Below are 114633 nucleotides of genomic sequence, written 5' to 3'. Positions count from 1 at the left end.
GCGCTTCGGCCTGCTGCGCCCGCTTTGAAATCGGCGTCGGCTGCTTCGAAGCAAATCAGGCGATGGAACGCAAGACTCCGCCATCGACTCGCAAGGCAGCTCCAGTGGTGGCACTGGCCTGCAGGGAGGCCAGATACACCACCATGTTCGCCACTTCCTCCACTGTCGCCAGCCGCTTGAGCAATGAAGTCGGCCGGTGCTCGGCCAGAAAACTGGCTTCCAACTCATCGGTGGACACACCCTGCTCTTGCGCAAGCTTGGCAAAGAAATCGCCCACACCCTCCGAGCGGGACGGCCCCGGCAGCACCGAATTCACCGTGACGCCCGTGCCGGCCAAGGTTTCGGCCAGCCCGCGGGACACCGCCAGCAGCGCGGTCTTGGTCATGCCGTAGTGAACCATTTCAGTGGGGATCTGCAGTGCCGACTCGCTGGACAGGAAAATCACTCGCCCCCACTTGCGCTCGGCCATACCTTGCGCGTAATGGCGCGACAAGCGTACTGCGCTGAGCACATTGACGTCGAAGAAGCGCTGCCAATCGGCATCATCGATCTCGAAGAATGGCTTGGGCTCGAAGATGCCAAGGTTGTTGACCAGAATATCGGTGTGCGGCACCTGGCCGAACAGCTGCTGTGCACCCTGCGCAGTGCCAAGGTCAGCGGCGATGCCGATGATGCGCGCGTGTGGCACCCGTTCGCGAACCGCCTTGAGGGCTGCGTCGACACGAACTTGAGTGCGTCCGTTGAGCACCACCTCTGCGCCTGCTTCGGCCAGCCCCATGGCGATGGCCAGGCCGATGCCTGCTGTGGAACCACTGACGATGGCCCGCTTACCGTTCAAGGAAATATGCATGTGTGCTGCTCCTCAACCATGAGAATGCTGGGGTTGTTCATCGAACGCCTGCCAGCCGCCGCCCAGGGCTTTGTACAAGCCGACCAGCGCCTGGGACACCGCGGCCGAACTGTCGATCCATTGCTCTTCGCTAGCCAGCAGGGCCCCCTGCACGCTCAGCACATTGAGAAAATCCACCGCCCCTTCGACGTACTGACGCTGGGCGGTTTCCAGGGCGATGCGGTTCTGTCGTACCGCCTCTGCCAAGTGATCGCGGCGTAATTGACTGGCGTTGTAAAGGCGTAGCACATCGTCGATTTCGTGCCAGGCATTGAGCACCACCTTGCGATAGTTCAACGCCGCCTCCTGCTGCTGCGCCTCGCGCAGCTCCAAGGTGCCCTTGAGCCGGCCACCCTCGAAGATTGGCAGCGACAACTGGGGGCCGAAGGCGAAGCGACGCGAATCCCAGGCACCGAAATCCGCAAGTTGCATGGCCTGGAAACCGACATTGCCTGACAGCCGAATGCTCGGGTAGAAATCAGCCTTGGCCACTCCAATACTGGCGGTGGCTGCATGAAGGCGCGCCTGAGCCTTGCGGATGTCTGGGCGCCGCTCGGCCAGCTCGGACGGCAGACCAATGGCGAAGCTCTGCTGCGGTGCAGGCAACTGGGCAGCCGGCAGCAACTCGGCCTGCAAGCTGCGCGGCGGCTGGGCGGCAAGCAGGCTCAGGGCATTGATCAGGTCGTCACGCCTGGCCTCAAGGCTTGGCAGGCGTGCCTGGATGGACGCGACCTGAGCGCTGGCCTGGGCCACGTCCAAGCGCGTGGCGACGCCTTCGGCCTGGCGGTCCTGGGAGAGCTTGAGGCTATGTTCAGCAACCTTGAGGTTGTCGCGGGTGACTTCCAGGGTGTGTTGGACGGCGCGCAGCTGAATGTAGTTGCCGGCAGTTTCGGCCAGCAGCGCCAGCAGCACACTGCGCCGATCGTTCTCGGCTACCTGCACGGTAGCATCGGCCGCCTCCACCTGGCGCCGCACCCGGCCCCACAGGTCCAGCTCCCAGCCAGCGACCAGGTCGCCCTGCCAAAGGTTGAAAGCTGAGTGACCGGCATTCCCGGAGGGATCGCTGAGGCCTTCGGCACTGTTGCGGGCGCGGCTGTAACTGGCGTTGGCAGCGACCGATGGCGTCTGATCCGCTGCCACGGTGTTACGCAGAGCGCGGCTTTGCAGCAAGCGCGCACTGGCCATCTGCAAGTCCAGGTTGTTATCGGCAACACGCTGGATCAGCGCGCTCAGGCGTGGGTCGTTAAAGGTCTCCCACCAGCGCAGTTGCAGCGGTTCGGCTTGCGGCTGGCTCGCAGCGGCTTCACCTTGCAACGCTGCCCAGTGCTGCGGCGCAGGGGTGTCGGGGCGCTGGAAGTCCGGGCCGAGGGTACAGCCGGCCATCACCGCAGCCAGAAACAACGGGCTCAAGCGTAAGGCAGGCTTCATCGCGCGGTGACCTCTTGGCTCGCCAGGCTATCGCCTTCGGTATCGATGGTGGCCTCCACCGACATGCCCACCCGCAGGCGTTCAAGCAGTGGCTGGCCATCATCGAAGACGATCTTCACCGGTATGCGTTGCACTACCTTGGTGAAGTTGCCGGTTGCGTTATCGGGTTTGACCGCAGCGAAGGTCACGCCGGTGGCCGGGGCGATACTCTGCACGCGACCCTTGAGGGTGGCACCGGAGAACGTATCCACACTGATGGTCACCGGTTGGCCGGGCTGGACGTGGGTCAACTGGGTTTCCTGGAAGTTGCCTACCACATAGGCTTGCTGCAGCGGCACCACCGACAGCAGGCGTGCGCCCGGGTTGACGAACGCCCCCACGCGCAGTGCGCGCTCCCCGACCATGCCATCGACCGGTGCAGTGATGCGGGTGTAAGACAGATCCAGCTGGGCTTTCTCCAACCCGGCCTCGGCGCGCTTGAGCTGGCCATCGGCGCTGGCCACCTGGGCCGTGAGGATGTCCACCTGCTTACGGGTGGCCAGCAGCGCCGCCTGGGTGTTGGCCAGCCGGGCACGGGCCTGGTCGACCCTGCTGCGCGCCTGCTGAGCATTCTGCACGGTACCCGCGCCCTGTTCAGCCAAGCGGCTGTAGCGGTGCACCTCGTGGTCAGCGAACGAGGCTTCGGCCTGGGCCGCCGTCACCGCCGCCTGCGCCTGGGCAATCAATGCGCCCTGGCGTTCGAGGGTGGCGCGGGCATCGGCGCTCTGCGCCTTGGCTACCAACAACTGAGCCTGAGCGGCATCCAGCGCAGCTTCATAGTCACGGGCATCGATGGTCGCCAGCAACTGACCGGCCTTGACCTGCTGGTTGTCCTCCACCAGCACCTGCTTGATAAAGCCCGACACCTTGGGCGCAACCACGGTGTAGTCGGCGATCACGTAGGCATCGTTGGTCCGCTGGCGGTGATCGCTGCCCAACAGCCACGGGCCGACCAGCGCGGCGAGTACGGCCACAGCGAGCACCGAGCCGATAACGAGAGTTTTGCGGTGATTGGTCATGTTCAGTGTCTCGAATTCATCCAGGGTTCAAGCCACCGCGCGCGGCGGATAGACCCGAGTAGGCACGAAAGGAATCAGGCAGATCAGCGCCACGGCCACGCCGGCCATGACCAGGTAAAGGTCGGCCGATGTGAGCACCAGGGCCTGCTCGTGCACGCGCTTGGCAAGGCCGGCTGCGTTGTCGTCGAGCAGCGGGGCATTACCCAGGCTGTCCACCAGGTGGTTGGAATGAAAGTGCCGACGCAGGGTGCCCAAGGCATCCAGCAAGCCCCCGGCAATTACGGCGGCCAAGCCTTTGACCGTGTTGAACCAACTGGAGGCGAACGGGCCCTCCTGTGGGCTCATGCCGTTGGTGGACAGCATCAGCAAGGGCAGCACGGCCATCGGTTGGCCGAAGACCTGCAGCAGGTAGAACGGGTAGAAGTCGCCCCGTACCCATTGGCTGGTCAACAGGCTGCTGCCCATACAGGACGCCGCCAGCATGGCCAGGCCCACGGCCAGTACCCAGCGGCAGTCCACTGCGCGGATGTTGCACAGCGCTGCGGTCAACGGCAGCGCCAGCAACTGCGGCATGGCCACCAGCAGCATCAGCGGGCTGGTCTGTGCCGGCCGGTACCCTTGGATCTGCGCCAGGTACGCCGACGGGATGCTGCCTACACCGGACAATACGATCAACACCCCGGCCAGGGTCACCAGGGCAAAACTGAGGTTGCGTCGCTGCAGCATGCGCAGTTGGAAGAATGGCAGCGGCTGCGACCATTCATTGAACAGAAACAGCGCCAGCAACAGCACGCCACCGCCCAGCAACCAGCAGATCAGAGTGGAATCGAACCAGCCCCAGCGGTCACCCAACGACAGGCCGAGTACGGTGCAACTGATCGCCGGCAAGCCCAGCAGCACCCCACGCCAGTCGAACTGCCTGAAGCGCTCCAGGCGCAGAGGGTCCTGCGGTAAGCCCCAGCCGACGCAGAACATGGCCAAGGCCGAGGGTAGAATGATCTGCCAGAACGCCCACTGCCAACCGACGTACTCGGTCCACAGGCCCGCCAGCGGTGTGCCCAGGTTAGGCCCGAAGGTCGCGGTCAAGGCATAACACGCCAGGCCATAGACCTTGATGCCTGGCGGCAGAAAGCGCAGGGCCACACTCATCAGCATCGGCGGCAACGCGCCAGAAGCCAACCCCTGCAGCACGCGCAACAGCATCAGGCTGTGCAGGTTGGGCGCGAACGGCTGCAGCAAGCCCAGCACGGCGAACAGCCCAATGGCGCTCAGGGTAAAGCGGCGCAGGGAGAAGGTGGTGGCCAGCCACGGTGCGAAGGCCATGGCGCTAACCGATGCAGCGCTGTACACCGCCAGCAGCCACGCACCTTCGTCTGCACCGATACCCATGCCCCCCCGGATATCGGCAAGCGAAATCTTGGTCACCGACTCGTTGAGCCCAGCACACAAAACAGCGAGCAATACACCGAACAACCCAACCACTACCCGCAGGCCAAAAACTGCTGGCGCGGGGCCGGCAGTGGTTTGGGCAACTGGGGCGGACAAGGCATTCACGGTAGAAATCTCCAGCAACATAATTGCGACTGGAGTAAGTCTAAAAAGCTCGAATGCTGACGAAAACTGACTTCTCGGAAGTTTTAAATTGCGCCAGACGCAATCGGGCTCAAGGGTCGACGCTGCAGCAGGCTTTCAATGTTTGCCGTAACCAGCGATGGGCGGGGTCATTGTGCATGCGCGGATGCCAGGCTTGCAGCACGGTGACCCGCTCCAACGGCACCGGGATCTCGAACGAGCGTAACGGCAGCCCAAGCTTGTGAACGCTGTTAAGGATGTTTGCCGGCATCGGCAGAATCAGGTCGGAATCTGGCAGCGAGAACAACGCTGAGTGGAAGCTTGGGGTAATCAGCGCAACCCGTCGGCGCACTTTGAAATTGGCGAGCTCCACGTCGATCGGGCCGTTGGCCCGGCCACGGCGGGAGACGCTGATCTGTGGGTAACTGGCGAAGCTTTGCGCAGTGATGGGTTGGTCGAAAATTGGGTGATCGCGCCGAGCCAGGCCAACGTAATAAGTCTGGAACAGGCTCTGCACCTTGATCTCGGGGCCAAGGTCGACGGTCGAGCTGATGATCAGGTCGGTGTGCCCAACCCGCAGCACGCTGTCGTCATCGCCACCTGGGCTTTCCGGGACGAAGCGCAGTACCGTGCGCGGCGCCTGCTCATGCATGCGCCGTAGCAGTTGGGCGCCATACAAGGCGATGAACAGGTCATTGGTGCGAATGTTGAAAGCCCGGTCCAGGCGACGCAGGTCGACTTCATCGGCGCTGCGGAACACTTCCCCGGCCTGCTCCACCAATGCCGCCACCTGTTCGCGCAGGGCCAACGCCCGTGGCGTTGGCACCAGGCCACGGCCGGCCCGGACCAGAATCGGATCGCCCAAAGCATCGCGAATACGCCCCAAGGTACGGCTCATCGCCGCCGGGCTGAGATTCATGCGCTGTGCGGCGCCCACCACGCTGCCTTCATCGAGCAGTGCATCGAGGGCCACGAGCAGGTTCATGTCCGGGAGTTGCATGGCCGTTTTTTCCGTTAGCACTGTGTGAAAAGCGATGGTAGCAGGTTGGTGGATTGCACCAGATGCAATGCGCTAATGCGTAAAAGAGTGTTTATTCAGTAGGTGAAATGAGCGAAGAATCGGGTATGGCCTTTTCGCGGGTAGACCGGCGAGAGGGCAGTCGTTGCCTAAAACCTGTTTCCAAGAGGAGCCCGTATGCCCAGCCCCGTTCTGATCGCCATCGACGCCTCCCCTGCCTGCGCGGCCCTGCTCACCCTCGCCAGCCGCTACTGCCGCCCCGGTGACCATGAGTTGCACGTACTGCTGGCCATCGACACGACCTTCGCTGTGCACGACAAACCCGCCCCCTACACAGCCCAGGAGCTTGAAGAATACCCCGCTGCGTGCGAGGAACAGCGCCATGGCGAACGCGCTGTGGCCGAAGCCGTTCAGCACCTGCAGCAGGCCGGTTTCAGCAGTCAGGGCTACCTGGTTGCAAGGCAGCCGGTGGAGGCAATCGTCGCCAAGGCACAAGCGCTGAACTGCGAACTGATCATCATGGGCCATCGCCACCTTTCCAGGCTGGGCCGGCTACTGGATCCGTCGATCAGTGCGAAGGTCATTGACCGAGTCGAGGTGCCGGTGTTGGTGGGGGCGGCGCAGGGTTGACTTAAGAGGTTCATGGCCTTTGAGATCGAGCGCCGCCCGCGCGGCGCATCGCGAGCTGCGCTCGCTCCTACGTTTGTTTCGGGCCAATTGATCCTGCGGGATTTGCGCGCGGACGCCTTGGTACACGACGCGGTATCGCGTCGTATGAACCAGGCGGTCGCGCGCGCCCGTCACAAGCGTTACTGGCCCGAAACAAGCGTAGGAGCGAGCGCAGCTCGCGATGCGCCGCGCGGGCGGCGCTCGATCTCATTGACAACACATTGCTCAAGGCGAACTTGGCGTCACCACCACCGTACAGGTCGTCCCCGCCGCCAACAAAAACCCATCCGGCACTTCATCGATGCGAATGCGAACCGGCACCCGCTGCGCCAGGCGCACCCAGTTGAAGGTCGGGTTCACATCGGCGATCAGGTCACGGCTCTGTGGGTTGTCGCGGTCGTAAATGCCGCGGGCGATGCTCTGCACGTGCCCCTTGAGGCGCTCGCCGCTCATCATTTGCAACTCGGCCTGATCGCCGACTTTCACATGGGGCAGCTTGGTCTCCTCGAAAAAGCCATACACCCAGAACGAATGCTCATCGACCACCGCCATCACCGCTTCACCGGTGCGGGCATAGTCCCCGTTGTGGATGTTCAGGTTGGTCACGTAACCGTCCACCGTGGCGACGATATGGGTGCGTTTGAGGTTCAATTCGGCTGCCGCCAGTTCGGCCAGGGCCTGCTGGTAATCGGCTTGAGCCGCATTGGCGATGTTGCTGGCGTCATCGCGGTTTTCCTTGGAGATCACCAGGTTGTCCAGGTCGGCGCGGCGTTTGGCGTTGACCTTGCGCATTTCCCAGGTGGCCTTGCGCGAAGCGACCAGCGCCTTGGCTTGGTCGACCGCCAACTGGTAGTGCTCCGGGTCGATCTGGATCAACAGGTCGCCCTTCTTCACCCGCTGGTTGTCCTTGACTGGCACGTCTACTACATAACCAGGCACATCGGCGGCGACGTTGATGATATCGGCCCGGACACGGCCGTCACGGGTCCATGGCGTGGTCATGTAATGCAGCCACAACTGGCGACCGATCACCACGGCAGCGGTCAGTACCAGCAAGGTGGCGATCAGGCTGAAGAACTTTTTCATCGAAGGTTTCTCACCAGTAGAGCGACAGCGCCAAGGCGCCGAACAGGCAGACGAACAGGCTCAGGCGCAACAGCGCCGGGTGCCAGAAAAAGCGATAACCATCATGGCTGGCGATGAACCGGTCCAGGCCCCAGGCCAGGCCCAGGGCGAACAGGAATATCAGGGTCATGGTGGGCATATAAACGCCATGGAAGGCGATTTCACGGGGCATGAGGTGTTCCTTTGGCAGGTGCCAATGGCGACTGTGGGTCCAACAAAGAGGACCGGATGAAGTGCAGGTAGCTTTGCGCGCGGCGCAGCACCGAGGTGTCGAAATGCCGGGCGAACGGCTCGTCGGTGGCCTGCACGCGCGCAATGGCGTGGTCTACCGCGACCAATGCCCGCTCGTGGTTGCTGGCGTTGGGCTGCAAGAACAAGCGCGCCAAGGCACGGCCCATGACACGGATCGCCTGGCGCCAAGGCTGCGACTCGGCGTAGGCCGGGTGGATCGGCGCGAGGGCCTGCTCCTTGCGCAGTTCGATGATGGCATGGCCGATCTCGAGCACCGTGAACATCCAGCCCATCAATTGGCTCTGCACCTGCGGCTTGCCGGCCGCCAGGCCATACGCCTGGTGCAACAGGTCGCGGGTGCGGCTCTCGAAGGCCGAGCCTATGCCGCGCAGGCGCCCGCTGATGGCGAACAGCACCTGCTCGCGCAACGCCTGCTCCAGGCGACTCCACAACCAGCGGCTGTTGGGCGGCAGAATGATCGCACCCGCCGCGGCGCAAACGAACATGCCGATGACCATGCCTATGTAGTCATTGATGAAGCCATAGGGGTCAAAAGCGGTCAGGTTGTTCGGCACAGAGCCTATGGAGAAGAACACCAGCAGGCCGATGCCGTAACCTGCATACGCCGGCCGCGATGAGAGAAACGCACCCAATACGAAAACCGGCGCCAGCACCATGCATAGCAGGGGGAAGCCGTCGATCCAGGGGAACACGAAAAACGTTTCGAAAAAGCCGACGAAGGCACCGACCGCCGTACCACAGGCCATCTGGAACGACATGCGCTTGGGGTTCGGCGAAGCCGCCGACAGGCACACGGTCACTGTGGCCACCAGGGACATCATGGCGCCGCTGGGCCAGTCGCTCAGCAGCCAGTAGCTGCCCAGCAGCAACAATACCGCCGAGGCCCGCACACCGGCAGCCAGCGATACCAGCCAACTGGTCTGCGCCACATAGGGCTCGTCCCACTGCTCGCGCTCGTGCCTGTGCGCGGCCAGCGAGGCATGGGTTTGGGCGTAGCTATACATCTCGTCGACAAAGCGATAAAGCAGCTCGAATGCCGTGTGGAAATCGAGCAGGTCGGCTTCGCTGGGGCCGGTTGCCAGGTAATCGGCGCGTAGGCTACGTACCTGTGCCTGCAGGCCTTCCTTGTAGGCTGCCAGCTCCAGCGTCAGGCGTAGCGCATCGGCATCGGTCAGGGCTCGGCCCACATACGGCTGTAGCAACTGCCCCAAGGTTTCCAGGCCCGGTTCGATGGCGCCGACGATCTGCAGCGGCCCACGGGCGCGCAAGCGTTCCAACAGGCGATGTAAAGCGTTGAAGCGCGTGGTGATGGCCATGAACTCGCTGTTCATACGCACCAATCGGCCCGAGCGCCGACGCATGTGCGGATCTTCAAAGGCGGTGACATTGCGCAGGCTCTCCAGCCCCACCGCTTCGGCGACGAAGCGCACGTTGCTGCTTTCGAACCACTCACGCTGGCTGTCGCCGCGCAAGGCTTGCACCACGACGGCGGCAAACACGCCAAAGCGCTGGTACAACGCGTTGCGCATGGCAGCGCTGGCCGATTGCGGCAAGATCGCAGCGCTAACCAAGGTCGACACCATGATGCCCAGGGCGATTTCCAACGCTCGCCAAACCGCCGCCATGAACGCCTGGTCCGGATGCTGTAGCACAGGCAGGCCGATCATCACTGCGGTGTAGCCGGCGAGCACGAAGCCATAGGCACGAAAGGTGCGGTAGCGCATGGCGCCAGCGGAGCACAACCCCACCCACACGGCCAGGCTCGGCAAGAAAAGCTCGGTGTTCTGCGGGAACAGGGCGATCAAGGCGACCATCATCACTGACCCGGCCAGAGTCCCCAGTACCCGGTAGAAGCTTTTGGCGAACACATGGCCACTCTGTGGCTGCATGACGATGAACACGGTGATCATTGCCGTGCGTGGTTGCGGCAACTCCAGGCGCATCGCCAGCCACAAGGTGATGAAAGCCGCCGCCAGCACCTTGAAGATGTAGACCCAGGTGACCCCATCGGTGCGCACCCAGGCAAAAAAGCCCCGGCGCCACTCCAGGCGCTGCAGCCAGCGCATTGGCAGACTCAACATGCTCATTCGGCGTGGTCCGCCTGCGGGGCGAAAATCGCCAGGGTGGCCGGGGTTTTCGGCGCTATTTGGCGCTCTTGCGTGGGCACATCCTGGCCCGCCTGCAAACCGCCGCCCAGGGCGGTGACCAGGTCGGCATGGGCGATCAGGCGGGCGGCCTGCACCTGCTGCTGCACCTGCTGTTGGCGCAACAGCAAGGTCTGTGCATTGAGCACATTGAGGTAGTCGGTCAGGCCCCGCTGGAAGGCCACCATGGCGATGTCGTAGGTTTTTTGCGCAGCCGCCACCGACTCGGCGGCCAAATGGGCCTGCTGCTTCATCGACTCCCGGCGGATCAGCTGGTCAGAGATGTTCTTCAGTGCGCCGATCACTGTCTGGTTGTAGCGCGCCACGGCCACGTCATACCCCGCCGAGGCAACGCCCAGTTGCGAACGCAAGCGGCCACCATCGAAGACCGGCAGGCTGATCGCAGGGCCGACGCTGTAATTGAATTTGCGGCCGGTCAGAAACGCCAGCGGGCCACCCCCTGTGGCCATGAAGCCCAGGCTGCCCACCAGGTCGACGTTGGGGAAAAAAGCAGCGTGGGCGACATCGATGCCACGTGCCTGGGCCGCGACCTGCCAGCGGCTGGCGACTACATCCGGGCGCTGACCGACCAACTCGGCCGGCAGCTTAGAAGGCAGTTTCAGCGGTGCCGCGAGGGCCAAAGTGGGCCGCTGCAACTGCGCCCCCTCCCCTGGGCCTTTCCCGGCCAATGCCGCCAACTGGTTGCGGGTCAGGGCGATCTCCTCGTCCAGGCTATCGAGCTGGCGATGGGTTTCGGGCAGCGGCGCTTGGGCCTGGCTGACTTCGAAATGGGTGCCAATGCCGCCGTCCAGGCGCCGCTCGGCCAAGGCCAGAATCTGCTCCTGTTGCTGGAGTTCAGCCTTGACGATATCGCGCCGGGCAAACTGCAGGCTCAATTGTATGTAGGCCTTGACGATGTTGTTCTGCAGTTCGAGCTGGGCCTGGCGGGCCTGCGCCACGCTCATGTGGGCTTGGTCCAAAGCCTGCTCGCTAGCATTGCGCTCACGGCCCCACAGGTCCAGGGCATAGCTCAACCCAATGGCGGCGTTGTTGTCCCAGGTGTTGGCACCCGACAGCGCGCCTGGGCCGTAGAACTGATCTTCAGGCCAGTTGTGGCGCTTGAGTGTGGCCTGGCCATTGGCCTGAAGCTTTTCTGCCGCTTCCACCACCCCAGCCATGGCCTTGGCTTCACGCACACGGGCCGCCGCCATGGCCAGGCTCGGGCTGCCGGCCAGGGCGAGGTCGATCCAGCGATCCAGCTGCGGGTCTGCGTAAGCCTGCCACCAGCGCTGCTCAGGCCAGTGCGCATCACTGGCAGCTTGGCCAATGGCGGCGTCTGTAGTCAGGGTATTGGCTTGTAGAGGCTCGCTGTGCGGGGCGATGCCCCAGGTTCCGATACAGCCGCTCAAGGTAATGCTAAGGGCACAGGCACTGAACACGTGGAGCGTTCTGATGATGCGACGCGGCACTGCTGCGATTTCCCGAGGAAGAGGTGAAGGGGCTGGGCAATTCTAGGGGCCGGCCGCACTGGCGATAAGCGCACATTCCTGCGAATCTTTGTTACCGAAAAAGCGATAATCCGGCTTTGGTCGAAAGCACATTTACGTTACTTCGTGACACAATTTTGCCCTCTATCTTGAGAGTGACCCATGGACACCCTGCAAAACATGCGTGCTTTCAGTTGCGTAGCCCAGTTGGGCAGCTTCACGGCTGCTGCGGCGCAACTGGATACGACCACCGCGAACGTGTCGCGGGCGGTCTCCAACCTGGAAGCCCATCTGCAAACCCGTCTGCTTAACCGCACCACGCGGCGCATCGCCCTGACCGAGGCGGGCAAGCGATACCTGATGCGCTGCGAACAGATCCTCACCTACGTCGAAGAAGCCGAAGCCGAAGCCAGTGACGCCCATGCCCGGCCTGCCGGGCAACTGAAAGTGCATTCGATGACCGGTGTCGGTCAGCACTTCGTGGTCGATGCCATCGCCCGCTACCGTGAATCGCACCCGGACGTGACGTTCGACCTGACCATGGCCAACCGCGTGCCCGATCTGCTCGACGAGGGCTATGACGTGTCGATCGTGCTGGCCACCGAACTGCCGGACTCAGGCTTCGTTTCGCAGCGCCTGGGCATCACTTACAGCATCGTCTGCGCCTCACCCGACTACGTGGCCAAGCACGGCTTTGCGCACAAGCCGGCCGACCTGCTCAAGCACGCCTGCCTGCGCATGGTCAGCCCGGTGATCCCGCTGGAGAAATGGCTGTTCGACGGCCCGGAAGGCCAGGAACTGGTGAACATCACCAGCTCGCCGTTCCAGGTCAACTCGGCGGATGCGATGAAAACCGCGATCCGCAGCGGCATGGGCATGGGCGTGCTGCCGATCTACTCGGCAATCGACGGCCTGCGCGATGGCAGCCTGGTGCGGGTGATGCCTGAGTACCGTTTGCAAGAGCTGAACCTGTATGCCATCTACCCGTCGCGTCAGTACCTGGATGCCAAGATCAAGACATGGGTCGAATACCTGCGCAACTCGCTACCAGAAATTCTCGCAGCCCATGAAGCTGACCTGAAAACCCATGAACTGCTGATCGCCAACTAAAAAGCTGCTGCGCAGTGGCGGTGGACAATGGTAGGTTGCTAACCAATCAAGCCCAATCACCGCCCTGAGATGTCGCCCGATGAAAAAGACCGTACTGGCCTTCAGCCGCATCACGCCGGCCATGGCCGAGCACCTGCAGCAAGACTTCAATGTGATCGTGCCCAACCCCAAGCTCGGTGACATCAGCGCCCAGTTCAACGAAGCCCTGCCCGAAGCACACGGCCTGATCGGGGCCGGACGCAAGCTTGGCCGCACGCAGCTCGAAGGCGCGGGCAAGCTTGAGGTGGTGTCCAGTGTCTCGGTCGGCTACGACAATTATGACCTCGACTATTTCAACGAGCGCGGCATCGCCTTGACCAACACCCCCGACGTGCTCACCGAGAGCACCGCCGACCTGGGTTTCTCGTTGATCATGGGCTGCGCCCGGCGCACCGCCGAGCTCGATGCCTGGACCAAGGCGGGCAGTTGGCAGGCCACGGTTGCGCCAACCCACTTTGGTAGCGATGTGCATGGCAAGACCTTGGGCATCGTCGGCCTGGGCAACATCGGCGCCGCCATCGCCCGCCGCGGCCACTTCGGCTTCAACATGCCGATCCTATATGCCGGCAACAGCCGCAAACCTGCCTTGGAACAAGCGCTGGGTGCCCAGTACCGCAGCCTCGACCAGTTGCTGGCCGAAGCCGACTTCGTCTGCCTGGTGGTGCCGCTGTCCGATGCCACACGCAAGCTGATCGGCGCCCGCGAACTGAAGCTGATGAAGCCGAGCGCATTTCTGATCAACATCGCCCGAGGGCCGGTAGTAGACGAGGCGGCGCTGATTGAGGCACTGCAGAACGGCACCTTGCGTGGCGCTGGCCTGGATGTGTACGAACAAGAACCACTCAGCGACTCACCGCTGTTCAAGCTGCCCAATGCGCTGACCTTGCCGCATATCGGTTCGGCGACAGCCGAAACCCGACAGGCCATGGCCAACCGAGCAATGGAAAACCTGCGTGCCGCGTTGCTCGGTGAGCGGCCGCGGGATCTGGTGAACCCACAGGTGTGGAAGGGCTGACACCATCTACTGCCTGAACCGGACTACTTAGCGCAAAGGTGAGGCGTTTTTCAACGTTCTGCTCCCCTTGTGAGGCACCGAGCGGGCATGTGCACAGTAGCCCTGGCTTTGCGAAACACCAGCACATTCCCGGCCATCACCGCCAGCAGCCCAAACAGTGCTGGGGTTGTCCACTGATAGCCCTCGGCGAAGGCCGACACGTTCAGTGCAACCAGCGGGAACAGCACAGTGCAATAGGCTGCCCGCTCCGGCCCCATGCGCCCGACCAAGGTAAGGTAGGCGGTGAAGCCGATCACCGAGCCGGGGATGACCAGGTACAGCAGCGAGCCGACATAGCGAGCATCCCATTGCATGGCGAAGGGGATGCCCCTGGCCAGGCAGTACACCGCCAGCAGCGAGGCGCCGTACACCATACCCCAGGCGTTGGTGGTCATGGGTTTGAGCCCGGCCTTCTGCTGCAGGCTCGAAAGCATGTTACCGGCCGAGAAGCACAGCGTGCCCAGCAGGGCCAGGCCCAGCCCGTAGAAGGTTTCGCGGCTGGCCTGGTGGTGGGAAAGCTCGGGCCAGAACAGCAGGCCCAACCCCAGTAAACCCAGCGCACCACCACCGATCACGTTGCTGGCGATCTTCTGGCCGAAGAATAGCCGGGCATTCAGGGCATTCCACAAGGTGGCGGTCGAGAACACCACGGCGATCAAGCCACTGGCAACCCACTGGCTGGCCGTGAGAAAGCACATGAAGTTGACGCAGAACAGGCACACGCCCTGCGCGAGGCAGATAGCGTGGCCGCGCCGGCCCATCGGTTGCAGCCGGCGGGTGAACAGGAGGATGACGAACAGGATCACGCCGGCCAGGGCGAAGCGGTAGACGATCGACACCGGGATGGCGACCACGCCCAATTGCAGCTTCAAGGCGATCCAGGTGGTGCCCCAGATCAGCACGGTCAGCAGGTAGAGGGACAGGTTCATGGTGGCGGCTCCTTGGTCCTTTGGAAATCGATGCCCAGCGTTTCGCGGGTAACCCCGCTCTCACCAGGAGCCTCAGTATTCTTGCGACCGACGTTTGCCCGCTTGCACAAACTTGCGCTTTTGCGCCTGAGACAGCAGCCACCGCAGCGCAGGCGCAGTAGGATGAGCGCAAGAGGACAGACCATGACACCACTGAGCCAACTGCAAGTGTTCAACGCCATGCACGCCTCGCCCAACGCCCGGCTGGAGCTGAGCGCGCACCTGGGCGATGGGCTGGCGGCGGCGTTGTGGAGCAACCGCGACGACGCACGCGACTATCAGGCACCGAGCCATCACACCCTGTCATGCTACATCGCCGATGGCACCGGCACCTTCCGTCGCCAGCGCCCTGCCGACAAGGGTGCGCCGGACAAACTGTGCATCATGCCGGCCGGGCACGAGTCCAACTGGGTCGTCAACGGCGCCATCCGCCTGGCGCACCTGTATATCAGCGAGGCGCAGTTCGCCTTGGGCTGCGTGCGCCTGCTCGACCGCGAACCACGGGAACTGCAACTGCAGGAGGCGACCTTCCTCGATGACCCCCAGCAATCGCTGCGTTTTCGCCATTTGATCACCCTGGCTTGGGATGAGCCGGCCGAGCGTCTGCTAGCCAGCAGCCTGGCCCATGACATCGTCGATCATGCCGTGCTCAGCCAGGTTGGCCTGCGCCGCGGGTTACGGCTCAAAGGCGGGTTGGCACCTAGCCTGCGTCGGCAACTGGTGGACTATATCGAGGCGCACCTGGAGCAACCGATCACCCTGGGCGAACTGGCCCTGCGCAGTAACTTGTCCGAATACCACTTTGCGCGAATGTTCCGCACAAGTTTCGGCCTGCCGCCGCATCAGTACCTGCTGGCGCGGCGACTGCATCGCGCTTGCCAGCTACTGCGCCTGGGCGACTTGCCATTGGGTCAGGTGGCGCTGTTGTGCGGGTTCGCCAGCGCCAGCCATTTCAGCAACCGCTTCCGCCAGGCCATGGGCGCCTCCCCTGGCGAGTACCGCTGCGCCGTCCGTGGCTGAGTGCGAGCATCGGCTCCACCTGGCTGCCCAGCCTTCAGAATTCGAAGGTGCTGGACACGCTCACCTGTCGCGCATCACCGAGGGCGACGAAGTACTGGTTCACCGCTGAGCTGTAATACACCTTGTCGAAAAGGTTCTTCACGTTCAGTTGCAGGCGAACGTTGTGTTCGTCCAGCTTGGTCTCGTAAGTGGCGAACGCATCGGCCACGGTATAGCTGGGCAGGTCGAAGGTGTTGGTCGAGTTGCCTGGCCGCTCACCGACATACCGCGCCCCGGCCCCAAAACGCAGGCGATCGCCACCAATCAGGCTGCCAAAGTCATACACCGCCGACAACGAACCGCTGTGGCGGGCCACGTTCTGCAGGCGGTTCCCTTCGATGTCCGGGTCCTTGGTGACCTTGGCGTCGGTGTACGCGTAGCTGCCGATCAGGCTCCAGCGCTCGCTGAGCTGGCCGGTGAGGTCGAGTTCGACACCCCGCGAGTTGACTTCGCCAGCGTTGCTGTAAAGCGTCTCGCCGCTGGCACTGTCGAAGTTGGAAACCAGCACGTTGCGCTTGGTGATATCGAACAGTGCCAATGTGCCGGTCAGGCTGCCGGGCATGTCGAGCTTGGCACCCAGCTCCCAGGACTTGCCCTCTTCCGGTGCCACCGACGAATCCAGTACCACGCCGCCAGTCAGCGGGGCGATGCTGGAGTTGGGCTTGAACGACTCGCTGTAGCTGCCATAGAACGACAGCTGGTCGTCGACCTTGTAGACGATGCCGGCATGGGGTACCCAAGCCTGGCCATTGGTGTCGGTGTTGGCCTTGAACGGGCGGCCGCGGCCGGCGTACTGGTCGTATTGCTGATAGCGCGCCCCGGCGACCAGAATCCAGTGCTCGTCCAAGTGCAGCGCGTCCTGCACGAACAACGCGTCGGTGCGCAGCTTGTCGGTCTGGTCGCTATCGCTGGCACGCACCGTGGTGCCCTCCACTTCCTGGCCATATACCGGGTTCAGGTAGCTGAACGTGGACCTGGCGCTCTGGCGGATCAGGTCGCCGCGAAAGATTTTGCGGTCCTCGTGGTCGACGCCGAACATCAGGTCGTTCTGCAGGCCGGCCAAGGTGGCCGTGCCATTGAGGCTCAGGGTGGCGAACTGGTCGCGGCTCATGGCGTTGTGCGTGCCATCGATACTGCGGGTCAGCGTGCCCTTGGCTTCGTTGATGCCAGCAATGCGAACCTGGCTGGCATCGTAGGTCTCGCGGTTGAAGCTGTAACCGAAATGCAGCTTCCAGTCATCGGCCAGCTGATGGTCGACTTCCAAGCGATAGAGGTCGGACCTCCCTTGCATGTCGTTGAATGGCTCGTCCAGCCGCCGGGTAGCGGGTATGTTCAAGGGGTGGCCGTTGCTGCCGAATGCCGTGCCGCGGTCGAACGGGGAGGTGAACTCGCGGTGCTCGTAAGCCAGCACCACTTGGGTATCTTCACCGAGCCAGGCCAGCGACGGCGCCACCAGCGACTCGCGGTGCACGCCATAGTTACGCCAGTAGTCCTCGTCCTCGTGATCGACGATCAGCCGATAGGCGAAGTTGCTGTCGCCTAGCGCACCGGTGCTGTCCAGGCCACCGCCGCTGCCGTTCTTGCCGCTGCCGTAGGTCGAGCCACGCACGCTCAACGCGTTGTATTGCTGCAGTTGCGGGCGTTTGCTGACCACGTTGATGACCCCGCCAGGGTCTTGTATGCCGTACAGCAAGGAAGCTGGGCCCTTGAGCACTTCTACCCGCTCGGTGCTGGCATTGAGGCTGCGGCCCTGCACCACCGGCATGCCGTCGCGCATGATCGAGCCATCACGGTTGTCGCCGAAACCGCGCTTCATCACGGTGTCGGCAGTGCCCCCGAAGTTGTTGCCCTGGGTGATACCGCTGACGTTGGCCAGCGCATCGTCCAAATTGCGCGGTGCCTGGTCGCGAATGACCTGCGCGGGCACTACATTGATCGCCTGGGGGATATCCTGGGACGGCCCTTGGCCGCGCATGATCGATGGGCTGGCCGGCGGCTGATAGCTGTAGCTGTCCATCTGCGAAGTCACCGTGGTGGCTTGCAAGTTGAGGGCGGCAGCGCTGGCCACAGGTTCGAGCGTCAAGGTGCGGGCGTCGAGGCGGCGCCAGGTCAGCCCGCTGCCGCCCAATAGCTGTTGCAAGGCCTGCTCGGCGCTGAACGAGCCGTTGAGCGCCGGAGCCTGAACATTGGGCAGCTCAAGGGTGTAGACCACGCTTTGCCCGGTGGCACGGCTGAAGGCATTCAAGGCTTGAGCCAGGGGTTGGCTGGGCTGAGCGAAGCCATGCAACTGGAGTTGTTCGGCAGCTGCCAGGCCAGGAGCAGCAAGGGTGGCCGAGCACGCTGCAAGGCCAAGCCAGAGGGGAACGCAACGAGGGGTGAAGTTCATGGACGCTGACCTGTGAGAGGGCTATTACTGCGAATCAATCGCACTTTCACTCATTACACGGATGCCGCCTCTGATTACCTCACTGGTATTTGAAAATTTTTTCTCAGCGGATCACGGTTAGCCGGCCAAGCAACGTCCTGCGCTCGAAGCCCAGCAGTTTGGCCAGCGAGTCGAGGGCGGCCAGTGGTTGATCGGCAGGGAAGCTGCCGCTGACCCTGCGCTGCCCCAACTCAGCGTTCAGCACAACGATGCGGCCAGGGTAATAGCGGCCCAGGTCAGCCACCACCTGGGCCAGCGGCACCTGGTAGTAGCTCAACCAGCCCTGGCGCCAGGCCAGCCGGCTATCACTGTCAACGCGCGCGATATCACCGCTTAGCCCGTTGCTGTAAGCCAACTGTTGATTGGCCGTGAGCACCTTGCTCGCCTCGCCTGGCTTGGCAACCACCGCCACCCGCCCGTTGCGCACCGTAACCTGGGCGCCCTGCCCTTGCTCGCGCACCTCGAACTGCGTACCCAACACCCGCACCTCACCGCCTGCGGCCTGCACCACGAAGGGTTGCCCGGTATGGGTCACCTGGAAGAACGCTGCGCCCTGCAGCAGGCGCACACGGCGTTCGCCTTGTTCAAAGTCGACGGCGATGGCGCTATGGGCGTCCAAGGTCACCTGTGACTGGTCCGCCAGGGTTACCTGGGCCAGCGCATCATCGCTGCTGTAGTCCGCCTGCAGGTTCAGCCACCAGTCAGTCGGCCGCCAGCCGCCGGCCACACTAATGGCCAGCACCAGGCAAGCGGCGGCCAGCGCTGCACCGGCACGGCGCCAACGGCCTTTGTCGCGGGGCTTGGCCATGGCCTGCAAATAGTGCTGCAAGTCTGCCTGCTCCAGCGCGGCCAAGCGGGCCGCCGGCGCCTCGCACAGTTGCCACAACGTTTGGGCTTGTGCATAGGCCTGCCGATGGCTGGGATTGGCCAGCAACCAGCGCTTGAAAGGCGCACTGCTAGCTACTGCGGGCTGCTCGTTGATGCGGATCAGCCACTGCAAGGCCGCCTCGGACACGGTGGCGGTGGTCTGCTGCGGGTCGCTCATCGGCGGGCGCTCCCTGGCCTGCGAATAAAGGTCGCGGGCTCGGCAATACTAGCCTTGCACGCCTCTAGGGCGCGCATCATATGCTTTTCCACGGTGCTCTGGGAAAGCTGCATGGCCTTGGCGATTTCGCCGTAGGTGCAGCCGTGTATGCGGTTGAGCAGAAATATTTGCCGAGTACGCTCAGGCAGGGCTCGCAGCGCGGTTTCGATGCGCTGCAGATCATGATCGACCTCCAGGGCGTGTTCCGGGGCCTGAGGCTGCGCAGCTTCATCCCCCGCTAGCGAGGCTTCGGCGACACGCTCGCGGCTACCTTCACTGCGCAAATGATCGATGGCCAGGTTGCCGGCACAACGCAACAAGTAGGTATCGAGCGCCTGGGCTTTGACCTCGGGCCGTCGCCACAAGCGCAGGAACAGTTCCTGAACCAGGTCGGACGCCGTGGCACGGCAACCGACCCGGCGGTTGACCATGGCTTCCATGCGCGCACGCTGGGCCAGAAACACTTGAAGCAAACGTGCACGGGCGCCGTCGTTGTCAGAATCAGTCAAGGCATCACCCGTTCAACAGCGCCAGCAGCGGCCCGAGCACCAGGCTGACAGCTGCCAGGCCGAGCAGCAGCCACGGTCGATAGGGTAGACCGAACACCCACACGGTGACTCCCGCCATCAGGCAAGCGACCCATTCCACCAGACCATGGGCCCAGCCTCGCCCATGAACGGCAAGCGCCAACGATACTGTCAGCAACGACCACCCGACGATTCGCAACACGCGCAGCTTGAATGCCGAGGGTTTACGCACCAGCAGCGCGCTGAAGTGTTTTTCCATCGCCAGGCACAGGGCAGCGAAGCCGGCGAAACCGATCAGGGCAAAACTGAGCATCACTTGACCTCGACCATCGCGGGCGAAACTTTGGCCGCCTTCGCCGCGCGTTGGCTAGCAGGCTTCGCAGGGCGCAGCATGCTGCTCGCAGCCCAGGCAAGGAATACCCCGCAGGCCAGGGCGGTGAGGTCGAAGCCGGCCATGGCCCAGTCACCGGCCGGGACCGAGGCGTTGAGGCCTTGGCCAGTACTCAGGGCATTGAGCGCCGGCAACAGCGCAAAGGCTGCTGCGCCCACTGCCAACTGCTCGCCCCAAGCCTTGCGGCCCGGCCGCAGCACGGCATGCGCCAACGCCGCCAGCCAGATCATGAAGAAGGTATTGATCTCCCAGTCTGCCCGCCCTGGCAGCGTCACCGGCAGCAGCCGATTGGCCCAGAAGTATCCCGCCACCGCCACGACCAGCCCACTCATGCTGGCGATGTTGAGCACCTCGACCAGGCGCAGCTCACCCGGCAGGCGTTGAGCCTTGGCATGCTTGAGCTGGCGCTTGCCCAACCACATCACCAGGCCCGTGCCAATCACCGCTGTGCCGGCAAGCCCGAAAGCAAAGTACAGCCAGCGTAGCCAGGGCCCAGCGTAGTTACCCATGTGCAGACCGGCGAAGCTGAATGCGGTCATCATCGCACCGCTTTCAGGCGCACCCTGGCTCAGCAGCTCGCCGGTGGCACCGTCGAAGGTCCAGTTGGCGCTGCGCCTGTAGGGAACGCTGTCAGCCGAGGACTGGGTGAACGTTACCCTGGCATTGCGATCCCCGGCGTTCTGCACCTGGATGAACCCCATGTGCGCACCGGGCGCCTGCGTCTGCACCTTGGCATACAGGCTTGCCAGCGGCACCAGCGGTGTGGCGACGTTGACTACCTGGGGAGGGTCGTCGCGGCCGAAAAGGTCATTGAAGTAGCCGCTGCTACTGCCATAACTGGCCATGATGCTTGCGGGCATGACCAGGTACATGAACAGCACCAGGCTGCTGTAGCTGATCATCAGGTGAAACGGCAGCACCAGCACGCCGATGGCGTTGTGCCCGTCCAGCCACGTGCGCTGCCCTTTGCCAGGGCGAAACGTGAAAAACTCTTTGAAGATCTTCTTGTGGGTGATGATCCCGGTCACCAGCCCCAGCAGCATGATGAAGGCGCACAACGTCGACAGCCAGCGGCCCCAGGGATAGGGCATCTGCAGCTCGAAATGGAAACGATAGAAGAACTCGCCGCCTCGGCTGTCGCGCGCCTCTACTGGCTGCCCGGTCTGGGCGTCGAGGGTTTTCCTGACAAACCCTCGGCGCCCGCCCTCGGGGTCACGCCAACCCACGGTCAAACCCGCATCTCGCTCGCTGGGCAGGCGGATCATCCAAGTGCTCGAATGCGCGCCATTGTGCTCCAGGTACTGCTGGGCCAGACGCAGGCTGGCCTGCGCGTCGAGGGCATGGCGGCGTACTTCCGGCTGCATCCAGTGACTGACTTCTTCCTTGAAGTACGACAAGGTGCCAGTGAGGAATATGGCAAACAGCAGCCAGCCAAATATCAGCCCGGTCCAGGTGTGAAGCCAGGCCATTGCCTGGCGCAAACCTTCCTTCATGGCTGTTGCATCCAATAGGCAAAGCCGCCGAGCAGGCCCAGCAGCACGCTCGGCAGCAGTACACCGAGCCAGGCACGCCAGGCACTGCGGCAGGCGAAACAGCCGATGAAGGCCAATACATAGATGACGAACGAGAGCATCAAACCGGTCAGCGTGGCATCGACCTGAGGCAACGGCAGCAGCAGCGCAAGGCAGATACTGAACAACGATGCCAGCACGTAGCCACCCAGCAACGCGGCCAGGCTGCGTGAGACCACAGCCAGGCGATAGCTCAGAGGAAGTCCGGCAGAGCGCTTCATGGAAAGTGTCCGGAAAGTGGGACTGCAATAATAATGATTTCAATTCTCATAAGCAAAGAATCGAAACGACTTCTCGTCTGAGGGGCAATTTGCAACAGAAAATTTATTTTCCATTAGGGGTTGTAATCGCCGCGCGGTTGCCTGACCTTAGAGTCAAGAGGCGCAGAATTTCCAGGCCCCTCAAGGGCCTAGGCACGCCTCCCTGCGAGCAAGCTGAATAAGGATTGGAATCATGCAAATCCAGGTCAACAGCAGCAACCATATCGAAGGCAACATCCGTCTGAACGAGTGGGTCCGCAGTACGCTGGAAGCCAGCCTCGAACGCTTTGATGACGACCTCACCCGGATTGAGGTGCACCTGCGCGACGAGAACGGTGCCAAGCCCGGCCCGCATGACAAACGCTGCCAATTGGAGGCTCGCCCAAAAGGCCATCAGCCCATCTGCGTGACCCACACCGCTAACTCGCTGGACCAGGCGGTTGACGGTGCCGCCAGCAAGCTCACCCATGCGCTGGAACACTTCTACGGCAAACTGCGCAGCAAACGTGGCGTACTGGAGCTGAACGATCCCGACGCCTGACAGGCATCCGTAACGAAAAACGCCCGGCCTGAGCCGGGCGTTTTCATGTGCAGCGATCAAAGGCCCTGAACCAATTCGCGCAATGGCCGGTCAATTTTTGCAGTCATTCATTGTGGGCCTCGACCATGAACAACCCATTCGAACAGATCAGCGCCGCCTTCGCCCCGCAGTACCGGGTCAACCTGAGTATCGAGCGGTTGGACGGCAGCATCATGCTGACCCTTTCCGACGACGCTGGCGTGGTCGCCAAGCGCCTGATCAGCCAAGCTCAGCGCAATGACCCGGTGCGCCTGCAACGGGTCATCGACAGCATTCGCCTTGGGCTGGCGATCGAGCTGGGGCAGAACCCGTTACAGGTGCTCGCAGCCCTGACCCGTGATCCCCACCCGCAGGCGCGTCCGTTCACCGGAATCGGCGTGGCGAACTGACGCTTACCCCTGCTGCAGCAACTGGCCGATCTGCTTCTCCAGATCCCGTAGGCGTAATGTCCCGACACGGTGAGCGCTGTCGAAGGTATCGGGCTGATGGAACAGGCCGAACAACCCTTGATCATAGGTCGGCTCCTCCCCTCGCTTGAGCCAGTACAACGACTCTTCGACCAGCGAGCGACTGTTGACCACTTTCAGGTCTATGACATCCGCCACTTCGGTGACATGCACCGCATAGGGGTCGAGCCCGAAGGCTTGCTTGAGGTGAGCATGCACAGCTTCGATATCCAGTTTCATGACAATCCCCGCTCGGCGTGATTGGTTCGCGACCCCGTGTCACGAATCCCGCAAAAACGCCGAGGAAGATTCAAGCGTGCCAGCGACCAGCGCTGGCCACAGATAACTAGCCCCTACTTGCTTTCCTCCACATCCTTGCCGTTGGCGTCCAGAGCCTTGGTCGAGGGGTAGCGGTACGACGCATAGCGCACTACCAAGATCGAAAACGCCAACAGCAGGATGCCACCGCAGACATACAGCAACCCCACATCAGGCGCCTTGTGGTGTGATACATCGCCAATCAGCAGCCGCGTCAGGGCGGTAATCGCTACGTAAAGCAAAAAGCGGATCGGCATGTGGTTGGTCTTGAAGTAGATCCCAACCATCGCTCCAAGCTCCAGGTAGATGAACAGCAGCAGAATGTCATCGACGCTGATCCCACCCTTGCCGAGCATGTCGAGAAAGGTCACCACCGCAGCATAGGCGGTGATGGCGCCGATGCCGAACAGTGCGAGGTAGTGGAACGCCTCCACACACAGGTTGCCCAGCGAGTCAGCCGAGCCATGCAGGCCCTTGCGTAGTTTCTCTGCCCATTTGATGTCCACGATGTCCGATTCCCCGATACGACTTTAAGGATGATGCGTCAGCTCTGTGACGCTTGTGCCATGCAGTTAAAGGGCCAGGCCCCAGGCTTGGAAGGCGACCGATTGCCGCAAGGCACGGGCGGCGCACGATTTTGGCAGCGCTACAATTTCCGGTTGCGAAATGATTGCTTTGCCATTACTGTATATCGATACAGTATTCAGTAACGGTAGCCTGCCTACTGCGCTGGATAGCCACTGAACCGCAAAGCCACGGGGCACATGCCCGCCCCTTTGGCGATCACTGACCGAGAGGCCTCGTATGGCTGTAGAGATTCTTTACCGCAGCACGCGCGATTTGGAGACCACGTTCTTGGACCGCAAACTCGCAGACGCCCATGACCAGATGCTGGAACTGGCCGAAGTGTTGACTCAAGTGCTGGTCAAGCATGTGCCAGGCCTGGACGAAAACATGGCCGAAGAGGCAAGCATCTTCATGGCCAAGAACAGGGCAGTATTCGCTGCTGCGTTCAAGAACAACGCCTCGGCATTGGCTGAACTGGATGGGTCGGACAAAACCGACGAGTAAGTAGCCCTACGGATAAAGCAGGCGCTCAGCGAGCATCTGAGCAACCCGTGCGGGCGAGCGCTTTTGCGCCTGGGCATGGCCAAATATCTCGGTCAGGCGCGCAGGTATGCCCGCCAAATGTGCAGTGATGGTGCTCAGGGCTTCTCCCTGATGCTTGAGGGCGACATAAATCAGCCCTCCGGCATTTATCACGTAGTCGGGGGCATACAGGATGCCTCGTGTTTCCAGCTGATCAGCTACTTGCAACGTGGTCAGCTGGTTGTTCGCCGCACCTGCCACTGCAGCGCAGCGCAACTGCATCACCGTTTGCCCATTGAGCACCGGCCCCACACCGCAGGGCGCAAAAATATCGCAGGGTGTACTGATCAAGGCGTCGTGGGTTACCGGGTGCGCGTCGAACTGCTCCACCGCAAGGCGCACCCGGCCTGGGTCCAGGTCGCTGACCAGCAATTCCGCCCCCGCCGCGTGCAGTTGCTCGGCCAGGGCATAACCGACGTTGCCCAACCCCTGAACCGCCACTCGCAGTCCTTCGAGGTTACTGCTGCCAAGGCGTGCCTGAGACGTGGCGCGTATACCGGCAAACACTCCGAGCGCCGCCTGCGCAGAAGGGTCCCCGCAAGCTGTGGTGCTGGTGACGTGTGGGGTGCTCTGGGCGATGCAGTCCATGTCTTGTGTGGAAGTGCCACTGTCCACGGCCACGATGAAACGCCCTTGCAAGGTGTCGACGAAGCGGCCGAAGGCCTCGAACAGCGCCGCGCGGTTTTCCACATGAGGGTTGCGCAAGACCACCGCCTTGCCGCCACCCAACGACAACCCGGCCAGGGCCGCCTTGTAGCTCATGCCTTGGGCCAGGCGAACGGCGTCGGCCATGGCGCTTTCGTCATCGGCATAGGGTAGATAGCGGCAGCCACCCAGCGCAGGGCCCAATTTCTCGCTGTGAATCGCCACGACGGCCTTGAGGCCGGTGGGCGGGTCGATGAACAGGTGCAGCGACTGGGTACGGGTGCTTTGCATCAGGGCGAACATCTACGGCTCCCCAACGAGGTGCTCATAGCAGTATAGGCACGCGTCAGAAATGGGCACTGCGAGCGGACCACTGGACGAATGCACGCGCCACGGCTAATACTCAAGCGTGAGTGGAGAACCCCCATGAACCCACGTCAAGCCTGCCTGGCCTGCCTGGAACGCGAGCCGGTCGCCCTGCTGGAAGCTGCCCTATGGATTGCTGCCGAGCATGATCGGCAGGTCGAGCCTGCCGCATGCCTGGCTGCATTGCGCAATGTCCAAGGGCAGATCAGCGCCAGTCTGCCCATGCTGCCACTATCGGAGCTCGCTCAACCGCTGCTGCGCCAGCTCAACGCGCTGGGCTTTCAACAAGACGAATACCACCCGATCCGCCCCCATGCGGCGTTGCTGGACAAAGTATTGCAGCGCAGACGCGGCCAACCGCTGGCGCTGGCGATCATTACCCTGGAACTGGCTCAGCGCTTGTCCATCCCCTTGGAGGGTGTGGCATTTCCGGGGCACTTTCTGCTACGGGTGCCGGGCGCCGACCACCTGCTCGACCCCTGTGGCGGCCGTCGCCTCTACACCAACGATTGCCGTGAGCTACTGGCGCGCCAGTTCGGCCCACAGATGCCATTGACAGCAGAGCACCTGCGCAGTGCCAGTGCGAAGCAGATGCTGCAGCGACTGTCACGCAACCTTCGCCAGTTGCATATCAGCAACGACAACCACTTGGCTGCGCTGGTGGATGCTGAGCGGGTGATGCAACTGGGCCCAGTGCAGGTCAGCGATTACATGACCCGTGCCACGCTCTATCAGCGGCTGGACTGCCCCCACGCCGAACGCTTCGACCTGGAGCATGCCCTGCTGCTGACCGAAGACCCCGTCCAGCGGCTGAAGCTGTCTGAACGGATCGCCAAGCTTCCGAGCGCCAAGCGCTCTATTCACTGAGCCGGGGTGTCCACCTGGCAGGCCGGATGCGCCTTGGCGAATGCCGGATGCCCTTTGGCAAGGCCCGCCACCCGGGCTATGCGCGGGTACGGGCTCAGGTCAATATTGAAGCGCTCGGCGGCATATAGCTGCGGTATCAAATAGACATCCGCCAGCCCCGGCTGGCTGCCGAAGCAATAGCCATGCTCGCCAATCAACTGCTCGACGGCGGCCAGACCGTGGCGGGTCCAGTGGGCGATCCACTGATGGACCTGCGTTTCATCATGACCCAACTGCCGAAGTTGATTGAGCACGCTGACATTGTGCAGCGGGTGCACATCGCAGGCGATGAGCGCCGCCACCCCACGTACTTTGGCGCGCATGTTGGCATCGGCCGGCAACAGTGCCGGCTGTGGATACGCCTCTTCCAGATACTCGATGATCGCTGGCGATTGCACCAGCAGCTCACCCTCGTCAGTGCGCAAAGCCGGCACCCGGCCTTGGGGGTTAACCGCAAGGTAGCCTGCCGCATGCTGCTCGCCCTTGAGCAAATTGACGGGCAAAGCCTGAAACTCCAGGCCCTTCAATGCCAGGGCTATGCGCACGCGGTAGGACGAAGTGGAACGGTAATAGGTATACAGCTCCATGGCCCACTCCCTCAGTTGGCCGCGATGATCTTGCCGCGGCATTCGCCGAAGCCGATGCTGCCTACACCATCACGCGAGCAGCGCGCACGCAGGATGATTTCGTCACCGTCTTCGAGGAAGGTGCGCTTCTCACCGCTGGCCAACTCCACCGGTTGCTTTCCACCGAGCGTGGTTTCCAGCAGGCTGCCATAAGCGTCGGGCGTGGCGCCGGACAGCGTGCCGGAGCCGAACAGGTCACCAGGCTGCAATTGGCAGCCGTTGACGCTGTGGTGGGCGATCAACTGCGCCACGGTCCAGTACATGTTCAAGGTGTTGCTCAAGGCCAAGCGGTGGGCCGGCAAGCCCTGCTCGCGCATGCGCTCGGTAAGCAGCAGCACTTCCAGCTCGATGTCGAAGGCCCCGCGCGCCTGGTCCTTGGGGTCGAGCAAATAAGGTAGTGGCTGCGGGTCGCCGTCCGGGCGGGCCGGCTGGGCGCAGCGGAAGGGCTCCAGCGCTTCGGCTGTGACTACCCACGGCGAAAGCGTGGTAATGAAGCTTTTGGACAGGAACGGGCCCAGGGGCTGGTATTCCCAAGCCTGAATGTCCCTGGCGGACCAGTCGTTGAGCAGGCACAGGCCAGCCAGGTGCTGATCGGCCTCGGCTATTGGGATGGCCTGGCCAATGTCATTGCCTTGGCCGATCCAGATGCCCAATTCCAACTCGTAGTCCAGGCGCGCGCAGGGGCCGAAGCGCGGTTCGGTCTCGCCAGCCGGCAAGGTCTGGCCTTTGGGGCGGCGTACGTCGGTGCCAGAGGGGCGCAAGGTGGAGGCGCGGCCATGGTAGCCAATCGGTACGTACTTGTAGTTGGGCAGCAAGGGGTTGTCCGGACGGAACAGCTTGCCGACGTTGGTGGCGTGCTGGATACCCACATAGAAATCGGTGTAGTCGCCAACCTTGGCCGGCAAGTGAAGCTGACACTCGCTGGCCGGATACAACGCCGCTTGCAGCGATTGTTGATGCTCGCAGTGCTCGCCCAGCAGCTCCAATAGACGCTCACGCAGTGCCACCCGTGCAGCGCGCCCAAGCGCGAAGAAAGCGTTCAGCGCGCCACCACGGGTCGCCTCCACCGCAACTTTGGCCTGGCCTGCAAGCAAGCCTGTGGCCAGCACGGCCTCCAGGTCGAGGATGGCATCGCCAATGGCGACGCCACAACGCAGCGCCTCACCCGGCCGGCTGAAGATACCCAGTGGCAGGTTCTGCAATGGGAAGTCGCGGTGCCCGTTGGCGTGCTCGACCCAGCTACGGGCAATGGCGGTCTGGTTCATCGGTTATCTCCGGTTCGGGTTGAAGGTGCTGGGCAAGCTAGCCCAGCAACTGTCGTAATCTGCCTGCAGTTGCGGGCTGTCGAGTGCCTGCAGGCTGGGGCGCAGCACTTGGCTGGTTTCGAACATGAATGCCATGGTGTTGTCGATCTTGTGCGGTGCCAGTTGCGCCGCAATGGCCTTTTCGCAGGTTTCGGCGTCCGGACCATGGGCGCTCATCACCCCATGCAGCGATGCGCCACCGGGCAGGAAGCCTTCGGCCTTGGCATCGTAGGCGCCGCTGATCAAGCCCATGAACTCATTCATCAGGTTTCGGTGGAACCATGGCGGGCGGAACGTGTTTTCGGCCACCATCCAGCGGGGCGGGAATATCACGAAATCCATATTGGCCATGCCGTGTACGCTGGTCGGCGATGTAAGTACGGTGAAGATCGACGGGTCCGGGTGATCGAAACTCACCGTGCCAATGGTATTGAAACGGCGCAGGTCGTATTTATAAGGCACGTTGCTGCCGTGCCAGGCGACCACGTCCAGCGGCGAATGCTGCAGCTCGCAGCCCCAATGCTCACCAAGAAACTTCTGCACCAGCTGCACTGGCCCTGGGGCCTCTTCGTAGCGCGCCACCGGGGTGAGGAAGTCCCTGGGGTTGGCCAGGCCGTTGCTGCCAATCGGCCCCAGATCCGGCAGGCGCAGCGGTGCGCCATGGTTCTCGGCGATGTAACCGCGGGCCTGGCCATCGAGCAACTCGACACGGAATTTCATCCCGCGAGGCATCACGGCGATTTCCTGCGGCTCGATGTCCATCACCCCCAGTTCGGTAACAAGGCGCAGGCGGCCTTGCTCTGGTACCAACAGCAACTCGCCGTCCGCGTTGAAGAACACCCGCTGCATGGAGCGGTTGGCGCGGTAGAGGTAGATACTGACCCCCGCCGGCTTTTCGGCCACCGAATTGGCGGCCATTGGCAACCAGCCTTCGATGAAATCGGTAGGCTCGGTGGGTATCGGCTGAGGGTTCCAACGCAGACGGTTGGGCGTGACCGCCCCCAGCGGCCCCGACAGAGGCTGGCGCTCAAGGCGTTCGAAACGAGGGTGCAGCGCCGACGGACGGATACGGTATAGCCAAGTGCGGCGCAGCTCGCTGCGGGGCATGGTGAACGCCGTGCCCGACAGCAGCTCGGCATACAAACCATAGGGGGCCTTTTGCGGGGAGTTCTGCCCGATCGGCAGTGCGCCGGGCAGTGCTTCGCTGGCAAATTCGTTGCCGAAACCGCTCAGGTACTGAAGGTCGGCGGACGTGTCGCGGTTCATCGATGCCTCCGGATTTTGTTTTTATCGTAATTTGATTACGAATAACGTAATTTGCTCCCTGCCAGGCGTCAAGCTATAAAGGCGCGACGCGAAACATCCGGAAGCTTCATACCCATGGCCAAAGCCAGCTCCAGCGCCGACAACGGCAAGCAGAAAGTCCGCTCGGCGGAAGTCGGCACCGATATACTCAAGGCCCTTGCCGAACTCTCGCCGTCCACCTCGCTGTCACGCCTGGCAGAGCACGTGCAGATGCCGGCGAGCAAGGTGCATCGCTATCTGCAAGCACTGATCGCCAGCGGCTTCGCCGAGCAGGATGGCGCTACCAACCACTACGGTCTGGGGCGTGAAGCCTTGCGTGTGGGGTTGGCAGCGTTGGGCAGCATCGATGTGTTGAAGGTAGCGGCGCTGCCGCTGTCGCAATTGCGCGACGCGCTCAACGAAAGTTGCTTTCTTGCGGTATGGGGCAACCAAGGCGCCACTGTGGTTAGCATCGAGCCTGCCGTACGAGCGGTCACGGTGGTGACTCAAATTGGCTCGGTATTGCCGCTGCTCAGCTCTTCCACTGGCCTGGTGTTCGCCGCCCACCTACCCGAGCGTGAGACCGTGGAGTTGCGCGACCGCGAACTGGTGGCACTGCAGCAGAGCGCCTGCGTGTATGAGCCCTTGCTGGCAGGCATCCGCGAACGCGGCTTGCACCATGTGCACGGTCTGCTGATGCCCGGTGTGGATGCGTTGTCTGCGCCAGTGTTCAACGCCATGGGGCAGATCGCTGCGGTGATGACCGTGGTCGGGCCGACTTCAATTTTCCATGCCGATGAGAACGGCCCGGCAGCGCAGCGGCTACTGGCTGCCGCCCGTGACACCAGCTGGCGCATGGGCTACGCGCCAGCGCCTTGAAACGACCGCCAGGCACTATTGCCCGAAACGTAAAGGTGAATGTCACAAGCGGCTATTTTTCCCGTCGGATCAAGCGCTTATTCTTGACGCACTGGCCGGCCTGAAGGGTTTTATCCCCCCGCTTTTCAGGCCCGCGAGGTTGCACGACGTAGATTTTGAAGCTCCTTGATCTAACGTCTCGATTGGCCGCTGCACGTGCAGCGGCTTTTTTTATTTTTGCAGGTTGGCCATCATCTGCTGCAACGACTGCAAGTTGTCTTGCGGGTGCACGGCGCCGGTGAAATCACCAATCTGCGCCCACTGCTGCGCGACCTGCTCTGGGGTGAAACCCTGCTCAGGGTCAAAGCCGACGCCCAGGCTACGCTCCCAGCGCACTTTACCTACCCAGCCGCCGCCCACTTCGAACAATTGCCCGCTGTCCTGGCACTGCTCGCTGCCCAGATACACCACCAAAGGGCTGATCAATTCAGGCCTGAGGCGCTCGAACAGCTCAGGGGGTATCAACCCCTCGGTCATGCGGGTGCCGCCAGTCGGCGCAATGGCATTGACCCGTATTGCGTGCTTGTGCCCCTCGATGGCCAGGGTGCGCGTCAGCCCATAAAGCCCCAGCTTGGCCATGGCGTAGTTGGCCTGGCCGAAGTTGCCGTAGATCCCCGAAGTCGATGCGGTAAAGATCACCCGCCCCCAGTTCTGCTCGCGCAGATGCGGCCAGGCAGCCCGGGTGATCTTGTAGGCACCTTCGACGTGGACCTTGTACACCTGCTCCCAATCACTGTCGTCCATCTTGTGAAAGGCTTTGTCCCGCAGGATGCCTGCGTTGTTCACCAGCACATCGACCCGGCCGAAACAGTCCAGCGCCTGCTCGACGATACGCGCTCCCTCGGTTACCGAATCATGATTGGCCACCGCCGTGCCGCCGGCTGCGCGGATTTGCGCCACCACCTGGTCGGCCGCAGAAGCGTTGGCGCCCTCCCCCTGGGCAGAGCCGCCCAGGTCGTTCACCACCACCCGGGCGCCACGCGCGGCAAACAGTAAGGCGTGGGCACGGCCCAGGCCACCGCCGGCGCCGGTCACGATCACTACACGCTCTTGCAGGCTCACCGGCTCATTCATGCTCATGGCTCCAGATCAGGTTGAAGGCATCGAGTCTCCGCCAGCACTTGGAGGCGGACAATCAAGCTCAACCTGGCTGAATGCCGGGCAATAAGGCGCGCCGATGATAGCCGGCTCAGGACCAGGCAACTTTCTGCGGTACGAAGCTCAAGGGCTGTTCGCGAAACGACAGATAATGGCGCAGTACCTGCACTGGTGCCTCGGTGTGCGGGTAATGGCCAATACCCTGCAACTCCACGGTGTCGGGGTTCGGCACCATTTGCTGATAGCGCTCGAGCATGTGGGCCCCCGAAACCGGGTCAACCACGCCGTTTATGAAACGCAGCGGCACGGCCCCATGCTGCAACGCGCCAACCCAGCGCTCACGGTGCAGCCTGCGCTCGGGCACGTAAGCGATGAGCCTGTGCAGGATACGCGTGCCTGCGTTGGCTGTGATCAGGCTCCAGTAGTCATCCAGCGCACTTTCGCTGGGATGGGTGCGTGGGCCGTAAATCTGGCTGAGCGTGCGCACCAGGCCATCGCGGCCGAACGATCGCCCGACTAGCCAACCGAGCCGGCTGAGCAGTAGCTTTTGAACGCGCAGAATCTGGCAACTCTCCGGAAACAGCCCGCTGTTGAGAAACACACAGCTGGCAATTTCCGCTCGCCGTTCGTGATGCCGGGCAAGTAATTCTTGGCCGACGCTGCCACCATAATCGTGGGCCAACAGGTGCACCGGTTGATCGACGTGCAGATGCGCCAACAGCGCCTGTTGCAGGTCCGCTTGTTCCATCAGGCTGTAGCGGTGCTTGTGCGGCTTTGCAGAATCGCCAAAACCGAGCATGTCGCAGGCAATTACCCGAAAGCGTTGCGCCAACGGCGCCCACAGGTAATGCCAGTCCCAACTCGCGGTGGGAAAACCATGTAACAACAGCAGGGGTTCTCCTTGCCCTGCGCTCCAGTAACGAATGCTGTGGCCACGGAATGAAAAGCTCTGACCGCGGGTACGCCATACGCGCAGAGGAATCTCGGCGATAGGCATCACAGCGGTCCAGGTGCAATGGAATTGATGGTATCGAGCAAGGCTGCGGTCATTGCATGTCACCTCGGCACTTACATGTGCTCTCTATTTCGAGGTTGAGTGTATCAGCGGCCCGTCAGGTGAAACTTGCGTTACCAGCCAGCTTGATGACCGAGCGAGTCAGTGGCACGAATGGTCATAGCAGCATCACCAGCAATGGCGCGGCAAATAGATTGAGCAACCCGGTCAGCACCATCACCAGCCCGGCCACAGAACCTTCTTCGCCGCCCACCTCCCTGGCGCGGCTGACCCCGGCGCCGTGCGCCCCCACCCCGAATAGCGCACCGCGCGCCAAAGGAGTACGTAGCGGCAGCCAACGCAGCAGAACGCCACCGAACATGGCCCCCAGTACGCCGGTGAACATCACGAACACTGCCGTCAGTTCCGGCACGCCACCCAGGTCATGGGCCAGGGGCATGGCGAAAGGGGTAGTGATCGAGCGCGGCACCAGCGACAGACTGATGGCGTCATCCAATGCCAATGCGTGTGCCAGCCCCCAGGAGCTTGCGATCGATGCCGCACTTCCCGCCACCATCCCTACCAGCAATGCAGGCCAGTGCCGTGCCAGCATCGCCCGTTGCTGCCAGATCGGTACAGCGAAGGCGACCGTCACCGGGCCCAGCACGCTCATCAGCCAATGGGTGTTGCGCGAATACTCGGCGTAGGCCGTGTGCAGCGGCACGGCAACGGCCAGCAACAACGCCGGGACCAGAATCAGCGGCGACATCAGGTAGCGCCCGGTACGCCGGTACAGCCAGCGGCTGAGCAGATACGCCGCCAAGGTCAAGGCCAGCCAGAACAGCGGCATCGGTTCAAGGCTCATGGCGCAGCCTCCAGCGGCAGACCAGCTCCACGGTCAAAGCGGTCACCACCATGACCATCAAAGTACTCACGGCAATGACCAGCAGGATGCGCCAGCCCTCACTGCGCACCAGGCTGCCATAATCGAGCAGGCTCATTAGCGCCGGGATAAAGAACAGCAGCATTTCGGCCATCAGCCAACCAGCGCCAAGCTGCAAGGTGGCGGGCTTGAGCACACCGCAGGCGAACAATAGCAGCAGCAGGCCCAGCCCCATCACGCCACCCGGAATCGGCCAGCCCAGCCAGGCGGCCAACTGGCCACCGAACAGAAACAAGCCCAGCAGCACCGCAACTTCGGCAAGCAGGCGCACGGGCTTTTTGAACAGTGTGGGTTTCATGGGCAAGTTCCTCGACAGGCCCTCATTTTAAATTTCGACTGCCTAGGCCAAAAGCGAATTGTTAGACTTGCATCCATTCCACAATGGAATCGCACCAATGGAATTCAAACAGCTGCGCAGCTTCATCGAGGTGGTTCATTGCGGGGGTTTTACCCAAGCCGCGAAAACCTTGCATATCAGCCAGTCAGCCGTAAGCAAGCAGGTCGCTCAGCTGGAGCAAGATGTGGGCCAGCCGCTGCTTGAGCGTCAGGCTTCTCAACTGCATCTGACGGCTGCCGGACGTATCGTGCTGGAGCGTGGCGAAGCGCTGCTGCGCCAGCGCCAGGCACTGCTCAACGAGTTGGACGATCTAGGTCAGATGGGGCGTGGCGAGCTTCGCCTGGGTTTGCCGATGCTAGGCAGCGATACATTGTTCGCCGGATTGTTCGCCGAATACCGCAGGCGTTACCCCAACATCACCATCCAACTGCTCGAAGGTGGCAGCCGAAACATCGAACAGGCGGTGGCAAACGGCGAACTGGAGCTGGGCGGCAGCCTGACGCCAAGCGACCCGGCCTTCGAGTATCAACCGTTCTGCAATGAACCGCTGGACGCGATGCTTGCGGCGGGTCATGAGTTGGCCGGGCTGCAACAGGTCCGCCTGAAACAGCTGGCACAGACCCCTTTCCTGCTGTACCAACGCAGTTTCGTGCTCAATGACCGGTTGCTCAAGGCATGCCAGCAGCAGGGCTTCACCCCGATAGAAGGTGGCCGCAGCGGCCAGGCGGACTTCCTGGTAGCGCTGGTAGCGGCTGGCCAGGGCGTGGTGCTGCTGCCCAGAGTAGTGGCAAAAACGCTGGAACGCCCCGGCGTGGTGCGCCTGGCGCTGACAGCTCCAGCGCAGCTGCGCTGGGACATCGCCTTCATCTGGCGGCGTGGCGCCTACCTCTCACGTGCCGCGCAGGCCTGGCTGGCCTTGTTGCGCGAGCAGCCGCCTCAGGCCTTCAACGCTTGAGCGAACTGCGCCAACCACGGTTCAGCATCCGCCTCGGGCGTCACGGTTTCGCTGGCATCGAGGGTGAGCATCGGCAGCACTTCACGCACACCCAGCTCGGCGAACAGTTCACGTAGCTGCTCGCCGCCGCCGCAGTAGGTATCGCCATAGCTTGAGTCCCCCAAGCCAATGACCGCGCCTGGCAAACCGCGCAAGGCCGCTGGCAGGGTATCGCGAAGGCTGCTGTAAAGGGGCATCAGGTTATCAGGCAACTCGCCCATGCCGGTGGTGGACGTAACCGCGAGCAATGCGGCAGGGGCAAAACCTTCAAGGTCCTGAGCAGTGGCGCGGGCGGCGTGCCAGGCTTCGAAGCCTTGAGCCTTGAGCAAGCCCTCGGCATGTCGGGCGACTTCTTCGGCGGTGCCATACACCGAACCTGAGATAATGGCGACTTTCATCGGGATGTGGATTCCGAAACTGACTGAAAACGTAGGATACTAGCATCCGTAGGTGGCAAAAGGCCGGCTCTGAACCCTTCTTAAATCCCGACCAATGCACTTGAACCAATCACATTGAACGCGGTCAATTCCCGTTGAAGAAATCGCTACCACCGAGTTCGATCATGCAACCCGACGCGCTCCTGACTCAGGACGAACTGGATTTCATCCAGGACATGCAGCATTCCCCGCAGTTGAACCTGGCCGACCCCACGTCGAGCCTGCAGGTCAATGGTGACCGCCGCGTTCAGTCGTTGCTGGCCCGCCTGGTTGCCAACGAGCAGGTGACCCTGCAGGCCCAGTTCAACAACCAGCAAATCAGCTTCCCGCTCCAGCTGGTCGAAGATGAATTCAATGCGCTGCACCTGCAAATCGGCTCCCCGGAAATCTATGAAGACGATGGCCCGATGCTGCGCCCTTGGCGTCTGTCGATGGAACAGCCATGCCCGCTGCTTGACGCCCAGGGCAAGCCTTGCGGGCTGCTGGTCAGGGATATCTCGTTCAAAGGCGTCCTGCTCGAAGTGCGCGGCATGGCAAAAGCACCTACACGGTTCGATCTGCATTTCGCACCCACTGGTGTCAGCCCGATTGGCCTGCATGGGCGGCTACGCCGTCGTATCGGCCCGGACCTTGCCGCCTATGACCTGAGCCGCAGCAGCGCAGGGGAAATCGACCGGCTACGCGAATACATCCTCCAGGCCCACCGCCTCGCACACCCCGAGCTGCACGATCAGGTAGCGGTCTAACTGCAAGCCTTGCGTGGATTCACGTGTTTCTTCCCTCACCTGCCCCCCTGTAAGATGCCTCGCTGCGCCCGTTTCTTGCATGCCTGCTGACGTCGCCCAACACCCCGGGCCACGCAGACAGGGGCCGGCTACCCGCCAGCTCCATCGCCAGGAGATACACGATGTCTACCCCACCCGTCACGCTGATGGTTTCACGCCGCGCCGCCCATGGCCGTTACCAGGACCTGCTGGCCTGGCTGCATGAAGGCGAGCAACTGGCCACGGACTTCCCCGGCTACCTTGGCTCAGGCATCCTCGCCCCGCCCCGCGACAGCGATGAATTCCAGATCATTTTCCGTTTCAGTGACGAGCCTACACTGTGCGCCTGGGAGCATTCGGCTTCGCGCAAAGCATGGCTGGTGCGGGGCAATGGCTTGTTCGAACGCCCCAGGGAGAGGCGCGTGACGGGCCTGGACGACTGGTTTGGCACCAGCTCGGTGCAAAAGCCGCCGCGCTGGAAGCAGGCGGTGGCCATCTGGTTGGCGTTCTTCCCCGTCTCGTTGCTATTCAATGCGCTGTTCGGGCAATGGCTGGCGGCGTTCGATCTGCTGCCCAGAATCATGCTCAGCACCCTGGCCCTGACGCCGGTGATGGTCTATTGCTTCATACCCTTGTCCACCCGCCTGTTGGCCAACTGGCTGCATGCCACGCCATCAACCGGCTCGGCATTGCGCAGCCGCTGAGGCGGGTCATACAAGCCGTATCAGTTGGGGTATGCTGGGCGGTAACGACAGGACAGACAAGTTGACCGCCCGCACATGAATAGCCCCATTCTCGTTACCGGAGCCAGCCAGCGCGTCGGGCTGGCCCTGGCCCTCGAACTGGCCCAGGCCGGCCATACGGTAGTCAGTGCCAGCCGCAGCGTACAGCCCCAGCCTGCGCACCCGAACATCGTGCAATTCCAGGCAGACCTGTGCCTGAAGGCCGACCGCGATGCCTTGATCGATCACCTGCAGCGCAACTACGACGGCCTGCGTGCCATCATCCACAATGCCTCGCTCTGGCTCGACGATGACCTGGACAACCTGCAGACCATGTACCGCCTGCATGTCGAGGCGCCCTATCACCTGAACCTGGCCTTGGGCGAGTTGCTGAACAAGGTCGAAAAGGCCGATATCATTCACATCTGCGACGAAACCTCTTCGCGTGGCAGCAAGGGCCATATCGGCTACGCCGCCACCAAGGCTGCACTGCAGAACATGGTGCTGTCATTCGCTGAAAAGTACGCGCCCAAGGTCCATGTCAACGGTATCCTGCCGGGCCTCTTGATCCTGAAGGAAGGTGGTGACGAGGCCTATCGGCAGCAGACCCTGAAAAAGGCCCTGCTGGAATTCGAGCCTGGCGCCGGGCCATTGATCGAGACGGTCAAATACCTGCTCGCCAGCCAGTACAGCACGGGTAGCCAAGTGGTCATCAACGGTGGCCGCCACCTGAAGAACCGCATGATCTGAGAGACTGACATGACTGAACAACAGCAACTCGAACTCGAAGCCGCCGCATTCCGGCGCCTGGTCGAACACCTGCAAAAACGCACTGATGTGCAGAATATCGACCTGATGAACCTCTCTGGCTTCTGCCGCAACTGCCTGTCCAAGTGGTACAAGGCCGCCGCCGACGAGCGCCAGATCGACATCACCCTGGATGACGCCCGCGAAGCGGTGTACGGCATGCCCTACGCCGAGTGGAAAGCCCAATACCAGAAAGAAGCCAGCGCCGAGCAGCAAGCGGCGTTCGAACAAGGAAAAACCTCGTGACTGATCTGAACACCCTGCGCAGCAGCCTGGCCAGCGGCCAACACCTTTTCGCAGATACCCTGGCGTTCATCGCCAGCAACTACAGCTACCAGCCCCAGGCATTCAACAACGGTGGCGTGGAAAATGCCGCAGGGCAGAACGAAGGGTCGTGCAAAACCTTGGGCCTGGCTCTGCTGGAAGGGCTGAGCGACGAGCAGGCACTGCTGGCCTTCGGCGAACATTATCGCGATGTGCTGGCCACCCCTGAAGGCAGCGACCATGGCAATATTCGGGCGTTGATCAAACACGGGCTGGCGGGCGTGAAGTTCGCCGCTCAACCGCTCAAGCGCAACGTTTGATGGCATCGGGCCAGGCCGGGTGATCAGCGGATCAGCTGCCCTGGCCCATTGGCAGGCAAACTGCCGCACTTGACCCATTGCAGGGCAATCGGCCACAAGTTGGCGCGAAACCTGTCGTGGAAAAACGCGAAGTGGCCGATCTGCTCGACCGAGATATCCACAGGGGCTATGCGCAGGTGCCAACGCTCGGCGCCCTGCAGGTAACTCAGCAGCCGCTCTGTAGCCGCTACGGTGCCGAACGGGTCATCGGTCAGGCTGATCGCCAACGTCGCTGCGCGTACTTGAGCAAATGGCATTTCTGGCAGGTAGCGGCCGCTGGGCCGATGCTCATAGCGCTCGGTGCGGGCCGTCCAGTCCTTGACCACCCCAGTGGGGGTATCCTCCATCCAGCCCAGGCGCTTGCCAGGAAAGTAACCGAACAGACGGGTGAGTAACGGCATCGCTACATGCCATTTGCCGAGCAGCCGCCAGCGTTGCTCAGGTGCATAGTCGCGCCAATAGGCAAACTGCGCCCCTACCATCACCACCCGCCGCACCTGCCCTGCCGACGGGGCCAGGCCCACGGCGCAACCGCCGAAGCTATGGCCCACCACACTCACTGGCTGGCCAGGAAACTGCGTGGCAGCGTGGGCCAACATGGCTTCGAAGTCCAGCCGCCCCCAATCGCTCCACGAAGCCTGGAAGCCGCGCAATGCGTGCGGGCGAGACTCGCCGATGCCGCGGTAGTCGTAGGTCAGTACATCGCAGCCGTGAGCGAACAGGTAGCTGGCGAAGCGCGAGTAATAGCGGCAGCGAACCGAAGTGGCCGCATTGATGATCACCAGAGGTCGCTGGCTGTCGGGCTGGGCGTGTCGCCAGCAGAAGCCGCCCAGACTGTAGCCGTCGGCTGCGGCCTGGCGAAATGCGGTAGCAGGTTGGGTGAGGCTGCTCATGTCGCGCATCCTGTTGTGATGCGCCAAAACTAGCAAAAAATAAGGGCCCCTACTGGCTAATAACAGGCAGTAGGGGCCTCATGCTGGTCTCCCCGGGCAGGGGCACAGCAGTTCATGGCTAAACCCGCGAACGGCGGTGAAGCGAACCCCTTGGGCTGGACTGGCAAACACTCGCCTGCGCTAGCCCAATGAAGCCTCGCAGCTTACAGCTCGATGCAGTCGAACTTCACATCGGTAGCCACATCTTCGTCGTAGTTGACGTCAGCGCGCTCGAAGCCGAACAGGTTCAGGAACTGTTTCTTGTAACCGGCGTAGTCGGTCAGCTCGAACAGGTTTTCGGTGGTCACTTGCGGCCACATCGCCTTGCAGGCGTCCTGCACGTCGTCACGCAGCTCCCAGTCGTCCAGGCGCAGGCGGGCCTTTTCATCGACCTCGGCCGGTGCGCCGTCAGCACGATACAGGCGGTCACGGAACATGCGGTCCAGTTGGTCCTGGGTGCCTTCGTGAACACCCTTTTCCTGCATGATTTTGAACACCATCGACAGGTACAGCGGCATCACCGGAATGGCCGAGCTGGCCTGGGTGACCACCGATTTGAGCACCGCCACGTTGGCGCCGCCTTTCACTTCAGCGGCCAGCTTCTGGTCCAGACGCAGTGCGGTTTCGTCCAGGTCCTGTTTGGCCCGGCCCAGGGCACCGTGCCAGTAGATTGGCCAGGTGATTTCGGTGCCGATGTAGCTGAAGGCTACGGTGCGCACGCCTTCGGCCAGTACGTCCGCGCCCGCCAGAGCGTCGATCCACAGCTGCCAGTCCTGGCCACCCATCACGGTGACGGTATCGGCAATTTCCTGCTCAGTGGCCGGCTCGATGCTGGCCTCGATGATCGTATCCTTGTTGGTGTCGATTGCAGTCGACTTGTACGGTTGGCCGATTGGCTTCAACGCCGAGCGCACCACTTCGCCGGTCGTCGGTAGCTTGCGCACAGGCGAGGCCAGCGAATAGATGACCAGGTCGACCTTGCCGCCCATTTCGTTCTTGATCAGCTCGATGACCTTGGCGCGGGCTTCGTCGGAGAAGGCGTCGCCGTTGATCGACTTGCTGTACAGGCCCTCGGCCTTGGCGAACTTGTCGAAGGCAGCAGCGTTATACCAGCCGGCAGTACCGGCCTTGGTTTCGGTACCGGGCTTTTCGAAGAACACGCCCAGGGTGTCGGCCTTGAAGCCGAAGGCTGCGGTAATGCGAGCCGCCAGACCGTAGCCGCTGGAAGCACCGATGACCAGGACCTTCTTCGGGCCATCCTCGCGCACGCCCAGCTTGCGGGTGGCTTCGATCTGGTCACGGACGTTGAGCTCGCAGCCCTTCGGGTGAGTCGTGGTGCAGATGAAACCGCGAACCTTAGGATGAATGATGGCCAATGTCTGTACCTCGTCAGGTTAATGCCGGAGGAAGCGCCAGCGGGGGCGATTCCGTTTGATCGAGGGTGAGACTACCCCCGCAGGTTATCCGACACATATTACGGGGTGTTTGAGGCGATTCAAACGCCGGTCACGCCTGCAATCGATCACGCAACCACCCCAGGAACTGTCGGGCCAGTGGATCGTCCTGGCTGTCACGATGGACCAGGCAAGCCCAGGCTGGCCCACGTACCCGCTGCTCGGACAGCGCCTGCAGGCGCCCCTCCTGCACCACGCGTTGGGCCAGCAACTGGCTCACCAAGGCAACCCCCAGGCCTTCGCTGGCCGCATCCAGCAACAGCCCTGGGTCTGAAAAATTCAGCCCCTTGGCCTGCTGCCCTACATCCTCACCGCCTTCCAATTGCCAATGGCTCCAGTCCATTTCGCGCTCTCCGTGCAAAGTAGTGCGCATTTGCGCAGGGCTTTGCAGCAATGTTGGGTGGCAGGCTGGGTAGAGGGCGTCCTGATGCAATACGGTGAAGCTGCACTCAGCTTGGGCGCTGAGGTCGTCACGGATGGCCAGGTCGATGGTTTCGCTGGCCATATCGGGGACCTCGAAGCTGGTGAACAGCCATAGGTCCACCTGCGGGCAGCGCTGATGGAAATCGGCCAAACGTGGCAGCAGCCAGTGCCGAGCGAAAGCGGGGCTGGTATTGACCACCAGCTGGTTGGGTTTGCGGTACTGCTCCAGGCGGCGGATGCCCACTGCCAGGTGCTGGAGCATAGACTGGGTGGTGCTCAGCAGATCTTGGCCGGCATCGGTCAGGCTCACCGCGCGGCCACTGCGATGAAACAGGGGCTGTTCCAGGTAGGTTTCCAGGCTGCGGATTTGCTGGCTGATGGCTGATTGGGTGAGGTTCAGGGCTTGTGCGGCTTTATGAAAGCTGCCCAGCCGTGCGGCGGCTTCGAAGCCCCTGAGGGCATTGAGTGGGGGCCAGTACTTGAGCATGATCGATAAGCTCTGCTAATCAGTTTTCTACTAAATCTATCGTTTGTCACCCCGCTTTCATAGCCCTAGCATGGCCATCAACACCCGCGACGGCGGGCTTCGTTGATAAAAAACCTTAATAGAATCGGAGTTCACTATGCACCTGTCTGCCGACAGCGGCTGGCGTATGCCTGCGGAATGGGCCCGCCACGCAGCAACCTGGATGGTCTGGCCTAGCAACCAGGCCCAATGGGAGAGCGGCTGGCGAGTCAGCCTGCCCGACGTACAGCGCGACTTTGCCCGAGTAGCGGCCGCGATCGCACGCTTCGAGCCCGTCAGGATGGTGGTCGACCCATCGGCCATGGCCAGTGCCCGTGCGCTGTGCGGTGCCAATATCGAACTGATCGAACTGGCCGTTGACGACAGTTGGTGCCGGGACAGCGGCCCGACCTTTATCTGCCACCCGCAGCACGGCCTGGCCGGCCTGAGCTGGCGCTTCAACGCCTGGGGCGGTAAATCGCAGTACGATCTAGACCGCAGCCTTGGGCGCCGCATCCTCGACCATCTGGGTGTGGACGGCTTCAGTACCGCATTGTGCAACGAAGGGGGCGCCATTCATGTGGATGGCCAGGGTACGCTGATCACCACAGAGTCGGTGCTGCTCAACCCCAACCGCAATCCAGGTATCGACAAGGCGACCTTCGAAGCTTGCTTTGCCCGCTACCTGGGCATCAGCAAAACCATCTGGCTGCCGGGAGACCCAGAATACGTCACAGGCGACATGACCGACGGCCATGTCGACGGTGTCTGCGCATTTGCCCGCCCTGGTGTTTTGCTGGTCGATGCCACCCATGAGCATGGCTCGGTCTACGCCGAAGTGGTCCGGGAAAACCGCCGCGCCCTGGAACTGGCGACCGACGCCCATGGCCGGCATTTCGAACTGCTGGACCTATACGAAGCCAGCGCTGCGGTGGATCAGGATGCTGAGGTGTTCTGCGCGTCCTATACCAACTTCTACATCGCCAACGGCGCGATCATCATGCCGGCTTACGGCATTGCCGCTGACCAGAACGCCGCCGAGCAGCTCGCCCAGGCATTCCCGGGCCGTGAAATCGTACCGGTGCGCATCGATGCCATTGCGCACGGCGGCGGCGGCATCCATTGCATCACCCAGCAGCAACCCCAGGTGCAGCCATGAGCCTGCTGCGCGTGGCCACCACCCAGATGCCCTGCAGTTGGGACCTGCCAGGCAACCTCGAGCGCGCCGAGCAACTGGTGCGCCAGGCCGCCGCCCAAGGCGCACAGGTGATCCTGCTGCAAGAGCTGTTCGCCACACCCTACTTCTGCATCGAGCAGGACCACAAACACCAGGCACTGGCCCAACCCTACCCCAGCAGCCCGATCTTGCAACGCTTCGCAGCCCTGGCCGGCGAACTCGGCGTGGTGCTGCCGTTGAGTTGGTATGAGCGGGCCGGCAACGCTTTCTTCAATTCATTGACGGTGGCCGATGCTTATGGCCGGCTGCTGGGCGTCTACCGCAAAACCCATATCCCCAACGCCATCGGCTACCAAGAGAAGGAATACTTCAGCCCTGGCGATACCGGTTTCAAAGTCTGGGACACCGCCTTCGGCCGGCTGGGCATCGGCATCTGCTGGGACCAGTGGTTTCCGGAAACGGCCCGCTGCCTGGCACTGATGGGCGCTGAAGTGCTGTTGTTCCCGACCGCCATCGGTTCGGAGCCCGGCTGCATGGAGCTGGACTCGCGCGACCACTGGCAGGTGGCGATGCGCGGCCATGCCGCCGCTAACCTGGTGCCCGTGGTGGCGGCCAACCGCGTCGGCAGGGAAGTGGCTGGCAGCGATGAATCACTGAGCATGGTGTTCTACGGCTCATCGTTCATCTGCGACCACAAGGGCGCCATGCTCACCGAGGCCGACCGCGCCAGCAGCGGCATCTGGCTGCACGATCTGGACTTGGCGGGCATGCGCGAGGACCGTCTGAGCTGGGGTATCTACCGCGACCGCCGGCCGCAGATGTATGCGCCCCTACTGACGCTGGATGGTCAGCACTCACTCAACCCGAGGGCCTGAACATGGTACGCCATCTTTTCGCCGCACTGGGCCTGGCCATCTGCACAAGCCAGGCCCATGCCGACCAACCTACGCTGCGCCTGTACAACTGGGCCGATTACTTCGCTGAAGACACACTCAAGCGGTTCACCGCAGAAACCGGTATCCAGGTGATCTACGACGTGATGGACGGCAGCGAGGTATTGGAGGCCAAGTTGATGTCCGGGCGCAGTGGCTACGACCTGGTGTTCCCTGGTGACACCGTGGCCGAACGGCTGATGCGTGCCGGCAGCCTGCAACCGCTCGACCAGAGCCGCCTGGAGGCACTCGGGGATATCGAGCCAGGGCTGCGCGCGCTGCACGCGCAATACCCCAACGCCAGCAAAGCCACCGTCCCCTACACCTGGGGCACCATCGGCCTGACCGGCAATGCCGAGAAAATTCGCCAGCGCATGCCCGGTGCGCTTTTGGACAACCTTGATCTGTTGTTCAAACCGGAACTGGCCGCCAAGTTCGCCGATTGCGGCATCTCGATCATCGACTCTCCTGACGAAGTACTGGCCGTGGTGCTCAACTATCTGGGGCGTGAGCCGCGCAGCGCCAAGCGCGAAGACCTGGCCGCCGCCAGCGAGCTGCTCAAGGCGGTACGCCCCTACATCCGCAAATTCCAGTCGCAACCGGTGACCGAGCTGGTGAACGAAAACCTATGCCTATCACTGGGCTACAGCGGCGACGTGATCCAAGCCCAACGCACGGCCGAAGCGGCCGGCAAGCAGCTGGATTTCCAGTACCGAGTGCCCCGCCAGGGCACAACGGTGTGGATGGACACCATGGCCATCCCCGTCGATGCCAAGCACCCGGAATACGCCTATCGTTTCATCAACTTCGTGATGCGCCCGGCAAACATGGCTGCCATCAGCAACTTCACAGGCTACCCGACCGCCAGTGCCAAAGCCCGCCCAGCGGTGGACGCACGGATGCGCGACAACCCCGATATCTACCTGGCCCCCGCCACCTATGCCCGGCTGATCCCGGGCCGCGATATTCCACAAGCCGACATGCGAGCACGCATGCGCGTGTGGACTCGCTTCAAGACCGCACAGGACTGAGCCATGCCAAACCGTCGAACCTTTCTGCAACTGTCGCTAGCCGCAGGCCTGGGTGCCGGGCTGGGGCTGCCGTTGGGCCTTGCCCGTGCCGAGGAGCCTGGGCGCTGGTTCATGCCGGACGAGGGCGAGCCCCAGCAACGCGCGTTCATCGCATTCGGTGCCCAGCAGGCAATCTGGGAAGACTTCACCGCCGATGTACAGGTAGCCCTCGGCCGAATCGCCCAGGCCATTGCGCGCTATCAACCGGTCACCGTCTTTTGTCGCCCCGACGAACGCGAGCTTGCCGAACAGCACTGCGCCAGCGGCAACACAACGTTTGTCGAGTGCGACCTGGACGATATATGGATGCGCGACATCAGCGCCAATTTCGTGCTCGACGATGAGGGCGCTCTGGCAGCCGTAGACTTCAACTTCAACGGTTGGGGCAACAAACAACGCCATCGCAACGACGCGCTACTGGCCAGGCGCGTTGCCAGCCTGGCCAACGCGCGTTACCAGCGCAGCGAACTGGTCGGCGAAGGCGGTGCCATCGAGGTGGACGGCCATGGCACTGGCATCATGACGCAGAGCAGCTGGGTCAATGCCAACCGCAACCGGCAATGGAGCAAGGCCGAGGTCGAGGCTGAGCTCAAAGCGCGTCTGGGGTTGGATAAAGTCATCTGGCTGCCGGGTATCGCAGGCAAGGACATCACGGATGGGCACGTGGATTTCTATGCGCGCTTCGTTCGTCCGGGGGTGGTCATCGCCAACCTGGACAATGATCCGGACTCCTATGACTACGAAGTGACCCGCAAGCATTTGGAGATTCTCAAGCAAGCCACCGATGCCCAAGGCAGGCGTTTGCAAATACACGTCGTATCACCCCCAATGCACGGGCGGCGCAACAAATTCAACCGGGGCAACGATGATTTCGCGGCGGGGTACATCAACTACTTCGTGATCAATGGCGCAGTCATCGCACCGCAGTTCGGCGATGCACAGGCCGATGAGAAAGCCAGGGCGCTCTTGGCAGTGCTGTACCCAGGGCGCGAAATCGTACAGCTGGACATCGATGCCATTGCTGCCGGTGGCGGCGGTATCCACTGCGTGACGCACCAGTGCCCGGCATAGTCGCCTGGCGCATGCCTGCAACGGTCAATCGGTCGTGAGGTCGACCGCCCCAGGCGCGCAACCCCATGGGCTGCGCTGGCCTCGACCAGCACGCTGCCCAGTGGCCGCCACGGCCTAAGCGCGCATTCATTGGCTTTTCACATCAATCACAAAGAAAAACAAACTTAACAAATCAGCCCATCCCGCCGATGCTGGCAGCACTACGCCCATTGCCCGGAGAACAACAACATGAACGACGTGGTCATCGTCGCCGCAACCCGTACCGCCATCGGCAGCTTCCAGGGCGCCCTGGCCACAGTGCCCGCGGTCGATCTGGGTGCGGCAGTGATCAAGCAGCTGCTGGCGCAGACCAGGCTGGACCCGGCTCAGGTCGACGAAGTCATTCTTGGCCAGGTGCTGACCGCGGGGGCTGGGCAGAACCCTGCGCGCCAGGCCGCGATCAAGGCTGGCCTGCCTTACAGCGTACCGGCCCTGACCCTGAACAAAGTCTGTGGCTCTGGCCTGAAGGCTCTGCACCTGGCGGCCCAGGCAATACGCTGCGGAGACGCCGAGGTGGTGATCGCCGGAGGCCAGGAGAACATGAGCCTGGCCCCGTACGTGATGCCTTCGGCGCGCACCGGCCAACGCATGGGCCATGGCCAACTGATCGACACCATGATCAGCGATGGCCTGTGGGATGCCTTCAACGACTATCACATGGGCATCACTGCGGAAAACCTGGCGGACAACTATGAATTGAGCCGGGAGCAGCAGGACGCGTTCGCCGCCGACTCACAGCGCAAGGCGGTAGAGGCCATCGATGCCGGGCGCTTCAAGGCCGAGATCACGCCAATTGTGATGCCGCAGAAAAAAGGCGAGCCCTTGGTCTTCGACCGCGATGAACAGCCTCGCCCCGGCACCACTGCCCAATCGCTGGCCAAGCTGCGCCCAGCGTTCAAGAAAGATGGCAGCGTTACCGCCGGCAATGCCTCCAGCCTGAACGATGGCGCCGCCGCCGTATTGCTGATGAGCGCCAGCAAAGCCCAGGCCCTCGGGCTGCCGGCACTGGCAAAGATTGCCGGCTATGCCAGCGCAGGGGTGGACCCAGCGATCATGGGCATCGGCCCTGTGTCTGCAACCCAACGCTGCCTGGACAAAGCGGGCTGGCAGTTGGCTGACCTGGACTTGATCGAAGCCAACGAAGCGTTCGCCGCTCAAGCCCTGGCGGTGGGTAAGGCACTGCAGTGGGATGCCAGCAAGGTCAACGTCAATGGCGGTGCAATCGCCCTGGGGCATCCGATTGGCGCTTCCGGTTGCCGGGTGCTGGTCACCTTGCTGCATGAAATGATCAAACGCGACGCTAAAAAAGGCCTGGCCACCCTGTGCATCGGAGGCGGTCAGGGGGTCGCCCTGGCCATCGAACGGTGATCAGGCGCTGACCCGCAGCTCGCTGGCTTGCGCGTCGTTGACCGTCCTGGCCAGTTGCGCGACTTCCTGACACTTCTGCACGGCCAGGTGTACCGGGCCGTGCAGCAACGCGCAGGATGTTGCCACCCACAGGCGATCGCCAAGGCGCTCGTGGGCATCGCGCAGCAAGTCCAATGTCGTTTCCAGATCGACAGGTGAGGCACTGTTACCGTCGATCAGGCCAAGCGACAGCACCTTGTAGCCCGGCAGGCGATCGAGTACGGCCGCATACTGGTCCGGGGCCTGAACCAGATCGACATGCAGGCCATCGACCGGAAGGCTGACGGCCACGCCCAGGTTGCCCTCGAGCCCACCGGTGCTGATGGCGATCAACTTCTTCAGCGGCGCACGCTGGAGGATGTTGTAAACCCGCTCGTAAGCGTTTTTCCATTCCTGGGGCAATTCCCTGGCCAGGATCGGCTCATCGATCTGTACCCAATCGGCGCCCAGAGCAGCCAGGCGGTTGAGGGCCCGGTCATACTGCGGCAACAGGCGCTCGAATAACTGCACCTCATCCAGCTCGCTGGCGCTTTGGCTAGCCAGCCACAGATAGCTCAATGGGCCGATCACCACCGGCTTGACTGCATGGCCCAAGGCTTTCGCCGCTTTGACTTCTTCAAACAATTGCTCCCACTTCTGCGCCAGAAGCTGCTCATCGACGCTGAGCAAGCACGCTGGCTGTTGGGCATACCAGGCAACGTCGCCGACCGGCAACAGGTCGATGCCGGCATCTTTCTGCACTTGCCATTGGCGGGCACGCAGCGCATGGTCGCCGCTGATGTGGGGGAACCCCAGAATGTGTGCCAGTGCCATGTCGCGCCCCTCGATAATCCCAGAATGAATGGGCAGCATTGTCCGGCCCGCGTCCGGCTGAGACAAACTCATTAAATTTGAGATGAACTCAAGAATTTCTCATGATGCCGCTGCTCCATGTCTTGTTCAGAGCAACCGCGTGCGCCTTCAGACATGACCCCAGGCCAGCACCTGCCGCACAATGCCAAGCTGAAGACATCAGGTACCCGCCAACATGAGCCCGCTCAAAGCCGCGCTGCGCGATAAACAGTTCGTCTGCGTCATGGAATTCGTGCCCAAGGCCTCAGCCCAGCGCTTCGCGGCGATGGCGGCGATCATGGCGCGCAAGCAGCTGTGCGGCTGGCCCATGACCGTCGCCATCGGTGACCGCGTAGGCAGCCCGCTGGACATGTCCCCTCTCGACGCCCTCGACACGTTCGATACCCCAGTGCCTGCCCTGCCCCACTTTTCGGGCAAGGACCGCGAGGCCCATCATCTTCTGGCGCAATTGCAGCGTATGCAGGCAGCCGGCCTCGATCAGTTGCTGCTGCTTAGCGGCGACCGCCTGCCGGGTCATCAGCCTGGGGAACGCCCTGTGCGCTACCTGGAGTCGGTAGCGGCCCTGCTGATCGCGCGCCAGGCCTGCCCACACTGGTTGCTCGGAGCCGCACTGAACCCTTTCAAGTACCACGAGGAGGAAGGCGGGGCGCAGTATCTGAAGGCCGAGAAAAAGCTCGCTGCCGGCGCCGATTTTCTCACCTTGCAACTGGGCTTCGATGCCAGTAAGCACCAGCAAGCCATGCACTGGATGCAGCGCCAGGATTCGCCTAAACCGATGCTGGCCTGTTTGATGAGCCTGACTGCTGGCCGTGCAGCGATGCTCGAACACGTGGCCGGCGTTACCGTATCGCCGTCGATGCGCAGCCTGCTCGAAGCCGAAAGCCAAGTGTCCAAGGCCTTTGCCCTGGCCCGCAGTGTCGACCGCCTGGCGCTGCAGATCATCGGTGTGAAGCTGATGGGATACGCGGGCGTGCACCTGTCCGGGGTTCATGACCTCGAGCAGCTGTTGCTACTGGAGGAGCGCTTGCACTACTGGCAGGGCCACATCCACTCGATGGCCCAGTGGGCGCCTGCCTGGGAGGACAGTTGGCAGATGCCGGGCCTGCCCAGCGTGACCTTTCATCCACCTGCGGGGAACTGGCGCCCGGGCGAATCGACTGCGCGTGCTTCTGCAAAAGAAACCTTTCGCTATCACCTGCTGCACAGCACCCATTCGCTGCTGTTCAGCCGCAGCAGTTGGCTGAGCAAGGCGTTCGGCTGGGCGGTGCGTCAGCCTGTCTGGGCGACCCAGGGAGGAGCCAGGGTGCTGCATCGCCTGGAGCGGGCAGCCAAACGCCCGCTGGTAGGCTGCGACACCTGTGGCCGCTGCCGCCTGGAAGATACGCTGTACATCTGCCCGGAAACCTGCCCCAAAGGCCTGGCCAATGGGCCTTGCGGGGGGACGTCACTGAACCGCTGCGAGTTTGGCGACCGTGAATGCATCCACAGCGTGAAATACCGCACCGCCAAGGCCGTGGGGCAGACTGGCGTACTGGCTGAGCGACTGATCCCGTGCGTCGAGGTGCAGACCCGCCACCGCAGCTCCTGGCCGCAGTGGTTCGAGGCACCTCAATTGCGCCAGCTCAGTCGGCAACCAACGCCTGGAAGCCAGCCCGAATCTTAGCTTCGGGCAACTCATCGGCGATGAACACCATCACGCTCTCGCGGGTTTCGCAGGCTCCCCACTCGGCATCCCAGTCGAAGCCATAGAGTTTGAGCACACCCTGGAACACCAGTCGGCGGTCCTCGCCAGCAATGTTCAGCACGCCCTTGTAGCGCAGCAACTGCTTGCCGTGCTCCTCCAACAGCTGGTTCATGAAATCACTGAGGCGGTCGATGTCCAGCGCCGTTTCAGTGCGCAGTACCAGGGTACTGATGCGGTCAGGCGTGGCGGGTTTGAGCACGGGTCGCAGGCTCGGCTTGAGGTTGGCGCCCAGGTCTGGGTTGAGGTTGAAACCGCGCACATCCAGCAGTTTGGCCAAGTCGATACGGCCATGTTCGACCAGCTCAATGGCTGCCCGACCATTGATCCGCGCCAGGCGCTCCTGCAGCGCCTGCACCGCTGCCGGCTCGACCAGGTCGGTCTTGCTCAGCAGCAAACGGTCGGCAAAACCAACCTGGGCCTGGGCAATGCTCTGGGTCAGGTGCACATCGGCATGGGCAGCATCGACCAGGGTGATGATGCCGTCCAGCAGGTAACGTTCACGCAGTTCTTCATCGACGAAAAAGGTCTGGGCAACCGGCGCCGGGTCAGCCAGGCCTGTGCATTCGATCACCAGCCGGTCGAAGGCGATCTCGCCGGTGTCCAGGCGTTCGAGTAGCAGGTACAAGGCGCGGGTGAGGTCGCCATGGATGCTGCAGCACACGCAGCCATTGGCCAGGGTCATGACCTGCACCGGTTCGTCGCCTAGCAGCTGGCTATCGATGCCAGCCTCGCTGAACTCGTTTTCGATCACGGCCAGTTTCAGCCCGTGCTCGGCCTTTAGCATGTGCTTGAGCAGGGTGGTCTTGCCAGCACCGAGAAAACCGGTGAGCACTGTGACGGGAATGGGCGTGTGCACGCGAAAATCTCCTGAAGCTGAAAATGATTGTGGGAGGCCGGTTGCCCGACCTCCCACAGGTTCACGCAGGTTGCAGGTTCAACAGCACTTGGGCCCGGACTTGCCACCGTAACGGGCTTCCTGGCGCTCGCGGAAGAACGCCTCGTAGCTCATTACCGGCTTGTCCGGGTGTTTGGCCTGCATATGCTCGACGTAATTGTCGTAGTCGGGCATGCCGACCATCAGGCGGGCTGCCTGCCCCAGGTATTTACCCAGTCGGCCCAGGTCGTTGAACATCGCTGCAGCCCTCTTACGCGTCAGGCAGAGCCTGGAACGGGGTTTCTTTGTCGGTGCGCTCTTTGCGACCAAGGGCGGCGTAGCCGACTTTGATGGCGAAGAACAGCACGCTGAATACCACTACCAGGAACAGAATGGTCAGCCCGGCGTTGGTGTAGGCGTTGAAGATCACATGCTGCATCTGGTTGATGTCCTTGGCCGGAGCCAAGACTTGGCCGGCATCCAGTGCAGTGCTGTACTTCTTGGCCAGGGCCAGGAAGCCCACAGCCGGGTTCGGATCGAACAGCTTGATCAGGCCCGCGGCGGTGGTGCAGATCAGCAGCCAGGCTGCCGGTAGCAGGGTCACCCAGATGTAGCGCTCGCGCTTCATCTTGATCAGCACGACGGTGCCGAGCATCAGGGCAATACCGGCCAGCATCTGGTTGGAGATACCGAACAGCGGCCACAGGGTATTGATACCGCCCAGTGGGTCGATCACGCCCTGGTACAACAGGTAACCCCACAACGCCACGCAACCGGCGGTGCCGATCAGGTTGGCAGCCCACGATTCGGTACGCTTGAGGGCCGGCACGAAGCTGCCCAGCAGGTCCTGCAGCATGAAGCGCCCGGCACGGGTCCCTGCGTCCACCGCAGTGAGGATGAACAGCGCTTCGAAGAGGATCGCAAAGTGGTACCAGAAGGCCATGGTGTTCTCACCCGGCAACACCTGATGCAAGATCTGCGCGATACCGACAGCCAGCGTCGGCGCACCACCGGCACGGGCCAGGATGGTGTGCTCGCCAATATCACGGGCCACGGCTTCCAGCTGGTCAGGGGTGATCATGAAGCCCCAACTGCTGACCGTTTGCGCCACCGAAGCGACGTCGGCGCCCACCACGGCGGCTGGGCTGTTCATGGCGAAGTACACACCCGGCTCGATCACCGAAGCGGCAACCATGGCCATGATGGCGACGAAAGACTCCATCAGCATGCCGCCGTAACCGATGTAGCGGGCGTTGGCTTCGTTATCCAGCAGCTTGGGCGTGGTGCCCGAGGAGATCAGGGCATGGAAGCCCGATACCGCGCCACACGCGATGGTGATGAACAGGAACGGGAACAGCGTGCCCTTCCACACCGGGCCAGTGCCGTCGGTGAACTGGGTCAGAGCCGGCATCTTCAGCTCGGGCATGGTGACCAGAATGCCGATGGCCAAAGCGATGATGGTGCCGATCTTGAGGAAGGTCGACAGATAGTCACGCGGTGCCAGCACCAGCCAAACCGGCAGCACGGCAGCGACGAAGCCGTAGCCCACGAGCATCCAGGTGATCTGCACGCCGGTGAAGGTGAACGCCGGGCCCCATACTGGGTCGGCGGCGATCTGCCCACCCAGCCAGATGGAAGCCAACAGCAGCACCACCCCGACTATCGAGATTTCGCCAATGCGGCCTGGGCGGATATAGCGCATGTAGACGCCCATGAACATCGCGATCGGGATGGTCGCCATCACCGTGAACATGCCCCATGGGCTCTCGGCCAGGGCCTTGACCACGATCAGCGCCAGCACCGCCAGGATGATGATCATGATCAGGAAGCAGCCGAACAGCGCAATGGTCCCTGGGATACGGCCCATTTCCTCGCGCACCATGTCGCCCAGCGAGCGGCCATTGCGGCGGGTAGAGAGGAACAAGACCATGAAGTCCTGCACCGCACCGGCCAGCACCACACCAGCGATCAGCCACAGCGTACCGGGCAGATAGCCCATCTGCGCAGCGAGTACCGGGCCGACCAGTGGACCGGCGCCAGCGATGGCAGCGAAGTGGTGACCGAAAAGGATGTGCTTGTTGGTTGGAACGTAGTCAAGACCATCGTTGTTGAGTACCGCAGGGGTCGCTCGACGAGGGTCCAGTTGCATCACCTTGGTGGCGATGAACAGGCTGTAGTACCGGTAGGCGACCAGGTAGATGGCCACAGCAGCGACCACGATCCACAAGGCATTGATCGCCTCGCCGCGGCGCAGGGCAACCACACCCAGCGCGCAGGCTCCTATGACTGCCAGCGCCAGCCACGGGATGTGGCGTAGCAGGCTATTATTGTTGTTCATGGTTTGCTTCCAGCTGGTGGATTGGAAAAGACCGCCTAGCGAGTCTAGGGCGTGTCATCGCGCATTGCCACACTTGCTTTGGTCTAGAGCCTCTGCGGCCAGATTGTGATACCTGATTTGTGTACATGATCCCTATAGTCAGCATGCACCTCGGAGGGCTTGCCCATGCAGCATCACGACGAACGACGCCGTTTTCTGCGCATCGACTTCGACGCACCGACCGAACTGCGCCAGGGCGACCGCCGTTGGCCGGTGAAACTGATCGATCTGTCGCTCAAAGGCTTGCTGGTCGAATGCCCGCAACCTTGGGATGCCGACCTCACTCAGGACTTCGACGCCATCATTCACCTCGACCCCCACAACCGAGTACAGATGCAGGTGGAACTGCGCCACGAAGAGCCTCGGCGGTTAGGCTTCGTGTGTTTGTACATCGACGTCGAATCCATGACTCACTTGCACCGTCTTGTGGAACTGAACCTGGCCGACAGCACCGAAATGATGCGTGAGCTGCGCGAACTTATCGAATAATGAAATCTCTTAGCTAGCTAACAGCCTTCCCACCCAGTGTTTCTTGTCTACCCAGACAGCTTTCTGCCTGGGTACAAGCTTTTTGTACACACCCCTCTAGCCCCGCTTTTACTAAGTTGGTACGCGACCTGCATTGCTTTCATGCACACATTGCCGGGCCGCTGTTCGCTCTCCGATCAAAATATTGTATACAATTTATGTAGCAATCATTTGCGGGAACTGTCTACAGTAGCGCCACAACAAAAAAACAGAGAGCCTGCTCCATGACTACGTCCCCTAGCACGTCTCCCGCCAAGCGCCCTGAGGATGAATACCTCGGGCTTGGCGCCAATATGGCCTATGGTCTGCAGCATGTGCTGACCATGTATGGCGGGATCGTTGCGGTACCCCTGATCCTGGGCCAGGCCGCTGGCCTGAACGGTGCGGAAATTGGCATGCTGATCGCCGCCTCGCTGTTCGCTGGGGGCCTTGCGACGCTGCTGCAGACGCTGGGCATTCCGTTCTTCGGCTGCCAGTTACCGCTGGTTCAGGGCGTATCGTTCGCTGGCGTGGCCACAATGGGGGCTATCCTCAGCAGCGAGGGCGGCGGTGGGCTGCCAGGCGTGCTGGGCGCCGTCATGGCGGCATCGCTGATCGGCTTGCTGATCACCCCAGTGTTCTCGCGCATTACCAAGTTCTTCCCGCCGCTGGTGACCGGCATCGTCATCACCACCATCGGCCTGACCCTGATGCCGGTCGCGGCACGCTGGGTGATGGGCGGTAACAGCGCCTCACCAGAGTTCGGCAGCGTGGCGAACATCAGCCTGGCCGGCCTTACCTTCGCCATCGTGCTGGTGTTGAGCAAGCTGGGCAGTGCAACCATCTCGCGCCTGTCGATCCTGCTAGCGATGGTAGTCGGCACATTGATCGCCTGGGCCTTGGGCATGACCGATTTCAGCAAGGTCAGCGAAGGCCCGATGTTCGCCTTCCCTACGCCATTCCACTTCGGCATGCCGGAGTTCCACATCGCGGCGATCCTGTCGATGTGCATCGTGATCATGGTGACCTTGGTGGAAACCTCGGCCGACATTCTCGCGGTGGGTGAAATCATCGACACCAAGGTCGATTCCAAACGCCTGGGCAACGGCCTGCGTGCCGACATGGCGTCGAGCATTCTGGCGCCGATCTTCGGGTCGTTCACCCAAAGCGCCTTCGCCCAGAACGTCGGCCTGGTGGCAGTGACCGGCGTCAAGAGCCGCTACGTGGTCGCCACCGGTGGCGTGATCCTGGTAGTGCTGGGCCTGCTGCCGGTGATGGGCCGGGTGATCGCGGCGGTACCGACCCCGGTACTGGGTGGCGCTGGCATCGTCCTGTTCGGCACCGTGGCAGCCAGTGGTATCCGCACCCTGTCCAAGGTCAACTACAAGAACAACGTCAACCTGATCATCGTCGCCGCCTCCCTGGGCTTTGGCATGATCCCGATCGCTGCACCCACCTTCTATCACCAGTTCCCCAACTGGTTCGAGACCATCTTCCACTCGGGCATCAGCTCGGCGGCAATCATGGCGATCCTGCTGAACTTGCTGTTCAACCACTTCAAGACGGGCAATTCGGAGAATCAGTCGGTATTCGCCGCTGCCTACGAACGCACCATCCAGTATTCGGACATCTCGTGCCTGCGCGATGGTGACTTCTTCAAGGATGGCAAGTTGTTCGATGCCGATGGCAACGAAGTGCCGGTAATGGAGCTGGACGAGCACGGTAACCAGGCGCCCAGGCGCACGGCGGTTGCCGAACATTGAGCGCTGACTGAGCGTTGAGGTGGGGGGCCGATGCGCATCGTCGGCCCCTTTTTCATTTATTCGAACAAGGCATCCAGGGCCTGTTCCAGCCGGGTCACGGCGATTACCTGCAAACCTGCAGGCGGCTCCTTGGGCGCATTGCCCTTGGGCACGATGGCACGTTTGAAGCCGTGCTTGGCCGCTTCTTTCAGGCGCTCCTGGCCACTGGGCACGGGCCGGACCTCCCCAGACAAACCAATCTCACCGAATACCAGCAGGCCGTGGGCCAAAGGCCGGTTACGCAGGCTGGACATCACCGCCGCGAGCAACGCCAGGTCCGAAGCCGTCTCCAGCACTTTCACCCCACCAACCACATTGAGAAACACGTCCTGGTCATGGGTGGGTATACCCCCGTGGCGATGCAAGACAGCCAGCAACATGGCCAACCTGTTCTGGTCAAGGCCAAGGGTGACCCGCCGAGGGTTGGCCAAGTGACTGTCATCGACCAGGGCCTGCACCTCTACCAGCATCGGCCGAGTCCCTTCCCAAGTGGCCATCACCACACTGCCGGGTACCTCTTCCTGGGTGCGATTGAGGAAAATCGCCGAAGGGTTCGACACCTCTTTCAGGCCGCGGTCGGTCATGCCGAATACGCCCAGCTCGTTGACTGCGCCGAAGCGGTTCTTGACCGCCCGCAACAGGCGCAGGCGGCCGTCGGACTCGCCTTCGAAATACAGCACGGTATCGACCATATGCTCGAGCACCCGCGGCCCGGCCAGCGAACCTTCCTTGGTGACATGGCCAACGAGGAAGATCGCCGTACCGCTCTGCTTGGCATAACGCACCAGCAGCGCCGTGCTTTCACGCACCTGAGCCACCCCGCCGGGGGCGGACTGCAACTGCTCGGTGAAAATGGTCTGGATGGAGTCGATCACCATGACCCTAGGCTTTTCTACCCGAGCGGTGGCGATGATGGTTTCGATGCAGGTCTCGGTCATCACCTTGAGCTGGTCCTGGGGCAAGCCCAAGCGCCGTGAGCGCATGGCCACCTGCTGCTGCGACTCTTCACCGGTGACGTACAACGCCGGCATGCCCACCGCAATGTTGCATAACGTCTGCAGCAAGATGGTCGATTTACCAATGCCCGGGTCACCGCCAATCAGCACCACCGAACCATCGACCAGGCCGCCGCCCAGTACCCGGTCCAGTTCGGTGCTGCTGGTGGTGAAGCGCGGAATTTCTTCGACGCTGACTTCAGCCAAGGTCTTGATCTGGGCTTGTTGCCCGGTCCAGCCGGCACGGCCACTGGGGGCCGCAGCGCCGCCACTTTCGATCATGGTCTCGACCAGGGTGTTCCAGGCCCCGCAGTCGGCGCACTGGCCGGCCCACTTGGGGAAGGTCGCGCCGCACTCGGTGCAGCCATACAAACGCTTGGCCTTGGCCATTGGGCAGGGTCTCCTGGAAAAAACCGCCATCATAGCCGACGGTGATGTGTCTCGAACGGCTGCGGATGCGACAAAACTATTCGTTCTAACCGCAGTCACTACCCCTGAAGCCAACGCATGAAGGCATCAAGTGGCTTACACTGCGTTAACCTCACCATTTGTTACAAGGAATCAAACATGGGCATGCTCAGTGAGTTCAAGGCCTTCGCGGTCAAAGGAAATGTCGTCGACATGGCGGTCGGTATCATCATCGGCGCGGCCTTCGGCAAGATCGTCTCCTCGTTCGTTGGGGATGTGATCATGCCGCCACTGGGGCTGCTGATCGGCGGCGTCGATTTCAGCGACCTGGCCATTACCCTCAAGGCCGCCGAAGGTGACGTGCCAGCTGTGGTGCTGGCCTACGGTAAGTTCATCCAGACCGTGATCGACTTCCTGATCGTCGCCTTTGCGATCTTCATGGGCGTGAAGGTGATCAACCGTCTCAAGCGCGAAGAAGCCGTAGCCCCCAGCGCACCGCCGGCGCCCACGCCGCAGGAAACCCTGCTGAGCGAAATCCGCGACTTGCTCAAGGCGCAGAACCAGAACCGCCTGCCCTGAAAACAGCGGGGGCCGCGCTGCGGCCCCTGAATCTCACCAGTAGTTTTCCACCGCCACCTGCCCTGGCCGCCGGCTCAAGCTCAGTTGCAGGTCACGCGCCTTGAGCACCTTGCGCGTCTCGTCGATCATCTCGGGGTTGCCGCACAGCATGATGCGCGAATGCTCTGGAGAAAACGCGAGCCCCGCTGCCTTTTCCAACTCACCGCTCTCGATCAGCGTAGTGATGCGCGCATTCAACGCGCCAGGGTGCTGCTCGCGGGTGACCACCGGAATGAACTGCAGTTTGCCAGCGAATTCCGCCAGGTAATCACGCTGCTCGAGCCCGGCAATTTCTTCAACGTATGCCAGCTCATTGGCTTCGCGCACCGAGTACACCAGCTTGATGTTGTCGAAGCGCTCCCAGGCCTCGAAGTCCTGCAGGATGGACATGAACGGCGCAATACCGGTACCGGTTGCCAGCAGCCACAGGTCGCGACCGCCGACAAAGCGGTCGAGCGTCAGGTAGCCGAACGCCTGACGGTCGATCATCAGCGTGTCGCCCTCGCCCAGGCGGCTCAGTTCGCTGGTGAACTCCCCGCCCGGCACCACGATGGAGAAGAAGTCCAGGTATTCGTCATGGGGGGCACTGACCATCGAATAGGCACGCCAGACCACGCTGCCATCGGCTTTGGTCACCCCGAGGCGGGCGAACTGGCCGGCGCGAAAGCGAAACCCTGGATCACGCGTTACCCGCAGGCTGAACAGGTTCGGCGTCAGCGGCTGAACGTTCAGCAGGGTCTGGTGGGTAAACTTGTCGGCACTGGCGGTCATTGCGGGCTCCATCGATAGCATGCGCCCAGTGTCGCGCAAAGCGGCGCCAATAAAAACCGCTGGAGTGTAGGGCTACCGATTGGCATTCGTCGGTTTTTTCATGAAACCAGCCCGTGAGTATAGAAAAAAGCCTAACGCGCTGCTGAGTCTTTTCCTACAATCTTTTCATGTGTCAACACCGGGACAGGATCCAAGGGAGAAGCAATGATGCTTCAATGGAACCATGAACATTTACACAGGCTGGTCAGCGAAAGTACCCCTCACAAGGTGTTTGACCTTGCGGTGCACCTGACTCAGGACATGGGCATGGAGTTCATAGGCCTCAGGGTTCGTATTCAACTCGCTGCACAATCCCCCCGGATCTACCTCTATAGCAATTACCCTGCGGACTGGATCGAATGCTGTCAGCGCGACGACTTCTACAAACAGGACGCCGCTGCAACCCAGAGCCATAGCTCGACCATGCCGGTCATCTGGACCGACGACCTCTACCGCGAGGTGCCCCATTTTCGAGAGCTCGCCTGTGCTATGGACTGCGACACGGTTGGACACAGTCGGTGCACGACCCACAGCACAATGAAAGCCAGCTGAGCGTCTGCCGGCCGCTGGGTGAAGTCAGCATCAGCGAGCTGTACGACAAGGCGGGCAAGGTGCAGTGGTTGTGCCATACCCTGCATGCCATCATCAGCGAGTACCACCTGGCCAAGCTCAGTGCGCCGCTGAAGATGAGCGAGCGCGAAATCGAGGTGCTGAAGTGGTCGGCAGCCGGCAAAACTGCCGCCGATGTAGCCTGTATCCTTTCCCTGTCGCAAAGCACGGTGAACTTTCACATTCGCAGCGTCATCACCAAGACCAACGCGGCCAACAAGGCCGGCGCCATCGCCATCGCCATGATGCGCGGCCTGATCGATCAATAGCCGGGCCTGCGGCTGCAGTCAAACCTCTGTAGAATCGCGCAGCAAAGCTCACGGCGAACCGCCGTGGGCAGATTCGTAGCTGAGCCAGACGCCATGCCCCTGTTCACCACCCCCTACGCCGAACTCGACCTGATCCGCCAGCCGGACCAAGCCAATGACCCGTTGCAGGCCTTCGATGCCGCCGATCAGTACCTGCTCGAGCAGCTGCATGCACAGAACCTGCAGGCTAGCAGCCGGTTGCTGGTACTCAACGACAGCTTCGGCGCACTGGCAGCTAGCCTGGCCGGGCAACTGACAGTGGTCAGCAGTGGCGACTCGCACCTGGCCCGCATGGCGCTGGAGAAGAACCTTGCCAATAATGGCAAGGCTTTCGACAGCGTGCCGTTCGTGCCAGCCAGCGCACAATGGCAAGGCCCGTTCGATAGGGTGCTGGTGCGGGTGCCCAAGACCCTGGCGCTGCTCGAAGAACAATTGATCCGTTTGCAGGGCCATCTGGCCCCTGATGCCCAGGTAATGGCTGGCGCGATGATCAAGCACCTGCCGCGCGCCGCTGGTGACCTGATGGAAAAGTATATCGGGCCGGTACAGGCGTCGCTGGCGCAGAAAAAGGCCCGCTTGTTGACCGCCACGGTCGCTGACCGCCCAGTGGCCAAATCACCCTACCCAACTCGCTATCTGCTCGACGCGCCGGCACTGGAACTGCTCAACCATGCCAACGTGTTCTGCCGCGAGGGCCTGGACATCGGCACCCGCGCTTTCCTGCCGCACTTGCCGCGTAACCTTGGTAATGCCCGCGTGGCTGACCTGGGCTGCGGTAATGGTGTGCTGGCCATCTCCTGCGCCTTGGCCAACCCGGACGCGCAGTTCACCTTAGTGGACGAGTCGTACATGGCGGTGCAATCGGCGCAGGAGAACTGGCAAGCGGCGTTGGGTCAACGACCGGTCACGGTGTTGCCGGCAGACGGCCTGGCCGGGGTGGAAAAGCAGTCGCTGGATGTTGTGCTGTGCAATCCACCATTCCATCAACAACAGGTGGTGGGCGACTTCCTGGCCTGGCGCATGTTCCAGCAGGCGCGCGAGGCGCTGGTGGTGGGCGGTGCGTTGTACATCGTCGGCAACCGCCACTTGGGCTATCACAGCAAGCTGGCGCGGCTGTTCCGAGGTGTGGAACAGGTTGCAGCCACCCCGAAATTCGTGATTCTCAAAGCCCGCAAATAACGCAACCGAGGCTCGCTGTACTAGCGGCCTCGTGCTGCGAAAAGGGTGCCACGCGCACTTGGGCTGTCAATGCGTGGTAAGCCCGGCTGCGGCCATGAACAGCCGCATCACCCAGGCCGCCAGGCCTAACGCGGCCACGCTCAGCGCCCAGATCAGCACCAGCCAACCCAACCGCTGCCACAACGGCTTTTTCTCTTGCAAGCCATGTTTACCGCTCATCATGGGCCCCTCTAGTGGTAGCCGTCTGCGTGTGACACCTTGCCGCGGAACACGTAATAACTCCAGAAGGTGTACATCAGAATGAACGGCAGGATGAACAAGGTACCTACCAGCATGAAGCTCTGACTCTGCGGCGGTGCGGCAGCATCCCAGATACTGATCGAAGGCGGGATGATGTGCGGCCACAAGCTGATACCCAGGCCACTGTAGCCGAGGAAAATCAGTACCAGAGTCAGCAGGAACGGCGTGTAATGAGCTTTGCGCGCCACCGCCTTGAGCAGGCCGTAGAACGTCACCAGCACCAGCAATGGCACCGGCATGAACCACAGCAGGTTGGGCATGCTGAACCAGCGATCGGCGATCTGCGGATAAGCCATTGGCGTCCACAGGCTGACGATACCGATCACCGCCAGCAGCACCAGTGCCAGTGGCCGGGCGAGGTAGGTCATGCGCAGGTGCAGATCACCCTCGGTCTTCATGATCAGCCAGGTGCAGCCCAGCAGCGTATAGGCGACGATCAGGCCAAGGCCACAGAACAGGCTGAACGGCGTTAGCCAGTCCAGCGTCCCCCCGGCAAAATGCCGGTCGACCACCTTGAACCCTTCGAGAAAGGCCCCCAGTGCCACGCCCTGGAAGAAGGTGGCTACCAGGGACCCGCCGATGAACGCCTTGTCCCAGATATGACGTTTTTCGTCGGTGGCCTTGAACCGGAACTCGAAGGCCACGCCGCGGAAAATCAACCCGATCAGCATCAGTATCAACGGCAGGTACAGCGCTTCGAGCACCACCGCGTAGGCCATCGGGAAGGCGCCGAACAACCCGGCGCCGCCCAGCACCAACCAGGTTTCGTTGCCGTCCCAGACGGGGGCGACGGTATTCATCATTACATCGCGGTCCTGCTCGCCCTTGACGAAGGGAAAGAGCATGCCGATACCCAGGTCGAAGCCGTCCATCACCACGTACATCATCACCCCGAAGATGATGATCACGGCCCAGATCAGCGGAAGGTCGATACCCATGGCTCAGTTCCCCTTGCTCAGGCTGGCAGTATTGGCCTCGTGGCCATCATCGGCGGCAGACAAAGGCCGTGCCGGCGTGCGTTTGGTGCCAGGGCCACCGGGGTTCTGCTCGTCACCTTCGCCAGTGCGCGGGCCTTTACGCACCAGGCGCATCATATAGCCCAGGCCTGTACCGAAGAGCGCGAAATACACCACCACGAAGGCAATCAAAGTGAAGCCAAGCTGTGCATAACTGTGGTTCGAAACCCCATCGGCGGTACGCAGCAGCCCATAGACCACCCACGGTTGGCGACCGATCTCGGTGGTGAACCAGCCTGCCAGCAACGCAATCAACCCAGATGGCCCCATCCACAGTGCCACGTACAGGAACGGCCGGGAGGTATAGAGCGTGCCGCGCTTGCGCAGCCACAGGCTCCACAGGCCGACGACGATCATCAGCAAGCCAAGGCCTACCATCACCCGGAACGACCAGAACACGATGGTCGAATTGGGCCGATCCTCAGGCGCGAACTCCTTCATCGCCGGTACTTGCTTGTCCAGGCTGTGGGTCAGAATCAAGCTGCCCAACGCCGGTATTTCAAGCTTGAAGTGAGTGGTTTCGGCTTTCATGTCCGGGATGCCGAACAAGATCAGTGGGGTCGGCTCACCAGGCACATTCTCCCAATGGCCTTCGATGGCGGCGATCTTCACCGGCTGGTGCTTGAGGGTATTCAGGCCATGGAAGTCACCGATCACTGCCTGGATGGGTGCAACCACCAAGGCCATCCACATGGCCATCGACAGCATCTTGCGCAGCGCCGGGTTGTCACGCCCACGTAACAGGTGCCATGCCGCTGAAGCACCGACGAAGAAGGCGGTGGAAACGAACGCGGCGGTGGCCATATGCATCAGCCGATAAGGGAACGATGGGTTGAATACCACTGCGAGCCAGTCCACTGGCACCACCCGGCCATCGATGATCTCGTGGCCTTGCGGCGTCTGCATCCAGCTGTTGGAGGCCAGGATCCAGAAGGTCGATACCAGCGTACCCAGCGCCACCATGACCGTGGAAAAGAAGTGCAGGCCCCGACCGACGCGGTTCCAGCCGAACAGCATCACACCAAGGAAGCCCGCCTCCAGGAAGAAAGCGGTCAGCACTTCGTAGGTCAGCAGTGGGCCGGTGACAGCACCGGCAAAGTCGGAGAAGCGGCTCCAGTTGGTGCCGAACTGATAAGCCATCACCAGGCCGGATACCACGCCCATGCCAAAGTTGACGGCGAAGATCTTCGACCAGAAATGATAGAGGTCTCGGTAGACCTGGTTGTTGGTCCGCAACCACAAGCCTTCGAGAACCGCCAGGTAGCTGGCAAGGCCGATGGTGATGGCCGGGAACAGAATGTGGAACGACACGGTAAAGGCAAACTGCATTCGGGCGAGTTCTAACGCCTCTATTCCGAACATGGTGCTTCCTCTTCAGGTGATCCGGCGTGCAGGCTCGTGGCCCTATCGCCCACTGCCCCTACGGTTGTCGAGTGCGGTAAGTTGAATTTGTTCGGTTCGATCGTAGGGATTGCGGCCCGAAGGCCTTTGGTTGCATCTGGAACGATTGATCCAGGTCAACCTTCGTTACAAAGCATAGCCCTCAATAGCGCGCATGGCGGTGCGGTGGTTTGCCGCGTGGCCGGTTGCCTCACCCTCTTCCTCAAAGCCTGGAAACATGCCGATCACGGCAAACAGTAACTGCTTGTTACAATCAGATGATACGCTGCGCTCCCCCCACTACGCCGAGCCCGACAGGTTGCCGATGCCCGATTCAGCGCCGCAGTTGTTGCGTCATCACCGCCCTTTCATCGCCTTCTGGCTGGCTCGCGTGTTCACGGCTAGTGGCTTTCAAATGCTCACGGTGGCCATCGGCTGGCACCTCTACCAGCTCACTGGCAATGTGCTCGACCTTGGGCTCGTCGGCCTGGTGGAGTTCGCGCCACGAGTGCTGTTCATGCTGCATACCGGGCACGTAGCCGATCGTTACGACCGACGTAGGGTCGCGGCGCTATGCCAGAGTTTGCAGGGGCTGATCGCTCTGGCATTGGCCGTGGGCAGTGCTACAGACAACGTCAGCCGTGAACTGATTTTCGCCCTGGCGTTCCTGCTCGGTGCCACCCGCTCGTTCGAGATGCCGGCGACCCAGGCATTGCTGCCCAATGTCGTGCCGCCAGGGTTGTTTCCACGGGCAGTGGCTGCCTCGGCCTCGGCGACCCAGGCAGCGACCATCGTCGCCCCGGCCGTGGGCGGCTTTTTGTATGCATTCGGCAGCATCTGGGTATATGGCCCTACCGTTGCCCTGTACGCCGTTGCCTGCCTGTTGATGTTGACCCTGAATTCGCGCCAGCAGGTGCCTCAGCGTGGGCGCGCCAGCATCGAGTCACTCCTGGCGGGCATCCGTTTCATCCGCAGCCGGCCTGACATCCTCGGCGCCATTTCGCTGGATCTGTTCGCCGTGCTGCTCGGTGGCGCCACCGCACTGCTGCCAGTATTCGCCAAGGACATCCTGCTGACTGGCCCGTGGGGCCTGGGCCTGCTGCGCTCGGCGCCAGCGGTGGGGGCACTGCTGATGTCGCTGTGGCTGGCGCGCTTTCCAGTGGAGCGCAAGGTGGGCCGCACCATGTTTACCGCCGTTGGGGTATTCGGCGTAGCAACCATCGCCTTTGGCCTATCGACCTCGTTCTGGTTCTCGCTGGCGGTGCTGGTGGTTCTGGGCGCTGCAGACATGATCAGCATGGTCATCCGTGGCGCCTTCGTGCAGTTGGAGACGCCGGACGAGATGCGCGGGCGGGTAAGCGCAGTCAATGGCCTGTTTATCGGTGCATCCAACCAGTTGGGTGAGTTCGAGTCCGGGGTAACGGCGCACTGGTTCGGCACCGTGCCAGCGGTGGTACTGGGGGGCGTGGGCACCTTGGTGGTGACCGGGGTGTGGATAAGGTTGTTCCCGACCCTGGCCAACCGCGATCGCTTGCACAGCGATTGAGCGTGCCCGGCTACAGATGATCCATTCCCCAACGGCCATAGGCCCTTGCCGAGCATGCTGGTATGATGCGCGGCTTTTTTGCGCCCCACACAAAACCACGGCATCGGCTACGGTCTGTGCTTTGCTGATGGGGTCGATACATTCACGGCGCTAGGGCGCCCTGGGAGCGGGCATGCTGGAAAGGCTGTTTCAACTAAGAGCACACAACACCAACGTGCGCACCGAGATTCTTGCGGGCGTCACCACCTTCCTGGCCATGGCCTACATCCTGTTCGTCAACCCGAGCATCCTCGGCGAGACCGGCATGGACAAAGGCGCGATCTTCGTCGCCACGTGCCTGGCGGCCGCCATCGGCTCGACCACCATGGGGCTGATCGCCAACTACCCGATCGCTCTGGCGCCGGGCATGGGCCTGAACGCATTCTTCACCTACACCGTGGTGCTGCACATGGGCCACACCTGGCAGGTGGCACTGGGGGCGGTGTTTCTCTCGGCGGTGATGTTCTTCCTGTTGTCGATTTTTCGCATACGCGAGTGGATCGTTAACAGCATTCCACTGCCCCTGCGCTCAGCGATCGCCGCAGGTATCGGGCTGTTTCTGGCGCTCATTGCCCTGCACAATGCGGGCATCGTCGTCGATAACCCGGCAACCCTGGTTGGCCTGGGCGACCTCAAGCAGCCGGCACCCATTCTGGCGACTCTGGGCTTTTTCCTGATCGTCGGCCTTGAGTCGCTGAAAGTGCGTGGTGCGGTGTTGATCGGCATTCTGGCCGTGACCATCGCCGCGATCTTGATGGGTGTAACGCCGTTCGGCGGCGTGGTTTCGATGCCGCCCTCACTGGCGCCGACCTTCCTGCAGCTGGACATCAAGGGCGCCCTGGACGTGGGCCTGGTGAGCGTGATCTTTGCCTTCTTGTTCGTCGACCTGTTCGACAACTCCGGAACCTTGATCGGCGTGGCCAAGCGTGCCGGCCTGATGGGCAAGGACGGCCACATGCCGAAGATGGGCCGTGCCCTGATCGCCGACAGCACCGCCGCCATGGCCGGGTCCCTGCTGGGCACCTCGACCACCACCAGCTACATCGAATCCGCTGCTGGTGTGAGCGCTGGGGGCCGCACTGGCCTTACCGCCATCGTGGTCGCCATTCTGTTCCTGCTGGCGCTGTTCTTCGCCCCGCTGGCCGGTAGCGTACCGGCCTTCGCCACGGCCCCAGCGCTGCTGTTCGTTGCCGTGCTGATGGCCTCGGGCCTGGCGGAGATCAACTGGGACGACGTCACCGAGGCCGCCCCGGTGGTAGTGACCGCCCTGGCCATGCCGCTGACCTATTCGATCGCCAACGGCATCGCTTTCGGCTTCATCGCCTGGACTGCCGTGAAGCTGATCTCTGGCCGCCACCGCGACCTGAATCCAGCCCTGGTGATCCTCTCCATCCTGTTCGTCATCAAGCTGGGCTGGTTCAACGCATGAGTGCTGCCTTCGATCCCACCGTCTACGACACCCAGCTCCAGGGCAAAGTCGCCCGACTGCGTGAGTTGCTGGCGCCGTTCGGCGCACCGGAGCCGGCCGTTTTCGACTCGCCCCGCGAGCATTACCGCCTGCGCGCAGAATTTCGCCTGTGGCGCGAGGACGGCCAGCGCCACTACGCGATGTTCGCGCCAGGGGAAAAGCACAAGGCAATCCTGATCGACGACTTCCCCATCGCCAGCCAGCGCATCAACGCACTGATGCCAAGGCTCAAGGCTGCCTGGCAAGCCAGCGAGGCGCTGAGCAACCGCCTGTTCCAGGTCGAGTTCCTCACTACCCTGGCCGGCGATGCCATGGTCACCCTGTGCTACCACCGCCCACTGGACGAAGCCTGGGAAGTAGCCGCTCGCCAGCTGGCCGATGAGCTAGGGGTGAGCCTGATCGGCCGCTCCAAGGGCAAGCGCCTGGTCATAGGCCGCGACTATGCGGTGGAACAGCTTGAGGTCGCCGGGCGCGTGTTCAGTTACCGCCAACCGGAAGGCGCGTTCACCCAGCCTAACGGCGCGGTGAACCAGAAGATGCTGAGCTGGGCCTTCGAGGCCATGGGCGAGCGTGATGATGATCTGCTGGAGCTGTATTGCGGCAACGGCAACTTCACTCTGCCGCTGGCCACTCGCGTTCGCCAGGTACTGGCCACCGAAATCAGCAAGACGTCGGTCAATGCCGCACTGAGCAACCTTGACGAAAACGCTGTGGATAACGTGAAGCTGGTGCGCCTGTCGGCAGAAGAGCTGACCCAAGCGCTCAATGGTGTGCGCCCGTTCCGCCGCCTGGAAGGGATCGACCTTGCAAGCTACGACTTCGGCACCGTGTTCGTCGACCCGCCACGGGCAGGCATGGACCCAGATACCTGTGAGCTGACCCGGCGCTTCGAAAGGATCCTGTACATTTCGTGCAACCCTGAAACCCTGGCGGCAAACATCGCGCAGTTGCAGGACACCCACCGCATCGAACGGTGTGCGTTGTTCGACCAGTTCCCGTATACCCACCACATGGAAAGCGGTGTGCTGCTGGTGCGGCGCTGACCGATGAAACGTTGAGGGCCCTTCAGGGCCCCCAACCATCATTCAGAAGTCGAAGAAGACGGTCTCCCCTTCTCCCTGAATACGGATATCGAAGCGATACGCCGTCTTGCCATCTACCTCGCAACGCTTGGCCACCAGCGTCTCACGGCGCTGGGGCTGCTCGATCAGGTTGAGCACTGGGCACTTGGCGTTGGCCTCGGCCTCATCGTCGAAGTACAAGCGCGTGTGCAAGTGTATGTTGATCCCGCGAGCGAACAGGCTGATGTTGATGTGCGGTGCCATCGGCACGCCTGCGGCATTGTTCACCACACCCGGCTTGACCGTCTGTACGGTCCACTCACCGGCATCGAAGGTGGTGGCGGTGCGGCCGAAGCTGTTGAAGGCGTTTTCCAGGTTGTAAGCATCCTGGTATTGGCCGCTGGCGTCGGCTTGCCACAGTTCCAGGAACGAATCGCGCACCAGGTGACCATTGCCGTCGTAGACATGGCCAATCAGCAGAATGTGCTCACCCGCAGCATCGGGCTTGGCCATCTGGTTCCAGATTTCCTGATCACGGGTCGGGTTGCCAGCCGCTTCCAGGGCCAGGCCGATGTGCACGTAAGGGCCGGCGGTTTGCGAGGGGGTTTCCGGCAGCAGTTCGATAGGCATGACGGGGTCCTCAGCAGTTTTCGAAGTGGGTCTTGCGCTGGCCGCGCAGCACGATGTCGAAGCGGTACGCCAGGCAGTCCATCGGGTTGGCGCTGCTCATGTCGAGTTTGGCGATCAACTGCTGTACGGCTTGGGGGTTGGCGATCGACTTGACGATCGGGCACATCGGGATCAGCGGATCGCCCTCGAAGTACAACTGAGTGATCAGCTTGGTGGCGATCGATGGGCCGCTGATGGCGAAGTGAATGTGCGCCGGGCGCCAATCGTTCGGGCCATTGCGCCATGGGTATGGGCCCGGCTTGATGGTACGGAAGCTGTAGTAGCCATCACGGTCGGTCAGGCAGCGACCGACGCCACCAAAGTTAGGGTCCAATGGGGCCAGGTAACGGTCGTTCTTGTGACGATAGCGGCCGCCGGCGTTGGCCTGCCACATTTCTACCAGCGTATTGGCAACCGGCTTGCCATATTGGTCGACCACACGGCCGGCAACGATGATGCGCTCACCGATCGGCAGGCCGCCATTGTTGAAGTTCAGCAGCAGGTCGTGGTCGTGGGCACCGAAGCCCAGATGGGAAAAGTCCGGGCCGGTGGTTTCGCTGATCGACTGTGGAATGCTAACCAGTGCCTGGCGCGGCGAGCGGGCGATGGACGTCTTGTAGTCGGGCGTCAGTGCCTTTGGGTGCCAATTGCGATCACGGATCACGAAGCGGCTGTTGTCCTGGGCGGGCATGCCGGATTCCTCTCTTGGAATTATGAAAACGCCTGTACACGGCAGGCGGACTTGCAGTTTCTGATAGGTGAGCCCAGATGAATATTGAAATCAGCCACCCCATACATAACCAAATGGTTATGCATTAGAGACTTGGCTCCAACTGATCTATTCTTTGTCCCCATGTTTCAAGCTCTGGAGAGCACTTCATGGAATGGCGAAAAGGCCGGCGCAGCGACAATGTGGTCGATGCTCGGGGCGAAGGCGGTGGCGGCGGCGGTATGCGCTTTGGCGGCGGCAAAGGTTTGGGGCTGGGGGCGATACTGTTGATCGTCGGCATCGGCTGGCTGACCGGCCAGGACCCGCTGCAGATTCTTGGCCAGCTCACAGGGCAAATGGAGCAACAGCAGCACCAGGCCGCACCTAGCGGGGCCGGTGGCAAAGCGCCGCCTGCCAATGACGAGCAGGCGCAATTCGTCGCCTCGATCCTGGGTGACACCGAGGACACTTGGAAAGCCTTGTTCGCTCAGGCCGGCAAACAATACCGCGACCCTAAGCTGGTTCTGTTCAGCGGGCAGGTCAATTCTGCCTGCGGCTTTGCTTCAGCAGCCGTCGGGCCGTTCTACTGTCCAGCGGACCAACGGGTATACCTGGACATGTCGTTCTTCCGTGAAATGGAGACTCGCTTCGCTGCAGCCGGTGATTTTGCTCAGGCCTACGTCATCGCACACGAGATCGGCCACCATGTGCAAACCCTCTTGGGCGTCTCGGCCAAAGTCGATGCTGCGCGGCGCAGCGGCCAACGCATGGAGGGTGACAACGGCTTGCTGGTGCGCCAGGAATTGCAGGCAGACTGCCTGGCTGGGGTGTGGGCGTACCAGGCCCAGAAGCGGCTGAACTGGCTCGAACCCGGGGATGTCGACGAGGCCCTCAACGCCGCCAATGCCATTGGCGATGATCGGCTGCAACAGCAGGGCCAGGGCCGCGTGGTGCCCGACTCGTTCACCCATGGCACCTCGGCGCAGCGCGTGCGTTGGTTCAAAACCGGGTTCGCACAGGGCGATGTCAACAGCTGCGATACTTTCAGCGCACGCAACCTCTAAGAGCTGGGGCCGCCGCCTGTCGGCCCCGACTCGAAATCAACTGAAAAAGCGATTCAGCTTTACCCTCCGCGTGCCGATAACCCCTGCACGATTCAGCAGGCCCCAGAACAACAACGCCCTGCGATCGAAGATCAAGTGAGCGTATGAATTTTCTGGAGAGCGTGCATGAATAGCTGGTTTGCCAATATCAGCGTCAACCTTAAACTCGGCCTAGGCTTTGGCCTGGTGCTGGTTCTTACCGGCCTACTGGCCTTGACCGGCTGGACCAGCCTGGGCAGCCTGATCGACCGCAGCAACTGGATGGGCGACATCGGCCAGCTCAACAAGGACCTGACCGACCTGCGCGTAGCGCGCCTGCAATACATGATCGCCAACGGCGATGATGCTGCTGCTGCCAACACCCAAGCCAAACTGGATGTATTCAGCAAACAGCAGGCCTACCTGGCAACCACCTTCACAAGCCCAGCCAACGTCGAACTCCTCAAGGCGCTGGGGCAGACCATCAGCGAGTACAAGGTATCGCTGAGCAAGATGCGCGCCGGCTACGACAGCTCGCTGGCGGCCCGCAAGGCCATGGATGTGTCGGCAACCCGGGCCGATGAGGCCATGGATGCCCTGAGCCAAGAGGTGATGTCGCGCCCCGAAGCGGACAGCGTACGCCTGGCTCAGTATCAGCTGATCAGCAAGGCGCGCCAGCAATTGCTGCAGGTGCGCATCGATGTGCGTGGCTACATCGCCGAGAACACGGCCAGCAACGAGCAAGCCGCCCTGCGGCAGTTGGAAGGCTCGCTGGCCAACATCGAGACGCTCAAGCTTCAGCTGCCCGCCGAAGGGGCTCGTGTGCAGCAGTTCGAACAGGCCGTGTTGGCGTACCGCGATGCCGTGCGCCAGTTCCGTGATGCGGTCGCAGCGATCACGGTGGCCCGTGCGGAAATGACGGTTCAGGGCGCCGACATCGTCAAGCGCAGTGACGCGCTGTACCAAATCCAGCTTGAGCGCCGCGACGCCGAAAGCGCACAGGCACGCAGCCTGCAGATCATCGCCACGCTGCTGGCATTGTTGGCGGGGGTAATTGCTGCAGTGGTCATCACCCGGCAGATCACCCGCCCGTTGCGCGATACCCTGCAAGCTGTGGAGCGCATTGCCGGTGGCGACCTGACCCATGAACTGCGAGTCACTCGCCGTGACGAGCTGGGAGCCCTGCAACAAGGCATCGCGCGCATGGGCACAACCCTGCGCGAGCTGATCAGTGGCATCCGCGACGGCGTCACTCAGATCGCCAGTGCCGCCGAAGAGCTGTCGGCGGTGACCGAACAGACCAGCGCCGGCGCCAACAGCCAGAAGGTCGAAACCGACCAGGTCGCCACCGCCATGCATGAAATGGCCGCCACCGTTCAGGAAGTGGCGCGCAACGCAGAGCAAGCCTCGCAGGCGGCCACCGGTGCCGATGGCGAGGCCCGTGCTGGTGACCGTGTGGTAGGTGAGGCCATCAGCCAGATCGAACGCCTGGCTGAGGAAGTGCACCGTTCCACCGAGGCCATGAACCTGCTGCAGCAGGAAAGCCAGAAGATCGGCAGCGTGATGGATGTGATCAAGTCGGTCGCCGAGCAGACCAACCTGCTGGCGCTCAACGCCGCGATCGAAGCCGCTCGTGCCGGTGAGGCCGGCCGCGGGTTCGCAGTAGTGGCCGACGAAGTGCGCGGCCTAGCGCAGCGCACGCAAAAGTCCACCGAAGAGATCGAAGAGTTGGTCGCTGGCCTGCAGCATGGTACCCAGCAAGTGGCCAATGCCATGCAGGGCAGCCGGACACTGACCGACAGCAGCGTGGAACTGGCGCGCAAAGCTGGGGCATCGCTGGAGAACATCACCAGCACTGTGTCGAGCATCCAGTCGATGAACCAGCAGATTGCCGCGGCGGCCGAGCAGCAGAGCGCCGTGGCCGAGGAAATCAGCCGCAGCATCCTCAATGTGCGGGATGTGTCGGAACAGACTGCGGCGGCCAGTGATGAGACAGCAGCGTCCAGCGTCGAGCTGGCGCGCCTGGGTGGTCACTTGCAGATGCTGGTCAGCCAGTTCCGCGTCTGACCTTCAGATCGCTTTCGCGGGGTTACCCGCGAAAGCATCAAAACAGCTCACCCAGCGTTACTTGACGATCATCCCCACCCCACGCCCACGCGGGTCCGAGGCCGTTTCAAGCTGCGCCCCGTTGACCCGAATGGCCTGGATGTCCCCCATCTCCCAGCCCTGATCCTCCAGCACATAACCCATCTTCTTCAGCTCATCAGCTACTGCGCCGGTCAGCGGTGCATAGCTGTCGAAATAGATGGTGTCCTTGGGCAGCAATTGATGGTGCACACGCTGCGCCGCCACGGCCTTTTGCAGCGGCATGCCATAGTCGTACAGGTTGTTCATGACCTGGAAGATAGAGGTGAAGATGCGTGAGCCCCCTGGGGTGCCGATCACCAGCTCAACCTTGCCGTCACGGGTCATCAGGCTTGGGCTCATCGACGAGAGCATGCGTTTGCCCGGCGCAATGGCGTTGGCGTCACCGCCCACGACGCCAAAAGCGTTGGCAGCCCCAGGCTTGGCGCTGAAGTCGTCCATTTCGTCGTTGAGCAGGAAGCCCGCGCCTTTGACCACTACGCCACTGCCGTAATCGAGGTTGAGGGTATAGGTATTGCTGACAGCGTTGCCCTGCTTGTCGACGATCGAGAAATGCGTGGTTTGGTGCGGCTCCAAACCGGGCTTGACCTCGTCAGTCGCAGAGATGGCTTTGGGGTTGACCTGTGCAGCGCGCTTGGCCAGATAGTCCTTAGCCACCAGTTGGTTCACTGGGACTTTACTGAAGGCCGGGTCGCCGAGATAGTCGGCACGGTCGGCGAATACCCGCTTCTCGATCTCCGCTAGCAGGTGAATGTACTGCGCAGAGTTGTGCGCCACGCCTTTGAAGTCTGCCGCTCGGTCTTCCTTGATGCCCAGCAACTGTGCCAACGCTACCCCGCCCGAGCTGGGCGGAGGGGCTGTGTAGACCACATTGCCGCGCCAGCTGATGGCGATCGGGTCGCGCCATACGGCCTTGTAGTCCATGAGGTCTTGTTTGGTGATCAGGCCCTTGTCAGCCTGCATCTGTGCCACCAGCAGGTCAGCGGTCTTGCCTTGGTAGAACTCACTCACGCCTTTATCGGCGATGCGTTCCAAGGTCTGGGCCATCTCCGGCTGCTTGAACAACTCCCCAACTTTCATGTTGCCGAAATAATCGTTGAAGTTGGTCGCCGTCTTGAACATGCCTTGGGCATCGTTGCGGTACTGGTACTGCTTTTCTGCAACCTTGAAACCATTCTTCGCATAGCCGATGGCCGGCGTCAGCAGCTCGCTCCAAGGCAACTTGCCGAACTTGTGGTGAGCCTCCCACAGCCCCATCACCGTACCGGGCACACCCGCTGCGCGCGCGCCCACCAGGCTCAGGTTCTCGATAACCTCGCCTTTGTCATCCAGGTACATATTGCGCGTGGCTGCCTTGGGCGCCACTTCGCGGTAGTCGAGGAAGTAAGGTTTGCCGTCGACGAACAGGGTCATGAAACCGCCACCACCGATGTTACCTGCTTCGGGGTAGGTCACCGCCAGCGTGAAGGCAGTGGCCACGGCTGCATCCACCGCGTTGCCACCTTTCTTGAGAATGTCGGCGGCTACCTGTGCGCCATATTGATCGGGCGCAGCAACCGCACCGCCTTCCAGGGTAGCGGCATAAGTAGAGGAACAGCTCAGGATCGCGGCTGCCAGAGCCAAGTACTGAAACGGGACAATACGCATGACACTTCCTTGGTGTTGTTTTTGTCGAGCACTCAGTAAGGCCGAAGCGCTCGAACTGTGCAATCGGGCGCAGGAAGTTTCGCCGCCTTCGGGCAGGATATGTCGCGTTCAGGCAACTCAGCAGGCGTACATCGCCAACTTGCGCTGAATGAAGTCCAGGAAGCACTGGATACGCAGGGCCAACTGCGTATTGCGGTAATACACCGCGTGGATCGGTTGGCGATAGCCATTGCTGGCCTCGCTGAGCAGTACCTTGAGGCGGCCAGTGCGGATGTCTTCATGGGTCATGAAGTGCGACAAGGCGACGATCCCTTGCCCGTCCAGTGCAAGCTGGCGCAAGGTTTCGCCGCTGGAGGCGAGCAAGGCCGGGCGGATGCTCCACCGATCACCTTGGGCATGACGCAAGGGCCACTGGTTGAGCGTCTCTGGTTGGCTGAAGCCCAGCAGGCAATGGTTGCTCAGATCCTCGACGGTCTTTGGGGTGCCATGCCGCTGCAAGTAGTCAGGGCTTGCCAATACCTGCACAGGGCTGCAGCCAAGCGAGCGCGCATGCAGGCTGGAGTCAGCCAGTTCACCGATACGGATGGCCACGTCGGTACGCTGCTCCAGCAGGTCGATAATCAGGTCGTCGGTGTTCAGTTCCAGTTCGATGCCGGGGTACTGGCGACGAAACTCACCGATCCAGGGCAGGATGGCATGCAGCATGAACGGTGCAGCAGCGTTGATGCGCAGCCGCCCTGAGGGAGTCTGGTGATGCATCGACAGGCGCTCTTCCATCTCGTCCATCTGCTCCAGTACCCGGCGCGAACGCTCGAGGAAGAAGCGGCCCTCTTCGGTGAGGTCCATCCGCCGTGTGGTGCGGTTGACCAGGGTGGTGCCGAGCTTGGCCTCAAGGCGCGATAACGTGCGGCTGACGGCAGACGGGGTCTGGCCCATCTGCTCAGCAGCAGCGGAGATCGAACCGCAGTCGATCACAGCGACGAATACCTGAAGTTCTTCTGAGCGGGTCTTCACTTGAGCGCCTGTAGGTGAACCATGCAGGGATTAGATAGCCTTGCCGAACACGTTGTCCAGATGCGCTTCATACGCCGCCAACGCTGCCGGTACATCCGGGCGCTTCATCACATCCACCGCCAGGAAGGTCGCAAGGCCCGTCATGCCCAGGAACTGGTTGGCCTTGTGGAACGGGAAGTACACCGCATCCACACCTTTGCCTTCGAAGAAATCGCTAGGGTCGTCGAATGCCTGCTGCGGCGCATTCCAGGTCAGCGACAGCATGTACTGCTTGCCCTGCAGCAAACCACCGCTACCGTACTTTTGCGAGTGGTCGGAACGGGTACGACCGTCGTTGGCATAAAGGCTACCGTGGCCGGCGGTGAAAACTTCGTCGATGTACTTTTTCACGATCCACGGCGCGCCCATCCACCAGCCCGGCATCTGGTAGATGATCACATCGGCCCAGAGGAATTTTTGCACTTCGGCCTGGACGTCATAGCCACCGTCGATGAACGTCTGCTGTACATCGAAACCGGCACTGTCCAGGTGGGCCAGCGCGGCGTCGTGCAGGGTCTGATTGAGACGGCCGTCGGAGTGGGCGAACTGTTTGCCGCCGTTGAGCAGTAAGATATTTTTCATGCTGGGCCTCGGGTCATAAAGGAATGACCGGCACATTAATGGCCCGCGAGCGCGGGATACAGCAGGCGCGCGGCAAAATACAATTGATCTCAAGTCAACAATGCAATGGCTATTGTTGCCGTAGAATGGATACATCAATTACTTGGGAGCACCGATCCATGAGCGAGCAGCACGCGTTCATCCTCAAGGCCAAGACCCGCCCGGAAATGGCCGAAGCCTTCGAAACCCTGTTCCGCGCCTACGTCGAGCCAAGCCGCCAGGAGCCTGGCTGCATCGAATACCACATGTTGCGCGACCAGCAAGACCCTAGCCTGTTCGTGTTCTATGAGGTGTGGGCCGACAAGGCGGCGCTGGACGTACACTCGGCCCTGCCGCACATGGTCGAATTCTTCGAAAAGCGGATGGACTACCTTGAGCGCGATTTCGACATCCAGCCGATCGTGATGCTCAGCCCCTCGTCCGCTAACCGTTGAGCAGCAAATGGCCGCCCAGCGCGGCCAGGCCGATGAAGAAGCAATACTTGAACAGCGCCGCACTGATGCGTTGGCGCAGCCACTGACCGGCAAACATGCCTAGCAGCGCCGGCGCCAGCATCAGCAGCGAAGCCCCCAGCGCTTGCCCACCCAAGGCATCCTGCCCGGCCAGGCCAGCGGCCAGAGCGAGGGTCGAAACCGTGAATGACAGGCCCAACGCCTGAATCATCTCGTCGCGGCTCAGGCCCAGGCTCTGCAAGTAAGGCACCGCCGGCATCACGAATACGCCCGTGGCCGCAGTGACTAGGCCTGTCACCAACCCGCAAATCGAGCCCAGCCACCCTTCCCGCTCCGGCGCCACGCGCAAGGCAGGGCCTGCCAACCCGTACAGGGCATAAACCACCAGCGCCGCGCCCAGCGCATGCACCGCCCATGGCCCGCTGTTGATACCCACCCAGGCACTGCCGAGCAATGTACCGACGAAAATCATCACCAGCATCGGCCCTAGCCTGCGCAACAGCACTCGCAGATGCCCGCCGGTAGCGAGCTGCCAGAGGTTGGTGAGCGTAGATGGAACGATCAACAGCGCTGCAGCCTGCGCCGGTGACATAGCCAGCCCTAGCAGGCCCATGGCGATGGTCGGCAGGCCCAGGCCAATCACACCTTTGACGGCACCGGCCAGCAGGAAGGTGCTGACCACCAGCAGCGTCAACGCCGGGCCTATGTGCTGATAGAAAGCAAGCAAAGTCTTCATGGCCGCCATGATGAAGCGCAGCGGTGGAACTGAAAATCTGCCATATACTCAGCCAGACTCTCGCCAGGACAGAGGCAGATGCATTTCGACCTGATCGACCTTCGGCTTTTCCAGCATACCGTCGAGTGCGGCAACATCACCGCCGGCGCCTGCCGCAGCCATCTGTCGCTGCCAGCGGCCAGTGCCCGCATCCGTGCCATGGAAGCCTCGCTCGGCACCGCTTTGCTTGAGCGCAACCGCCGTGGCGTTCAGCCCACGTCCGCCGGGCAGGCGCTGTTGCAACATGCACGGCAGATCGCCCAACAGGTCGAGCGCCTGCAGTTCGACCTGGCCCAATATGCCGGGGGCCAGCAAGGCCAGGTGCGGCTGCTGTGCAACACCGCTGCCTTGACCGAGTACCTGCCAGAGCTGCTGGCCAGCTACCTTGCCGACAACCCAGGGCTCGGCATCGACGTGCAAGAGCTGCCGAGCCTGCGTATCGTGCAGTCGATCACCCAGGGCATGGCTGATCTGGGCGTCATTTCTACCGCAGCCCCCAGCGCGCATCTGCAGACCTTGCCATTTCGTGATGATCCGCTGGTGTTGGTGACACCGCCGGGCCACCCCCTCAGCGAAGCGCCTGCACCGAGCTTCGTCGACTCCCTTGCCCATGGTCATGTTGGGCTGGGGGCCAACAGTGCCTTGGCGTTGTATTTGGAAGAACAGGCGCTGCGCGAAGGCCGGCGCATGCAGGTACGGGTGCGGGCCGAAGGGTTCGACGGGGTAATTCGCATGGTCGCCGGTGGCGCCGGCATTGGCGTGGTGCCGCTGGCATCGGTTAAGCGCTGGCAGGGGGTACTGCCGATGAATTGGGTTGCGCTGCGAGAGGACTGGGCCAAGCGGCGGTTACTGTTATGCGCGCGAGATTTCGCCGGGTTACCAGGGTATACGGCAGGGTTGGTCGAGCGATTGATGCAGGCCTGATCGTTCATCGGTGCCTGCACTGGCGCACTCGCGGATGTACCTACAGGGTTTGCGCTGCATAGCGCGGGCAGGCAGCTGGGCGTCGAGCCCAGGCAACTGCGGGTCGGCCATAGGGCCTATGGTGACCAGTCATTCAGCCAGTCACCAGGAGTTGTGCCATGTCCGATTTCATCACCGTCCTGCGCGAAACCTGCCCGACGCCGGTCGTGGACGCCACCAAGTGGAAGCGCATCGGCGGCGACCCACACACCGTCAACCTCAACGCCTACCTGTCGGCTGACGGCAGCAAGATCATGGGTACCTGGATCTGCACCCCGGGCAAATTCGAGGTCAACTACGAGAAGTGGGAGTTCTGCCACTTCCTCGATGGCTACTGCATCATCACCCCGGAAGGCGAAGAGCCCAAGCACCTGAGAGCGGGTGATGTGTTCGTGATCGAACCGGGGATGAAAGGCACCTGGGAAGTGGTCGAGACCGTGCGCAAGTACTTCGTCTTTGCCTGATTTTTTGCCAGAGTAATGCAGGCCCTGTGGAAATCACTAAACTTACTGCAGGGCCATCACTGTATTTAACATCAACAGCAAAAATGGCAAGACAATGCTGCGCTTAAGCTCTTCAACATCGTTTGACACGAACCCTCAGCTTAAATCACTCTGCTTGTAGTCCCTTTCTGAATTGCTTCATGCCGCCCCTTATCCTATTGCCCTCGCACGCACCCAGATCTAGCCTGCATTGACCGCCCAAGTCAGCGGGCAACATCCCTGGTCAAAATAATGTCAAGGAGAGATAAGGATGGCTTGCGACGCCTATATTCAGATCGACAATATCCCAGGAGAGGCCCTGGACGAAAAATACAGTGAGTGGATTGAAGTGCTGGGGTACGACTTTGGCATCAGCCAAAGTACATCTGCCACTGCAAGTTCTGCAGGTGGCGCAACATCCGGCCGGACCTCCGTCACAAACTTCACTTTCACCAAGTACCTCGACAGTGCTAGTTGCAAACTGTTAGAAGCCAGTTGCACGGGCCAGCATCTGAAAGAGGTGAAGCTTGCCCTATGCCGGGCTGGCGGTGAAAAACTCAGGTACTTTGAGATCATCCTTGAAGAGGTGATCATCGCGGAGTATTCGCAGAGCGTGGACACGGGGGTGCCAGTAGAAGTGGTGCAGCTCAATTACGGCCGGATCAAGACCACTTACACCCGGCAGCGCCGCCATGACGGCAGTGGCGGCGGTAATATCGCCGGGGGCTGGGACCGCATCGGCAACAAGAAATACGCGTGAGGGTACCGCCATGTCCGAAGCCCGCGCGTACCTCAATCTCAAACTGCAGAACTACCACAGGCTGAAATCCGACCTGGCGCTGACTGGTCATTCCCTGGAGAAGTTCGACGTGCTGAATTCACACATAGCCAATACCGTGGTCCGTAGCGGCGAACTTATCATTATCGGCGATCCCACCACGGCCTCCTGCACCAGCCAGGAGGCCTGGATGATGAGGCAGGCGACAATCGTGCACATTGGGCTGATGCGCAATGGCCAAGGGGTGGACAATTTTTTCGTCGATAATTTCGAGACGCTGAAAAGCTTGATCGCGCATGCGTCCATGGGCGCTGGCGTTGTCAGTGAAGGGTGGAGCAAACACCTGAAAGCTATCGAGGCCACTTTGATGGATATCGAAAAGCTGCATCAACGGCATCTCGGGTCAGGGGCCATCGCGGCTCGCGATCAGTTCTATGCACAGCGTGCGGCCTTGTTCGTCAACCTGGATGAGCAGTTGAACAAATTGGCTGCTTACGGTTCGGGCCTGAGAAATAAACGCTCTATTAAAAGGACGTTGGGGATATCCACAAAGAGCTATTTACATACAGGTGAAATTGCGGGATATGCCAATAAAGTTGCGGGCGTAGCGAAGGCAGCCAGCGTGATAAAGCAAGGCACCTACGTGGGGGTGGCTCTCGAAGTCGCAGGAACAGGACTTGAAATCCACAAGGCCTGCACGCTCGGGCGTGAAGCGGATTGCGAAAAGGCTAAGTATGTTCAAGGCGGCGCATTAATTGGGGGACTAGCAGGCGGAAGCCTTGGCGGGTATGCGGCTGGTACTGTGTTGGCCCCTGGTCTATGTGCCGCGATCGGCTTGACAACGGCAGGCACGGGTGGACTGGTCTGTGCAGCACTGATCGGTGGTGCTGGAGCCACGATTGGAGGGAAAGTTGGAGAGGGCCAAGGTGAAGTCTATGGTGAGTTTCTGTACAGAGCGCTTTCGAGGTGAGCTTTATGGATGAAGGAATACCTGCGGCAATCATCATAAACCTGATCATCATCACAATGATAATTCAGTGCATTATTGCCGCTCGACGCACTGAGTATTATGAATCTCTATTCCCTAACAGCCAATACATAGAAAAAAACAAAGCAACGTACGAGCAAGCCGGACTATTAGGAAAGCTCATGCGTACTGGAGCAATCTCAACAGTACTCATAATGCCTTCAGTTTTCACAAAAAGGAAATTAGTAGCACAAGAAGACATTGCATCATTCCCTAAAAATGCGAAGAACTTACTTATAACTCTATGGGCGATAGAAATGACGCTTTTTACATGCCTTATGATTTCCCACTACCTTAAGCCTCAATTTAATTGAGCGATCCATTGCAACATGCATAAATTCGACGGGCTATGGCATCAAAACATCGCAGGACGGCCCCCTCCCCTCTGGTGCGCAGTTACAGAGGGAAGGCAACCAACCCCGCGATGAAGTCTTCGCTCGTCAATCCTTCCTGCGGTAGCCCTCAACGATTGCCGAGAAATCCTTGCCGCCGTCTCCACGCAGGCTCATAGCCTGGTACAGCTGCTGAGCCAAGGCCCCGAGGATTACCGGTTGGTGCGCCTGGCGAGCGGCCTCGGTGGCAAGCCCCAGGTCCTTGAGCATCAGTTCGGCGCCAAACCCACCGGTATAGCCCCGCGACGCAGGCGCCGTGTCGATGATGCCTGGCCACGGGTTGTAGGTATCGGAGCTCCAGCAACGCCCAGTGGAACTGTTGATGATCCCCGCTAGCACCTGGGTATCGATGCCCAGTGCATTGCCCAGGGCCATGGCCTCCGACACACCGATCATCGAGATGCCCAGCAGCAGGTTGTTGCAGATCTTGGCAATCTGCCCGGTGCCTACCTCACCGCAGTGCACGATGTTTCGGCCCATCTGCTCCAGCACCGGCTGCAGTGTCGCGAACAACTCGGCGCTGGCGCCGACCATGAAGGTCAGCGTGCCCGCCGCTGCGCCGCCGGTACCGCCGGAAACGGGTGCATCGCCCAGGTCTACACCTTTGGCCGCAGCGGCCTTGGACACCTCGCGGGCAGTCTGCGGGTCGATGGTGCTGCAGTCCACGGTCGCAGTACCAGGGCGGATACCGGCCAAAATGCCAGTCTCCTCGTCCAGATAGACACTGCGCACATGGGCGGCGGCTGGCAGCATGGTGATCACCATCTCACTGCCGGCCGCCGCATCCCGTGGCGAGGCGCTGACCTGCGCGCCCAGCTCGGCAAGTTCGGCCAACACAGCTTTGTTCAGGTCGAACAGATGCAGTTGGTGCCCCGCCTTGATCAAATTGCGGGCCATGGGCGCGCCCATGTTGCCCAGGCCGATGAATGCGATATGCATGGCGTTCTCCTTAGCGCAGGCTGATGGTGGTGTTCACACCGTCATTGACGCTGTCGTCATCGAACCAACGGGCGGTGACGGTCTTGGTCTGAGTGTAGAACTGCACCACTTGCTTGCCGTACGGGCCGAGGTCGCCAAGCTTTGAGCCACGGGAACCGGTGAAACTGAAGAAAGGCACCGGCACCGGGATCGGAATATTGATCCCCACTTGGCCGACATCGATTTCGCTCTGGAATTTGCGCGCCGCGGCACCGCTTTGGGTGAACAGGCCGGTGCCATTGCCGAAGGGGTTGGCGTTGACCAGGGCGATGGCCTCATCGAGTGTGTCGACTTCCAAGGTGACCAGTACTGGGCCGAAAATTTCCTGGGTGTACACCTGCATGTCGGTCTTCACCCCAGAGAACAAGGTTGGGCCGACGAAGTTGCCGTTCTCGTAACCCGGCACCTTTACGCCACGGCCGTCGAGTTCGAGTTTGGCGCCCTCCTGGATACCGCTCTCGATCAAGCCCAGTACACGCTCCTTGGCGCGCTTGGAGACCACCGGGCCCACGTCGGTGCCTGGCTCACAACCGGCGTTGACTTTGAGTTTGCTCGCCGCTTCCTTGATATCGGGCAGCCATTCACGCGCCTTACCGACCAGCACCGCCACCGAGGTGGCCATGCAGCGCTGCCCGGCAGCACCGAACGCGGCGCCGACCAAGGCGTTGACGGTTTGTGTGCGGTTAGCATCAGGCAGCACCACGGCGTGGTTCTTGGCGCCCATCATCGACTGCACACGTTTGCCGTGCTGGCTGGCCAGGTTGTACACGTGGGTACCAACTTCGGTTGAACCCACGAAAGAGATCGCCTTGATGTCTTGGTGCGTGCAGATCGCATCGACTACTTGCTTGCCGCCATGTACCACATTGAGCACGCCCGCCGGCACACCGGCTTCCAGCGCCAGCTCCACCAGCAGCATGGTCGAAAGCGGGTCTTGTTCGGAAGGTTTGAGGACGAATGTGTTCCCGCACACGATGGCCATCGGGAACATCCACAGCGGGATCATCGCCGGGAAGTTGAACGGGGTGATGCCCGCGCATACGCCGATCGGCTGACGCAGGGTGTAGGTGTCCACGCCACCGGCTACGTTCTCGGCGAATTCGCCCATCTGCAAAGTGCCGATGGAAGCCGCATGCTCGACAACCTCAAGGCCACGGAAAATATCGCCCTCGGCGTCAGCCAAGGTCTTGCCCTGCTCGGCGCTAAGCACCTGGGCGATACGTTTGGTGTGTTCGCGGATCAACGCCTGCAACTTGAGCATAATGCGCATACGCGCACCAATCGGCGTGTCACGCCACGCCTTGAAGGCACGCTGGCCTGCAGCCACGGCGGCATCCACTTCTTCGACGGTGGCAAACGGTACCCGCGCCAGCACCTCTTGGGTGGCGGGGTTGACGATATCCCGCCATTCGCTGGTCTTCGACTCGACCCACTGGCCGTCGATCAACAGCTTGACCTGCTCGACCTTGGTCTTGTCGGGGGATTGCGGTGCATTCATCTGCGTTCTCCTTGGAATTATTGTCAGGACGCGATTGCCAGCGCCACGCAAACACGGGATGGCGCCGCAGGGCTTTTTTCGAGTATAGATGTGCAAACATCCAACAAGAACGCACAAAAAAACCGGATCAACATGCAAAAAGACCTGACATCCCTTGGTTCGCTGAACTGGGACGACCTAAAGTTTTTTCTCGAAGTGGCGCGCACTCGCAAAGCCAGCGCTGCCGCCAAACGCCTGGCTGTCGACTACACCACGGTGTCCCGGCGCATCACGTCGCTGGAGGGGGCGTTGGGCACGCTATTGTTCGAAAAGTCCCGCACCAGCGGTTTCGTCCTGACCGCCGAGGGGCAACGGCTGTTGGGCTACGCCGAATCGATCGAAAGCACGTTACATATGGCCTGCGAGCAGGTTTCAGGCTCGGGGGTGGCACTGTCGGGGCATGTACGGATGGGCTGCACCGAAGGTTTTGGCAGCTTTTTCGTGACCCCACAACTGAGCCATTTCGTCGATGCGTACCCGGCAATTTCGGTGGATATTCTACCGCTGCCGCACTTCATCAGCCTGTCCAAGCGCGAGGCGGACATCGTCATCGCCCTGGAGCGGCCCGAGCATGGCCCCTATGTATGCTGCAAGTTATGCGATTACCGGCTGCGGCTGTATGCGACCCAGGACTACCTGAACAACCATGCGCCCATCCGCCAGATGGGCGACCTAATCGACCACCCGTTCATTAGCTACGTGGACGACCTGGCCTTCAGCTCGCAGTTGCTCTACTTGGCCAACCTGATCCCCAGCGCCAATGCCCATTTGCGCAGCACCAGCGTCATTGCCCAGTACACGGCGGCGCTGCAGGGCCGAGGGTTGGCGATCCTACCCTGCTTTTTGGCGGCCCAGGATGAGCGGCTGGTGGCGGTGTTACCAGAGCAGATCGAAGTGACGCGGCAGTTCTGGATGTACTGCCGCGAGGATTTGCGCAAGTTGAAGCGCATAACTCTGCTATGGGACTACATCCGCGGTGTGACCGAAGCGAATGCACGTTTGTTGATGGGTGAAACCCGAGACATGCAGTTTGCCTAGGTTTGATGGGCTGCTTGGCAGCCCTTGGGGCTAGTATGATGCCACCACGATCGATACCCGCCGGTTCTCCGTACGTCCGGCGCGGGTCCGGTTGTCGGCTACCGGCTGCGTGCTGCCCAGGCCGCGGGTCTGGATATTCTGGGCCGGCATGCCCACACCGACCAATGCTTGGGCCACACTCTGCGCACGCCGTTCGGATAGCTGCTGGTTGTACGCAGCCTTGCCCGAAGCATCGGCATGGCCGTCTATCCGCACGCCTTGAATGCCCACACTCAGCAACGCTTTGCCGATGCGCTCGACAATGGCCTGACTCGCAGCGTTGAGGCTGTCCAGATCACTGCCGAACAGCACCTTGCCCGACAGATCGAACGCCCAGCCCTCTTCGGTCGGCGTAAAGCCTTCGCGCTGCAGGACGGCGATCTGCTCGGCGCTCAATCCTTTGGGCGGTGCGCTCTGGCAACCAGTGAGCGCCAGCAAGGCCAGCACCAGCATGATGAAGGGAAAACGAAAACACTGAATCACGGTTCAACTCCTGTTTCTGAAATCGACGGCGGGCTGTTCCTTCCGAGCCGCTTGCCACTGGCCACGGCGCTTGCGCTTGGCCTGGTACATCGCCGCGTCTGCGGCATTGAACAGAGAGGCAGCGTCGCTGCCATCGTCCGGGTAAAACGCGACGCCCACACTTAGCGAGGTCGTGAGGCGTTGTCCACCCTCAAGCTGCATCGGCAACTGCATGCTGGCGATGATCTTGTCGGCGATACGCTCGGCGTCCTCGCGAGTATGAAGCGGGGCCAACAATACGGCGAACTCGTCCCCACCCAGGCGTGCTACCAGGTCATGCTCGCGCAATTGTGCACGCACTCGGTCGGCAATATTGATCAGTACTTCATCACCTGCGGCATGCCCGAGGGTGTCGTTGATCTGCTTGAAGTGGTCACTGTCGAGAAACAGCAAGGCCAGATGATCCTGCTGGCGTACAGCGTTACGCAGGCTACGACTCAGGCGGCCCTCGAAGAACGCGCGATTGGGCAGGCCCGTCAGGCTGTCGTGGCTGGCCTGGTGCGCCAGGGTGGCATTCTCGTTCTGCAGATGGCTGTGCCATATCTCCAGCTCATCGAGCAGGGCATTGAAGTCAGCCCCCAATTCGTTGAGCTCGGCAATGGGGGCTTCCGGCACTCGTCGGTCGAAACTACGCTCTCGACGAGCGGCATGGGCTACGCTGGCAAGCCCGCGCAGCGGGCGAACGATGTCGCCGAGCAGGCGCCGCGAGAAGTGCAAGGCGACGAAAGCACTGAGGATCGTGCAGAACAAGATCCCGCCCAGACCGCTGAGCAGGAACAGCAACAGGCTGCGGCCCTGGCCAGTGATTTCGGTATGCCCGACCCTCTGCTGCTGATGCATGATCGGCAGGCTGATCGGCTCACCCAACAAAGCCGTTGCCACACGCACTTCCAGATGCCCAAGCACCCCTTCATCACTGCGCTGCCAATGCGCCAGTTGCTCACCGTCTTTGTTGAACACCTTGGCATCGGCCACTTCTTCGGTTTTGGCAATCAGCTCCAACGCTTCGTTGGCTGCCACGCTGTCATCGAATACCACGGCGGCTTCGACGGTGTAGTTGATCGAGCGGGCTATCAGGTGCAGGTTGTGGTTGGCATATACGCGCAGGGCGAGCACCCCCAACAGCGTCAGCGAGATACCGGCCAAGCCCACCGCCAACAGGGCAACGCTCAGGTGCCCACGGCCAAGCACCGAGCGCAGGGTCGGGCGAACGGCCTGCCGGTTGCCGGCCTTCATGGCTGCAGGCTTCATGGCATTACCCCACGGCGCCGTGAAAGCTGCAACACACTGGGGTGGATGCGTACGCCGGAGCGAGCCACGGAGTCCAGGTTGACCTCGAATGCCACCTGCTGATCGCTGACCCGCAGGCAGAACAGGCTACCCACGGTGCAAGGGTCGTCGGCCTCGCTGATGCTAACCACCGGGCGGCCGCTGAGCACGTGGAACAGGCGATTACGATCGGTATCGTCGAGCTTGCCGATGTAAACCGCGTCACAGGCTTGGGCCAGCTGTGGATCGTTGGCCAGTAGGCGCCTTACTTGCAACGGCTGACCGTTGTTTTGCAGATTGCCTTTGATCAAATCGTCGGCATATTCGGTGGGCCCGACCAGGCACAGGCGCAGAGGCACAGGTGCTGAAGGCCAACGAGCGTAGCTGAGAATGCCCAGCACCACCTGCGTCACCGCCTTGGCACGATGTAGGGCCTGCACTGAGGTGGCCGCTTGCTCCGCCTGGGCGGGGCTAGCCATAAGCGACAAGGTGAGCAGATGCAGCGTAAGCGCACAGCCCATCAACCACTCCCTGGCGCCTGTCATGTGAGAGATCTCTCAAAATCGTGTTTGATATCGGCGCAACGATAGCACAACGCTGGCTATCTGGAGGAGCGGCCGTGTGCCGCCTTTGGGCCCAGGCTACACCTGTTCGAGCATCAGCCCGGAAATACGCCGAACCTTACGTAGCACGGCCTCCTCGAAAACACCCTGCCGTGGCTCGACCAAGCTGAAGCAGTGCTTGGCACGGGTGATGCCGGTATACACCAGCTCCTTGGTCAGCACCGGGTTCAGTGCGTCCGGCAACACCAGCGCGGTATGGCTGAACTCTGAGCCCTGGGACTTGTGCACGGTCATGGCGTATACGGTTTCGACCTCGTTCAGCCGGCTAGGCAGCACGAAGCGTACCCCCGTACCGCCGTCGTTGCGTGGGAAAGCCACCCGCAAAAGCGCTTGGCCTTGTTCATCCGGCAAGCGCAGTGCGATGCCGATATCACCGTTCATCAGCCCCAGGCCGTAATCATTACGGGTCACCAGCACGGGTCGGCCCTCGTACCACAACTGCTGGTTATCGATAAGCCCGGCATTGTGCAGCACCCGCGCCACACGCTCATTGAGGCCTTCGACACCCCAGGGGCCCTTGCGCACAGCGCACAGCAGCTGGAAATCTTCGAAGCTATGCAGCACGTTGGCGGCCCACTGCTCCCAGCGTGGATCGTCGAAAGCCGTACCAGGTGCGGGCCGATGGCGGCCAATGGTGCGCAGGTAGCTCCGGTAGCCTTGAGGCCCCTCGCTGCCGCGGTCAAGGCCGTCCAGGATCAAGCGGTCCAAGGCCTTGTCCTGCTCGTTGCGCAGCGCCAGCCCAAACACATCCGCAGGCGGCATGCTCAACACATCCCGCGCCGCCTGAGCCTGTTGACGGTTGACCAGGCGGGCCAATTGGCCAATACCGCTGCCCTCACCAAAGCGCCGCGAGAACCGCAGCATCACCACTTGCTGGGCCAGCGGGTTGCGCTGTGCATCACCCTGTTCAAGGCCGCTGGCGGCCAGTGACTGGCCACCGATTAGCTCCAGCCAGGCTTGGGTGGCAGGCGAATAGCGGCCCTCTTCGGCGTCACGGCACAGGTCACCCAGCACGGCGCCGGCTTCGACCGAGGCTAACTGGTCTTTGTCGCCCAGCAGAATCAAACGCGCTTTGGGTGGCAGCGCTTGTAGCAAGTTGGCCATCATTTCCAGATCGATCATCGACGCTTCGTCGACCACCAACACATCCAACGGCAGCGGATTACCCGCGTGATGGCGGAAATGCCGCGAACCTGGGCGGCTGCCGAGCAAGCGATGCACAGTGCTGACGTCGGTTGGGATATGCCCACGCACCTGGGCAGTGACCTGCAAACGCTCGACCTGCTGGCCGATCGACTCGGTCAGGCGTGCGGCCGCCTTACCGGTTGGGGCGGCCAGGCGAATGCGCAGCGGCCTGCCCTGCTCCACCGCAGGTGCCTGCAACAGCGCCAGCAGGCGCACGACGGTGGTGGTTTTGCCGGTCCCAGGGCCGCCGGTGATGATGCTGAAACCTGCGCGGGTGGCCAAGGCGCAGGCCAGTTTCTGCCAGTCCACCTGCCCCGGCAGAGCGCCATCGTCGAACAGCTGAGCCAAGCGTGCAGGCAAGTCGGCTGGGGCCGCTTCGCTCTGGCTCAAGCGTAGGCGCAAGGTCTGGTCAATCTGCCGCTCGTAGCTCCAGTAGCGGCGCAGGTACAGGCGCTGCCCGCTGAGCACCAGTGGCCGCGCCTGCTGACCTGGGGCGTCACCATCAGCCACCAGGGTGCTGGCGGCGATGCGCTGCAGCCAAGTACGCAAGTCCAGGTCGGCCAATAGCTGCGAGGGCAGCAGCAACGGGCCGGTCAGGGCATCGCCTTCAGGCGGCAGTGACAGCGCGAAATCAGGCTCGGCGAGGGTCTGTTGCAAGTCGAGGCAGACGTGCCCATGGCCTAGCTGGTGGCTGGCCAACGCGGCCGCCAGCAGCAGCAGCGGGTCACTGCCAGGCGCGCGCTCTTCGAGAAAGCTGACGAACGCTCGATCGAGCGCCCGCAACCAGCCACGCTCTACCCAGCGATCAAGCAGCTGCAACAAGTCGGTACTGTTACGCTGGGGCGCCAGCGCCAGCAGATGCTCGGCGCGCAGCGGCGTAGGCAAGAGATCGTCGAGGGTACGGCTCATGGCGCGGCTCCGGCAAACAGGTCCTGCTGTTCGGGCGCGTGGACGCCACGGAACAGCGCGTCGAGGGCCTCGATCAGCTCCCGTGGCGGCCTGGCGAAGTACACGCCATGGCCACTACTGCTGGCTCCGCGCAGGAAGATGAACAAGGCACCGCCCACATGGCGGTCGTAGTCGTAATCTGGCAAGCGTGCGCGCAATTGGCGATGCAGGGCCAGCAAATAAAGCACGTACTGCAGGTCGTAGCGGTGTTCGAGAATGGCTTTCTCCATGGCCTGGCTGTCGTAGGCTGCGATGTCCGGCCCCAGCCAGTTGGACTTGTAGTCCGCGACGAAGTAGCGCCCGTCGAGTTCATACGCCAAGTCGATAAAACCCTTGAACATGCCATTGAGCAAAGTCGGTTGCGCTGCGGGGCGTGCACAGCCTGTATGGGTATACCGGGCTACCAGGCGGTCGAGTTGCTCGGCATTGACGTTGTGGCTGGCGAACCAGAACTCCATCTCGATCTGATACTGCTGCAAGCGCGCCAGGGTCATCGGCGCGGCGCCAGCTGGCAACGGCTCGTTCAGTAACTGGTGCAACCATTGGCTGAGGGTGGGGATCCACCCGGTCCAGTCTCGCCGGTTGCAGCGTTGGCCGACGGTACGCTCGATGAGCTGCGGATCATTTGCGACGTCACTGAAGCCTTCACGGCCTGCCCACTCCAGCAACCCATGGAGAAACGTACCGGGGTTGGGGCCACGGGGGAAGCGATGGATGTCACCACCGTCGGCAGGCACCTCGCGAACGATCTGCTGGCTATCAGGCACCTCGTCATCGAGCAGTTGCTGGGCTTGCGAGCTATCCGCGCCAAGGGTCTGCTCCCCCAGGCGCAGGGCGCTGTAGGAGGCGATCCACCAATGCTCGGCAGCGGCTCGGCGGGGCTTTCGAGCAGGTAGCAGTTCCCGCTCGATCTGCGAGGCCTGATACCGCTCATCAGTGGCTTGCGGCAAGGCCGGGCAGGCAATCTCCAGGCAATCTGCCTGCAGGCTCTGAAGCCACGTACCCAGCAGTTGCGAGCCAGGCAGTGCCTGGCCCCCGCCAAGCAAATAGCCAAGCGCCGAGCGGTGCAGCTGCGAGCTCTTCTGGTTGCCACGCTTGAGGTCGGCCACGCCCAGCCAGCAGGCGTGCTGAGCGCGCGTCAGGGCCACATAGAGCAGACGCAGATCTTCGGCCAGACGCTCCTCGTCGGCCAGCGCGATCTGCGCTGCATCGGGTGTCAATGTCAGTTGCACATGGCCTTGGTTATCGTGCCAGGCCAGCGGCAGACGGCTGCCGTCCACCGGTTTGCTGGTGCAGATGAACGGCAGGTACACCAACGGGTATTCCAAGCCTTTGGACTTGTGGATGGTTACCACCTTGACCAACTGCTCGTCGCTTTCCAGGCGCAGAATCTGTTCTTCCCCGGCTTGGCCGGAGTTGGCCAGGTGTTCTGCCAGATGGCGAATCAGCGCCTGTTCACCATCGAGCTCGGCCGCCGCTTGTTGCAACAGCTCAGCCAGATGCAGCAAGTTGGTCAATACACGTTCACCGTCCGTGCGGCCAATCAGGGTGCGAGGCAGTTCGAATTCGTGCAGCAAGTGGCGCAACATCGGCAGCACGCCCTGGCGCTGCCAGAGCTCGCGGTAGCGACGAAAACGCATGACCCAGCCTTCCCAGACACGCTCATCCTGGTTGAGCTGGTCGAGTTCAGCCAGCGAAAGGCCCAGGGTCAGGCTGGCCAGTGCAGCCTTGAGCAGACGCTCGGAGTCCGGCTCGGCACAGGCCTTGAGCCAGGCCAGCAAATCATGGGCCTCTTGGGCGGCGAACACCGAATCCTTATCGGAAAGGTACACGCTGCGCACGTCGCGGGCGGCAAGTTCGCGGCGCACCAATTGCGCTTCATGGCCATCGCGCACCAAGATGGCGATATCCGAGGGCTGACACGGGCGCAGCTCGCCGTTTTCGTCGCTGAAGCCAGAGACACCGCGCTGCCCACCGTTCAATACGGCCACGATATGGCTGGCGCAGCTGGCAGCCAGTTGCTGGCGGTAGAACGTGCTGGAAACCGGCTCGTCGCTCTGCAGTTGCCAGCATTGCAGCGCAGCGCAGGCCTGGCCATCGAGCAACAGCTGCTCGCTGCGCCCCTTGGCACGAACTTCGACGAATGGCAGCGGATTGTCGTCAGCTTCGCGAAACAGGAAGGCACCCTTGCCTTGGGGGCGAGCCTCAGCTTGCAGAAACACTTGATTGACTGCCGCGACCATGCCCTGGCTGGAGCGATAGTTGGTGTCCAGGCTGTGCAGGCGGCCGGCGGTGGCACGGCGGGCCGACAGGTAGGTGTAGATGTCGGCACCGCGGAAGGCGTAGATCGCCTGCTTGGGGTCACCAATCATGAACAGGCCAGTTTCCGGGTTGTTCTCACCGATACGGTAAATGCTTTCGAAAATGCCGTACTGCACCGGGTCGGTGTCTTGGAACTCGTCGATCAAGGCCACCGGAAACTGCTCGCGGATCAGCGCCGCCAGACGTTCGCCCGACTCCATGCCTAGGGCATGCTGAAGCCGCAGCAGCATGTCGTCGAAACCCATTTCGGCTCGGCGGCGTTTTTCCACCTCGAAGCGCGCGGCTACCCAGGCCGCGGCATGCTCCAGCAGGGGCGCATCGGGGCTTGGCAGAGCCTGTAACTGCTGTTGCAGGTTGAGCATGGCATGCAGGGCTGGATGCTCCGGCGGTTGGCCCGCTTTCCAGATTTCGGCCAGCCCTTCCGGGGTCAGGCGACTGAACCCGGTGCCCAGGTCCAGTTCCACCACATGCGCGTCACTGGCCCAGCCACGCAGCTTGTCGAACCACGGCTCGAAGTAGCGCGCTTGCAGCTTGCGTCCATCGACCTGTTTGGCCGCCACAGCGTCGTGGCAGATTTGCTGCAGCTCATCCGCCCACTTCGCCCATGGCCCCTTGAGTTGCCGCAACTGCTCGCCGCGCTGCTGCAGCGCTTGATCGATCAATGCTTGCGGCGCAATGTCGTCGGGCAACGCACGCACGCGGCCAAACAGGGGGCGGATGCGCGGCAACAGCGCATCCGGGCTACCCCAGTGTCCGCGTACCCACTCGAGCGCTTCCCCGCGCATGCCGTAGCAATAGCGCCGCCAGTAATCGCGCATGACCTGGCCAAGCAGCTCGCTGTGGTCTGTTTCAAGGCTTTGGGTGAACAGGCTACCGCTATCGAAGGCATGCTCGCGGAGCATGCGCTGGCACCAGCCATGGATGGTCGAGACCGCGGCTTCATCCATCCACTGCACCGCCACTTCCAGGCGGTTGGCGCAGCGCGGCCATTGCTCTTGGGCATAGTCGCTGCGCAGTTGTTGCAGCAATGGGTCTGCGTGCTCCAGTTCGCCGCGGAAGTAGCGTGCGGCCTCGGCCAGACGGGCGCGGATCCGCTCGCGCAGCTCTTTGGTCGCGGCATCGGTGAAGGTCACCACAAGAATCTGCGGCGGTAGCAGCTCACGACCGAAGCCGTGTGTTCCACCGTGGCCAAGGATCAGGCGCAAGTACAGTGCGGAAATGGTGAACGTCTTGCCCGTACCGGCGCTCGCCTCGATGAGCTGGCTGCCATGCAGAGGAAAACTCAGTGCCAAAGGACGAGCCTGGGTCATGCTTCACGCTCCGGGTTGCCCTGGGCCTGCCAGGCTGCGCTGAACAGAGGGCGGTACAAGGTTTCACACCAGCCTTCAAAGGTCTCGTCGGCGCTCAGTGCAGCGAAGTCGGAAAACTGCCGTGCCAGAGCAACACTTTCGCTGCGTTCGCCGAAACTGCTGCGGCCATCGCCCTCGTAGGCACGGGTAGCGGCCGCCAGGGCTTTGTCTGGGTCTTGCTGCCCCAGCCAGGCGAAGGCGGTCTTGGCGGCAACTGGCAGTGGCGCGTTCATCCCCGCCTGGCGGGCGATCAGCAATTCCCCCAAGCGTTCGCGCGCCTGCGCCTGTGGCAAAGGCCCGAGCAGCAGGGTGATGTCACTGGCCAACAGAGCGCTGTGCAGGGGATAACCCACAGCGCAGGCGGCCAGGTGCATCACCCAACTGGCGATCAGCCGATGCCACTTGAGGTTGTTGCGCCCCGCGCCGATGGTGTTGGGCACGGTGGTGATACTCAAGAGGCTGTGGTCGTCAGCTTGATAAACCCGGCCCAGCCAGCCCTCCAGACGCTGGTTGGCATGCTCGAACTGAATGGGCAGTGCTCCCTCCACCACCGTAGGCCAGCGCCGCAGTAGTTGACCATGGCGTTGCAGCAGATCGGGCAATGGCTGGATCAGTTCGGTCTGCAACATTTCACCGAAGCCCGCCAGAGGCAGCAATCCGCAGGCTTGCAGCCGGCGAGCCTGGGCTTGCAGGGCATATTCGGCGTTTTCAGGGTCGCTCAGCGCGGCGACCAGCAAGCTTTCGCTGGCGCTATAGCGCTGCAAGGCATCGAGTACGAAGGGCTCTTCGTCTGGCGTAGGCGCCTGCAGGGCTTCGAAGAATACCTTCAGGCGCTGACTGAAGAAATGCCGTACGGGGTGACGAACAAAGTCCTGCAACTGGGTCAGCGTCAGCGGCTCATCACTGACATACGGCGCGAGTGCTAGTTCAGGCGACTGCTCGTCGCTGTTCTGGCGATGCAACAATTGCCATTCATGGGCGAAGCTGAACAATCCAGTGCCCTTGTCGAAATAGCGTGCACTGAATGGCTGCAGTGGGTGCTCCTGGGTCAGCGCATGCAGCAGTGCCTGGCCGTCAGAACTTCCCTTGAGGCGCCAACCGGCAACCAGGTGGTCGCGCAGTTGGCCGATCAATACCGAGGCGGGCCGTTCACTGTTGTCACGGATGCTGCGGCCCACCCAACTGATGTAAAGCTGGTCACGTGCCGACAGCAACGCTTCGAGCAGCAGATAGCGGTCGTCCTCACGTCGCGACCGGTCGCCTGGGCGATAGTCACTGGCCATCAGGTCGAAATCCAGGGGCGGCTGTGCCCTCGGGTAGTCACCATCGTTCATGCCTAGCAGGCACACTACCCGGAAGGGGATGGCGCGCATGGGCATCAAGGTGCAGAAGTTCACCGAGCCGGCGAGAAAGCGCTGGGACAACTTGCCTTCGTCCAACCCCGAAAGCCAAGCCTCGCGGATCACCGTGAGCGGCAACGGGTCTTGCAGGCTGACGGTTTCGCAGACCTCCAGCCAGTTGTCACGAAGGGCCAGCAGTTGCAGCAGGAGAAACTCGTCGTGCTCCTCTTCAGCCAGGAAGAACACTTGCAACAGGGCGCCCAGTCGATCCCCCCACTCACTGGCCGTGGCTGGCTGGGACAAAGCCTGGTTGGCCACCTCTAGCGCATCGAGCAGCGCCACCAGCGGGCCAATCAATGCTGCGTCCAGGCCGCCGATTTCATCGTACGGTTCGATACCGTCGCAACCTTCGCCCATCCCGACGGCGTAACCCAGCAGCATCCGCCGCAGCCCGAAACGCCAGCTGTTCTGCTCAAGACCGTGGGGCAACCCTAGGGAGGCGCGCTGTTCAGCGTTCAGCCCCCAGCGAATGCCCGCGCCTTGGATCCAACGGTGCAGGGTTGGCAAGTCGCTTTCACGAATGCCGAAGCGTGCGCGCAGAGCCGGGACATCGAGCAGGTCAAGGACCTCACTGACGGCAAATCGGCTGTCCGGCAGCTTGAGCAGATGCTCCAGGGCAATCAACAGCGGGTCGCGGCCACGTTGGCCCTGATCGGTGAGGGTGAAAGGAATGTAACGCGGGTCGTTGCGCTGCAATTGGCCGAAAACTGCGCGGATGTGTGGCGCATAGGTGTCGATGGCTGGGACCATCACGATCACATCGCGTGGACGCAGCGTAGGGTCGGCGCTGAAGCGTGCCAGTAACTGATCGTGCAGAATTTCTACTTCGCGCTGAGGGCTGTGTGCCACGTGAAAACGCACCGAGCGGTCTTTGCTCGGGTCGACCGCAGGCCAGCAGTCTCGCGTTTCTGCAAGTGGTCGCAGTTCAAGGATATCGTCCTGCAGCTGACTCAGCAGTGTGGTGGGCTGGCCTTCGCTGAACAGATCGATGCGCCCATCGCTGAATACGCCTTGGTAGCTGCCGGGGTCATCGTAGCTGTCCAACAAGTTGATGTAGTCACGGCCCTGCTTGCCCCACGCTGCCAAGAGCGGGTGGGCGTGTTGATGCAGTGACTCATCGTCCAACTGCACCGGCATGCCTGGCTTGCGCTGTTGGCGCTTGTATTGATGACGCAGGAGATCTTTGTCGGCAACGATATCGGCCCAATGGTGGCGACAAGGATTGTGAACACACAGCAACACCTGACTGAACCGAGACAGCCCGGCTAGTGCCTCCAATGCCTGGGCGGGCAGGGAGGAAATACCGAATACGATGACCCTCGAGGGCAATCCAGGCGGTGCACTCTGCAGTTTTTCGATACGTTCAAGGAAGCGCTGATGCACCCCTGCCCGGCTTTGCGCCATGCTCTGCTCACCCACATCCTCAAGCAGCGCCCGCCAGAGCTCAGCTTGCCAGCGGTTGCCCGGTGCAAGGGGTTTACGTTCACCGCGGGCGCTGTTGAGCGTGTGCTCGCCGGCTGCCCAGTCCTTGAGCCAGTCGGCACGGTATACCTGGTACTGGTCGAACAAATCAGCCAGACGCTCTGCTAACTGATAGCGCTTGCGCAAGTCACTGTCATCGGTGAGAAAGCGGCGCAGTGGTTCGAAATGTGGACGCTCGATCAGGGCAGGTAACAGACGCATCAGACGCCAGGTCAGCGGCGCCTTGTCCAGCAGCGACACTTCAGGGATTTCTTCACGGCCAAGTACTTTGCGATACAGCTGCCACATGAAACTGCCTGGCAGTTGCACATCGATGGCGGCGGCAATCCCACAGCCTCCAAGATCATCGTCCCGGGAATCTTCAGCCAGGGCGAGTTTGAGCCATTGGGCAATACCATTGCTCTGGACCAAGGCGATTTCGTTTTCCAGCGGAGCTAACGGGTAGCGTCGCATCCAACTCACCACCAGGCTACGCAAGTCATCCAGACGGTTGCCATGGACGACCATGAAACCAGGTTGCAGTGAGGTAGTGGTGGGCATGGAAAAGTCCCTGAGCAGAGAAGGGCCAACGATATCACGGCTGAGTGCAGGTGCAGGCACGGGCCCAGATGAAGGCCAGAAAAGACAAAACCCCTACCTGCATGCGCAGATAGGGGTTTTGCGAAATGAATCTTGACGATGACCTACTCTCACATGGGGAAACCCCACACTACCATCGGCGATGCATCGTTTCACTACTGAGTTCGGGATGGGATCAGGTGGTTCCAATGCTCTATGGTCGTCAAGAAATTCTGTAGCCAGAATGTCCTGTTGGACAGCCCAGCGAATTCGGATATGCGATTTGTGATGTTGCGAATTTTCGGGTCTTTCGTCTTCACCACCACAATCTGCGTTGCAGATTGCTTGGGTGTTATATGGTCAAGCCTCACGGGCAATTAGTATTGGTTAGCTCAACGCCTCACAGCGCTTACACACCCAACCTATCAACGTCGTAGTCTTCGACGGCCCTTTAGGGGATTCAAGATCCCAGTGAGATCTCATCTTGAGGCAAGTTTCCCGCTTAGATGCTTTCAGCGGTTATCTCTTCCGAACATAGCTACCCGGCAATGCCACTGGCGTGACAACCGGAACACCAGAGGTTCGTCCACTCCGGTCCTCTCGTACTAGGAGCAGCCCCTCTCAAATCTCAAACGTCCACGGCAGATAGGGACCGAACTGTCTCACGACGTTCTAAACCCAGCTCGCGTACCACTTTAAATGGCGAACAGCCATACCCTTGGGACCGGCTTCAGCCCCAGGATGTGATGAGCCGACATCGAGGTGCCAAACACCGCCGTCGATATGAACTCTTGGGCGGTATCAGCCTGTTATCCCCGGAGTACCTTTTATCCGTTGAGCGATGGCCCTTCCATACAGAACCACCGGATCACTAAGACCTACTTTCGTACCTGCTCGACGTGTTTGTCTCGCAGTCAAGCGCGCTTTTGCCTTTATACTCTACGACCGATTTCCGACCGGTCTGAGCGCACCTTCGTACTCCTCCGTTACTCTTTGGGAGGAGACCGCCCCAGTCAAACTACCCACCATACACTGTCCTCGATCCGGATAACGGACCTGAGTTAGAACCTCAAAGTTGCCAGGGTGGTATTTCAAGGATGGCTCCATGAGAACTGGCGTCCCCACTTCAAAGCCTCCCACCTATCCTACACAAGCAAATTCAAAGTCCAGTGCAAAGCTATAGTAAAGGTTCACGGGGTCTTTCCGTCTAGCCGCGGATACACTGCATCTTCACAGCGATTTCAATTTCACTGAGTCTCGGGTGGAGACAGCGCCGCCATCGTTACGCCATTCGTGCAGGTCGGAACTTACCCGACAAGGAATTTCGCTACCTTAGGACCGTTATAGTTACGGCCGCCGTTTACCGGGGCTTCGATCAAGAGCTTCGCTTGCGCTAACCCCATCAATTAACCTTCCGGCACCGGGCAGGCGTCACACCCTATACGTCCACTTTCGTGTTTGCAGAGTGCTGTGTTTTTAATAAACAGTCGCAGCGGCCTGGTATCTTCGACCGGCATGGGCTTACGGAGCAAGTCCTTCACCCTCGCCGGCGCACCTTCTCCCGAAGTTACGGTGCCATTTTGCCTAGTTCCTTCACCCGAGTTCTCTCAAGCGCCTTGGTATTCTCTACCTAACCACCTGTGTCGGTTTGGGGTACGGTTCCCAGTTATCTGAAGCTTAGGAGCTTTTCTTGGAAGCATGGCATCAACCACTTCGCGCTCTAAAGAGCACTCGTCATCAGCTCTCGGCCTTAAGATCCCGGATTTGCCTAAGATCTCAGCCTACCACCTTAAACTTGGACAACCAACGCCAAGCTGGCCTAGCCTTCTCCGTCCCTCCATCGCAATAACTGGAAGTACAGGAATATTAACCTGTTTTCCATCGACTACGCTTTTCAGCCTCGCCTTAGGGACCGACTAACCCTGCGTCGATTAACGTTGCGCAGGAAACCTTGGTCTTTCGGCGTGCGAGTTTTTCACTCGCATTGTCGTTACTCATGTCAGCATTCGCACTTCTGATACCTCCAGCAAGCTTCTCAACTCACCTTCACAGGCTTACAGAACGCTCCTCTACCGCATCACCAAAGGTGATACCCGTAGCTTCGGTGCATGGTTTGAGCCCCGTTACATCTTCCGCGCAGGCCGACTCGACTAGTGAGCTATTACGCTTTCTTTAAAGGATGGCTGCTTCTAAGCCAACCTCCTAGCTGTCTAAGCCTTCCCACATCGTTTCCCACTTAACCATGACTTTGGGACCTTAGCTGACGGTCTGGGTTGTTTCCCTTTTCACGACGGACGTTAGCACCCGCCGTGTGTCTCCCATGCTCGGCACTTGTAGGTATTCGGAGTTTGCATCGGTTTGGTAAGTCGGGATGACCCCCTAGCCGAAACAGTGCTCTACCCCCTACAGTGATACATGAGGCGCTACCTAAATAGCTTTCGAGGAGAACCAGCTATCTCCGAGCTTGATTAGCCTTTCACTCCGATCCACAGGTCATCCGCTAACTTTTCAACGGTAGTCGGTTCGGTCCTCCAGTCAGTGTTACCTAACCTTCAACCTGCCCATGGATAGATCGCCCGGTTTCGGGTCTATACCCAGCGACTAAACGCCCTATTAAGACTCGCTTTCGCTACGCCTCCCCTATTCGGTTAAGCTCGCCACTGAATATAAGTCGCTGACCCATTATACAAAAGGTACGCAGTCACCTAACAAAGTAGGCTCCCACTGCTTGTACGCATACGGTTTCAGGTTCTATTTCACTCCCCTCTCCGGGGTTCTTTTCGCCTTTCCCTCACGGTACTGGTTCACTATCGGTCAGTCAGTAGTATTTAGCCTTGGAGGATGGTCCCCCCATGTTCAGACAAAGTTTCTCGTGCTCCGTCCTACTCGATTTCATTGATAAGAGACTTTCGTGTACGGGGCTATCACCCACTATGGCCGCACTTTCCAGAGCGTTCCACTAATCTCAAACCAACTTAAGGGCTGGTCCCCGTTCGCTCGCCACTACTAAGGGAATCTCGGTTGATTTCTTTTCCTCAGGGTACTTAGATGTTTCAGTTCCCCTGGTTCGCCTCTTGCACCTATGTATTCAGTACAAGATACTCAGCTTATGCTGAGTGGGTTCCCCCATTCAGAGATCTCTGGATCACAGTCTGTTTGCCGACTCCCCAAAGCTTATCGCAGGCTACCACGTCTTTCATCGCCTCTGACTGCCAAGGCATCCACCGTATGCGCTTCTTCACTTGACCATATAACCCCAAGCAATCTGGTTATACTGTGAAGACGACATTCGCCGAAAATTCGCATGTTGCGCTTACGCGCAGAACTCACAAATTTTACCTTAGCCTGATACCCAGCAGTGAAACTGGCTATCAGTCTATATCTATCACATATCCGAATTTTTAAAGAACGATCTGACAAAAGCCAGAAATCAACATTCGACGCGAATGTTCATTTCTGAATTCGATCAGGTGCAACGTCTTCAACCAAGAATCAAGCAATTCGTGTGGGAGCTCATCAGCAGGCTGATGTCGTCGATTAAGGAGGTGATCCAGCCGCAGGTTCCCCTACGGCTACCTTGTTACGACTTCACCCCAGTCATGAATCACACCGTGGTAACCGTCCTCCCGAAGGTTAGACTAGCTACTTCTGGTGCAACCCACTCCCATGGTGTGACGGGCGGTGTGTACAAGGCCCGGGAACGTATTCACCGCGACATTCTGATTCGCGATTACTAGCGATTCCGACTTCACGCAGTCGAGTTGCAGACTGCGATCCGGACTACGATCGGTTTTGTGAGATTAGCTCCACCTCGCGGCTTGGCAACCCTCTGTACCGACCATTGTAGCACGTGTGTAGCCCAGGCCGTAAGGGCCATGATGACTTGACGTCATCCCCACCTTCCTCCGGTTTGTCACCGGCAGTCTCCTTAGAGTGCCCACCATAACGTGCTGGTAACTAAGGACAAGGGTTGCGCTCGTTACGGGACTTAACCCAACATCTCACGACACGAGCTGACGACAGCCATGCAGCACCTGTGTCAGAGTTCCCGAAGGCACCAATCCATCTCTGGAAAGTTCTCTGCATGTCAAGGCCTGGTAAGGTTCTTCGCGTTGCTTCGAATTAAACCACATGCTCCACCGCTTGTGCGGGCCCCCGTCAATTCATTTGAGTTTTAACCTTGCGGCCGTACTCCCCAGGCGGTCAACTTAATGCGTTAGCTGCGCCACTAAAATCTCAAGGATTCCAACGGCTAGTTGACATCGTTTACGGCGTGGACTACCAGGGTATCTAATCCTGTTTGCTCCCCACGCTTTCGCACCTCAGTGTCAGTATCAGTCCAGGTGGTCGCCTTCGCCACTGGTGTTCCTTCCTATATCTACGCATTTCACCGCTACACAGGAAATTCCACCACCCTCTACCGTACTCTAGCTTGCCAGTTTTGGATGCAGTTCCCAGGTTGAGCCCGGGGCTTTCACATCCAACTTAACAAACCACCTACGCGCGCTTTACGCCCAGTAATTCCGATTAACGCTTGCACCCTCTGTATTACCGCGGCTGCTGGCACAGAGTTAGCCGGTGCTTATTCTGTCGGTAACGTCAAAACAGCAAGGTATTAGCTTACTGCCCTTCCTCCCAACTTAAAGTGCTTTACAATCCGAAGACCTTCTTCACACACGCGGCATGGCTGGATCAGGCTTTCGCCCATTGTCCAATATTCCCCACTGCTGCCTCCCGTAGGAGTCTGGACCGTGTCTCAGTTCCAGTGTGACTGATCATCCTCTCAGACCAGTTACGGATCGTCGCCTTGGTGAGCCATTACCTCACCAACTAGCTAATCCGACCTAGGCTCATCTGATAGCGCAAGGCCCGAAGGTCCCCTGCTTTCTCCCGTAGGACGTATGCGGTATTAGCGTTCCTTTCGAAACGTTGTCCCCCACTACCAGGCAGATTCCTAGGCATTACTCACCCGTCCGCCGCTGAATCAAGGAGCAAGCTCCCGTCATCCGCTCGACTTGCATGTGTTAGGCCTGCCGCCAGCGTTCAATCTGAGCCATGATCAAACTCTTCAGTTCAATACTGCTTGGGTTTTTAAGAAACCCTAAACTTGGCTCAGCAATCTCAAATGACTATGTGATTTCTCGCATGGCCACTTGTGATGCTGATAATCTTTGTGACTATCAGTCCGTACTCACAAGCACCCACACGAATTGCTTGATTCGATTTGTTAAAGAGCATTTGGTTAAGAGCGTTTCGTCTCAACCGAGGCGCGCATTCTACGCTTTCCTCATTTGCTGTCAAGCGTTTATTTTGAAGTTTTTTGCGAGAAACTCGTTTAGCTTCAAACACTTGACTCGCTGCGATCTCTCGTAGCGGGAGGCGAATCATACAGCGTTTAAAACCGCTGTCAACCTTCATCTCCACCGCTATCGATCAGTCGACCGAAGCGCTTCCAATCTCGCCCAAACTAGTTAACTCGTTGAATCTCAAGGAGTTTTTCGTTCCGATGTCGCTGGAAGTGGGGCGCATTATAAGGGGATTCGAAAGCCCGTCAACCTTTAATTTCATTAATTTGAAATATTCCACATGCAGAGCATTAGGCCCTCTCAAACCTCAAACCGCCCTTCCCTGCCGCCGAGCAACCCTGGGGAGCCAGCGCGAAACCGTGGGCACCCGTAATACCATCAACACCACACCAATAAATGCATAGATTGCCCACTCCCTCAGGTCTGAACGCACGATCCACAGGAAATGCAGCAACCCCAAACCGAGCACCCCATATACCAGCCTGTGCAGCTTCTTCCATCTTGCCCCCAATCGCCGCTGGCTATACCGGTTCGAGGTTACCGCCAGCACCAGCAAAACGAGAAAGCCGAGCGCACCGACGATAATGTATGGCCGCTTGCGCAGCTCTACCGCCAACTGCGCCCAATCCAACCCTAGGATGAAAAACAGGTAGGCCAGGACATGCAGCAAGATATAGGCAAAGACCCACAACCCCAGTTGCCGCCGAACCACGATCCACCCCGACCAGCCTGTCAGCTTCTGTAACGGCGTCATGCTCAAGGTGACCAGCAGGAAGACAAGCGCCCCCAACCCCAGCCGATCCATCAGGATTTTCCCAGGATCCGGCCCCAGCAGGTTCATCACCGCCGCGTACAACCACCAAGCAGGAAACAGGCACCCCACGATGAAGATGCCCAAGCGAAACAATGGGTAGCGCATCAATAATTCTTCCGCAGGTCCAGCCCGGTATACAGCGACGCCACGTCATCGGCATAGCCATTGAACATCTGGGTATCTCGCACATTGGGACTGAACAGCCCGCTGGGCAAGCGCCGCTCGCGGGCCTGGGTCCAACGTGGATGGTCGACGGTTGGGTTGACGTTGGCGTAGAAGCCATACTCATCCGGTGCCAGCCCCTGCCAGGTAGTCCCCGGCTGCTCGGCCACAAGGCTGATGCGCACGATCGACTTTATGCTCTTGAAGCCGTACTTCCATGGCACCACCAGACGCAAGGGCGCGCCATTCTGGTTGGGCAGCTCACGTCCATACATCCCGACCGCTAGAATCGCCAAGGGATGCATGGCTTCATCCAAGCGCAATCCCTCTCTGTACGGCCAGTCGATCAAGGCAAAGCCTGAACGTTGCCCAGGCATATGTTGCGGATCCTTCAGTGTCTCGAAGCGCACGTAGCGCGCTTTCGAATTCGGCTCGACCTGTTTGAGCACCTGCGCCAAAGGGAAGCCCAACCACGGTATGACCATCGACCACGCCTCAACGCAGCGCAGCCGGTAGATACGCTCTTCAAGCTGGTACGGTTTGACGAAGTCTTCCAAGGCATAGCGCCCCGGCTTGCCCACCTCGCCATCCACAACGACCGACCAAGGCTCGGTTTTCAGGCTGTCGCCATTGGCGGCCGGGTCACCCTTGTCAGGCCCGAACTCATAGAAATTGTTGTAATGCGTAGCATCTTTGAAAGGGGTGATCGCCTCGCCATCGGCCGTAACGGCCTGCCAATGAGCAGCGCCGAGCTTTTCGGTGAACCAGGCAGGCGCATTACCGGGCGCAGCATCGGCATAGCGCGAAGCCTCAGCGGCGCGCGCCGCCCCAGGCAAAGCGCCCAGGGCAAGGCCGGCCAAGGAGCCACCGAGCAATCTACGACGGGAAAGGTAAATGCCTTCGGGGGTGATCTCGGCTGCCTTGCAGTCTGAAGACCTTGGAAGCTTGATGAGCATGGTCGGCTCCACAGCACTGGATGACGGATGTACCAGTAAGACTATGGAGCCGGAGGGTTATTCCAGCATTAAATAATTATCACGCCTTGCGCCGACGACCGCGCAGCAGAAACTGGATAGGGCCCGACGCCGCGTAAGCAAGGAAGATCAGCAGCAGGATGCGCGGCGGGTCGCTGAATACCACGGCAAACACCAGCACCACCGCAAGAATCGCCACGAAAGGCACGCGCCCCTTGAGGTCCAGCTCCTTGAAGCTGTTGTACTTGATGTTGCTGACCATCAACATACCGGCAGCAGCAACCAGCAAGGCCACCAAGAACGATAGCTTGGAGCCCTGGATGCCGAAGTCGCTGAACGCCCACACGGTACCGGCAACGACGCCTGCGGCAGCTGGGCTGGCAAGGCCGATGAAGTAGCGCTTGTCGGCAGTGCCGACCTGGGTATTGAAACGCGCCAGACGCAGCGCGGCACCGGCCACATAGATGAAGGCAACCATCCAGCCGATCTTGCCCATGTCAGCCAGCGCCCAACCAAAGGCCAGCAAGGCCGGGGCCACGCCGAAGGCAACCATATCCGACAGCGAGTCATATTCGGCGCCAAAGGCGCTCTGGGTATTGGTCATCCGTGCCACGCGGCCGTCGAGGCCGTCGAGCACCATGGCTACGAAGATAGCGATGGCGGCGATGGCGAAGTATTTGCTCGCCTCGCGGGGGTCGCCAGCGCTTTGCGCACTCATCGAGCTGATGATGGAATAAAAACCGGCAAACAGGTTGGCGGTGGTGAACAGATTGGGCAGCAGATAGATGCCGCGATGGCGCACCTTGCGCCCTTCGGCGTCATGCCCTTCTTCAACGTGCTCATCGACAGGTAGCAGGCTTTCGGCGTCGGAGGGCTTGTTCGGCTCTTCGGGACGTTCGCTCATGGAGGGTACCTTGCAACAGGATGGAAAATGTTCGACACGGGCCCGCGAAACAGGTTCTGACAGCGAGCCACTGGTCTGCTTTATACCAGAAGCTGACTGCCAGAACGAAAAAACGCGGCCGAAGCCGCGTTTTTCATCTTTCGATAAGACTTAGTTCTTGGTCTTGTCGACGATTTTGTTGGCCGAGATCCACGGCATCATCGAACGCAGTTGCTCGCCGATGATTTCGATGCCGTGAGCGGCGTTGTTGCGGCGCTTGGCGGTCATCGATGGGTAGTTGGTAGCGCCTTCGGAGATGAACATCTTCGCGTACTCGCCGTCCTGGATGCGCTTGAGAGCATTGCGCATGGCCTTGCGGGATTCTTCGTTGATGACTTCTGGACCGGTGACGTATTCACCGTACTCGGCGTTATTGGAGATCGAGTAGTTCATGTTGGCGATGCCGCCTTCGTACATGAGGTCAACGATCAGCTTCAGCTCGTGCAGGCACTCGAAGTAGGCCATCTCTGGCGCGTAGCCAGCTTCGACCAGGGTTTCGAAACCGGCTTTGACCAGTTCGACGGTACCGCCGCACAGAACAGCTTGCTCACCGAACAGGTCGGTTTCAGTCTCGTCCTTGAAGGTGGTTTCGATGATGCCGGTACGGCCGCCGCCCACACCCGAAGCGTACGACAGAGCCACGTTCTTGGCGTTGCCCGAGGCGTCCTGGTAGATGGCGATCAGGTCAGGAATACCGCCGCCTTTGACGAACTCGGAGCGAACGGTGTGGCCCGGAGCCTTCGGCGCGATCATGATCACGTCGAGGTCGGCACGCGGCACAACCTGGTTGTAGTGGATGGCGAAGCCGTGGGAGAAGGCCAGGGTAGCGCCCTTCTTGATGTTCGGCTCGATTTCCTGCTTGTACAGCTGGCCCTGGAACTCGTCCGGGGTCAGGATCATGACCAGGTCTGCAGCAGCGACGGCGGAGGCAACGTCGGTCACTTTCAGGCCGTGGGCTTCTGCCTTGGCAACGGTGGCCGAGCCTTTACGCAGACCGATAGTGACATCAACACCGGAGTCTTTCAGGTTGCAAGCCTGAGCGTGGCCTTGCGAGCCGTAACCGATGATGGCGACTTTCTTACCCTGGATGATGGAAAGGTCGCAGTCTTTATCGTAGAAAACTTTCATGAAAATACCCCTGGTTATATCTCGGCCCCCTGCGGAGCCATCGCTAATTGATGAATTCAGATGCTGAGCACTTTGTCGCCACGGGCAATGCCGGTAACGCCGCTGCGCACGGTTTCGAGAATCGATGCGGTGCCGATGGCCTGGATGAAGCTGTCCAGCTTGTCGCTGGTGCCGCTCAGTTGCACGGTGTACACGCTGGCAGTCACATCGACGATCTGGCCACGGAAGATATCCGTGGTGCGCTTGATCTCGGCGCGCTGGGCACCGGTGGCCTTGACCTTGACCAGCATCAGTTCACGCTCGATGTGAGCGCTCTCCGACAGGTCGACAAGTTTCACCACTTCGACCAGCTTGTTCAGGTTCTTGGTGATTTGCTCGATCACCTCGTCATGGCCAACGGTGGTCAGCGTCAGGCGCGACAAAGTCGGGTCTTCGGTCGGCGCCACGGTCAGGCTTTCAATGTTGTAGTTGCGCTGGGAGAACAGGCCGACCACACGGGACAGAGCACCGGGTTCGTTTTCCAGCAGCAGAGAGATGATATGCCGCATATCAGGTACGCTCCGTCTTGCTCAGCCACATGTCACGCATCGAGCCATCCTTGATCTGCATCGGATAGACGTGCTCGCTGCGGTCCACCGCGATGTCGATGAACACCAGGCGGTCCTTCATCGCAAACGCTTCTTCCAGCTTCGGCTTGAGGTCCTTGAGGCTGGTGATGCGGATGCCGACGTGGCCATAGGCCTCGGCCAGCTTGATGAAGTCAGGCAGCGACTCGACGTAAGAGTGCGAGTGACGACCGTTGTAGGCCATGTCCTGCCACTGGCGGACCATGCCCAGTACACCGTTGTTCATGTTGACGATCTTCACCGGCAGGCCGTACTGCATGCAGGTGGACAGCTCCTGGATGTTCATCTGGATACTGCCCTCGCCGGTCACGCAGGCCACGTCCTGGTCCGGGAAGTTGAGCTTGATGCCCATTGCCGCCGGGAAGCCGAAGCCCATGGTGCCCAGGCCACCGGAGTTGATCCAGCGGTTTGGTTTGTTGAAGCGGTAATACTGCGCCGCGAACATCTGATGCTGGCCAACGTCGGAGGTGATGAAAGCATCACCATTGGTCACTTCGCACAGCGTCTCGATGACTTTCTGCGGCTTGATGACGTTACCGTCGCCCTTGTCGTAAGGGAACAGTTCGCCATTGCCACGCCATTCGTCGATCTGCTTCCACCAGGCATCCAATGCCGCCTTCTCAGGCTGGCCACCGATTTCCTTGAGGATGCCGAGCATTTCGCTGAGCACGCTGTCGACCGGGCCTACGATCGGCACGTCGGCCTTGATCATCTTGGAAATCGACGCTGGGTCGATATCGACATGGATGATCTTGGCGTTCGGGCAGAACTTGGCCGGGCCGTTGACCACGCGGTCATCGAAGCGCGCACCGACGGCGAAGATCACATCGGCGTTGTGCATGGCCATGTTGGCAGTGAAGCTGCCGTGCATGCCCAGCATGCCGAGGAACTGGCGATCAGTACCCGGGAAGCCACCCAGCCCCATCAGGGTGTTGGTTACGGGCAGGTTCAGCGACTTGGCGATTTCGGTCAGCGCTTCGGAGCCACCACCCAAAATCACACCACCACCGGCATAGACGATCGGGCGCTTGGCAGCCAAGAGCATTTCGGCAGCCTTGCGGATCTGACCAGAGTGGCCACGTACAGCCGGGCTGTAGGAACGCAGCTTGACCTTCTTCGGATAGACGTACTCGAACTTCTCGGCCGGGTTGGTCATATCTTTTGGAATGTCGACCACGACCGGGCCTGGGCGGCCGGATTGCGCCAGGTAGAACGCTTTCTTGAGTACCTCAGGGATCTCGGTGGGGTTCTTGATCATGAAGCTGTGCTTCACGATCGGCCGCGAGATACCGATCATGTCGGTTTCCTGGAAGGCATCGGTCCCCACCATGGTGCTGGGCACCTGGCCGGACAGGATGACCATCGGGATCGAATCCATATAGGCGGTGGCAATGCCGGTGATGGCATTGGTCGCGCCCGGGCCGGAGGTTACCAGCACCACACCGGCCTTGCCGGTGGCGCGGGCGTAGCCGTCCGCCATATGGGTTGCCGCCTGCTCGTGACGAACCAGGATGTGTTCCACTTCCGGTTCTTTGAACAGTGCGTCGTAAACATGAAGGAGAGCACCACCAGGGTACCCGTAGATGTGCTTAACGCCTTCGTCACGCAAGAAGCGGACGACCATTTCAGCGCCGGATAAAAGCTCCACGTTGATCACCTCTAAAACGCCAGAATACCGCCCCTCTGTGGACGGGTCTTAATAGGTTTACTGCCAAGCAGAGCATGAGCGAACGTCAGCACTGACTGAGCAAGTATTGGGAGCCCCCCAGAGTGTTGCGGGGGTTTCCCACCCAGCGCGAGGTAACGCGTTGCGGGGTGTAGCAGGCGGCGCGGGTATGCGCCTCATGATCTGCTTAGCGGGTCTGCTTCTGGCAGTCCCTCTAAAGCGGAATCTGGATTCTTGTGATTTGGCGCCTACAAGTCAAGAAAAATTATTGCCAATTTTCCCCCAAGTTGAATTACAGCCACCACGAAAAACCGACTCGGCAGCAGAAAAGATAAGATTTTAATAAAAAAGGGCCACAATCTGCGGCCCTTGAAGGAAAAACTGAAGAAATCAGGCTCAAGCAGCGATCAATCGATCGAATACTGCCAACAGCCGGCGCAGCTCGCGACTTTCTTCAGGACGATCGGTGAACACGGTTTCAGCCATTACCAGAATGCTGGAAGCATTTGGCAACGGCTGCCCAAGCTCGATGATGATCTTCATGCGCGGCAGGAAGATCCATTGCAACCACTGCTCGAAACTGAGCGTATCCACCGCGAAGGGTATGGTGCTGGCCAGCGCTTCATCGCTTGGCGGCTCGTCATCCCACCAGCCCTGCACCTGCAGCTCACGCTCGATGAGCAACAGATGGTCGGCGATATCGAGAATGCGTTGCTCGACCATCATGAATTGGTCCGCGCTTTCTGTCGTGCCAGCGCAGCGCCGGCACTATCACCCTGTTTTTCGCGCGCTTGGGCAATGGTGTTCCATAGCTCGGCTTGCAGATCCGGGCGACCGTTGGCGTAGGTCAGGGCCCGGCGAGCCAGTTGCTCGGCTTGAGGCGCATCGCCTTGGGACAGGCGCACCTGAGCCAGACGATAAAGCACCTGCGGCTCACGTGGGGCAATGCGCTGGGCACGCTCAAGGCTGGACGCTGCACCGTTGTAGTCACCACTGCCCTGCTGCGACTGGGCGGTTGTCAACAACGCCAACACCGGGCCATCCAGTTGCTCGTCGGCCGATAGGCCACCAGATGGCGCGCTGCTGCGGGGGATGCCGGTCGGGGCACTTGATGCAGCTGCAGCGCTGTTCATCGAGGCGATATCGAACGGTTCGTCGGCGATCGGGTTAGGGTTGGTAGTCTGCGGCCCCGACGTCACGGGGCCTGGAGTGATCGGGCCCGTGCTGATCGGCGCCCCACCGCTGGCTGCCGGGAAGGTCTGGATACCTGCGGCGCCTGCACCTTGCGGGATCATCACGGTCACCCCGGAGTCCTCCGGCAGCGACTGCGCCTGCGCGGTGCCATTGCTCATGCCGGCAGGCGAGCGATTGGCCTGCACACGCTCACTATTGGACACCCGGGTGCTCGAGTCCACAACCGGGATGTTGCCACGCTGCACGGTCGAACAGCCCTGCAGCACCACCAGCGCCGTCACGGCAGGAAACAGCCACTTATTCAAATTCACACCTCATCAATGCTGCTCAGGGCTCAGTTCATCCAGCCCTTGACCCAGTCCATGACCGATTCTGCCGGATTCTGCTCACCACCGCAGGTTGCTCCGGCAGGCGGTTCGCTGCCGCGAATATACGGCATCTGCACAGCGCCCGGACAGCTGCTGTCTGAACCTTTGCCGCTATAAGGATCGATCCACGCCTGCACAATGTTGTCTGGTTGAGGCATGTCCAGTGGCAGCGGGTCGGCCTTCTTCATAAAGCTGGTCCAGACCTGCAAGGCGCCAGTTGCACCGGTAAATGGGGTTTTGCCGTTATCGTCGCGCCCCATCCACACCACTGCTAGCAGATCCTGGCTGAAACCAGAGAACCAGCTGTCGCGCGAATCGTTACTGGTACCGGTCTTGCCGGCCAGGGTCAGAGAGCTTGGCAACACGTTGTAGACCGAGCGACCAGTACCCTCACGCATTACCCGCTGCATGGCGTTCTGCACCAGGTAGATGGAGCCTGGGTCGAAGGTCTGCTGGATCTGGAACGGGTAGCGCTTTAGCGGCTCGCCTTCGGCAGTAAGCACGCTGCGGATACCACGCATCGGGGTATTGAAGCCACCGTTGGCGATGGTCTGGTACATGGTCGCAACTTGCATCGGCGACATGCCGCCAGCCCCCAGCAACATGGCAGGGAATGCCGGCCAGTCGACCTTGACGCCGAGGCGGCCGATTGTCTTGATGACATTGGGCACGCCCACTTCAAGGCCAAGCTTGGCGGTCGACAGGTTAAGAGAGTTGGCCAGGCCCTGGTACAGGTAGATCGTACCGTGCGAGCGCCGGTCGTAGTTCTGCGGGCGCCACACTTGGCCGTCGGCGCCTTTGACCGAGAACGGCTCGTCTTGCACCCAAGTGGTCAGGGTGTATTTGCTTGGCTGTTCCAAGGCGGTCAGGTAGACGGCCGGTTTGACCAGCGAGCCAATGGGCCGCACAGCATCAATGGCTCGGTTGAAGCCAGCATAGCCGGATTGGCGGCTGCCGATCAGGGCTTGCACCTCACCGGTCTCCGGGTTGGTCACAACCATCGCCGACTCTACTTCGTCAGCGCCTTTGCGCCCACCAATGCGCTTGAAGGTTTCGGCCATGGAAGCTTCGGCTTTCATCTGCAGGATCGGATCGAAACTGGTGAAAATCCGCAAGCCTTCTTCAGTCAAGTCTTCGTCGCGATAATCCTGGCGCAGCTGGCGCTTGACCAGGTCGAGGAAAGCAGGGAACGAGCTGTCGGCAAGGCTACCGCGCTTGGTCACGCCCAAAGGCATCTTCTTCGCCGCATCGACTTCTGCCTGGCTGGCTACGCCTTGCTCGGCCACGAGGTCCAGAACCAGGTTACGCCGGGCAAGGGCACGCTCAGGATAACGGCGCGGGTTGTAGTACGACGGGCCCTTGACCATGCCCACCAGCAACGCGATCTGATGCAGCTTCAGCTCCGACAGCGGCTGGCTGAAGAAGAACTGGCTGGCTAGGCCGAAACCATGCACCGCACGCTGGCCATCCTGGCCGACGAACACTTCGTTGAGGTACGCCTCGAGAATTTCACGCTTGTCGTAATGCAGCTCCAGCAGCACGGCCATCATTGCTTCGGTGAGCTTACGGGTCAGGCTACGCTCGCTGGTCAGGTAGAAGTTTTTTACCAACTGCTGGGTCAGGGTACTACCGCCCTGGCGCATGGAGCCGGACGAGGTGTTCACCCACATGGCCCGGGCAATGGATTTGGGCGATACGCCGAAGTGGCTGTAGAAGTCGCGGTCTTCGGTGGCAACCAGGGTTTCGAGCAAATATGGCGGCACCTGATCGATCTTGATCAGGATGCGGTCTTCGAGGTTCTTGGGATAGATACCCCCGATCATCAGAGGCTCCAGGCGGACCACATCGAGCTTCTTGCCATTGGCGCCGGTCAGGTCTGCCACATAGTCGCCGGAGAAGCGCACACGCACGAACTGCGCAGGCTCCATACCCTCGTAGAACTGGAAGCCACGGGTATTGAGGTCGACGCTATTGCCGTTGACCGCTGCTGCGCCCGGGCCGTTGGCGGCGCTCTCACGGCGATAGCCAAGGGCATCGAGCTCGGTGAGGAAGTCGTTTTTGCTCAGTTTCTGCCCGGTGAACAGCTCCAACGGCCGGGCATAAACCTTGGCCGGGATAGTCCAGCGCTTGCCGGAAAACTTCTCCTGCACAACGGCATCGAGGTAAACCGCGAAGCCGGCAAGGATCACCAGGCCTACCAGGCTGAGCTTCAAGGCCCAGCCCAGCCAGGCGCGTGAGCGGCCGGTCGGGCGTTTCTGAGGGGTGCGAGTATTTCGAGTTCGAGTCATGGCGGCGGATTATACGCACTTTATGAAGGGTAGGCAGACGCCCTCTGGCGGTATGCAGGGACGGCACCATTGACCATAATGGCGCTTTCGAATTCCCTGTCCCCGGAAGGATTTCCCGTGAGCCAAGCCTTGATCAACGCGTTGCAGAACCCTGCCCTGTACCCTCACCCCGTGGACGGGTTCCAGCTCATCGAGACGCACATCTCCTGGGTCCTGCTCACTGGCGAGTACGCCTACAAGATCAAGAAGCCGATGAATTTCGGCTTCCTCGACTTCACCAGCCTGGGCCAGCGCCAGCATTTTTGTAATGAAGAATTGCGCCTCAACCAGCGCATGACCGAAGGCCTATACCTCGAAGTGCTACCGATCACCGGTAGTGTCGAAGCGCTGCAGATCGGTGGTGAAGGCCAGGCGTTCGAATATGTGCTGAAGATGCGCCAATTCCCCCAGGGCCAGATGCTCAACACCCTGCAGGCCAATGGCGAACTGGGTACCAGCCATATCGACCAGATGGCTCGCCAGATCGCCGAGTTTCACCTGCAAACGCCCAGGGTACCGGCCGATCAGCCGTATGGCTCGCCAGAAAGCGTCATGGCCCCGGTCGAGCAGAACTTCGAGCAGATCCGTCCATTTCTGAGCGACAAGGCCGACCTGCAGCAACTGGACAACCTGCAAGCCTGGGCGCGCAGCAGCTTCGAACGCCTCGAAGGGCTGTTCGCCTCACGCAAAGCCAACGGCTTCATCCGCGAATGCCATGGCGACATCCATCTGGGCAACGCAACCGTGATCGATGGCAAGGTCGTGATTTTCGACTGCATCGAGTTCAATGAGCCCTTCCGCAAGACCGACGTGTGGGCCGATACCGGCTTTCTGGCCATGGACCTGGAAGACCGCGGCCTCAAGTGCCTGGCACGGCGCTTCGTCAGCCAGTACCTCGAGCTGACCGGCGACTACGAGGGCCTGCAACTGCTCAATTTCTACAAGGCCTACCGCGCGTTGGTACGGGCCAAGATTGCACTGTTCAGCATGCCCGCCAATGCCGACGGCGTGCAGCGCGCCACCAGCCTGCGCACCTACCGCAACTACGCCAACCTGGCAGAAAGCTACAGCGCCATTCCTTCTCGCCTGCTAGCCATCACCCACGGCGTGTCGGCCGTAGGCAAGAGCCACGTGGCCATGCGCCTGGTCGAAGCGCTGGGTGCAGTGCGTGTACGCTCGGACGTGGAGCGCAAGCGACTGTTCGGCGAACAGCAGCAGGATGCCGACCAGCTTCACACTGGCATCTACGGCCAGGATGCCAGTGCAGCGACCTATCAGCGCCTGCACGAATTGGCGGCAATGATCCTGCGTGCAGGCTTCCCGGTCGTGCTCGATGCCACCTACCTGAAGGCTGAACAGCGCCAGGCGGCAGCAGGCGTGGCCAGCGAGACGGGCGTGCCGTTCCTGATCCTCGATTGCCAGGCCCCGGAAGCGGTGATCGCCAGTTGGCTGCAACAGCGCCAGGCGCAAAATAGCGACCCGTCCGATGCAACGCTGGAGGTGGTCAAGGCTCAGCAGCAGAACCGTGAACCACTCAATGCCCAGGAGCAGCAACACAGCACCCGCATCGACACTCAGGAATCCAGTGGCATGGACCAGGTGATCGAACAGATTCGCCAGCGTCTGCCAGGGCTGTAAAGGCACGCCGCGCCTGTTCCGGCTATTCGGAGCAGGCGCCAACCCTCGCTACTGCGCTTGTCATTCCCATATTCCCGATGGCCAAACGCCGCGTATTTCCCAACCCCCGCTACACTCCTCTCTGACCTGCTCGCGATTTATCCACCCCGACCCGTTCAGCCATCGCAAGGAGGCTCGATGAACGATGAATTGCAGCATTTGAAAAATCTTGGCAAGACCTCTGCGCAGTGGTTGCATGCCGCCGGTATCCACAGTGCATCGGACTTGCGTCGGCTGGGCGCGGTCGGTGCCTACCAAGCGGTGAAAACCCGAGGGTTCAGGGCGTCCAAGGTGTTGCTGTACGCAATCGAAGGGGCCTTACTGGACATTCACTGGAACGATTTGCCAGCCGAACGCAAGCGGGCCCTCAATCAGCAGCTAGACGCAAAAAGTCAGCTGCCAAAAAAATCGGGATTAAATGCAGAAAAGGGATTGACGCCGTAATGAGAATCGTTATGATTATCACAACTGGTCGCGAGACTGGTTGGATAAACTAAGAGGCCTTGGTTCGGACTCTCAGATTATCTCCTCATCAGGCTAATCACGGTTATTGACCCGGCACTTTGCCGGGTCTTTTTTTGCCTGCGATTCAGGGCCCGCTGGCGTATCTATTTGAACCGGGCGCAGTAATCCTGCTCTGGCATCGCCGCGGTGTACCAGACGTAATCGGCCATTGCCGGCTCGACCTGCTCCCCGACCTCGGCCAGCAGCAGCACCTTGCTCTCACCTTTTGCGCCCAGATCGGCGAGATGCAACGGTACCCCCAGGTCCTTGCGCGCATGGTAGGCACCGGCGAGCAACAATGCAGGCTGCGGCGCCGCCAGCAGCCGTTCGGCAATACGCCGATCGCGCTGTTGCTGCACCGCCAGCATCGCCGGGAGCTGGCTATCGGGCAACAGGCCGCAGTGCCCCTGCTTGACGTGTTCGCGCAGGGCCGCCCTGACCGATGGAGCGGTGGATAGAGTGCCCGTCAAGCGCACCGGGTTGCGATAGGCCTCGCGCAGTTGCGCAGGTGAAAGGTTGGCCGCCAACAGCGGCACCTGGTGTTGCAACGCTTCTCGGACGATGGGGCCGTAAAGCTGCCAGTCCCAGCCTTTATCCCAAGCCAGTGCTGTGGGCAGGTCCTGGGGGAGTTGCGCAAGCCCGGCGAGTGCATCGGCCTTGCTTTGCTGCTCAGGTTGCAGCATTTCCAGCAGCAGGCTGCCCTGGGCCCGATGTTGCTGCAGCGCGCGCAACAACCATAATTGCAATGCATGATGATCGGGGCTGTCGTGCTTCTCCCCGACCAGTACGCGTGGCGCATCGGCCAAGCCTTCTATGAGCTGCTCAGGGCTGATCACCTGCCCGCTGGCCACGTCGTGTATTTGCCCCAGTTCAGGGCTATCAAGGCCCTCGCTGCCATGCCAGGCGGGTAACGGCGGCAAACTGGCCTGGCAGCCCGCCAGCACCAAGCTCAGAAAAAGTACTGAAGCGCACAGCAGTGGATAGCCCACGGGGATTGCCTCCTAGCGGGTAATGATCAATGGGTGCCCCCGTTCAGGATGGGGCTGCACCAGCACGTCGATACCAAACACGGCTTTGAGCAGCGACGGCGTCAGAACCGCCTGCGGCGCCGCCAGGGCGTGGCTACGACCCTCTTGCAGCAGCATGATGCGATCACAGTATCGCGCCGCCAGGTTCAAGTCATGCAGGATCACCAGCACAGCGGCGCCGGAATCGGCGAACCGGCGCACGGCCTCCAGGGTGGTGTGCTGATGCAGCGGGTCGAGCATCGATGTGGGCTCATCGAGTAGCAACGTAGCGCCCGCCTTCCCCGGCCAAAGCTGGGCCAGCACTCTTGCCAGATGCACCCGTTGCCGTTCGCCGCCCGACAGCGCCAGGTAACTGCGCCCCACCAAATGCCCGGCATCCGCTGCCTGCAGCGCATGTTCGATGATCTCGGCATCTCGCAGTTGCCCGCTGTCATGCGGCATGCGGCCCATGGCCACAACTTCCTCGACCTTGAAAGAAAAACCCAGGCTCGAGGCCTGCGGTAGTACTGCCAGGCACCTGGCACGCGCCTGCCCTGGCCAGTCAGCCAAAGGGCGACCTTGCAGGGTTACTTGCCCA

105 protein-coding genes, 3 rRNA genes and 1 pseudogene (2 of these 109 cut by a window edge) are annotated in these 114633 nt (G+C 61.1%); 42 read left to right on the top strand and 67 right to left on the bottom strand.

The features are described from left to right. Window positions 1-28, top strand: the end of a protein-coding gene (locus HU725_RS04015) for an SDR family oxidoreductase (RefSeq protein ID WP_186477454.1). The gene continues 797 nt to the left of window position 1, outside the view; only the last 28 of its 825 coding nucleotides appear in the window; the start codon falls outside the window, past its left edge; the stop codon is at window positions 26-28. A gap of 27 nt (window positions 29-55) precedes the next feature. Here the strand turns inward: HU725_RS04015 and HU725_RS04010 are convergent, their stop codons facing one another. The 5 genes from HU725_RS04010 to HU725_RS03990 all read right to left on the bottom strand — a co-directional run bounded on the left by HU725_RS04010 (window position 56) and on the right by HU725_RS03990 (window position 5947). Beyond that, window positions 56-850 carry an SDR family NAD(P)-dependent oxidoreductase gene (locus HU725_RS04010; RefSeq protein ID WP_186477453.1) on the bottom strand — a complete coding sequence of 265 codons (795 nt, stop codon included), beginning with the start codon at window positions 848-850 and terminating at the stop codon, window positions 56-58. 12 nt (window positions 851-862) lie between these two features. Further along, window positions 863-2317, bottom strand: coding sequence for an efflux transporter outer membrane subunit (locus tag HU725_RS04005; protein ID WP_186477452.1), 1455 nt, complete (start codon window positions 2315-2317; stop codon window positions 863-865). Next, window positions 2314-3375, bottom strand: coding sequence for an HlyD family secretion protein (locus HU725_RS04000; RefSeq protein ID WP_186477451.1), 1062 nt, complete (start codon window positions 3373-3375; stop codon window positions 2314-2316). The genes HU725_RS04005 and HU725_RS04000 overlap by 4 nt, the downstream gene beginning before the upstream one ends. A 27-nt stretch (window positions 3376-3402) precedes the next feature. Further along, window positions 3403-4929, bottom strand: coding sequence for an MFS transporter (locus HU725_RS03995; protein ID WP_186477450.1), 1527 nt, complete (start codon window positions 4927-4929; stop codon window positions 3403-3405). A gap of 109 nt (window positions 4930-5038) precedes the next feature. Further along, the gene (locus HU725_RS03990) at window positions 5039-5947 is read right to left on the bottom strand and encodes a LysR family transcriptional regulator (RefSeq protein ID WP_060478965.1); all 909 of its coding nucleotides are present in this window, start codon (window positions 5945-5947) and stop codon (window positions 5039-5041) included. A 195-nt stretch (window positions 5948-6142) separates the two neighbouring features. Between HU725_RS03990 and HU725_RS03985 the strand changes: the two genes are divergently transcribed. Further along, window positions 6143-6595, top strand: a complete 453-nt coding sequence (locus HU725_RS03985; protein WP_186477449.1) for a universal stress protein — start codon at window positions 6143-6145, stop codon at window positions 6593-6595. 264 nt (window positions 6596-6859) lie between these two features. Here the strand turns inward: HU725_RS03985 and HU725_RS03980 are convergent, their stop codons facing one another. Genes HU725_RS03980 through HU725_RS03965 form a run of 4 tightly spaced genes read right to left on the bottom strand, consistent with a single transcriptional unit; the run spans window position 6860 to window position 11624 of the window. Continuing rightward, entirely contained in the window at window positions 6860-7720 is an 861-nt protein-coding gene (locus HU725_RS03980; RefSeq protein ID WP_186477448.1) for an efflux RND transporter periplasmic adaptor subunit, read from the bottom strand. A gap of 10 nt (window positions 7721-7730) precedes the next feature. Beyond that, a complete protein-coding gene (locus HU725_RS03975) occupies window positions 7731-7931 on the bottom strand; it encodes a DUF1656 domain-containing protein (RefSeq protein WP_060478962.1) in 201 nt (66 codons plus the stop codon). Beyond that, the gene (locus tag HU725_RS03970; protein ID WP_186477447.1) at window positions 7921-10098 is read right to left on the bottom strand and encodes an FUSC family protein; all 2178 of its coding nucleotides are present in this window, start codon (window positions 10096-10098) and stop codon (window positions 7921-7923) included. The genes HU725_RS03975 and HU725_RS03970 overlap by 11 nt, the downstream gene beginning before the upstream one ends. Further along, window positions 10095-11624, bottom strand: a complete 1530-nt coding sequence (locus HU725_RS03965; RefSeq protein ID WP_186477446.1) for an efflux transporter outer membrane subunit — start codon at window positions 11622-11624, stop codon at window positions 10095-10097. The genes HU725_RS03970 and HU725_RS03965 overlap by 4 nt, the downstream gene beginning before the upstream one ends. A 180-nt stretch (window positions 11625-11804) precedes the next feature. On the opposite strand from HU725_RS03965, the gene HU725_RS03960 reads away from it, so the two are divergent. Then, window positions 11805-12752: a LysR family transcriptional regulator gene (locus HU725_RS03960; protein ID WP_060478959.1), complete on the top strand. Its 948-nt coding sequence runs from the start codon at window positions 11805-11807 to the stop codon at window positions 12750-12752. 79 nt (window positions 12753-12831) lie between these two features. Continuing rightward, on the top strand, window positions 12832-13806 hold the full coding sequence (locus tag HU725_RS03955; RefSeq protein ID WP_186477445.1) for a 2-hydroxyacid dehydrogenase: 975 nt from the start codon (window positions 12832-12834) through the stop codon (window positions 13804-13806). Between the two features lie 50 nt (window positions 13807-13856). On the opposite strand, the gene HU725_RS03950 is transcribed toward HU725_RS03955, so the two are convergent. Continuing rightward, window positions 13857-14774, bottom strand: coding sequence for a DMT family transporter (locus tag HU725_RS03950; RefSeq protein ID WP_186477444.1), 918 nt, complete (start codon window positions 14772-14774; stop codon window positions 13857-13859). A gap of 183 nt (window positions 14775-14957) precedes the next feature. On the opposite strand from HU725_RS03950, the gene HU725_RS03945 reads away from it, so the two are divergent. Then, window positions 14958-15833, top strand: coding sequence for a helix-turn-helix domain-containing protein (locus HU725_RS03945; protein WP_060478955.1), 876 nt, complete (start codon window positions 14958-14960; stop codon window positions 15831-15833). 34 nt (window positions 15834-15867) lie between these two features. Here HU725_RS03945 and HU725_RS03940 read toward each other — a convergent pair whose 3' ends face one another. From HU725_RS03940 to HU725_RS03915, 6 genes are all read right to left on the bottom strand, one after another. Next, a complete protein-coding gene (locus HU725_RS03940) occupies window positions 15868-18258 on the bottom strand; it encodes a TonB-dependent siderophore receptor (RefSeq protein ID WP_186477443.1) in 2391 nt (796 codons plus the stop codon). 103 nt (window positions 18259-18361) lie between these two features. Further along, complete coding sequence (locus HU725_RS03935) at window positions 18362-19342, bottom strand: FecR family protein (protein ID WP_186477442.1); 981 nt, start codon at window positions 19340-19342, stop codon at window positions 18362-18364. Next, on the bottom strand, window positions 19339-19890 hold the full coding sequence (locus HU725_RS03930; RefSeq protein WP_186477441.1) for an RNA polymerase sigma factor: 552 nt from the start codon (window positions 19888-19890) through the stop codon (window positions 19339-19341). Before HU725_RS03930 ends, HU725_RS03935 begins: the two co-directional genes overlap by 4 nt. A 4-nt stretch (window positions 19891-19894) precedes the next feature. After that, a complete protein-coding gene (locus HU725_RS03925; protein ID WP_186477440.1) occupies window positions 19895-20221 on the bottom strand; it encodes a DUF3325 domain-containing protein in 327 nt (108 codons plus the stop codon). Continuing rightward, window positions 20221-21792, bottom strand: a complete 1572-nt coding sequence (locus tag HU725_RS03920; RefSeq protein ID WP_186477439.1) for a PepSY-associated TM helix domain-containing protein — start codon at window positions 21790-21792, stop codon at window positions 20221-20223. Before HU725_RS03920 ends, HU725_RS03925 begins: the two co-directional genes overlap by 1 nt. After that, complete coding sequence (locus tag HU725_RS03915; RefSeq protein WP_186477438.1) at window positions 21789-22091, bottom strand: DUF3649 domain-containing protein; 303 nt, start codon at window positions 22089-22091, stop codon at window positions 21789-21791. Before HU725_RS03915 ends, HU725_RS03920 begins: the two co-directional genes overlap by 4 nt. 232 nt (window positions 22092-22323) lie before the next feature. Here HU725_RS03915 and HU725_RS03910 point away from each other — a divergent pair, with 232 nt between their 5' ends. Beyond that, the gene (locus tag HU725_RS03910) at window positions 22324-22671 is read left to right on the top strand and encodes an HPF/RaiA family ribosome-associated protein (protein WP_060478948.1); all 348 of its coding nucleotides are present in this window, start codon (window positions 22324-22326) and stop codon (window positions 22669-22671) included. Window positions 22672-22796: 125 nt separating this feature from the next. After that, window positions 22797-23099 carry a DUF3509 domain-containing protein gene (locus HU725_RS03905; protein ID WP_186477437.1) on the top strand — a complete coding sequence of 101 codons (303 nt, stop codon included), beginning with the start codon at window positions 22797-22799 and terminating at the stop codon, window positions 23097-23099. A gap of 3 nt (window positions 23100-23102) precedes the next feature. Here HU725_RS03905 and HU725_RS03900 read toward each other — a convergent pair whose 3' ends face one another. Together HU725_RS03900 and HU725_RS03895 are read right to left on the bottom strand one after the other, a co-directional pair. Further along, window positions 23103-23396, bottom strand: coding sequence for a hypothetical protein (locus HU725_RS03900; RefSeq protein ID WP_060478543.1), 294 nt, complete (start codon window positions 23394-23396; stop codon window positions 23103-23105). A gap of 113 nt (window positions 23397-23509) precedes the next feature. Next, window positions 23510-23980 (bottom strand): phosphate-starvation-inducible protein PsiE, encoded by a 471-nt coding sequence (locus tag HU725_RS03895; RefSeq protein ID WP_060478549.1) that lies wholly within the window; start codon window positions 23978-23980, stop codon window positions 23510-23512. Between the two features lie 298 nt (window positions 23981-24278). Between HU725_RS03895 and HU725_RS03890 the strand changes: the two genes are divergently transcribed. Next, entirely contained in the window at window positions 24279-24545 is a 267-nt protein-coding gene (locus tag HU725_RS03890) for a YebG family protein (RefSeq protein ID WP_060478542.1), read from the top strand. A gap of 6 nt (window positions 24546-24551) precedes the next feature. Here the strand turns inward: HU725_RS03890 and HU725_RS03885 are convergent, their stop codons facing one another. Then, window positions 24552-25571, bottom strand: a complete 1020-nt coding sequence (locus HU725_RS03885; RefSeq protein WP_186477436.1) for a Leu/Phe/Val dehydrogenase — start codon at window positions 25569-25571, stop codon at window positions 24552-24554. A 123-nt stretch (window positions 25572-25694) separates the two neighbouring features. On the opposite strand from HU725_RS03885, the gene HU725_RS03880 reads away from it, so the two are divergent. Continuing rightward, on the top strand, window positions 25695-26501 hold the full coding sequence (locus HU725_RS03880; protein ID WP_060478540.1) for a SirB1 family protein: 807 nt from the start codon (window positions 25695-25697) through the stop codon (window positions 26499-26501). Here HU725_RS03880 and maiA read toward each other — a convergent pair. The 3 genes from maiA to hmgA are packed head-to-tail and all read right to left on the bottom strand — an operon-like array spanning window position 26495 to window position 29736. Next, window positions 26495-27127, bottom strand: coding sequence for a maleylacetoacetate isomerase (maiA, locus tag HU725_RS03875; RefSeq protein ID WP_186477435.1), 633 nt, complete (start codon window positions 27125-27127; stop codon window positions 26495-26497). The two genes, HU725_RS03880 and maiA, sit on opposite strands and share 7 nt — an antisense overlap. An 11-nt stretch (window positions 27128-27138) precedes the next feature. Next, window positions 27139-28431: a fumarylacetoacetase gene (gene fahA / locus HU725_RS03870; protein ID WP_060478538.1), complete on the bottom strand. Its 1293-nt coding sequence runs from the start codon at window positions 28429-28431 to the stop codon at window positions 27139-27141. Between the two features lie 3 nt (window positions 28432-28434). Beyond that, on the bottom strand, window positions 28435-29736 hold the full coding sequence (hmgA, locus tag HU725_RS03865) for a homogentisate 1,2-dioxygenase (protein WP_186477434.1): 1302 nt from the start codon (window positions 29734-29736) through the stop codon (window positions 28435-28437). 114 nt (window positions 29737-29850) lie between these two features. Between hmgA and HU725_RS03860 the strand changes: the two genes are divergently transcribed. Beyond that, a complete protein-coding gene (locus tag HU725_RS03860) occupies window positions 29851-30633 on the top strand; it encodes an IclR family transcriptional regulator (RefSeq protein ID WP_186477433.1) in 783 nt (260 codons plus the stop codon). Window positions 30634-30843: 210 nt separating this feature from the next. Here HU725_RS03860 and HU725_RS03855 read toward each other — a convergent pair whose 3' ends face one another. From HU725_RS03855 to HU725_RS03840, 4 genes are all read right to left on the bottom strand, one after another. Continuing rightward, a complete protein-coding gene (locus HU725_RS03855) occupies window positions 30844-31746 on the bottom strand; it encodes an SDR family oxidoreductase (protein ID WP_186477432.1) in 903 nt (300 codons plus the stop codon). A gap of 115 nt (window positions 31747-31861) precedes the next feature. Beyond that, window positions 31862-32767 (bottom strand): alpha/beta fold hydrolase, encoded by a 906-nt coding sequence (locus HU725_RS03850; protein WP_186477431.1) that lies wholly within the window; start codon window positions 32765-32767, stop codon window positions 31862-31864. Between the two features lie 175 nt (window positions 32768-32942). Further along, window positions 32943-33629 (bottom strand): LrgB family protein, encoded by a 687-nt coding sequence (locus tag HU725_RS03845; RefSeq protein WP_186477430.1) that lies wholly within the window; start codon window positions 33627-33629, stop codon window positions 32943-32945. Then, window positions 33619-34005 carry a CidA/LrgA family protein gene (locus HU725_RS03840; protein ID WP_060478532.1) on the bottom strand — a complete coding sequence of 129 codons (387 nt, stop codon included), beginning with the start codon at window positions 34003-34005 and terminating at the stop codon, window positions 33619-33621. Before HU725_RS03840 ends, HU725_RS03845 begins: the two co-directional genes overlap by 11 nt. Before the next feature lie 97 nt (window positions 34006-34102). Here HU725_RS03840 and HU725_RS03835 point away from each other — a divergent pair, with 97 nt between their 5' ends. Further along, window positions 34103-34999 carry a LysR family transcriptional regulator gene (locus HU725_RS03835; protein ID WP_186477429.1) on the top strand — a complete coding sequence of 299 codons (897 nt, stop codon included), beginning with the start codon at window positions 34103-34105 and terminating at the stop codon, window positions 34997-34999. On the opposite strand, the gene HU725_RS03830 is transcribed toward HU725_RS03835, so the two are convergent. Beyond that, window positions 34981-35436: a flavodoxin gene (locus HU725_RS03830; protein WP_186477428.1), complete on the bottom strand. Its 456-nt coding sequence runs from the start codon at window positions 35434-35436 to the stop codon at window positions 34981-34983. The genes HU725_RS03835 and HU725_RS03830 overlap by 19 nt on opposite strands. A 164-nt stretch (window positions 35437-35600) precedes the next feature. Here HU725_RS03830 and HU725_RS03825 point away from each other — a divergent pair, with 164 nt between their 5' ends. The 5 genes from HU725_RS03825 (at window position 35601) to HU725_RS03805 (ending at window position 38352) form a co-directional block, all read left to right on the top strand. Further along, window positions 35601-36221 carry a hypothetical protein gene (locus tag HU725_RS03825; protein ID WP_186477427.1) on the top strand — a complete coding sequence of 207 codons (621 nt, stop codon included), beginning with the start codon at window positions 35601-35603 and terminating at the stop codon, window positions 36219-36221. A 161-nt stretch (window positions 36222-36382) separates the two neighbouring features. Further along, window positions 36383-36943: a putative antibiotic biosynthesis monooxygenase gene (locus HU725_RS03820; protein WP_186477426.1), complete on the top strand. Its 561-nt coding sequence runs from the start codon at window positions 36383-36385 to the stop codon at window positions 36941-36943. Between the two features lie 75 nt (window positions 36944-37018). Continuing rightward, a complete protein-coding gene (folM, locus tag HU725_RS03815; RefSeq protein WP_060478527.1) occupies window positions 37019-37711 on the top strand; it encodes a dihydromonapterin reductase in 693 nt (230 codons plus the stop codon). Between the two features lie 9 nt (window positions 37712-37720). Beyond that, window positions 37721-38014: a DUF1244 domain-containing protein gene (locus HU725_RS03810; protein ID WP_186477425.1), complete on the top strand. Its 294-nt coding sequence runs from the start codon at window positions 37721-37723 to the stop codon at window positions 38012-38014. Further along, window positions 38011-38352: a HopJ type III effector protein gene (locus HU725_RS03805; RefSeq protein WP_186477424.1), complete on the top strand. Its 342-nt coding sequence runs from the start codon at window positions 38011-38013 to the stop codon at window positions 38350-38352. Before HU725_RS03810 ends, HU725_RS03805 begins: the two co-directional genes overlap by 4 nt. 23 nt (window positions 38353-38375) lie before the next feature. Here HU725_RS03805 and HU725_RS03800 read toward each other — a convergent pair whose 3' ends face one another. The 3 genes from HU725_RS03800 to HU725_RS03790 all read right to left on the bottom strand — a co-directional run bounded on the left by HU725_RS03800 (window position 38376) and on the right by HU725_RS03790 (window position 41687). Continuing rightward, window positions 38376-39284: an alpha/beta hydrolase family protein gene (locus tag HU725_RS03800; RefSeq protein WP_186477423.1), complete on the bottom strand. Its 909-nt coding sequence runs from the start codon at window positions 39282-39284 to the stop codon at window positions 38376-38378. Between the two features lie 203 nt (window positions 39285-39487). Beyond that, window positions 39488-40699, bottom strand: coding sequence for an enoyl-ACP reductase FabV (gene fabV, locus HU725_RS03795; protein WP_060478523.1), 1212 nt, complete (start codon window positions 40697-40699; stop codon window positions 39488-39490). Window positions 40700-40829: 130 nt separating this feature from the next. After that, on the bottom strand, window positions 40830-41687 hold the full coding sequence (locus tag HU725_RS03790; protein WP_186477422.1) for a LysR substrate-binding domain-containing protein: 858 nt from the start codon (window positions 41685-41687) through the stop codon (window positions 40830-40832). A 136-nt stretch (window positions 41688-41823) separates the two neighbouring features. Here HU725_RS03790 and HU725_RS03785 point away from each other — a divergent pair, with 136 nt between their 5' ends. The 5 genes from HU725_RS03785 (at window position 41824) to HU725_RS03765 (ending at window position 47362) form a co-directional block, all read left to right on the top strand. Then, window positions 41824-42864 (top strand): agmatine deiminase family protein, encoded by a 1041-nt coding sequence (locus HU725_RS03785; RefSeq protein ID WP_186477421.1) that lies wholly within the window; start codon window positions 41824-41826, stop codon window positions 42862-42864. Beyond that, window positions 42861-43757, top strand: a complete 897-nt coding sequence (aguB, locus tag HU725_RS03780) for an N-carbamoylputrescine amidase (RefSeq protein WP_186477420.1) — start codon at window positions 42861-42863, stop codon at window positions 43755-43757. Before HU725_RS03785 ends, aguB begins: the two co-directional genes overlap by 4 nt. A 2-nt stretch (window positions 43758-43759) precedes the next feature. Beyond that, window positions 43760-44845, top strand: a complete 1086-nt coding sequence (locus HU725_RS03775; RefSeq protein WP_186477419.1) for an extracellular solute-binding protein — start codon at window positions 43760-43762, stop codon at window positions 44843-44845. Between the two features lie 3 nt (window positions 44846-44848). Continuing rightward, complete coding sequence (locus HU725_RS03770) at window positions 44849-45955, top strand: agmatine deiminase family protein (RefSeq protein ID WP_186477418.1); 1107 nt, start codon at window positions 44849-44851, stop codon at window positions 45953-45955. Between the two features lie 228 nt (window positions 45956-46183). After that, on the top strand, window positions 46184-47362 hold the full coding sequence (locus tag HU725_RS03765) for an acetyl-CoA C-acetyltransferase (RefSeq protein ID WP_186477417.1): 1179 nt from the start codon (window positions 46184-46186) through the stop codon (window positions 47360-47362). Here the strand turns inward: HU725_RS03765 and HU725_RS03760 are convergent, their stop codons facing one another. Further along, entirely contained in the window at window positions 47363-48214 is an 852-nt protein-coding gene (locus tag HU725_RS03760; RefSeq protein ID WP_186477416.1) for a 5-methyltetrahydropteroyltriglutamate--homocysteine methyltransferase, read from the bottom strand. 214 nt (window positions 48215-48428) lie between these two features. Here HU725_RS03760 and HU725_RS03755 point away from each other — a divergent pair, with 214 nt between their 5' ends. Further along, window positions 48429-49916, top strand: a complete 1488-nt coding sequence (locus HU725_RS03755; protein ID WP_186477415.1) for a methylenetetrahydrofolate reductase C-terminal domain-containing protein — start codon at window positions 48429-48431, stop codon at window positions 49914-49916. Here HU725_RS03755 and yjiA read toward each other — a convergent pair. The 3 genes from yjiA to HU725_RS03740 form a co-directional block, all read right to left on the bottom strand. Next, a complete protein-coding gene (gene yjiA / locus HU725_RS03750) occupies window positions 49876-50853 on the bottom strand; it encodes a GTPase (protein ID WP_186477414.1) in 978 nt (325 codons plus the stop codon). The two genes, HU725_RS03755 and yjiA, sit on opposite strands and share 41 nt — an antisense overlap. Window positions 50854-50931: 78 nt before the next feature. Continuing rightward, a complete protein-coding gene (locus HU725_RS03745) occupies window positions 50932-51129 on the bottom strand; it encodes a YbdD/YjiX family protein (protein WP_027918412.1) in 198 nt (65 codons plus the stop codon). 13 nt (window positions 51130-51142) lie between these two features. Beyond that, window positions 51143-53209: a carbon starvation CstA family protein gene (locus HU725_RS03740; RefSeq protein ID WP_186477413.1), complete on the bottom strand. Its 2067-nt coding sequence runs from the start codon at window positions 53207-53209 to the stop codon at window positions 51143-51145. A 165-nt stretch (window positions 53210-53374) separates the two neighbouring features. Here HU725_RS03740 and HU725_RS03735 point away from each other — a divergent pair, with 165 nt between their 5' ends. Both HU725_RS03735 and HU725_RS03730 read left to right on the top strand, forming a co-directional pair. Continuing rightward, a complete protein-coding gene (locus HU725_RS03735; RefSeq protein WP_060478513.1) occupies window positions 53375-53737 on the top strand; it encodes a PilZ domain-containing protein in 363 nt (120 codons plus the stop codon). Between the two features lie 263 nt (window positions 53738-54000). Beyond that, the gene (locus tag HU725_RS03730; protein ID WP_186477412.1) at window positions 54001-55518 is read left to right on the top strand and encodes a nucleobase:cation symporter-2 family protein; all 1518 of its coding nucleotides are present in this window, start codon (window positions 54001-54003) and stop codon (window positions 55516-55518) included. 56 nt (window positions 55519-55574) lie between these two features. Here the strand turns inward: HU725_RS03730 and radA are convergent, their stop codons facing one another. Beyond that, window positions 55575-56942 carry a DNA repair protein RadA gene (radA, locus tag HU725_RS03725; RefSeq protein WP_054887132.1) on the bottom strand — a complete coding sequence of 456 codons (1368 nt, stop codon included), beginning with the start codon at window positions 56940-56942 and terminating at the stop codon, window positions 55575-55577. 177 nt (window positions 56943-57119) lie between these two features. Here radA and mscL point away from each other — a divergent pair, with 177 nt between their 5' ends. Beyond that, window positions 57120-57539, top strand: a complete 420-nt coding sequence (mscL, locus tag HU725_RS03720; protein WP_060478511.1) for a large-conductance mechanosensitive channel protein MscL — start codon at window positions 57120-57122, stop codon at window positions 57537-57539. A gap of 33 nt (window positions 57540-57572) precedes the next feature. Here mscL and HU725_RS03715 read toward each other — a convergent pair whose 3' ends face one another. Then, the gene (locus tag HU725_RS03715) at window positions 57573-58349 is read right to left on the bottom strand and encodes a ferredoxin--NADP reductase (protein ID WP_186477411.1); all 777 of its coding nucleotides are present in this window, start codon (window positions 58347-58349) and stop codon (window positions 57573-57575) included. Between the two features lie 204 nt (window positions 58350-58553). Between HU725_RS03715 and HU725_RS22960 the strand changes: the two are divergent. From HU725_RS22960 to HU725_RS03705, 3 genes and pseudogenes are all read left to right on the top strand, one after another. Next, a pseudogene (locus HU725_RS22960) lies at window positions 58554-58969 on the top strand (autoinducer binding domain-containing protein); the annotation flags it as partial. 105 nt (window positions 58970-59074) lie between these two features. Continuing rightward, window positions 59075-59266, top strand: a complete 192-nt coding sequence (locus HU725_RS22955) for a LuxR C-terminal-related transcriptional regulator (protein ID WP_264081736.1) — start codon at window positions 59075-59077, stop codon at window positions 59264-59266. Between the two features lie 93 nt (window positions 59267-59359). Further along, entirely contained in the window at window positions 59360-60484 is a 1125-nt protein-coding gene (locus HU725_RS03705) for a methyltransferase (RefSeq protein ID WP_186477410.1), read from the top strand. A gap of 66 nt (window positions 60485-60550) precedes the next feature. Here the strand turns inward: HU725_RS03705 and HU725_RS03700 are convergent, their stop codons facing one another. From HU725_RS03700 to HU725_RS03690, 3 genes are read right to left on the bottom strand one after another with little or no spacing between them, the layout of a single operon-like run. Further along, window positions 60551-60706, bottom strand: coding sequence for a DUF2474 domain-containing protein (locus HU725_RS03700; RefSeq protein WP_186477409.1), 156 nt, complete (start codon window positions 60704-60706; stop codon window positions 60551-60553). A gap of 8 nt (window positions 60707-60714) precedes the next feature. Further along, the gene (gene cydB, locus HU725_RS03695; protein ID WP_060478507.1) at window positions 60715-61722 is read right to left on the bottom strand and encodes a cytochrome d ubiquinol oxidase subunit II; all 1008 of its coding nucleotides are present in this window, start codon (window positions 61720-61722) and stop codon (window positions 60715-60717) included. Window positions 61723-61725: 3 nt separating this feature from the next. Continuing rightward, window positions 61726-63162: a cytochrome ubiquinol oxidase subunit I gene (locus HU725_RS03690; protein ID WP_186477408.1), complete on the bottom strand. Its 1437-nt coding sequence runs from the start codon at window positions 63160-63162 to the stop codon at window positions 61726-61728. Window positions 63163-63505: 343 nt separating this feature from the next. Between HU725_RS03690 and HU725_RS03685 the strand changes: the two genes are divergently transcribed. From HU725_RS03685 to trmA, 3 genes are all read left to right on the top strand, one after another. After that, entirely contained in the window at window positions 63506-64726 is a 1221-nt protein-coding gene (locus HU725_RS03685) for an MFS transporter (protein WP_186477407.1), read from the top strand. A gap of 172 nt (window positions 64727-64898) precedes the next feature. Continuing rightward, the gene (locus tag HU725_RS03680; RefSeq protein WP_060478504.1) at window positions 64899-66194 is read left to right on the top strand and encodes an NCS2 family permease; all 1296 of its coding nucleotides are present in this window, start codon (window positions 64899-64901) and stop codon (window positions 66192-66194) included. Continuing rightward, window positions 66191-67276: a tRNA (uridine(54)-C5)-methyltransferase TrmA gene (gene trmA, locus HU725_RS03675; protein WP_186477406.1), complete on the top strand. Its 1086-nt coding sequence runs from the start codon at window positions 66191-66193 to the stop codon at window positions 67274-67276. The genes HU725_RS03680 and trmA overlap by 4 nt, the downstream gene beginning before the upstream one ends. Before the next feature lie 42 nt (window positions 67277-67318). Here the strand turns inward: trmA and pcaG are convergent, their stop codons facing one another. Together pcaG and pcaH are read right to left on the bottom strand one after the other, a co-directional pair. Further along, on the bottom strand, window positions 67319-67924 hold the full coding sequence (gene pcaG / locus HU725_RS03670; protein WP_186477405.1) for a protocatechuate 3,4-dioxygenase subunit alpha: 606 nt from the start codon (window positions 67922-67924) through the stop codon (window positions 67319-67321). A gap of 10 nt (window positions 67925-67934) precedes the next feature. Next, entirely contained in the window at window positions 67935-68654 is a 720-nt protein-coding gene (gene pcaH / locus HU725_RS03665; RefSeq protein ID WP_060478501.1) for a protocatechuate 3,4-dioxygenase subunit beta, read from the bottom strand. Window positions 68655-68842: 188 nt separating this feature from the next. Between pcaH and ypfJ the strand changes: the two genes are divergently transcribed. Both ypfJ and HU725_RS03655 read left to right on the top strand, forming a co-directional pair. Next, the gene (gene ypfJ / locus HU725_RS03660) at window positions 68843-69736 is read left to right on the top strand and encodes a KPN_02809 family neutral zinc metallopeptidase (RefSeq protein ID WP_060478500.1); all 894 of its coding nucleotides are present in this window, start codon (window positions 68843-68845) and stop codon (window positions 69734-69736) included. A gap of 165 nt (window positions 69737-69901) precedes the next feature. Next, window positions 69902-71821, top strand: coding sequence for a methyl-accepting chemotaxis protein (locus HU725_RS03655; protein ID WP_186477404.1), 1920 nt, complete (start codon window positions 69902-69904; stop codon window positions 71819-71821). Between the two features lie 57 nt (window positions 71822-71878). Here the strand turns inward: HU725_RS03655 and ggt are convergent, their stop codons facing one another. The 3 genes from ggt to mdaB all read right to left on the bottom strand — a co-directional run bounded on the left by ggt (window position 71879) and on the right by mdaB (window position 75181). After that, complete coding sequence (gene ggt / locus HU725_RS03650; RefSeq protein ID WP_060478498.1) at window positions 71879-73546, bottom strand: gamma-glutamyltransferase; 1668 nt, start codon at window positions 73544-73546, stop codon at window positions 71879-71881. A 117-nt stretch (window positions 73547-73663) separates the two neighbouring features. Continuing rightward, window positions 73664-74560, bottom strand: coding sequence for a LysR family transcriptional regulator (locus HU725_RS03645; protein WP_186477403.1), 897 nt, complete (start codon window positions 74558-74560; stop codon window positions 73664-73666). 30 nt (window positions 74561-74590) lie between these two features. Beyond that, window positions 74591-75181, bottom strand: a complete 591-nt coding sequence (mdaB, locus tag HU725_RS03640) for an NADPH:quinone oxidoreductase MdaB (protein ID WP_186477402.1) — start codon at window positions 75179-75181, stop codon at window positions 74591-74593. A 158-nt stretch (window positions 75182-75339) separates the two neighbouring features. Here mdaB and HU725_RS03635 point away from each other — a divergent pair, with 158 nt between their 5' ends. Then, window positions 75340-75654 (top strand): putative quinol monooxygenase, encoded by a 315-nt coding sequence (locus HU725_RS03635; RefSeq protein ID WP_186477401.1) that lies wholly within the window; start codon window positions 75340-75342, stop codon window positions 75652-75654. On the opposite strand, the gene HU725_RS03630 is transcribed toward HU725_RS03635, so the two are convergent. Continuing rightward, the gene (locus HU725_RS03630) at window positions 75644-76408 is read right to left on the bottom strand and encodes a sulfite exporter TauE/SafE family protein (RefSeq protein WP_186477400.1); all 765 of its coding nucleotides are present in this window, start codon (window positions 76406-76408) and stop codon (window positions 75644-75646) included. The two genes, HU725_RS03635 and HU725_RS03630, sit on opposite strands and share 11 nt — an antisense overlap. Window positions 76409-76486: 78 nt before the next feature. On the opposite strand from HU725_RS03630, the gene HU725_RS03625 reads away from it, so the two are divergent. From HU725_RS03625 to HU725_RS03605, 5 genes are all read left to right on the top strand, one after another. Continuing rightward, a complete protein-coding gene (locus HU725_RS03625; RefSeq protein ID WP_186477399.1) occupies window positions 76487-77371 on the top strand; it encodes a LysR family transcriptional regulator in 885 nt (294 codons plus the stop codon). Window positions 77372-77529: 158 nt separating this feature from the next. Beyond that, the gene (locus HU725_RS03620; RefSeq protein WP_186477398.1) at window positions 77530-77874 is read left to right on the top strand and encodes a cupin domain-containing protein; all 345 of its coding nucleotides are present in this window, start codon (window positions 77530-77532) and stop codon (window positions 77872-77874) included. 283 nt (window positions 77875-78157) lie between these two features. Beyond that, entirely contained in the window at window positions 78158-78652 is a 495-nt protein-coding gene (locus tag HU725_RS03615; protein ID WP_264081735.1) for an Hcp family type VI secretion system effector, read from the top strand. A 10-nt stretch (window positions 78653-78662) separates the two neighbouring features. Then, window positions 78663-79640 (top strand): hypothetical protein, encoded by a 978-nt coding sequence (locus HU725_RS03610; RefSeq protein WP_186477396.1) that lies wholly within the window; start codon window positions 78663-78665, stop codon window positions 79638-79640. Between the two features lie 5 nt (window positions 79641-79645). Then, window positions 79646-80011, top strand: coding sequence for a hypothetical protein (locus HU725_RS03605; RefSeq protein WP_225915514.1), 366 nt, complete (start codon window positions 79646-79648; stop codon window positions 80009-80011). 126 nt (window positions 80012-80137) lie between these two features. Here the strand turns inward: HU725_RS03605 and mmsB are convergent, their stop codons facing one another. Next, window positions 80138-81028, bottom strand: a complete 891-nt coding sequence (gene mmsB, locus HU725_RS03600; RefSeq protein WP_186477395.1) for a 3-hydroxyisobutyrate dehydrogenase — start codon at window positions 81026-81028, stop codon at window positions 80138-80140. A 10-nt stretch (window positions 81029-81038) separates the two neighbouring features. Beyond that, the gene (locus tag HU725_RS03595; protein ID WP_186477394.1) at window positions 81039-82565 is read right to left on the bottom strand and encodes a CoA-acylating methylmalonate-semialdehyde dehydrogenase; all 1527 of its coding nucleotides are present in this window, start codon (window positions 82563-82565) and stop codon (window positions 81039-81041) included. A 132-nt stretch (window positions 82566-82697) separates the two neighbouring features. Between HU725_RS03595 and HU725_RS03590 the strand changes: the two genes are divergently transcribed. Beyond that, a complete protein-coding gene (locus tag HU725_RS03590; protein ID WP_186477393.1) occupies window positions 82698-83642 on the top strand; it encodes a LysR family transcriptional regulator in 945 nt (314 codons plus the stop codon). 30 nt (window positions 83643-83672) lie between these two features. Here HU725_RS03590 and yfiB read toward each other — a convergent pair whose 3' ends face one another. The 18 genes from yfiB to mrcB all read right to left on the bottom strand — a co-directional run bounded on the left by yfiB (window position 83673) and on the right by mrcB (window position 110808). Next, complete coding sequence (gene yfiB / locus HU725_RS03585; RefSeq protein ID WP_060478487.1) at window positions 83673-84164, bottom strand: outer membrane lipoprotein YfiB; 492 nt, start codon at window positions 84162-84164, stop codon at window positions 83673-83675. Window positions 84165-84167: 3 nt separating this feature from the next. Further along, window positions 84168-85439 (bottom strand): diguanylate cyclase DgcN/YfiN, encoded by a 1272-nt coding sequence (dgcN, locus tag HU725_RS03580; protein ID WP_186477626.1) that lies wholly within the window; start codon window positions 85437-85439, stop codon window positions 84168-84170. Window positions 85440-85450: 11 nt separating this feature from the next. After that, on the bottom strand, window positions 85451-86017 hold the full coding sequence (gene yfiR, locus HU725_RS03575) for a regulatory sequestration protein YfiR (RefSeq protein WP_186477392.1): 567 nt from the start codon (window positions 86015-86017) through the stop codon (window positions 85451-85453). 96 nt (window positions 86018-86113) lie between these two features. Continuing rightward, window positions 86114-88189, bottom strand: coding sequence for an exodeoxyribonuclease V subunit alpha (gene recD, locus HU725_RS03570; RefSeq protein WP_186477391.1), 2076 nt, complete (start codon window positions 88187-88189; stop codon window positions 86114-86116). Further along, window positions 88186-91860, bottom strand: coding sequence for an exodeoxyribonuclease V subunit beta (gene recB, locus HU725_RS03565; RefSeq protein WP_186477390.1), 3675 nt, complete (start codon window positions 91858-91860; stop codon window positions 88186-88188). Before recB ends, recD begins: the two co-directional genes overlap by 4 nt. Beyond that, entirely contained in the window at window positions 91857-95321 is a 3465-nt protein-coding gene (recC, locus tag HU725_RS03560; protein WP_186477389.1) for an exodeoxyribonuclease V subunit gamma, read from the bottom strand. Before recC ends, recB begins: the two co-directional genes overlap by 4 nt. Before the next feature lie 130 nt (window positions 95322-95451). Further along, window positions 95452-95567: ribosomal RNA gene (gene rrf, locus HU725_RS03555) — 5S ribosomal RNA — on the bottom strand. A 128-nt stretch (window positions 95568-95695) separates the two neighbouring features. Next, window positions 95696-98587, bottom strand: a 23S ribosomal RNA gene (locus HU725_RS03550). A 290-nt stretch (window positions 98588-98877) separates the two neighbouring features. Beyond that, window positions 98878-100414 (bottom strand): 16S ribosomal RNA (locus HU725_RS03545). The 16S, 23S and 5S rRNA genes sit together here, the layout of an rRNA operon. Before the next feature lie 538 nt (window positions 100415-100952). Beyond that, complete coding sequence (msrQ, locus tag HU725_RS03540) at window positions 100953-101564, bottom strand: protein-methionine-sulfoxide reductase heme-binding subunit MsrQ (RefSeq protein WP_186478833.1); 612 nt, start codon at window positions 101562-101564, stop codon at window positions 100953-100955. Continuing rightward, a complete protein-coding gene (gene msrP / locus HU725_RS03535) occupies window positions 101564-102577 on the bottom strand; it encodes a protein-methionine-sulfoxide reductase catalytic subunit MsrP (RefSeq protein ID WP_186478834.1) in 1014 nt (337 codons plus the stop codon). The genes msrQ and msrP overlap by 1 nt, the downstream gene beginning before the upstream one ends. A 79-nt stretch (window positions 102578-102656) precedes the next feature. Then, window positions 102657-103499: a CDP-diacylglycerol--serine O-phosphatidyltransferase gene (gene pssA / locus HU725_RS03530; RefSeq protein WP_060478608.1), complete on the bottom strand. Its 843-nt coding sequence runs from the start codon at window positions 103497-103499 to the stop codon at window positions 102657-102659. Between the two features lie 150 nt (window positions 103500-103649). Next, entirely contained in the window at window positions 103650-104666 is a 1017-nt protein-coding gene (gene ilvC / locus HU725_RS03525; protein WP_054885606.1) for a ketol-acid reductoisomerase, read from the bottom strand. Window positions 104667-104722: 56 nt separating this feature from the next. Further along, entirely contained in the window at window positions 104723-105214 is a 492-nt protein-coding gene (gene ilvN, locus HU725_RS03520; RefSeq protein ID WP_003250040.1) for an acetolactate synthase small subunit, read from the bottom strand. A gap of 1 nt (window position 105215) precedes the next feature. Continuing rightward, window positions 105216-106940, bottom strand: a complete 1725-nt coding sequence (locus HU725_RS03515) for an acetolactate synthase 3 large subunit (protein ID WP_060478654.1) — start codon at window positions 106938-106940, stop codon at window positions 105216-105218. A 414-nt stretch (window positions 106941-107354) separates the two neighbouring features. Then, window positions 107355-107681, bottom strand: coding sequence for a YqcC family protein (locus HU725_RS03510; protein ID WP_186478874.1), 327 nt, complete (start codon window positions 107679-107681; stop codon window positions 107355-107357). Beyond that, complete coding sequence (locus HU725_RS03505; RefSeq protein WP_186478835.1) at window positions 107681-108457, bottom strand: tetratricopeptide repeat protein; 777 nt, start codon at window positions 108455-108457, stop codon at window positions 107681-107683. Before HU725_RS03505 ends, HU725_RS03510 begins: the two co-directional genes overlap by 1 nt. A 29-nt stretch (window positions 108458-108486) precedes the next feature. Continuing rightward, window positions 108487-110808 (bottom strand): penicillin-binding protein 1B, encoded by a 2322-nt coding sequence (mrcB, locus tag HU725_RS03500; RefSeq protein WP_060478610.1) that lies wholly within the window; start codon window positions 110806-110808, stop codon window positions 108487-108489. A gap of 117 nt (window positions 110809-110925) precedes the next feature. Here mrcB and HU725_RS03495 point away from each other — a divergent pair, with 117 nt between their 5' ends. Together HU725_RS03495 and HU725_RS03490 are read left to right on the top strand one after the other, a co-directional pair. Beyond that, complete coding sequence (locus HU725_RS03495; RefSeq protein ID WP_186478836.1) at window positions 110926-112485, top strand: bifunctional aminoglycoside phosphotransferase/ATP-binding protein; 1560 nt, start codon at window positions 110926-110928, stop codon at window positions 112483-112485. A 177-nt stretch (window positions 112486-112662) separates the two neighbouring features. Then, entirely contained in the window at window positions 112663-112968 is a 306-nt protein-coding gene (locus HU725_RS03490) for a TfoX/Sxy family protein (RefSeq protein WP_186478837.1), read from the top strand. Window positions 112969-113132: 164 nt separating this feature from the next. Here HU725_RS03490 and HU725_RS03485 read toward each other — a convergent pair whose 3' ends face one another. Continuing rightward, entirely contained in the window at window positions 113133-114017 is an 885-nt protein-coding gene (locus HU725_RS03485; protein WP_186478838.1) for a ChaN family lipoprotein, read from the bottom strand. Between the two features lie 12 nt (window positions 114018-114029). After that, window positions 114030-114633, bottom strand: the 3' portion of a protein-coding gene (locus HU725_RS03480) for a heme ABC transporter ATP-binding protein (RefSeq protein ID WP_060478614.1). Its footprint extends 164 nt past the window's final position; the window shows 604 of its 768 coding nt (coding positions 165-768); its start codon lies off the right edge, out of view; it ends in the stop codon at window positions 114030-114032.

This window comes from Pseudomonas promysalinigenes, assembly GCF_014269025.2.
GTDB classification, from domain to species: domain Bacteria; phylum Pseudomonadota; class Gammaproteobacteria; order Pseudomonadales; family Pseudomonadaceae; genus Aquipseudomonas; species Aquipseudomonas promysalinigenes.
Note: the sequence above shows the minus strand (reverse complement) of the source record. Positions and strands in the feature narration are given on the sequence as shown.

What these genes read in the sequence shown, in the direction of transcription:
- HU725_RS04010 (WP_186477453.1), bottom strand. Translation starts at nt 850, where the DNA reads ATGCATATTTCCTTGAACGGTAAGCGGGCCATCGTCAGTGGTTCCACA.
- HU725_RS04005 (WP_186477452.1), bottom strand. Translation starts at nt 2,317, where the DNA reads ATGAAGCCTGCCTTACGCTTGAGCCCGTTGTTTCTGGCTGCGGTGATG.
- HU725_RS04000 (WP_186477451.1), bottom strand. Translation starts at nt 3,375, where the DNA reads ATGACCAATCACCGCAAAACTCTCGTTATCGGCTCGGTGCTCGCTGTG.
- HU725_RS03990 (WP_060478965.1), bottom strand. Translation starts at nt 5,947, where the DNA reads ATGCAACTCCCGGACATGAACCTGCTCGTGGCCCTCGATGCACTGCTC.
- HU725_RS03985 (WP_186477449.1), top strand. Translation starts at nt 6,143, where the DNA reads ATGCCCAGCCCCGTTCTGATCGCCATCGACGCCTCCCCTGCCTGCGCG.
- HU725_RS03980 (WP_186477448.1), bottom strand. Translation starts at nt 7,720, where the DNA reads ATGAAAAAGTTCTTCAGCCTGATCGCCACCTTGCTGGTACTGACCGCT.
- HU725_RS03975 (WP_060478962.1), bottom strand. Translation starts at nt 7,931, where the DNA reads ATGCCCCGTGAAATCGCCTTCCATGGCGTTTATATGCCCACCATGACC.
- HU725_RS03970 (WP_186477447.1), bottom strand. Translation starts at nt 10,098, where the DNA reads ATGAGCATGTTGAGTCTGCCAATGCGCTGGCTGCAGCGCCTGGAGTGG.
- HU725_RS03960 (WP_060478959.1), top strand. Translation starts at nt 11,805, where the DNA reads ATGGACACCCTGCAAAACATGCGTGCTTTCAGTTGCGTAGCCCAGTTG.
- HU725_RS03955 (WP_186477445.1), top strand. Translation starts at nt 12,832, where the DNA reads ATGAAAAAGACCGTACTGGCCTTCAGCCGCATCACGCCGGCCATGGCC.
- HU725_RS03950 (WP_186477444.1), bottom strand. Translation starts at nt 14,774, where the DNA reads ATGAACCTGTCCCTCTACCTGCTGACCGTGCTGATCTGGGGCACCACC.
- HU725_RS03945 (WP_060478955.1), top strand. Translation starts at nt 14,958, where the DNA reads ATGACACCACTGAGCCAACTGCAAGTGTTCAACGCCATGCACGCCTCG.
- HU725_RS03940 (WP_186477443.1), bottom strand. Translation starts at nt 18,258, where the DNA reads ATGAACTTCACCCCTCGTTGCGTTCCCCTCTGGCTTGGCCTTGCAGCG.
- HU725_RS03935 (WP_186477442.1), bottom strand. Translation starts at nt 19,342, where the DNA reads ATGAGCGACCCGCAGCAGACCACCGCCACCGTGTCCGAGGCGGCCTTG.
- HU725_RS03925 (WP_186477440.1), bottom strand. Translation starts at nt 20,221, where the DNA reads ATGCTCAGTTTTGCCCTGATCGGTTTCGCCGGCTTCGCTGCCCTGTGC.
- HU725_RS03920 (WP_186477439.1), bottom strand. Translation starts at nt 21,792, where the DNA reads ATGAAGGAAGGTTTGCGCCAGGCAATGGCCTGGCTTCACACCTGGACC.
- HU725_RS03915 (WP_186477438.1), bottom strand. Translation starts at nt 22,091, where the DNA reads ATGAAGCGCTCTGCCGGACTTCCTCTGAGCTATCGCCTGGCTGTGGTC.
- HU725_RS03910 (WP_060478948.1), top strand. Translation starts at nt 22,324, where the DNA reads ATGCAAATCCAGGTCAACAGCAGCAACCATATCGAAGGCAACATCCGT.
- HU725_RS03905 (WP_186477437.1), top strand. Translation starts at nt 22,797, where the DNA reads ATGAACAACCCATTCGAACAGATCAGCGCCGCCTTCGCCCCGCAGTAC.
- HU725_RS03900 (WP_060478543.1), bottom strand. Translation starts at nt 23,396, where the DNA reads ATGAAACTGGATATCGAAGCTGTGCATGCTCACCTCAAGCAAGCCTTC.
- HU725_RS03890 (WP_060478542.1), top strand. Translation starts at nt 24,279, where the DNA reads ATGGCTGTAGAGATTCTTTACCGCAGCACGCGCGATTTGGAGACCACG.
- HU725_RS03885 (WP_186477436.1), bottom strand. Translation starts at nt 25,571, where the DNA reads ATGTTCGCCCTGATGCAAAGCACCCGTACCCAGTCGCTGCACCTGTTC.
- HU725_RS03880 (WP_060478540.1), top strand. Translation starts at nt 25,695, where the DNA reads ATGAACCCACGTCAAGCCTGCCTGGCCTGCCTGGAACGCGAGCCGGTC.
- maiA (WP_186477435.1), bottom strand. Translation starts at nt 27,127, where the DNA reads ATGGAGCTGTATACCTATTACCGTTCCACTTCGTCCTACCGCGTGCGC.
- fahA (WP_060478538.1), bottom strand. Translation starts at nt 28,431, where the DNA reads ATGAACCAGACCGCCATTGCCCGTAGCTGGGTCGAGCACGCCAACGGG.
- hmgA (WP_186477434.1), bottom strand. Translation starts at nt 29,736, where the DNA reads ATGAACCGCGACACGTCCGCCGACCTTCAGTACCTGAGCGGTTTCGGC.
- HU725_RS03860 (WP_186477433.1), top strand. Translation starts at nt 29,851, where the DNA reads ATGGCCAAAGCCAGCTCCAGCGCCGACAACGGCAAGCAGAAAGTCCGC.
- HU725_RS03855 (WP_186477432.1), bottom strand. Translation starts at nt 31,746, where the DNA reads ATGAATGAGCCGGTGAGCCTGCAAGAGCGTGTAGTGATCGTGACCGGC.
- HU725_RS03850 (WP_186477431.1), bottom strand. Translation starts at nt 32,767, where the DNA reads ATGCCTATCGCCGAGATTCCTCTGCGCGTATGGCGTACCCGCGGTCAG.
- HU725_RS03845 (WP_186477430.1), bottom strand. Translation starts at nt 33,629, where the DNA reads ATGAGCCTTGAACCGATGCCGCTGTTCTGGCTGGCCTTGACCTTGGCG.
- HU725_RS03840 (WP_060478532.1), bottom strand. Translation starts at nt 34,005, where the DNA reads ATGAAACCCACACTGTTCAAAAAGCCCGTGCGCCTGCTTGCCGAAGTT.
- HU725_RS03835 (WP_186477429.1), top strand. Translation starts at nt 34,103, where the DNA reads ATGGAATTCAAACAGCTGCGCAGCTTCATCGAGGTGGTTCATTGCGGG.
- HU725_RS03830 (WP_186477428.1), bottom strand. Translation starts at nt 35,436, where the DNA reads ATGAAAGTCGCCATTATCTCAGGTTCGGTGTATGGCACCGCCGAAGAA.
- HU725_RS03825 (WP_186477427.1), top strand. Translation starts at nt 35,601, where the DNA reads ATGCAACCCGACGCGCTCCTGACTCAGGACGAACTGGATTTCATCCAG.
- HU725_RS03820 (WP_186477426.1), top strand. Translation starts at nt 36,383, where the DNA reads ATGTCTACCCCACCCGTCACGCTGATGGTTTCACGCCGCGCCGCCCAT.
- folM (WP_060478527.1), top strand. Translation starts at nt 37,019, where the DNA reads ATGAATAGCCCCATTCTCGTTACCGGAGCCAGCCAGCGCGTCGGGCTG.
- HU725_RS03810 (WP_186477425.1), top strand. Translation starts at nt 37,721, where the DNA reads ATGACTGAACAACAGCAACTCGAACTCGAAGCCGCCGCATTCCGGCGC.
- HU725_RS03800 (WP_186477423.1), bottom strand. Translation starts at nt 39,284, where the DNA reads ATGAGCAGCCTCACCCAACCTGCTACCGCATTTCGCCAGGCCGCAGCC.
- HU725_RS03790 (WP_186477422.1), bottom strand. Translation starts at nt 41,687, where the DNA reads ATGCTCAAGTACTGGCCCCCACTCAATGCCCTCAGGGGCTTCGAAGCC.
- HU725_RS03785 (WP_186477421.1), top strand. Translation starts at nt 41,824, where the DNA reads ATGCACCTGTCTGCCGACAGCGGCTGGCGTATGCCTGCGGAATGGGCC.
- aguB (WP_186477420.1), top strand. Translation starts at nt 42,861, where the DNA reads ATGAGCCTGCTGCGCGTGGCCACCACCCAGATGCCCTGCAGTTGGGAC.
- HU725_RS03775 (WP_186477419.1), top strand. Translation starts at nt 43,760, where the DNA reads ATGGTACGCCATCTTTTCGCCGCACTGGGCCTGGCCATCTGCACAAGC.
- HU725_RS03770 (WP_186477418.1), top strand. Translation starts at nt 44,849, where the DNA reads ATGCCAAACCGTCGAACCTTTCTGCAACTGTCGCTAGCCGCAGGCCTG.
- HU725_RS03765 (WP_186477417.1), top strand. Translation starts at nt 46,184, where the DNA reads ATGAACGACGTGGTCATCGTCGCCGCAACCCGTACCGCCATCGGCAGC.
- HU725_RS03760 (WP_186477416.1), bottom strand. Translation starts at nt 48,214, where the DNA reads ATGGCACTGGCACACATTCTGGGGTTCCCCCACATCAGCGGCGACCAT.
- HU725_RS03755 (WP_186477415.1), top strand. Translation starts at nt 48,429, where the DNA reads ATGAGCCCGCTCAAAGCCGCGCTGCGCGATAAACAGTTCGTCTGCGTC.
- HU725_RS03745 (WP_027918412.1), bottom strand. Translation starts at nt 51,129, where the DNA reads ATGTTCAACGACCTGGGCCGACTGGGTAAATACCTGGGGCAGGCAGCC.
- HU725_RS03740 (WP_186477413.1), bottom strand. Translation starts at nt 53,209, where the DNA reads ATGAACAACAATAATAGCCTGCTACGCCACATCCCGTGGCTGGCGCTG.
- HU725_RS03735 (WP_060478513.1), top strand. Translation starts at nt 53,375, where the DNA reads ATGCAGCATCACGACGAACGACGCCGTTTTCTGCGCATCGACTTCGAC.
- HU725_RS03730 (WP_186477412.1), top strand. Translation starts at nt 54,001, where the DNA reads ATGACTACGTCCCCTAGCACGTCTCCCGCCAAGCGCCCTGAGGATGAA.
- radA (WP_054887132.1), bottom strand. Translation starts at nt 56,942, where the DNA reads ATGGCCAAGGCCAAGCGTTTGTATGGCTGCACCGAGTGCGGCGCGACC.
- mscL (WP_060478511.1), top strand. Translation starts at nt 57,120, where the DNA reads ATGGGCATGCTCAGTGAGTTCAAGGCCTTCGCGGTCAAAGGAAATGTC.
- HU725_RS03715 (WP_186477411.1), bottom strand. Translation starts at nt 58,349, where the DNA reads ATGACCGCCAGTGCCGACAAGTTTACCCACCAGACCCTGCTGAACGTT.
- HU725_RS22955 (WP_264081736.1), top strand. Translation starts at nt 59,075, where the DNA reads ATGAGCGAGCGCGAAATCGAGGTGCTGAAGTGGTCGGCAGCCGGCAAA.
- HU725_RS03705 (WP_186477410.1), top strand. Translation starts at nt 59,360, where the DNA reads ATGCCCCTGTTCACCACCCCCTACGCCGAACTCGACCTGATCCGCCAG.
- HU725_RS03700 (WP_186477409.1), bottom strand. Translation starts at nt 60,706, where the DNA reads ATGATGAGCGGTAAACATGGCTTGCAAGAGAAAAAGCCGTTGTGGCAG.
- cydB (WP_060478507.1), bottom strand. Translation starts at nt 61,722, where the DNA reads ATGGGTATCGACCTTCCGCTGATCTGGGCCGTGATCATCATCTTCGGG.
- HU725_RS03690 (WP_186477408.1), bottom strand. Translation starts at nt 63,162, where the DNA reads ATGTTCGGAATAGAGGCGTTAGAACTCGCCCGAATGCAGTTTGCCTTT.
- HU725_RS03685 (WP_186477407.1), top strand. Translation starts at nt 63,506, where the DNA reads ATGCCCGATTCAGCGCCGCAGTTGTTGCGTCATCACCGCCCTTTCATC.
- HU725_RS03680 (WP_060478504.1), top strand. Translation starts at nt 64,899, where the DNA reads ATGCTGGAAAGGCTGTTTCAACTAAGAGCACACAACACCAACGTGCGC.
- trmA (WP_186477406.1), top strand. Translation starts at nt 66,191, where the DNA reads ATGAGTGCTGCCTTCGATCCCACCGTCTACGACACCCAGCTCCAGGGC.
- pcaG (WP_186477405.1), bottom strand. Translation starts at nt 67,924, where the DNA reads ATGCCTATCGAACTGCTGCCGGAAACCCCCTCGCAAACCGCCGGCCCT.
- pcaH (WP_060478501.1), bottom strand. Translation starts at nt 68,654, where the DNA reads ATGCCCGCCCAGGACAACAGCCGCTTCGTGATCCGTGATCGCAATTGG.
- ypfJ (WP_060478500.1), top strand. Translation starts at nt 68,843, where the DNA reads ATGGAATGGCGAAAAGGCCGGCGCAGCGACAATGTGGTCGATGCTCGG.
- HU725_RS03655 (WP_186477404.1), top strand. Translation starts at nt 69,902, where the DNA reads ATGAATAGCTGGTTTGCCAATATCAGCGTCAACCTTAAACTCGGCCTA.
- ggt (WP_060478498.1), bottom strand. Translation starts at nt 73,546, where the DNA reads ATGCGTATTGTCCCGTTTCAGTACTTGGCTCTGGCAGCCGCGATCCTG.
- mdaB (WP_186477402.1), bottom strand. Translation starts at nt 75,181, where the DNA reads ATGAAAAATATCTTACTGCTCAACGGCGGCAAACAGTTCGCCCACTCC.
- HU725_RS03635 (WP_186477401.1), top strand. Translation starts at nt 75,340, where the DNA reads ATGAGCGAGCAGCACGCGTTCATCCTCAAGGCCAAGACCCGCCCGGAA.
- HU725_RS03630 (WP_186477400.1), bottom strand. Translation starts at nt 76,408, where the DNA reads ATGAAGACTTTGCTTGCTTTCTATCAGCACATAGGCCCGGCGTTGACG.
- HU725_RS03625 (WP_186477399.1), top strand. Translation starts at nt 76,487, where the DNA reads ATGCATTTCGACCTGATCGACCTTCGGCTTTTCCAGCATACCGTCGAG.
- HU725_RS03620 (WP_186477398.1), top strand. Translation starts at nt 77,530, where the DNA reads ATGTCCGATTTCATCACCGTCCTGCGCGAAACCTGCCCGACGCCGGTC.
- HU725_RS03610 (WP_186477396.1), top strand. Translation starts at nt 78,663, where the DNA reads ATGTCCGAAGCCCGCGCGTACCTCAATCTCAAACTGCAGAACTACCAC.
- HU725_RS03605 (WP_225915514.1), top strand. Translation starts at nt 79,646, where the DNA reads ATGGATGAAGGAATACCTGCGGCAATCATCATAAACCTGATCATCATC.
- mmsB (WP_186477395.1), bottom strand. Translation starts at nt 81,028, where the DNA reads ATGCATATCGCATTCATCGGCCTGGGCAACATGGGCGCGCCCATGGCC.
- HU725_RS03595 (WP_186477394.1), bottom strand. Translation starts at nt 82,565, where the DNA reads ATGAATGCACCGCAATCCCCCGACAAGACCAAGGTCGAGCAGGTCAAG.
- HU725_RS03590 (WP_186477393.1), top strand. Translation starts at nt 82,698, where the DNA reads ATGCAAAAAGACCTGACATCCCTTGGTTCGCTGAACTGGGACGACCTA.
- dgcN (WP_186477626.1), bottom strand. Translation starts at nt 85,439, where the DNA reads ATGAAGGCCGGCAACCGGCAGGCCGTTCGCCCGACCCTGCGCTCGGTG.
- yfiR (WP_186477392.1), bottom strand. Translation starts at nt 86,017, where the DNA reads ATGACAGGCGCCAGGGAGTGGTTGATGGGCTGTGCGCTTACGCTGCAT.
- recD (WP_186477391.1), bottom strand. Translation starts at nt 88,189, where the DNA reads ATGAGCCGTACCCTCGACGATCTCTTGCCTACGCCGCTGCGCGCCGAG.
- recB (WP_186477390.1), bottom strand. Translation starts at nt 91,860, where the DNA reads ATGACCCAGGCTCGTCCTTTGGCACTGAGTTTTCCTCTGCATGGCAGC.
- recC (WP_186477389.1), bottom strand. Translation starts at nt 95,321, where the DNA reads ATGCCCACCACTACCTCACTGCAACCTGGTTTCATGGTCGTCCATGGC.
- msrQ (WP_186478833.1), bottom strand. Translation starts at nt 101,564, where the DNA reads ATGCGCTACCCATTGTTTCGCTTGGGCATCTTCATCGTGGGGTGCCTG.
- msrP (WP_186478834.1), bottom strand. Translation starts at nt 102,577, where the DNA reads ATGCTCATCAAGCTTCCAAGGTCTTCAGACTGCAAGGCAGCCGAGATC.
- pssA (WP_060478608.1), bottom strand. Translation starts at nt 103,499, where the DNA reads ATGAGCGAACGTCCCGAAGAGCCGAACAAGCCCTCCGACGCCGAAAGC.
- ilvC (WP_054885606.1), bottom strand. Translation starts at nt 104,666, where the DNA reads ATGAAAGTTTTCTACGATAAAGACTGCGACCTTTCCATCATCCAGGGT.
- ilvN (WP_003250040.1), bottom strand. Translation starts at nt 105,214, where the DNA reads ATGCGGCATATCATCTCTCTGCTGCTGGAAAACGAACCCGGTGCTCTG.
- HU725_RS03510 (WP_186478874.1), bottom strand. Translation starts at nt 107,681, where the DNA reads ATGGTCGAGCAACGCATTCTCGATATCGCCGACCATCTGTTGCTCATC.
- mrcB (WP_060478610.1), bottom strand. Translation starts at nt 110,808, where the DNA reads ATGACTCGAACTCGAAATACTCGCACCCCTCAGAAACGCCCGACCGGC.
- HU725_RS03490 (WP_186478837.1), top strand. Translation starts at nt 112,663, where the DNA reads ATGAACGATGAATTGCAGCATTTGAAAAATCTTGGCAAGACCTCTGCG.